Here is a 111,469-nt window from a genome sequence, read left to right on the forward strand (position 1 = left end):
AGAACAGTGTCGAAGGAGACAGTGCTTGCGGTCGTCGCATCAGCGGCGCTCGCAGTGGGCGCGGTGACGGTGGCCGACCCAGCGCCACCGACGGCGGTCGCTGCCGATTCGGGAACGTCTGTATCGGTCACCGCCACATCGCTGGCCGGTGATCGTCTGACGTCGAAGTCCGCGGTGTCCTTCTCGACGCTCGGGGCTGCGGTGCCGGACGTGCGAGTCGACGCGAGCCGGCAGTTCCAGGCGATCGATGGCTTCGGTGCGACATTCAACGAAGCGGGGTGGTCCACCCTGAACCAGCCGAGCGTCAGCGCAGCGCAGCGCAGTGCAGTGCTCGACAAGCTGTTCTCACCGACGGCCGGAGCCGGGTTCTCCATCGCGCGGACTCCGATCGGATCGGACGACTTCTCGCTGAGTCACTACTCCTATGACGAGACAGCGAACGACTTCTCGCTGAACGACTTCTCCGTCGCGCACGACGAGAAGTACCTCATCCCGTACATCAAGGCTGCCCAAGACGCCGCGGGCAAGCCGTTCCGACTCATGGCGTCGCCGTGGACGGCGCCCTCCTGGATGAAGAACAACGGATCGCTGCTCGGTCAGCCGGGCGACCCGTCGGTGGTGGCGCCCTCGACCGACGCGCGCTACTACCAGGCCTACGCGGACTACTTCAAGGCTTACGTCGCCGCCTACAAAGCACAGGGCATCGCGGTCACGGACGTCTCGGTGCAGAACGAGCCGGAGAATCCTGCGAAGTTCGAGGCGACCACGTGGACGGACAAGCAGATGGCGCAGTTCGTCGGCGGCTATCTCGGTCCCGACCTCACGGGTACAGGTACGAAGATCCGCGTGTACGAGCACAATCAGGACCACTGGTACTACCCGGCCAACGTGCTCAACGACCCGATGGTCGCTCCCTATGCCGCAGGCGCCGACTTCCATCCCTACGAGTGCGACTTCGGCCAGGACTACTGCGACGACGCCAACCTCGACCTCTTCAACCAGGCCGCCCCGGGCTATTCGACATGGATGAGCGAGCACACCGATCTCGGGCAAGCCGAGCCGGACAACTACATCCGCGATGAGAAGTGGGGCAAGGAGATCGTGAAGCAGATGCTGCACGGTGAAGACGCCTACATCTACTGGAACATGGTCCTCGACCAGAACGGCGGCCCCGTCACGGACCTCAGCGCACCGCAGGAGCCGCTCGTCGAGGTGGACACGAGCGCGAGCCCTGCGACCGTGTCGTACCTGCCCAAGTTCTACGAGCTCGCCCAGTTCTCCAAGTTCGTGCACCCCGGTGCTCACCGCATCGGTGCTGAAGGCGGGGTCTCCGGCGACGACGTCGCGCAGACCGCGTTCGAGAACCCCGATGGTCAGCGCGTACTCGTCGTGGTGAACAGTGGGCCCGCGACCTCCGAGACCGTCGGGGAAGGAGCCAACGGCTTCACCGCCGCGCTCGCTGCGCACTCCACGACGACCTTCACGTGGACGGCGCCGCAGGACAGCTACTCGATTGACTCGGGAGCGACCGACCCCTACATCGATGTCGCCAGCGCGCATTTCACCGGCGACCGCAGCGTCGACGGCGGCACCGTCGCGACCACCAGCGCAGCCATCGCGAACACCGCGGACGACGCGCTCTACCAGAGCACGCGCGACGGCGTCTTCTCCTACGCCCTCACTGTCCCCAGCGGCCGGTACCGGGTGAAGCTGCTCCTCAGCGACAACACCTCGACAGCCTCCGGTCAGCGGGTCTTCAACGTGACCGCAGAAGGGGCGACGCGGCTCGCGAACATCGACCCGTACGCGCTCGCGGGCGGTGGACGGACTGCGACGAGCAAGTCCTTTGACTTGAACGTCACGGACGGCACGCTGAACCTCGCGACGGTCGCCGTGACGGGGACGCCGACGATTGCCGGCATCCAGGTCACTCCGATCCCGTCGACCGGCACGCAGCATCATTCGACGGTCAGTGGGGGAGTGGCTTCCGGATACACCGTCGACACGGGCGTGCTGCCCGGGACCGTCTTCGCGCAGGACTACAACGACGGCGGCCCTGCCGTCGGCTACACCATCGCGAACCCCCAGAGCACCGGATCGACCTATCGGGCCGACGGCACCAACATCGTGACCACGACGGACACCACGTACGGCGGAGGTCAAGATCTGACCGGGCTGTCCGCCGGCGACAAGCTCAACTACACGGTGAAGGTGCTGTCCGGCGGCAATTACGACCTCAAGGCGCGGGTGTCCTCGTCGGTGGCGACGGGCAAGTTCCAGGTGCTCGTCGACGGCCAATCGCTCGGCACCGTGAGCGTGCCGAACACGAACGGGTCATGGGCGAACGTGCCGCTCTACGGCGTCCGCGTCCCTGCCGGGATCCACACGCTCACCTTCGTCGTCAAGGCTGCTGGGTACGACTTCCGGTACCTCCTCGCGACCCGGGTCAACGGCATCGCATCGGGCGCCGTGATCGAAGCCGAGGACTACAGCGCCGGCGGTGAAGGCGTCGGCTACCACGACACGACCGCCGGGAACTCCAACACGACCTACGCGGGAGCCCCGCTGACCGGGTACTACCGCGGCGGCGACGTCGACCTCGAGCCGGCGTCCGTGGAGAGCTCGCAGCCCGACAACTTCGACGTCGGCAGCACTGACGACGGCGAGTGGCTGCGATACGACATCTACGCCGCGACCGCGGGCAACTACGACATCAGTGCCCGAGTAGCGAGCGCCTATACGTCCGGAAAGATCGCCTACGCCCTCGACTCGAGGACGAACGTGATCAGTCCGGCGACGCTCGGCGTCCCCAACACCAACGGGTTCCAGACCTGGATCTCTGAGGTGCAGAAGGTGACGATCCCGCAGGGGACGCACGCGCTCTACGTGCTCGTGCAGCAAGGCGGATTCAACCTCGACCGCCTCACCATCGTGCCGAGCGGGCAAGGGTGGGCGAAGACCGTCGGGTTCGGCAGTTCATACGCAGCCGGGCCCGGAGTGTCCCCGTCGACGAGTCCGAACTCCCGCGGATTCATCAAAAACGGCGTCACGGGGAAGCTCATCAACTGCGAGCGGTCGCGATGGAATCAGGTGAACTACCTCGCTGACCGGCTCGGGCAGCGCGACCAGTTCTACGACGCCGCCTGCCCGGGCGACAAAAGTGGAAGCATCGCGAACGCGACCAATGCAGACGGCTCCACCAGCTCCGTCGGCGACGAGATCTCGGAGGCCACGAACGGTTACCGCACCTCTGCACCCGGATCGGGTGCCCTGGGAACGGGGACCAGCACGGTCACCGTCTCGATCGGCGGCAACGACGTCTACGCGTCAAGTGACGGCTCGTACAAGGGATCGGTCACCGGCCAGATGTACGCCTGCTTCCAGCAAGCGTGCGTGGACTCGTCCGGGAACCCGACCGCCACGAACTCGGACGGGACAAAGGGGCTGCGCGCTGACGACATCACCGTCGACGCGATGACGACGAATCTGCGTCCGATCGTGGACCAGATCCTGGCGGCGGCACCGAACGCGAAGATCCGCTTCATCAGTTATCCGTCCGTGTTCGGGACCGGCAGCGATGTGGCCTGCTCCGGCGGATCGGGATCATCGGCATGGGCGTACACCGCCGACGAGACGCAGTACCTCCAGGGGCTGCTGACGAAGCTGACCACCACCGAACAGACAGTGCTGAACAACATCGCGGCTGCGGAGAACCTGTCGTCGTCCCAGTTGAGCCTCGTGGACATTCGTCAGGATTCGCAGGACCACGGCGTCTGCGAACCGCTCAACCAGCGCTGGATCTCGCAGCCGACTGGCGACAGCGCATCGGCGCCGATTCATCCGAACCTGTCGATGTTCGCCATGGAGGCGAAGGACGTGTCCGCCTCTCTGTAGAGAGGTCTCGACCGTTGGGAATGGGAGCGGGTGCCGAGCCGCCAGACTCGGCACCCGCTCTCTCCTGTCAGGCTCCTTGGTGCGGCGCCAGTTCTGAGGCGGGCTGTGCGGGAGGAGGCCAGGGCGGCTTGAGTCCCTCGCTGGCCCCGTCGTTGCGTGCGTCGTTCGGGGTGATGGGGGTGGCGAGGGGTTTCGGGCGTCTTGCCCTGTCCTGGCCTGCCACCTCGGCGATGCGGCTCCCGAACCACCCACACACAGCAGAAAGAGCGTTGCTGTGTGTGGGTGGTTCGGGAGTGCAGGTGGCAGGCCAGGACAGGGCTAGAAGAAGAAGAAGAGCAAAGAAGTGAGGGGGGTGAGGAGAAGGAGGAATTGAGCGAGGGAGGGGAAGCGGAACGGATTGGGTCGTGGTGTCACATGAACTGACGGTGGGTGGCGGGGGAGGTGGAGGAGTGGTGCTGTCGGTGGGTGGTGTTCTCCTTTGTTGAGCGGAGCGGGGACCGGTCGGGGAGGGCAGCGGTGGGCGACGTGGGGTGGACGGTGGACCGGGATGCGCGGACGGTGTGGGTGGTGCCGCGAGATGAGCAGATGATGACCTGGTTCCAGGTCGTGCGGATCGCGAACGTGCAGTCCGTGCGGTGGGTGCTTGGGGCGTTGAACAGTCAGCAGTCGCCGGTGTCGGTGCGGCGGGCTCAGGCCTGGTGTGCGCGGCTGGAGACCGCTGGGCTGGTCGGTCGGGCGCAGCTCGGCGGTGCTGGCGGGTCGCTGGTGTGGGGCACCTACGCGGGCACCGGAGTGGGGAAGCCGAGCCTGTACCGGCAGACCACCCGCCACGAGGTCGCGGTGTCGGCGGCGTCCGCCCGGTATGCTGCGGCCGGGTGCGCGTGGCGGCGGGATGAGAAGCCCGCCTTCGTAGGCGGCCATCAGGCGGACGGCGTCGCACTCGGACCGGGTTGGGTGGAGTTGATCGAGGTCGAGCTGACCCCGAAGCGGTTGCCCCGATACGTGTCGATCTTCCGGGCCTTCCGGCGCCGACTCGACCTCGGCGAGGCGAACAGCATCACCTACCTCTGCAACACGGAAAGCGCCCGCGCAGTGCGTGAAGCGCTGACCTCGATCCCCATCGGGAGGACGCTCGTCGATCGTGTCTCCGTGCACGAGGTCTACGACCTGGCCGGACAATGGATCAGCGACGCGTTGCCTGACTGGCTGAAGTCGACAGCGTCGCGGGGGCGGTGGTAGGTCATGGGTCGACCTCGCATGCCGATTGGCAGCCACGGCATCGTCAACGTGGATGAGGTCGAGCCGGGCGTATGGCGGGCCCGAACCCTGTGCCGCTTTCCCGACGGCAAACGCCGGCAGATCGAGCGGCGTCGACCAGGGCGGACGGGCGCAAAGGCGATCCAGGCGCTGCAGGAGGCGCTGGTCGATCTCGCGACCCCGGACGGCGGCGAGCTGCGAGGGAGCACCCGGCTCGAAGTCCTCGCGGCACAGTTCATCGAGTTGAAGCGGGCGTCCGAGCGGTCGCCACGGACCGTGGACACCTATGAACATGCGTTACGGAAACAGATCATCCCTCGCATCGGCGATCTCCGGGTCGAGGAAGCGACGCCCCGACGAATCCAGGCGTTCCTGAACACGGTCAACAAGGAGCACGGACCGGGCGCCGCGAAGACGTGTCGATCGGTGCTCTCCGGCATGTTCGGTGTCGCCGTCCGCAGCGACGTCCTCCGCTCGAACCCGATCTCGGCGGTCGAATCTCCGCGCCGGAAGGTGACGCACGCGTCGATGGCGATCCCGCTCGACGGCGTTCCGGCGTTCCTCGAGACGATCCGGGCGGACGAGCGGCTGCGCGAGCTCGACATCAGCGACCTGTTCGAGTTCATGCTCTTCACCGGGTGCCGGATCGGCGAGGCGCTCGCGCTGCGCTGGTCGCATGTCGACCTCGACGCCGCGACCGTTACTTTCGCGGCGACGGCGGTGCGTACGAAGGAGCGCGGCCTTGAGATCCAGGAACACGGGAAGACCGACACGTCGAACCGGATTATCAGCGTCCCGCTCGAGGTCCTCGAGCTGCTGCAGCGGCGAGAGCATTCGGCAGAGGTCGTCTTCCCGTCGCTGTCGGGCAAGCTGCGGGACACGAACAACACCGAAGCCGACTGGCGAGCAAATCGGGTCCGACTCGGCTACCCGACCTTTACCTCGCACGGACTGCGCAAGACGTGCGCTACCGCGCTCGATGTCGCCGGCGTCTCAGCCCGTGGCATCGCGGAGTACCTCGGCCACAAGCGTCCTTCGATGACGCAGGACGTCTACATGTCGAGGAAGGTCGGGACAGCGGAGACCGCGACGCACCTCGACCGAATGTTCGGAATACGTTCGGAAACGCTCTGGGGGACCGAGGCACGATCCGCGCAACTACGCCGATCGGGTGGGCCCCGTGGGGCTCGAAACACATCAGAGGCAAATCAAGAGATCGAAGGAGATCCCGAGAAGGCGGTCTGACCAGGTAGTTCTTGCTCAAGGAGTTGCAGTGGTTCGCGCTGAATCTCGCCAGGATGTGGGCAAAATGTGGGCACAGATCGTGCACGCGATCGGGACCGGAACGGAATATTCGATGGGTCGCAACGAGGAGCATTGCCAGGTCGAGATCGCCGGCGAGCTCGAGGAGTCCGCCCGCTTACTCGCGAACTCGACTCGAGATGTTCCGAGGCCGGCGAATTTCTTCCTGCTCTGCGATTCGGGCGGGCATCGACCTAGCGCCCACAGTTCTTGTCCGGTATCGGAGCGGCGCTGACCTTTCATTCCTCAACGGCACACCGTCGCCGCGGCGGAACGTCGCTATCGCAAGGGAGGCCGGAACCCATGGAGGCACAAACTGTGCGGCGCGCCGTAAAAGGTGCCACAACATGTGGGGTTGAGCCCTGACCATGGACGTGCCGGGACCACTAGCCCTCGGGCGGCAAGGACGGCAGCAAGGAGGGTTTGCTCATGAGAAAGGGACACACCTATCACCAGAGCGCCGTCACCGGGCACTTCGTGTCCGCGCACTACGCGCAGACGCACCCGGCGACGACGATCACGCATCACGGCAAGTGATCTGACTGGTGACTCAGCGATGAGCTGAGCAGCGGCGGGGGTTCGTGCCAGCGAGTCCCCGCTGTTGTCGTGGGCGCGACGTTACAGAGTTCCGCTCAACTCCGAGCGCGGCCTCCCGCACCCATTTCGGGCTACAGGTCGGGCGACGCGACCGGGACCCCCTCGGCGTCTCCCGCAGTCGGGAGCAGGGGACTGCGAGGTCTCACGAGGAGGAATTTGAGACAGCTGGTCACGGACGTGGTCTGAGTCGCGTCGCGAAGTGTGACGTTGTCGTTTGGGCGGACATCCTTGGGTGTGGATGTGCTGACGTCGGACGAGGCGAGCGTGTGGGCGCGCGCGCTTGGTGGCGACGGTCGTGCGTTCGCGTCCTTATTCGTGTCGCATCGTGAGCGAGTCTTGAGTGCAGCGCGGCGTCTTGTTGTGAGCCCGATCGATGCCGAGGACGTCACGGCTGCGGCCTTCTTCGAGTTGTGGCGGAAGCGAGAGCGCATTGTGCTCGTCGATGGTTCTGTGCTGCCGTGGTTGTTGGTCACGGCCCAGAACCTCGCCCGGAACGCGAACCGGGGTTTGGGTCGGTATCGCAGCGTCCTTGACTCGCTGCCGAGTTCGCGCGGCACTGCAGATCCTTCGGAACTGGTGCAGCAGCGGAGCGTGCTGTCGGAACTCGGCGCGGCCTTCCGTCAGTTGAAGCCCGCGGACGCGGCGCTGGTCTCCCTCGTCGGGATCGAAGGAATGACGGTGGCAGCGGCTGCCCAGGTCCTCGGGTTGAGCGCTGGGAACGCTCGCACCCGGCTCTACCGGAGCCGTCAGCGCTTACGGGCCGTACTCGACGGCACGGTTCCGATGCTGCCGGTGGCTGCGCTCACGACGACGGAAGGAGCCGACGAATGAGTGACGACGAGTTCGACTCCGTCCGCGCGAGAGCGCTCGAGGCGGTGTTCGAAGAGCTGCCTCGCGCCGCTCACCCGGGGCGAGCGGCGGTGCGCTCTCGACGGGAGGTGCATCGCGAGGTGGTGGTGCGTCGGGTCGCGACGGCGGTCGTTGCCGCCGCGGTGCTCGTCGGGGTTGTCGCGGTGCTGCAGGTGACTCAGCGCCAACCTCCGGCAGGAGGATCGCGTGTGCTGCCGAGTCCTGTTTCAACGCCTGCCCCAAGCATCACGGTGGATGGCCACGCGCTTCGCTATGCCGGCGTCGTGCCGTGGCGAGACGCCGTCCAAGCGACCGAGGACTCGCGCGAGGTGACCCTTGCTGGAGACGGCGACGCGGTGCACGGGGCCGACCCGATCTGCGGCGGGACGGACGCGCAACGCGTCCAGGTCCTCGAGACAGCGACGAGCATCCAGATCAGGGTGCTCGGCTACGCGACCCCAGACAAGTTCGCCATAAGTGATTGCGCGGGAGTTGGGCACGCCGCGACCGAGCACACAGTGCAGCTCAAGGCGCCGGTCGGCGAACGCCCTCTGATCGACCTGTCCAATCAGTCGCGGCACGCAGTACTCACCGATAGCGACGTACCGAAAGCGAGTCGGGTGCCGGCCGGCTTCGTCGACCGCGGGGCAACCTGGGACGATCGATTCCAGAGCGTTTCTCGCTCGTACGTCTTGAGGGGTGGGGCGGGATCGGGTGCAGAGCACTTTGATCTCGAGATCGGGATCGACAGCACCTTTAGCCCGCTCGACCACCCCTACTGGGCCGCGGGACCTGCAACCGTCGTAGCAGGGCAGACGGCAGCCGTGTGGCGCCACTCGGACATCTACAACGCCAACACCCTCATCGAATGGCGCGACGGATCACTCACGTACAGGCTCACCACCTTCGGCACACCGGCGCACCACCTCACCGAGCAGCAAGCCGTCGACGCGGCCCAGAGCGTCTCACTCGATCGCCAGCCGCTTCCCGCAGTCACCCGGTGACTTCGAACTCGCGTCTCGCGAGCAGGGTTCTGAGATGCTGCTGCAGCGTATGCACGGGGGCCTCGTCTAATGGAGGCAGTCGCCACGCGCACCCGGTAACTGGGGTTGCGTCGTTCGACCTGCCGTGGCGTCCGGCAGGATGGCGACCGCCGCTGCTCACCCTGAGGTTCGGCTGACGGAGGAGCGCATGGGTTTCCTACCAGGTGGTGTCTTTTTGGTCCCGCTGATCTACCTGGTCGTCCTGGGGGTGATCGGTTTCGTGGTCTACCTCGCCGTGCGTTTCGCGATACGAGACGGGCTTCGAGGTCACCATCTATGGCTTGAGCGAACCAACCGCGGTCCTGGTGCCGGGCGAGGTGAGCAATAGCTCCGGTTGGTTGAAAACGGCCGCGACGAGGACAGTCAAACTGTCTCCTCAGCAGAGTTTTGGGACGAGCCCATAGCTGTTCGTATGTCAGCCGCGGGCGGGACGCAGTGCGATGGCGCACGGCGCGGCGATCGGCTCAGCGCAGCTGCAGGTCGCCCTCTAGCAGCACCGGCGCCGGGTCTGGGGCGTTGCTGTAGGGGTTCGGCGGGCTCCACTGCAGTTTGAGGTGCCGCTTGCCGTTTCGTGCTGGGCCGAGGTGGAATGCGTCGATGGTGCGGGCGTGGCCGTTTTCGAACAGGTAGGCGCCAAGGAGGAGACGGACTACCGGTCGCAGGACTGCGTCGTCGATTTGCTGACCGCGGATGAGTGCCAGCGGGTCGGTGTTCGCGCTGCCGAATCGCAGCCCTTCGAGTTCACTGGTGCCGAACAGGACGTCGCTGAGCGCGCGGCGCGCGTACTCGTTCGGGCCGATGCCGTTCATGTTCATCCGCATCGGATTGCCTTGCTGGGCCTGCTCCCGCAAGGTGATCCGCTCGACATGTGTCTGTGTCGAGGCGGTGCTGCTGCTGAGTGCTGTGAGCTGCACCGATTTCGCCTCGGTCGGTGAGACGAAGGGCAGGCTGCCTGCGAGGTGGTCGCGGTACTGCACCAGCTCGGCATGGACCGCGTTGCTACGCACCTCGGTGACCACGGTCGTGGTCGACCCATCCGTCGTCAGCTCCCGGGCGCGCACGACGACCCGGCCGATCCGCACCCAGGGGGTCAGGTCCTCGGTAGCGATCTCGCGGAGTCGCTGACTTACTCGCCGCTGCAGCTCCTCGACCGAGGTGAAGCTGCTCGTGGTGTACAGGTTTTGCGCTCCAGCGATCAGGTCTCGCTGCGGCCCATCCATGTCAGGACCACCGAGGCCACGGATGAAGAGCGCGATCCTCGCTCCGACGGTCTCCGCCTCGCTGAATTCAGCATGGGTCGCCGAGTAGCCACTCGGCAGCCGAACCCCGTAGCGCTCCGTGAAGATCCCGACGTACACGTCGGAGCGGTGGACTCCAGCCAGGTACGCCTGGTCCGCGCTGACGTCTTGCCCACCCAGGTCCTCGAACATGACCGGCTGCGCGCCAATGTCCTCGATCGCGGTCCGAACTGCCGCCCGCTCGGCAGGCAAGTCGGTGATCAAGCTTGAGACGAAGACCTGCCGACCAGCACCCCAGTCCAGGAGCTGATCATGCGACAGCGGAAGGGCTGCCGAGCGCAGGTCGATAAGTAGCGGACGGGCATCAGACACCTGCACACCTCAGCACACCCTCAAGCCGAATGCTGCGAGGAGCTGCACAACGCGTGCCCGATCCAACCGCAGTCCGTCCACCTGCGTCTCACGCGGGAGAGCGGGACGTCTCGCCGGCCGATTGGTGAGACGCCAACCGAGATTGCGCGCTGCCACCACTGCCACGGTCGTTGATCCGGATTGGGTGCGTTACGCCAGCAGCTTCGCGCCCTTGACCCGGTTGCATCGCCAACAGAGCGTCCGCAGATTCTCGACAACGCTGAGACCACCCTTGGACACCGGCACGATGTGGTCCACCTCGAGCAGTAGGTGGGGCTCAGCGGCGACCGAGACGCCGCACTGAAGGCAGGTGTGCTGGTCGCGCTCCTTGATGAAGCTGCGGAGACGGGATGTCATGAGCGCGCGTTGGCCAGCGGCCGATTTGGCCCAGCGGATCTTCTCGACCAGCGTCTGTGACAGGGCCTCGAGCGTTGGCGTGTCCAGGACGACGTTGGTTACCTGTCCGCTGTTGCCGCCCGCGGACGTGTACTCGAATTTGTAGCGCGGGTACGGCACCGCGACCGGAGAGAGGTGGACACCGACGTAGTGCCAAAAGTCGTCGCGGTAGTGCTTGAGGATGAACGCAGGCGGGTTGATTTTGGCGGTGATGCTCGCCTCGCGGGACTTGACGTTCCCGACCGCTTCCTCAAGGCGTGCGATGTCTTCGGCGACGCGCTGCACGTCCGCGAGCGTCTCGACGTCTGCTTTCACGGAGAAGTACTTCATGAAGTACTTGATTGGGTCGTTGCTCGCGTTACGCACGACCTGAAGCGATGAGTGGTGCACGTGCGGTGCGTACTCCGCGACGTGCCGGTCGCGGCGGTTGTTCCAAGCAGAGGTGTTCTCAAATGAGGCGAGGTGGGCGTGCTGACCGCTGTCTGACGCACCGAGTTCGAACGCGCCGCTGCCACGGATCTCCGCGATGTAGTCGACAACGGCGTTGTGCTCGGCGACGACAGAGACGGTCTCGGCCTTCAGCGACTGAAAGGCCTCCGACGCGAAGTACCGGTTGCGACGAATCCTGCGAACGATCGGGTTGGCGATGAGGACCAAGATCAGCGTGACAAGCCAAAGCCCGAAGTTGTGGCCTGCGGCCCCAACGACGATTGGGAGCACGATGAGCGTCGTGATGAAGAGCGGCTTCGGCATTTGTCGTCCTCTCGCCCGACACCTCGGGGCGAGTCGTCGTGGCCGACGCATGGCATCACAGATGCGAATGGTCTGCAGGCGCCCTAGCGGCGTGTCGGCCACAGCGCGGCGCAGTACTTGATCGCCGATGCACCCGCCTCGCCGCCGACGCCCGCATTGTTTCGCGAGCAGGGGAGCGAGACGGGCGCAAGTGTTTCGTTTCGGTATGCGGTTTGCGTCCAGCGGGTCGCCATAATTGCGGCGTGATTGCTCGAGGCAGGTGGCAGCGCGCGGGGGCGGCTGTGGTGGTCGGAGCGATCGTGACTGTGTCGGCGGCCTCGTGCGCGGCCGACGACGGCTCGACCGAAGCGTCTTCCGCTTGGGATTCGCGGATGCAAACGGTGCTGTACGACTCGGATGGGCAGGGGGCGTTGAGCGGGGATCTGCCGGGTGGTGGTGACTTGATGTCCGTGAAGCGGGGCAGCTACGTGTTGGCCGCCGCGTGCATCGGCGCGGACATCGTGCATGTCGCTGCTCGTGCCGGCGGACAGCTGATTGGAGCGTCGGACGTGCCGTGTGGGGCAACGGTGAGGATTCCGATTTCCTACGAGTCGAGTCGTGGACTTGAGATTCGCGTGACGCGGCACGACCCGAAGAGCACCGGGTCCTGGTACGTCAGCGTGAACCGCGCATCGTGGGTCCAGACAACGAGCTACGCGTTCTGAGCGGACTCTTTCGACGGCACCGCGCGAGGAGCGAATGCATCTCCAATCGCAATCAGCGCGATTGCCCGGGACTACGCCTTCGTCGACGCGTGAGGACCCGCGTGGGCTGTCTCGCTGCAGGGTTTGCGACAACTCCCGGAGATCGTGCTCAGGCTCGTCGTCTGCGGGTGCTGAAGACGCGTGCGCGCACGAGGAGCAGGACTGTGATGCCAATGACGAACTCGATTGCGAAGGCGATCACGTCGTCAGGGGTGAGGTCGGCGTAGCCGAAGCCGAAGTGGCTGGTGATCACTTGGGCTCGGAGTGCGAGCGGTTCGAAGAGGAGGAGGCCGGGGATCGCGTACCAGAGCGCCGGTCGCCCGACGCCGGCGCGGCCGACGAGTCCGCAGGCCGCTCCAAGCGGGAGTCCGAGGCCGCACCAGATGGTCAAAGTACCGGTTGAGACCTCATGTCCGAGAAGGGTGGCGTACGCCCAGTAAAAGCCGCCGAGTGTCGCTTCGGTCGCGGCGACGCCGGCGAGTGCGCCTGACCAGTAGCGGCGGGTCGTGAGGCCGGCGATGACCGCGGTGATGCCGTAGGGCGCGGACAGGTTCCCGAGCGTGTTCAGGAGGCCGCCCGTGTCGCCTTTCATTAGGCAGAGCGCGATGCCCACGCCCCAGGAACACGCGATCACGAGGAGAAGACGGGCTGCGCGAAGAGGAACTCCAGACACGTGGCGAGTGTGCTTCCCGAACTCGGTCGGCGGCCTCCGACTCGAGGATGAGATGCAGGGCTGATCCCCTCCCAGAACAGGTGGCGCGACCCTACCGCCGCTGTCTCGCGGGCAGGGCAGGGGAGACGTTTTGCGAGCAGGGATATGAGACGTGGCTTAGATGACCCAGTCGTGGGATGTCGCGGGTCGTTTCCGCCTAGAACGCAGACGGTGGATGAGCGGTGCGAGACGACCCTGCGAGAGAGCGATGCCGAGGATTACGACGACCGCGCCCGCGGGCTCGTTCCAACTGATGCGCTCCCCAAGTACGACGACTCCGAGGGCGACGCCGACGAGTGGTGTGAGGTAGGTAACCGTAGAGGCACTGGTGGCGCCCCATCCGGCGACAACGTTGGTGTTCCACACGTACGCGAGCCCCGTCCCGAGGACACCGAGCGCGAGCACACACAGGACGACTGATGGGGTGAGGGTGATTGGACCGGTTGCAATCATCGGGGAGAGGAGCACCATGATCGCCGCGCCGACGCCCACCTGCACCGTCGCGACCGGGATGGCAGCGAGACCGCGCGGGGACACGAAGCGACGCAGGTAGACGAAGGCGATGCCGTAGCACGCCGTCGCGGCTAGACAGGCGAGCTGCCCGCCGAGCTCGCCCCCGCCGGACCCCTGCCATGGACCGAGAACGATCGTGACTCCGGCGAATCCTGCAAGTAGCCCGGCGAATCGCGTCCGGGTGGGACGCTCCGACGGCAGTGCGATCAGGCTGACCAGCATCGTCATGAGCGGCGTCGTCGCGTTGTAGATCGAAGCCAGACCGGAGGAGATGTGCTGCTCTGCCCATGCGAACAGGAGGAACGGTTCGACACACAGCAGCAGGGCGACCACCAGCAGATGCAGCCACACGATGGGTTGTCGCGGCAGCGGTGAGCGACTGACCGTGCTGGCGACGAACAGGACCACGGCGCCAGCGATCAGGCGGCCCAACACCACCTGTGCCGGCGACAATCCTTCGAGGCCCACCTTGATGAACAAGAAGCTCGCGCCCCATGTCAATGCCAGCAGCACGTACTGCCCGAACACCCGACCCGACATCAGCGCTCCCGTCGCGGCTGCAGAGGCGCAGCTTCAGACGGTCAACGCCGCCGGGTGTCCCTGTGTGAGGTGTGCTAGCCACCAAACTTCGGATTGACCGGCTGACTCCACGACCCGAGGCCCTGCCGACACCCGCCGCCACTTGTGCGCGCCCTCCTCCGGTAAAGGCTCCTCGCGTCTCACCGGCAGGAGGCTGAGACCTATAACCCGCGGGTTGCTGAGCCTGTCTAGGCGAACCGTGCGGGCAGGGAAATCGCTCGTGTACACGCCGTCGGAGTCCGCCGTGACGACCAGTGGCGGACCGGTCTTCGGCTCAGTACTGTTCGAGCATCGGAGTGAAAACACCGTCTTGCGGCGGCGCACACAAGCAGTTCGATGGACCGCCACTTCCCGCCTCGAGCAGGAGTGTGCGATGTCTGAACGATGGTCACGGACGGCGAGCGATCGGACCGAACTCGTCGGCCCGCGTGAAGATGCGCTGTCGCATCGGTCCGCGAACCGCTCGTGTTGGTGCGTCCGATGAAGGCCGCCCGGTTCTCGGCGTTTGGTGGTCCGGAGGTGCTGCAGATCGTTGAGCTCCCCGACCCGCACCCGGGGCCCGACGAGGTCCGCATCCGCGTGCGTGCGGCCGGGGTGAATGCGAGTGATTGGAAGAAGCGGCAGGGACTGATGGATCAGGTCCTGCCGCAGACGCTCGGGTACGAGGCTGCGGGTGTGGTGGACGAGGTCGGTTCCCGCGTCGCAGGTGTCGAGATCGGGGACCCGGTCGTCGGCGGGTGCCCCGATGGAGCGGCGCAGGCCGAGCTCGCGGTGCTGTCCTTCTGGGTGCCGGTGCCAGCGGGGCTGGGGTTCGTCGAGGCTGCCGCGCTGCCGGCTGCGGCCGAGACGGCGGCCCGGGCGTTGGACCGGCTCGGGGTCGAATCCGGGAAGGTGTTGCTGATCAACGGTGCTTCCGGCAGCGTCGGCAGCGCTGCGGTGCAGATCGCTGTCGAGCGTGGAGCGATGGTGGTCGGCACGGGCAGCCCGGCGACCCACGATCTGCTCCGAAGCCTGGGCGCTGAGCCGGTCGCCTACGGTCCGGGGATGATCGTTCGCGTGCGCGCCGCTGCGCCGGGCGGCATCGACCTGGCTCTGGATGTGGCCGGGAACGGCGTGCTGCCCGAGTTGGTCGCGCTGGTCGGATCGCCCGATCGGGTGGTGACCGTTGCCGACTTCGCCGGCGCCCGCCGGTGTGGCGTCCACTTCAGCAGCGGTGAGGGCGGCCGTGCGGTCGGTGCGCTCGGGTCCGTTGCTCAGCGTGCCGCCGACGGTCGCTTTGTCGTGCGCGTCGGCAGGACCTTCGCGCTCAACGACATCGCGGACGCGCATCGGGTTGGCGAGGCCGGTCAGGTTCGGGGCAAGATCGTCCTCGTGATCGACGAGGAGCCGTCGGAACGGGAGTCGCGCGGATCGCGGACCGCATCCAGCCTCATCGCCGAGCGCGCGTCATGACCCGGATTCACTCGAGCCCGTCCGAGGTCACCTCGTCCAGCGGTCGCGCCGCGGTCGTCGTTGCCGGCGCTGGATATGTCGTGGCCGGACTGCTGCAGGTCGTCGGCGGATCCCCGTTCGCCTTCGGCGTCGCGCCGGATCGTCTTGTCGGTATTTGGGGGCTGCTCTGCTGGCCCGCCGGAGGGGTGATCCTCCTGATCGCGTCGTTCCTGCTCGCGGGGTCCGGCCGTCAGCCGGGTCTCATCGGTCGAGGCCGGCTCCGTCGACTCGCGGTGATCCTGTCCGGGTCCGGTCCGCTGCTGCTGGTGCTCGCCTTCGGACTGTCCTGGACGACGGCAGCTGCACCGCTGCTGGTGGCGGTCCAGCTGCTGAGCGCCGCTGGGACGCTGGGAGTCGCAGCGGCTCTCCCGCGATCCGACTCCCGAGTCGCTGCTGTCCGGGCGGGCTTCGTGCTCATCGCACTTCTCGACGCCGTAGGCCTAGTGCTCGTGGCACTGCCGAACGCGTCGCCTGCTGCGCAGTTCGTGATCGCGTTCTTACGGCCTGTCGCCGTCGCCCTCACCGGGCTGCTGCTCTGCGCGTCGCGCCGCCGCTCGTAATGCCTGGCGCACCGCCTGATCGAGCACGATAATTCCGGGTGCCGGTCCCGCCCAGGGGTTCGTCGTTGACACCGTGGGCTTAGGGGCGGGACCGAGCCTCGGACACGCGCCGTCGAATGCTCAGGCAAGACGGGCTTGCACAGTGCCGCGCACGGTGCGGAATCGTCGAACGACCCATTGGGTGTCCGAGGATCGATCGGCTGAAGCCGTCTGTTACGCGGCACGATGCGGCGGACCTGGGCGAGGGCTCCTGCGAGTTGCTACACACCGTCCGCTGCCCGGACGACACTGTCTGCACATCGCTGATCCGAATCCAGATGCCCCGCCCATCGCAAATTCCTGGTGGGACACAAGGAACTCGTGGTTCTGACGCAGAGCACGACTTTTGGCAGTCAGATCGATCGTCAGTTATCGGTGACCGTGACACTTGGATCGCGCGGGGTACCGGCGGCGGCTCGGGTAGGAAATACCGTCCCGCCCGCCGAGGCCGAGGCGTCTGCCAACACGCGACCGTCGGCCATAGAACCGGCAGACGAGGACTGACGTCCCAGGAGCAGGAAGTTGAGACGGCGACGGGATTGAGCCGGTGGGGCGAGAGATGGGACGGTGTCGGTCGTGTCTGTCTCGCGGTCTATCGATGAGGACATGGTCGCCGAGTTGATTGCTCGGCAGTTTCCGAGGTGGTCTGGGCTTCGTGTGAAGGCGGTCAAGCACCAGGGGTGGGACAACAGGACGTTTCGGCTCGGCTCGGACCTCGTCGTGCGACTGCCGACGTCGCCGCGCGTGGAAAGACAAGCGGCGATCGAGGTCGATGTGCTCCCGGCGTTGGCGGCCGGCGTCTCGCTCCCGATACCGACAGTCGTCGCCGTCGGTCACGGGGAGCCCACTTACCCGTTCCGATGGACCGTGCTCAACTGGCTCGATGGGACGCCGTTGCGGGACGAGGTGGGGGTCGATCAGCGGCTGCTCGCGTCCGATCTGGCGGCATTCCTGCTGGAACTTCGTTTGCTCTCTCCGGCAGGTGGCCCGATCCATCCCGTCGGACTCGGCCAGCCGCTGCAACAGTGGGACGGTCAGGTGGGTGCTGCCCTCGAGCGGTTAGGGGATCGCATCGACACGCGGCGTGCGCGCACGATCTGGGCTGCGGCCCTACGCGCCTCCGAGCAGAGCGCGTCCTCCTGGTTCCACGGTGATATCGCGCCAGGAAACTTGCTGATGAGGGACGGTCGACTCGGGGCGGTGATCGACTTCGGGTCCGTCGGTGTCGGCGACCCCTCTTGTGACCTCGCATTCGCCTGGACGGCCCTCGGTGCCGAGGGGCGTGAGGTGTTCCGTCGCAAGCTCGCGCCAGACGAGGCCGAGTGGCGTCGCGGAATGGGGTGGGCTCTCTGGTTTGGGCTCACCCGAGCCGACGACCCGGATGACGGCGCATCCGCTCGCCACGTGCTCGAAGCTCTTTCCGTCCTCGTCTAGATGCGCCGAGCGGTCGACGCACATGCGACGCAGCGCGAGCCGATTCCGCACACGTGTCCTCCTGGTAAGGCGTCTCGCGAGCAGGGATCGGAGACGTCGCGCGGGCAAGGAAGTGAGACATCTCACGGGGCGGACTGGTCTCGGCCGCGCCTCAAGCCGCGGGGCCCTGCCGTGAGATCCATGTGCTGATGCACTCGTTCCGCCAGGATGGCCGCATGCGGCTTCCTCGCCCACCGATCTTCCTGTTGGACGGCCACGACTTGTCGGTCTATGACTCGGTCGATGCAGCGTGCGGCGACCTAGAGATCTACGACGTCCAGGATCAAAATATCGAGTCGTTCGACTCTGACGGGTTCCCCATGCAGTGGCAGACATTGGGTTACCGCGTTGTAGGTGGCCTCTTGATCGAGGGTCGAACCTCGATGGCAGACGCTGTCTTGGGACGGGTTCGGAGTTATGCCCGCGGCCTGGGTCCTGCTGCTCTGAGTCCGACCGATGTCGAGACAGCGGATCTTGCGACCTTAGGTAACGCGCTCCTCGCACATCGGCCCGAACCCCTTGGTCTGCGAGCCCTTCTGACGGAGCGGCTGCGCCGACGGAGGTGAGTCCCGAGCGTTGAGGGCACCTCGAAGGGTGCAGCGGCAGCTCCTTGTTGCTGGGCAGCAACGCGTCTCACGCGGAGGGATGTGAGACGTCGGGGGCGGGGGTTTGAGTCGTACGGTCGGGCGCTTGAGTCGTCGTTCGGTCAGGCGCTTGAGCCATCAAACTCATCAATGGCTTTGATCGCGCGTCGTGCCTCGGCTAGGACCTCGACCGGGGAGTTGGCGGCAGTCTCGTTGATGCGCGTCGAGATGGCGTCGCAGTAGCTCGTCGGTCTCGAGTACCCAGCTGGCCTCCGAATGAACCAGTCGAATTCGGCGGGGCGAGCGGGTAGGCCTGCCGCCGCGAGGTACTCGTTGGCAGCTTCGTCTATATCGGCCTGATCTTCGGGTGAGCGGGGTTCTAACCACTGCCGCACGCGCCGCCCGGCTTGCACGTTCACTCGGGTCTGGTGCTCGGTTCGATCGACGGAGCGCCGCGCGAGAGGTCTATACCGGCTGCGGCTCCAATCGCGGCGCCCCAGCCGCTCTCAGGCAACCGCTCCCAGCCAGTTGAGGCGCGAAGCGTCGGTACTTGCTCCCAATCCACGGGGGACATAGTGAGCGACGCGACCGCTGCCGGTCGAGTGTCCCTCTCTGTCTAGTTCCGGAATCCGGGCAGTGAGACGTCTCGGGTGCACGGTCGGTTGGCTCAATGGAATTGTTCGAGGTTGCGGCTGCTCGGTTGTGACGTGGGACTGACGTCGGGTCTCTTCGACGCCGTCGCCGTGTCGCTCGATCCTGCGGGCGGGGGGTCCGTTCGGCTGATGGCCTTGACGAGGGAGACGTCGTTCGTAGTGCGATGCGATTGCTCATCCGTATGCGGTGTGAACTGAACACCTGGAGTTTCGGGAGAGCTAGCGTCACGAGGTGACGTTGAATCATGTGAGACGAGGGAGCGGCAGTCCGCTGTTGCTCGTCCACGGTCTGGGTGCTGGGTGGCGATCTTGGTCCCCGATAGTCGACGGACTGGCCGAAAGCCGTGAGGTGATCGCTGTTGACCTTCCGGGATTCGGCGAGACGCCACCGTTGACCGGCGAGGTCTCGATCGCCGCCCTGACCGACTCCGTCTCGGACTTCATCCGCGACCAGGGTCTCGACGGTGTCTCGACGGTCGGTCAGTCCATGGGCGGTCGAATCGTGCTCGAACTCGCGCGGCGGGGGGTCGGCGGTGACACCGTGGCGTTGGACCCGGGCGGCTTCTGGAGCGACCGCGAGGTCGCCGTCTTCAGCGCCACGCTGCGGCCATCGATCACTGCGGTTCGAGCACTGCGACCCGTGCTGCCGGCGCTGCTCGGCAACCCTGTCGGGAGGACCGTACTGCTGGCGCAGCTGTCGGCACGGCCCTGGGCGCTCTCGCGCGAGACCGTGATGCCGGACGTGCGCGGGCTGGCCGACTCGCCGGCGACCGGTGCTGCCATGGACGCCCTGACGAAGGGGCCCAAGCAGCAGGGCGCCCCGGCTGGCTCGGTGCCCGGCCGGGTCACGATCGGTTGGGGTCGTCGTGACCTGGTCACCGTGCCGAGACAGGCCGCGCGTGCTGTCGAGCTCTTCCCAGACGCGGTGCTGCACTGGTTTGATCGGTGCGGTCATTTCCCGCAATGGGACGCACCACATGAAGCGACCAGGCTGATTCTCGACAGCACCACTTGAGCGCGGGCGGCCCGTCGCGAGCGTCAGCACCGAACCGGCCTGCCTTCGCTTTCGGTCGAGGAAGGCGTCTCGCGAGCAGGTGACTGAGACGCGTCAGCCGCCGCGTCGGGTTATGCCTGGTAGGGATTCGCGATGCGGCTGTACATGAACATGTCGCGGCGGTCTGCCCCGACTTCTTCCCAGGACCGCAGGAGGCCTTCGCGCTCGACGCCTGCACGTTCTGCCGCGCGCCAGGAACCTTCGTTCCACGGCTCGACGTAGAGCTCGAGGCGACGGACTTGCGGAAGGTGTTCGCCCCACGCTGTCAGAGTGCGGAGAGCGTCGGCGGCGTAGCCGCGGCGTCGGGCGGAAGGTGCGATCCAATAGCCGACGTTGACGCGTCCGTGGTCGATGTCGCGGAGCCATAGACCGATCTGCCCAACGGCGACGTCCCGCTCGTCTGCAACGGCGAAGGAGTATCCCGTGCCGCTTATCGCACGGCCGTGCTGTCGGTCGATGAAAGCGGCAGCCAGGTCCGAGTCCTGGGTGCTGGGAACGGTAGTGAGGACCGGGATGAGTGCGTCGGTCGCTGCGTCCAGCACTGTGGGGATGTCGGAGTGAGAGAAGGCCCGGAGCCGAACGTGGTCGCCTCGGAGCTCAGGAAGCGTGAGCGGGCCCGTTGTCGTCACACGGCGATAATCGCAGCAAGACCCAACGGCGCCAGCCACGCGTCTCAGGACCAGGGGAGCGATACGTCTCGCAAGCAGGGGGAGTGAGACATCGCAGCAACAAGGGGATGGTTCGACACCTCCACCACTCCCACCGCGGTGAACTGGCGTATCGGCGCTCATCGCTAGCCCCGCCCACCACCGTGGACGCTATGGCTCGGCAGCGCCGGCGCCGAGTCGCAGGACGGTGGACGAGACGCAGGAGAGTTGTGGGCCGGTCGATTAGCGGACCAGCGCGGTGACGCTGAAAGGCGAGTTCCCGTCGACTGAGACTGCAAGCGGTCGCCTGCTTACGGACGATCGGTCGATCAGGGCGACGACGGACCCGCGGAGGCCTCCGCAACGGCCATTGTGGATCGTGCCGCTCGTGAAGGAGCTCCCCGAGAGGGACCAGTGGAAACGGCCGTCGGCCGGTCCGCACGCGACGTAGACGAGGAGGAGCGTCCCGTGGCGTCCGGGTAGCTCGAGCGTCGCTGCTCGGCGTAGTCGTCGATGCGAGATCAGCGAAGCGTCTCGCCATTCGGCGGGCAGTGCCTCGGGGTAGAGGCGGAGGTAGTCCTCCGCGGCGAGCCGGCCCGCGCTGTCGACGATCAGTCGCTGCACCTGTCCGGATGTACTCAGGTCGATCGTTGCTCGCGGTCGGGCGCTGTATCCGATGAGACCGGCGACGAGTGCGACGGCGACTAGGAGGACGACGGCCCGCGCGGCGCCGCGCTCGGTCCCGGTCCTCCATCTCGCGTGCGCTGGAGGGGTGGTCGGCGCAGGATTGGTCGCGACCGGCGGAGGGATTCGCACGTCGCGACTTGCGTCTGCGGCCATCGCCACCGCGCTGAGGTGAGCCGCGTAGCGACGTTCGGCCGCAGCTGCAGCGTCGCGGTCCGCAGGCGTGGGATCCGGGCGGTAGAGGGCGCGCCTGGCTCGACCGAGCTGGAGGAGGGGGCTCGTTGCACCTCGGACGCCGGGAGCGGCCGGATCGGTCAACCAGCGCAGCACGTCCTCGGGGTCGTGGGGCCCGACATACGCCTGTATGAACCGCTCGCGATCGAGCCGATCCGCCTCGTCGCCTGAAGGTGGCAAGTTCCGCTCCTCCTCGAGCTCGTGATGCGCTGAGACCGCCAGGTGATCTCCTGTATCGTTACAGAAGAAAATTTGGAGCGGGTGGCAATGCGGCCGTTAGAAATGGGTGGCTCGACTGCGATGCCGCCGCTGGTCCTGCCGCTCACGCTGCGAGCCGGGACGGAGCTCGGGATCCCCATGGTCAGCTCGAACGCTGCGGTTCGGGTCGAGCGCGGCGTGCTCGTCCTCGAGGGGGAAGCGGCGGCCAGCACGGTCCTGCGATCGACCATCGGCGGCGGTCGGTGGAGCGTGCGAGTTCTGCCTGCCGACGCGCCCCTCGTGGTGGCCTGCACCCGTGTGCCGGACCCGGATCCCGATGTCTTCGGCCCGCTGATGGCGCACGCCCTGCACCTGGCGGTGCGCACCCGCAGTGCCGTGCGATGGGTGGAGGGCGCCAGGGGGCTCGCTTTCGCGTCCGCTGTGCCGGTCGGGTTCGACCTCGCTGAGCCCCGCACGGTCTGCCGTCCTTCGCTGGTCGAGGCGCCCGGCAGCTGGTTCCTGCTTGCCGAGCAGGGCCTCCCGGACGGGTCGCGGGATCCGATGGCGCACGCTCGGGTGCTGGTGTGGCGCAGCACCGATCTGCTCGACTGGACGCCGCTCGGGGGCCTCGTCCTGCCCACGGAGGAGGCGAATGACCCCTGGGCCGTGTGGGACGGTGCCACCTCCTGCTACCACCTCTGCTGGACCGAGGGATCCGGCGCCCGGCGCTCCGTCTCGACGCCGTCGCTAGACCCGGCAGAATACGAGCCCGGCGAAGTGACGGTGTGGCCCCGCGTGCTCGGCCGGATCCCGGTGCCCGACCTGGGGGACGACATCGGTCTCGCATGGTCCTGCGCGCTCATCGATGTCGAGCAGTCGCGAGCACTCCTCGAGTCACCGGAGGAGGGCGACGAGCAGGCGTCGCTCGCTCCGTTCATCTCCGCGCGCGCGGATCCGTGCATCATCGAGTACGACGGGGCGTTCCTCTTGGTCGCCACCGATGATCGCGGCGGCGACAACATCAAGTCGGAAGGGCTCTCGCTGCGGAGGGCTGAATCGATCGAGGGGCTCCGGGCCGCTGCCGAGCACCGCATCCTCGGCGTCGGGCCGGCCGGCATCGCAGGCTGCTTCTGGGCGCCCGAACTGCACGTCATCGACGGCCGCCTGCACTGCTTCTTCGCGCCGAGCATCGGATCGGCCGACTGGACCGCGGTGCAGTGCCACGTGATGGTGCTCGCCGATGAGGGCGATCCCACTCTCGCCGCCGACTGGGGGACCCCGAGACCGGTGCTGCGGGCCGATGGCGGAGCATTGAAAGCCGATCCGGCGCATCCCGGCATCTCACTGGACATGACCTGGTTCGCAGACGGACCCTCCTGCTATCTCATCTGGTCCCAGCGGTCCACCGCGCCCGTGGTCGGCGACGCGCAGTTGTGGATCGCACGAGCGGACCCCCAGCGGATCGATCGCCTCGCGAGCCCGCCGGTTCGCCTCCTCGCCCCGACGCTGAGCTGGGAGATGAACGACGCGCACGTCGTGGAGGGACCCTTCGCGATCCGCCACGGCCCGAAGATCATCCTGATGTACTCCGCGGCGGCCGTCGGAGCCAGGTACTGCACCGGCGTGCTGGCGGCCGCGTCCGGTGCCGACCTGACCGACCCGACAGTGTGGCGCCGCAGGCACCGGCCACTGCTCAGCTCTCGTCCAGAACTTGGACTATGGGGTCCCGGTCACAACACCGTTCTCGCGCACGGCGGCGAGGCGTCCATCGTCTTCCACGCCATGTTCGCTCCGCACGCCGTCGAACGGAACACCGTGATCGCACCGCTCCGATGGCGGGGAGATGCGCCGCACGTGGTGCTCCCCGCTGGACCCCGCGTGACTTCCCCTTCCGTGCACGATCTCGATCCCGGAGAGCAGGACTCTCGATGACGACCACACCTGATGTCGTTGGCTATCTGCTGGCGTACTTCCACTCCGAGCTCGAGGAGGACGGCGAGCAGATCCGGTTCGCGGTCAGCATCGGGAATCGCCCGGATGCCTGGACGATGCTGAACGGCGATCGACCGGTCCTCCGGTCCAGCGTCGGGATGGGCGGCGCGCGCGACCCGTTCCTGGTCCGAGACGAGCGTGCGGGGAGGTTCTTCGTCCTCGCCACCGACCTCCGCACCTGGCCAGACCATGAGACGGCATGGACCCGGTCGCTGCGGCACGGCAGTCGAGGCATCCTCGTGTGGGAGTCCACCGACCTGACGGAATGGTCGGACGCCCGCCTGGTCGAGGTCGCCCCCGCGTCGGTGGGAAACGTCTGGGCCCCGAAGGCGTTCTGGTCCGAGTCCCGGCAGCGCTGGCTGATGTTCTGGGCCTCGGCGCTCTTCGAGGACGATGAGGACCGCACGCCCGGCGGGTACCAGCGCATCCTGGTCGCGGAGACGGAGGACTTCCGCTCCTTCTCGGAACCGCAGGTGCACCTCGACTTCGGCCACGACGTCATCGACCTCGCGTTCGTGCAGGACGGTGACGCCTGGTACCGCTTCTCGGCCAACGCCCACAGCCCCGGAGGCAGCCCGGATCTCGGCAACCACATCTTCGAGGAACGCGGCACCGCGCTCGAGGACCCCGTGTTCGAACCGTTCAGGATCGACATCGGCAAGCCGGAGCTGCGCCGAGGCGAAGGCCCGGCGGTGGCCCGCGCGATCGCCGGAGACGGCGCGTTCCTGCTGATCGACGAATTCCTGCTGCGGGGCTACCAGCTGTTCGAGACGCAGGACCTCGCCGGCGGCGAATGGCAGCACATCCCGGACGCGCACCTGCCTCCCGGCGCCCGGCACGGCTCCCTGCTGGCCATCACCGCGGCAGAGCGAGACCGACTGCTCCATGCGTACCCGTGATGCTCGAACCGTGAGCGGCGCAGCGGAGCCGGGGGCTTCTCGGGCACACTCGAGGTCCGACCCGATCGGACGGGAGACGCCTGCATGGTGACGATCCAGGACGTCGCGAAGGCCGCCGGGGTCTCCCCGATGACGGTGTCGAACGTCATCAACGAGCGAGAGCACGTCAGGGACAGCACCAGGGCGAAGGTGCTCGACGCGATGGAGCGGCTGGACTACCGGGTCAACGTCGCCGCGCGGAACCTGCGGACCGGGCGCACCGGCACGATCGGGCTCGCGGTCCCGGAGATCGATCGGCCGTACTACGGGGTGCTGGCCGCGGCGATCATGAAGGCCGCCGAAGCGAAGTCGCTGCGAGTGGTCGTCGAGCAGACCGAGCGGTCGAGGGAGAACGAGCTCGACGCGCTCACGCTGTCCCGCAACCGCCTCTACGACGGCCTCATCCTCAGCACGGTCGGTCTCGGTCCGGCGGACGCGGACTTGCTCCGCGTCGACTACCCGATCGTGCTCCTGGGGGAGCGGATCTTCGCTGGCCCGGCCGACCACGTCGCGATGCCGAACGTCGAAGGCGCGAGAGCCGCCGTGGAGCATCTGATCGCTCGAGGCAGCCGTCGGATTGCCATCGTCGAGGGCGACCCGACCGAGGACTTGAACGTCTCGAGTCTTCGCAATCAGGGCTACCGGGAGGCGCTGGCCGCCGCCGGAATCGCGTTCGAGGACGAATGGGTGGTCCCCATCGGAGAGTTCTCGCTCGAAGCCGGTGTGCAGGCCGTGCAGCGTCTCGCCGAGCGGGGGATGGCGGTCGATGGGATCTTCTGCGTCACGGACACGGTCGCGACCGGGGTGCTGCGCGGCCTCGCCGATCACGGGATCCCGGTTCCCGGACAGGTGCGGGTGATCGGGTTCGACGACGTCCCCGGCAGCGCCTACACGGTGCCGTCGCTCTCTTCGGTAGACCCGGATCACGACTTCATGGCCCGCACCGCGGTCGACCTGCTGGTGCGGCGGATCGAAGGCAACGCGGACAAGGCCGTGCATCGTGATGTGATTGGTCCGTTCCGGGTTGTGGAGCGGGAGTCCAGCGGCGGCTGACCCGGCCGCTCAGAGCGCCGGATCAGCCCGCACTTCACCCCTTGACGCTGCCGCTGGTGAGGCCGTCGACGATGTACTTCTGCATCGTGATGAACAGCACCAGCATCGGGATGAGCACGATGACGGTCACGGTCATGAATGCCGGCCAGTTCGTGGTGAACTGCGCGACCGCCTGCTCCGCCAGCAGGACGAGCGTGTTGTTCGACGGTGAGCTGAGGAAGATCGTGGGGGAGATGTAGTCGTTCCAGACCCACATGATCTGGAAGACCCCGACGGTGATCAGGACCGGTCGGATCAGCGGCAGGACGATGGACCAGTAGACCCGCAACGGCCCCGCGCCGTCGATGCGTGCGGCCTCCAGGATCTCCATCGGGACCGAGCGCATGTACCCGACGATTATGAAGTAGCAGAACACCGAACCACCGAGGTAGATGGCGATCAATCCCTGCAGCGAATCGGCGAGACCGGCGTTCACGACTAGCTGGTAGAGCGGGATGATCGTCGACTGGAACGGCACCAGGAACGCTGCCAGCAGAATCCCGCCGGCGATCGTGGAGAACCGGCCGCCGCGGTAGAGGAGCGAGAACGCGGCCATCGATCCCACTGCCAGCATCAGGGCGACCGAGACGGCGGTGACGATCGCGGTGTTCAGGAACGCGCGGCCGACGTCGGAGGTGGCGAAGACCTGGATGTAGTTGTCGAGGTCGAGGCTGGACGGCAGCGCGATGGGGTTCAGCTCCATCTGCGGCTGGGATTTGAAGGTGTTGACGACGATGTAATAGAACGGGAGACCGACGATCACGGCGAGCAGGATCAGCACGCCGCTGGCGGTGATGCGGGCGAGGGTGCGGTTCATGAGGCGTTCCTCTCGAAGCGGCGGGAGATCTGCAGCTGCAACGCGAGGATCATGCCGATGATGATCATGAACACCACACCGAGCGCGGAGGCCTGACCGTACTTCGCCTGCTCGATGCCGCTGGTGAGGATCGTGGACGTGATCGTGTTCGTAGCCAGCGCTGGGCCGCCACCGGTGAGGTTCTGCGGCAGCGCGTAGACGTTCAGCCCGTTGTTCATCAGCAGGAAGGTGCTGATGGTGATGGCCGGGGCCAGCAGCGGAAGGGTCAGGTAGAAGAACCGTTGCACTGCGTTGGATCCGTCGATCTTCGCGACCTCGTAGTAGTCGGTCGGGATCGACTGCAGGTAGGCCAGGTAGAGGATCGCGTGCCAGCCGGTGCTGGTCCACACGCCCACGAGGATCACGCAGACCTGCGCGAGGGTGATGTTGGCCAGCCACGGGATCGGGTCGAGGCCGAGGGTGGAGTGCAGCACCGTGTTCAGTGCTCCGCTCCCGAGGGGATTCAGGATGAAGTTCCACACCAGGCCCAGCACGGCGACTGACGGGATGGCGGGGAAGAAGAAGACGGCCCGGGCGAACCTGGTTCCGAACAGCTTCTGGTTCAGGAACACCGCCAGCGGAATCGCGAAGACGGTGATGAGCGCGGTGGAGGCGACCGCGTAGAGGACTGTGAATGCGAGGCCGCCGAGCAGAGCCGGGTTCGTGAACACCGCCGCGTAGTTCTTCAGCCCGACGAAGCGCACGTCGGGGTCGAGTCCCGACCAGTCCGTGAAGCTGTAGTACACCGATTCGGCGAAGGGGACCCCGAAGAGGACGATCACTACCAGCCCGATCGGGATCAGGAAGGCTCGGATGCCGAGCGTCTCGCGGGCGCCTCCGATCGGTCGGCGCCGCTTGATGGCCCGCTGCACGCGCTGCGCGCGTGGAGCGAAGGTGGTCTGTTCCGCTGTCATCTGCTGTTCCTCAGTGAGGAGGGGAGTGCGGGGACGTGAGAGCCTCACGCCCCCGCACTCCGGTCTCGAACCGGATTACTTGACGCTGTTCCATTCGGTGTCGAGCGCTTTCGCCATCTGGGCGCCGGTCTCCTGTCCGAGCTGCACCTTCTGCATGTTGGCGATCAGGGTCTGGTCCAGCGGTGCGGAGTTCGTTCCGGGCCACGCCTGCCAGGTGCACCAGACGTTGCCGGCGACGACGTCCTTATACATGGTCTGCAGGGCCGGGTCGAGGTCCTGCTTGTAGTTGCTCGTCGTCATGATCGAGCCGGTCTCAGCGGCATACATCGAGACGCCCTTCTCGCTGGCGAGGAAGTTCACGAACTTCTGCGCGCCCACCGGGTTCTTCGCCTTCGAGTTGATCGCGTAGGGCGGAGACGCCGCACCCGCCCAGTACGGGGCGCCGTCCTCACTCGGGATCGGCCAGAAGTTCAGCTTCGTCCCTGACGGGAGCGCCTTCCTCGACGGTGCGACCTGCCACGCACCGGTGGTGATCATCGCGACCTTCTGCTGGTCGAACTCGGTCACGATCTGCGGCCCGGTCAGGCCGGCCGCCGACTTGTTCACGAGTCCCGAGGTGTACAGCTGCGACCAGGTCTCCAGCGGCTTCGTCCACGACGCGGCGAAGGTGGTCTTCCCGTTGTAGATGTTCGCGTCCATGTTCCCGCCGGAGGTCGCATCCGCGCGCCCGATCAAGCCCATGATCGTCGTCGTCGTACCGTCGCCGGCCTCCTGCAGACCGGTGATGCCCGCGGCCTTGAACTTCTTCAGATCCGTCAGCAGCTCGCTCCAGGTCTGCGGAGCGCTCGTGATCCCGGCCTTCGCAGCGAGGGTCTCGTTCACGAGGAAGCCGCCACCCCAGGTCGCGGTCGAGATGCCGTACACCTTGCCGTTGTAGGTGTTCATCTTCGTCCCGAAGGGGGATTGCACCTTCGCCGCGGTCGTGCCGGTCAGGTCCTTGACGTAACCACCGCCGATCTGCTCCTTGTGGTTGCCGAGGATGAACACGTCCGCCGCGTTGCGCGCAAGGAGGCGCTTCTGGAGCGTGTTGACGTACTCGTCGACTGGCGGAGCGTAGGACATGTCGACCTTGATGCCCGGGTTCTCCTTCTCGAATTCGGCCACCAGGGGCTTCATCGTGGCGAGGGCGTCCCAGGAGAAGAACGTGACAGTGCCCTTGCCGCCGGAGTCGCCGCTGGGGGAGCCGGCGGTCGAGCTGCAGGCCGAGACGCCGACGAGCAGTGCGGCCGCGATCGCGGCCGCGCCGACGCGTCGGCTGACCGGCGTCCGCATGATGCGGCCTCCGGAGGCCGAGAGGTTACGAAGCGACATTGCTTGCCTTTCTGTGGTGGTGCGTAAGGGGAAGGGACAGAGAGTCCCGGGCAGGGAGGACTGGTTGCAGCAGTCCTCCGGGCAGGTGGACGAGGCGGTCGAAGACGATCTCGCGTCGATAGCCGTCGCCGGACGGGATGGCCCACCGGTGGTAGGCGATCACCCACTCGTCCGAATCGGGCAGCTGGAGCACGGCGTGGTGACCGGTAGCGAACACACCAATCTCGGGGCGCTTCTGCAGCAGCACTCCACGGTCGACCCAAGGACCGAGTGGAGTCGGGCCGGTCGCGTACCGCACGTGGTAGTCCTCGCTCCGGGTGTCGTCGACCGACCAGGAGAGGTAATACACGTCGCCCCGCCGGTGCACCCACGCGGCCTCGCGGAAATCGGTGGGAACGAAGTCGACCACCGCTCCCGGATCGAAGGACATGAGGTCGTCGTACAACTGCACGCCGTGCGCGACCCCATTCCCCCAGTAGAGGAACACTCGGTCGCCATCGACGAAGACCGCCGGGTCGATCGCGCGGCCCGCGAAGTCGCCGTGCGCGACAAGCGGCCGGCCCAAGTCGTTGAAGGGGCCGAAGGGGGAGTCTGCGACGGCGACGCCGATGTTCGACTCCGCGGTGAAGTACAGGTAGAACCGTCCGTCACGCTGCAGCGCTGCCGGTGCCCAGGCGTGCCGAGCGGCCCACCCGACGTCTTCTTGGAGGCGGAGCACCTCGCCGCCGGCGGTCCACGACACCAAATCATCCGAGGACCACACCGAGAACGACGTCGCGTCCCACTCCGGCGAACCGTCCGAGGTTGGGTACAGGTAGTACCGGCCCTCCCACACGAGCAGCGACGGATCAGCGAGCAGGTCCGGCACAGGAGACGGGGAAGCGAACTCGTCCGGAATCGGCCGCGGCAGCAGCTCGGTCATGCTGAGCTCCCACGAGCAGCGGCGCTTGCAGACATCAGTCCTCCTTGACCGCCTGGAGGACATCCGTCCTTGGCGAGATGTATCGTTACATATGGTGTTGGCTCGAGCAAGCGAGCGTTACCCAACTGTGCTCAATCGGGCCTCTCGGGCCGATGTGGACGTAGAAGTCAGGCCCGTGCTGGGTCCCGGCAAGCACTGCGGGCTGCAGGGTCTCGCACTGAGGGACCTTCGCTCTCACCTTTGAGAGTCGGTGCTGTATCGCTACATGCCAGGCATGCGGTGGCCGCGCTGCATCGAGCACGCGCTCGTGACCGGCCTCCCGACGAGCCCGCCGCGGATTACCCAGTTCGCTATGAGCGCCCCATCCCCAGGTGATTGAAGTGCCGCGAGCACTTCATCCTCCCTGGGCGTGCTTCGCCCTCGATCTGTTCGTGGGCTCGCCAGCCGTCCCATTCGGCGATGACAGTCCCCACAAGGTTCTGCTCAATCTCGGCGATGAAGGTCGCATCGCGCTCGAGGAAACGACGGGTGGCCTGGGTTGAGTCGGTCGGGCGGGAGTCGGTCTTCCCAGCGGTGCTCCAGATCGCCATCAGCGACCAGACGTCTTCGAGTGAGCGGCGTGAAGCGAGACGTTCCGCACCGGACGAGTGTCCGCGATACGGATGATGTCTCGCGAGCAGGGAAGTGAGACATTTCACGGGGGCGGACTGGTCTCGGCCGCGCCTCAAGCCGCGGGGCCCTGCCGTGAGATCCATGTGCTGATGCACTCGTTCCGCCAGGATGGCCGCATGCGGCTTCCTCGCCCACCGATCTTCCTGTTGGACGGCCACGACTTGTCGGTCTATGACTCGGTCGATGCAGCGTGCCGCGATCTAGAGATCTACGACGTCCAGGATCAAAATATCGAGTCGTTCGACTCTGACGGGTTCCCCATGCAGTGGCAGGCATTGGGTTACCGCGTTGTAGGTGGCATCTTGATCGAGGGTCGAACCTCGATGGCAGACGCTGTCTTGGGACGGGTTCGGAGTTATGCCCGCGGCCTGGGTCCTGCTGCTCTGAGTCCGACCGATGTCGAGACAGCGGATCTTGCGACCTTAGGTAACGCGCTGCTCGCGCATCGGCCCGAACCCCTTGGTCTGCGAGCCCTTCTGACGGAGCGGCTGCGCCGACGGAGGTGAGTCCCGAGCGTTGAGGGCACCTCGAAGGGTGCAGCGGCAGCTCCTTGTTGCTGGGCAGCAACGCGTCTCACGCGGCGGGAGATAGCGACGTCTCAGGAGTTGGAAGCCGAGACGAGTCGTTGACTACCGAAGCGCGAAGACTGCGCGCTCAAAGACTAGGTCAAAGCTTTGGTCGGAGAACTCGGGAAACTCCGCGTGGAACTCTGCCAAGGCATTCGAGCGGAACACGTCGTAGGCGGCGGCTGCTTCTGCTTGGGGCAGATGCTGGCGGGTCACTGCCCAGGATTCGTCGGCCCAGTCAAAGGCACGCGAGCGGAGAGCGCCCACGCGGCCTTCGACGGCTGCGAGGTCTGAATTTCCAACGCTTGGAAGAGCGCGGTGGTAATCGATTCGTACGACGCCGGCGAACTGGTTGTGGTGCCAGAGGTGGACGATTGCGTCAGGCAGGGGTAGCGATCGGGCCGTGTCCACTGCCGTCTGTCGTCGTTCGTACGGATCCGACTGAGGAAGCGTCACACCGCAAGTCTAGAAGCGGGTCCAGTTCATGCTCGAGGGCCAGGAGGCGGGTCCTGAGTCCAGATTGCCTCGGGAGCAGATGAGGGGCACGTCTCGTGACCAGGACAGTGGGACGTCTCGCGAGTGGACTATTGAGACGCCGGCGGGACCGGGTTGTGCCCCATCCCGCCAGCGTTCTGGTTAGGCCGCTGAGCCTGCTTGCGGGCTGAGGGGTCTGTCGCTGCGCGGCCATCGGAGCCCCAGTAGTGCGATGCCGAGGGCTGTTGCGACGACGACGGCGAGTCCTGCACGAAGTCCTGCGGTCGTTGCGATGGTGCCGACGATGATCGGGCTGATGAGGAACGAGGTGTAGCCGACCGCTGTTGTGAAAGCGACTGCTTGCCCGGCATGATTTGGCGCGCTTCGCCCGGCGAGCGACAGCGCGGTGGGAACGACGGGACTGATCGCGAACCCGACCACGAGCATCCCGCCGATCGATCCCCATGTGCTCGTGGAGAGCAGCGCTGCCGTCATGCCGACAGCTGCGAGGAGACCCGCAGTGATCATCAGGGCGCGCGGCGGCACGCGTGCTTGTGCTCTACTGCTGATCGTCCTTCCGAGGAACGACGCGAGATGAAAGAGCGCGATCCCGACCCCGCTGAGCAGTACACCGCTGTCCAGTGCCTGGCGCAGGAAGACCGCCACGAAGCCCTCGAGGGCTCCATCGCCGAAGAAGCAAATGAGTAGCAGCACTGCCGCGAACAGCACCGCAGGCGACGTGCGCACACTCCGGACAGGCTCCCGAGGCGCATCGGTCGTCGTGGTCCGGCGCACGGGCAGGCTCGCTCGGCTGCACACGATCGCGGTCGACGTGAACACGATGCCGAGCGCGAGGTAGACCAGGCGGTAGTCGAGGCCGGCCGCCAGTACCAGGGCGGACGAGAGCGCCCCGAGCAGTGCGCCGAGGCTGAAGCCGGCTTGCAGGCCGGTCAGCGCTTGGGTGTCGTATGCGCTCTCGAAGTCGGAGCCGACTGCGTTGGCGCCGAGGTCGACGAAGCTGATCGCGAGGCCGTACAAGATGACCGCGGCGAGGACCTCGGGGAAGGTGCGGGCCGTGGCGAGGGCTGCGAACGCGAGACCAGTGACGCCAAAGCCGACGAGCAGGACTGTGCGTCGACCGAAGCGGTCTGCGATGCGCCCGCCAAGGAACAGGGTCACGATCCCGCCGGCGGCGGCACCGCTCAACGCGGTGCCGAGCTCGCCGGGATCGAGGTGGAGCGCGGCGGACAAGCTCCCGAGCTGAACAGCCCAGACCCCGACATGGAACCCGAGGATCAGGAAGAGGAACGAGGACAGGTGAAGATGGCGTCGCTGAGACGCCGAGTGGACGGCAGACAAGGAGAGCTCCCGGAGGTTGGAAGGATTCCGCGTTCCAGAAGCACGAGAGGGCCGACCGATCCGGTCAGCTCGAGCTCATCGTGCAGAGGTCAGGAACGCGCGGGCGAGACCCGCGCGCGCGTTCCTCCACCCTCGCCGAGCTCGCCCGACTCCTGCCTGCTCACGGTCACACCATAACGACCACTCGCCTCCAGCGGCGCGAGCCTCGACCCATGCCCCGCATTCTCACAATCAGGAGAGTAAGGCGGCTGGCGGGCGGGTGTCGGAAAGACCAGGGGTTCCATCGCTAGCGCCTATCCGCGGGCCGCGGGATATTGGCCCCATGCTGCCGATGTTGACCTCGACTGCCGACGAATCGCTCCTGCTGCCGACCGGGCTCGATGTGGCTTGGTGGGCGTTCGCAGTTGCCGTGGCGGCGACCAGCCTTGCCGCGCTCATTCGCGTCGCGAGGTCATCGGAGTTGACCGCGCTTGCGCGGGTCTTTTGGACCGTGCTGATTCTCCTGACGCCACCCCTCGGTCCCATCGCCGCGCTCGTCGTGGTGCGTTCAAGAAGATCGACCCTGCACAATCGCCAGGTCGCGTCGTAGTCGAGCCAAGTCTCACGAGCAGGCTTCTGAGACCGTCAGGTGGCCGCGTTGCCCCGTGTCGGTAGCTGCTGCTCCGTCTTGCGTAGGAGTGCGATCTGGGTGGCCACGGCTTCGACGTCGACCTGTTCGTCGGTCTTGACGCGCAGCACTGGCAGGCCGCTCATTGGTCTTGCGTCTGTCGCGAGCGACCACCACTCGTCGAGCCGGGAGTCATCGGCGTGCGCGCGGTGGCGGGGGCGTGTCCTGTATCGCTCGAATGCGGCGTCGAGTGCGATGTCGCACCAGATCTCGACGCCTCGAGGGTTGCCGAGTGCGTTCGGGCCGCGCTCGACGTAAGGCATCGCCCGATCGACGCGTCTCGCGAGCAGGCGAGTGGGACGTCTCGCAGGCAGGGACTTGAGACGGCCTGCAGTCCTTACTGGGGTATGTCCTGTGCCAGTGGCATGCGACCGTGAGCGGGGCCCATCTCGACGTAGGCGCCTTGAAGTCGCTGCACCTTTACGAGACGACCGAAGGCGCGGGCGAAGGCGGCTTCGGTAGCTTTGGGAGCGGACGCCTTCACGGCGACGGTCACTGTTGCGGTCTTGACGTCGACGCCACTGCCGAGCACGCTTCGCTTCTCGGGAGCGATGCGGTCGAGTGAGGCTTGTGTGGCTAGTAACTGTCGATTGGTCGCCGGCTGACAGACGTAGGTGATCCTCGGTCCAGGCACGGTTCTAACCGCCGTGGCTGCGGCATGTGCGCGGTCCCAGGTCGGGCCGTAGACGCCAACAAAGACAGTGCCGTGCTCGACCCAGGCTCCTTCGAATCCGCTTTGCTGCTTGATCGCTTGCACTGCGCTATTCACGCGTGCGGGGAGCGGCCCTATCGCGTCGAACGCGCTCCCGGGGATGTCGCTCAACACCTCCTGAGGGGCACTGCAGGCCGGTCGCGGGGCTGACAGGTACACAGCTGAGCCGCCGGTTGCGAGGAGGGCGATCGTGGCGGTGAGCGCGACGATGCGTGGCCGACTGCTTGTTCCCGCGCGCAGCCGCACTGCTGCGACGAGCAGGCCGGTCGCGTATTTCGATGAGCTCATTCCATATCCCTCGACTGCGTTCAGATCGGCGGCCCACTGCTCTCTCAGTTGACCTCGACATGCAGCTGGGGAAATCTGCACCGCAACCGTCGTCAGGACTTGCACGAGTCTGGTCACGCCGTAGCGCCCTTGAGCGGCTCAGCCGATCGAACGGTCGCGTCGGTTATTGCGAGAACCGCGGCGGCGCTGGATGCGCCCTCGGGTGTCAATCGGTAGAGACGACGTCGCGGACCCCGCCGCTCCGAGGGAGGCTCCCAGGAGGAAACGAGCCATCCGGATTGTTCGAGCCGTTCCAAAACGGGGTAGATCGTGCCGGGCCCGCGTGAGGTCGCGTGGATCACCTGAAGACCCCAGATCGCTTCCTCGGACGCCGCGAGGACGCGGAGCACGTCGAGCGTTGCAGCCGTGGTCCTTCTCAAAGCGAGCACACCGCAACAATACTCGCTGCGCGACCTATATCGAATAGTCGGAGCTCGGTGTCGACGGCGACCGCCTGGTCGTCCTCGGGCGTCGGCGCCTCGACGGCTCGCCCGCGGCAGGCGTTTGAGCCGGGATGGGTGTCTGCCGCTCAGGTGAGGGTCTGGAGCTCAGCGGTGATGCGTGTTCGGAGGGCATCGTGCTTTGGGGCGAGCGCGTACGTCGGGTCGCTCCACCGGTCGGATGGGTAGAGCCAGACCGGCTTCGACCGCAGGTTCGGCTCCTCCCACTCGTATCGCGGCCATACGTGTGCGTGCAGGAACGCGTCGGTGTTGCCGAGGATCTCGAGGTTGACGCGGCGGAAGTCCGAGTCCAGACCAGCGCAGGCGCGCTCGACTGCTTCACCTAGCGTCTCCATGCTGGATAAGAAGCTGACGCGGTCGGCGCGAGGAAGATCCGAGAGCCGGTCGACGCCTCGCCGGTCGGAGATGGCGACGCTGTAGCCGGGCAGGAATTGGATGTCCCCAATCACTGCGAACGCAGCGGGCAAGCGCTTCATTACCGTCGGATTCGTCCCAGCAAGCGCGCTGCCCACACGGTCCATCCACCATCCGGTCATGCGATCAACCTAGAGATCCGCATCTGTGTCCCGTCTCGCTTGCAGGCATTTGAGACGTACCTCGGTTCATGGAACTGGTCGTTCGCGTCCGAAGGTTTGTTGCGGGATGCTCTGGGTGTGAGCGAGCGCAGCAGCCTGGATCTGGTCGATGAGTTCCTCATCGAGGTGCTGCCGACGAGTGATCCGGACGAGCTTCTCGCGTACGGGGACACGCACCCGTGGGAGTTGAGCGGCAACCGTCAGTGGCGTTCCCCGGCGACGGTGCAGTTCGCGCAGTCGTTACCGGACGAGTTGTACCGCTCCATTGGCGCCTTGGTCGAGCGGCGCCCGGACACCGGGATCCGGGCGTACGACGGCGCTGATGGCTCATTGAGTTGGCTGCGACATATGCCGGCGGCGGCGCACTTGTCAATTGAGCTCGCTCACGCGGAGCGCTTCGATCCTCTTGAGGATGTGCCTCAGTTGCTCACGCTTTCGCTTGGCGGCACGCTCGGGGCTTCCGGTTCGCTTGGAGTGCTCACCAAGCTGGAGAAGCTGCAGGAACTCGCTCTCGAGGGTCACGCGAAAGGGTTCGATGCTGTTGCTGCACTTCCGCAGCTCCGGTCGTTGTCGCTCTACGCTTCGCGAGTTCCGAGTCTGGAGCCCCTGAGGGGTGCGGTGAGGCTCGAGCTGCTGAACCTGAGCTTCGGTCGCGTCCGTGATTTCTCGGCCATCGCGAACCTGCCATCGCTGCGTGGTGTTGCCATCTGGCAGACCAAGGGAATGACCGCCGGAAACCTGGCGGGGATTGGCGAGCTGCCGGCGCTTGAGGCGCTCGACCTCGGCGCCATGAGAACGGTCGAGTCGCTCGACTTCCTCCGCGGCCGCGCCGCCGGCTCCCTCCGATATCTCCTACTTGAAGGGATGGCTGGGCTGACCGACTGGAACGCCGTCGAGCATCTATCCGTGCTCGAGGAGCTTGGCGTGTGGGGCAAGGCGCCGATAGAAGCCGACGTCGGACCTTTGCTGGCCGCGCCGCGTCTGGACGTTCTCGTCTTCGAACAGACCGTCCGCGAGGAGCAGGCAGTCCGTCTCACGAAGGACTTCCGAGGAAGCCACCTCGCGGTCAACAAGCATGAGCGTCTCCGGTCTGACGGAGACATTCGCGTCGGCTGGCGCTCCGGAACCGTGGACATGCTTCGCACGTCCGTGCATTGCAGGCAGTGGGTCGGGTGACCCGACCCACTCTCTCGCCGCAGGCGAATCACACGCCGACGGTTTTATTGGCAGGGGAGCGAGACGCTCCGCGAGTCACGGACTCTCGCGCCCCTCGGCACAGCAAGCGTGGAGGAGCGGTGCGTCGTTCCTCACTCTGCTGGCATAGGTATCGCTTGGCAGGCGTGGGCTAGCGGCGAATAACCCCTTGCGCCAACCTAATCAGGTCACTGCTGCTGACTCGTGCTGGTGTCGTTGTTCGCGGCAGTCGCGTCGTTCACTGCTGCAGAGGCTTCAGAAGCCTTCTGCCCGCTCTCGCGAGCCTCGTTCTCTTCGGCAGTGAAGCTACTAACGTCGCGGACCTCGGAGGAGTCTGAAGACGAGCTCGTGTTGGCGTCCGAAGGCGGAGTGGTGGTCATCGTTGCCCATCCTTTCATGATGCGCGGATTGTGCGCTCCGGTCCTTCAGATGCGCTGTGCGCTTGAAGTGCTCGGGTGCCGTGATCAATTTCAAACTGGGTGGCCTTCGAACCCACGAGCCAGCGGCCCCGGCTGTCTCGGTTGGAGGCAATTGAGACGGTGCGTGTGGTGGTCACAGCAGTGCTCGGAGTTGTCGTAGACCTCCTGGGGAGCCGGCGACATGTTGGACTGTTTCGCGGAGTCTGTGCGGCATCGGTGCTGGAAGTTGCCAGGTTTGGTCGACGCTGACCGGCCAGACGGTCCGCAGCCATCCTTCTGCCTCGGTCGGGTCGACGCCGTTTCGGAGGAGGACCTGGATTTGTATGCCCGAGCGTTCTGAGCTGTGGTCTTGGACGTCGGCGATGTAGTGGTGGCCTCCGCCGCGGTGCTGGTTCTCGAAGGATCCGCGCTGGGCGATGCACTGCGTTATCAGGTCGATGTCGACGCCGAGTGGGTAGCCGGTGATCTCCAGCACGTGTAGTCCCTGTCGTTCGACGGCCGCAATGCGGCAGCTCATCCGCATTTCCGCCGGCTCGCCGCGAAGCAGTGACGGTAGGTCCCCTTCAACGGTTCCGCCGGTGGGGAGCGTCGGGGTGCCGATGAGGAGGTCGAGGTCGGCGTCCAGGAAGGGGATGGCGTGCTCGTGCAGGAGGCGGGTCAGAGTGTCGGTGACGGGTTTCGGGTCGAAGGGTGGAACACGGCCGCCGCGGTAGAGCGTGCCCTCGATCAGACTCAGGGGGAGTGGGCCGATCTTGCCCTGCTCGCTGGCTAGAGCGAGCCGGCCGACAGGGGAGAGACGGACCTCGGTATACGAGGGGTCGGCCGCTGCATCGTTGCCGGGACTGCCGAAGTTGCCCTGCCCGTCCAGCAACGGAAGATGCAGTCGCCACGACACGGTGAGGTCCTGCAGGACTGTGTACAGGTAGTTGGCCCCGAACCCGGCGAGTTCGAGGGCATCGAGCACATCAGCGCAGCGGACGTAGGCGGACGCCGGGCCGCTGAGCGCTCCCACCGATTCAATGACGGCGGTCTCGAGAGGGCCAAGACCGGTTCGCTCACTCATCGGCTACTCGCATCTCCAACCCGTCGACCTCGACCAAGTGCCAGCCCGGGAGGTCATCCTGCACGAACACGTCGACCTGCCCCCACGACGTCGATACCGACCACCCGAACATGTCCGCATGCCGAGCCCGCGAAGACCGGATCGCGAAGCGTTGAAGGATGGCACGCATCTGCGTTGTCTCCCGGCGCGTGACAACCAGGTCCAGATCTCGTGGGATGTGGGTCGCACCGCGGAGCAGGCGGGCGGTACCGCCAGCAATCACACACGGCGCTCCCAAGTCAGTCAGCAGCAGAGCGAGCTGCACCTGTCGCACACCCGTCATCGCCTTCATCACAGAAGGAACAGCGACCCGAGGGAGACGAAGGCCCTCACCCTGATCGCTCTCGCCACCGACCACACCCTCCGTCCTACAACCCTGCCCGAGCAGACTGTGCAACGCATCTCTCTCGCAGGCAGTTGAGACAGGGAGCGTCGCCTACCGCGGGTATGCGGTCGGAGGAGCGCGCACCTGGACGGGTGGCGTTCCGGACGGCATAGTGCCCTTCGATGGAGCTGACGCGATGCTGGCTGGCGCCAGCGGTGGTGGTAGTGCTCATGCTGAGCGGGTGCTCGACTGCGCAGGCGCCGGCTTCATTCGGTGAGTCGCAAGACGCACGGAATCTGCAGTGCGTCCACCTCGCGAGGGGGGATCGAGTTCTGATCGGCGACACGGTGACCAGCCGATCCTCGGCGCTGCGGATCCGGTCAGTGAACCTGGTGGACGCCCGAGGCGTGCGAGTGGTGCGTGCGTGGTTGTTGCGCACTCCGGGCGGGACGAGTCTCGGCGTGACCGATGTGCCTCCCTCCCGCACCATCGCGTCAGAGATTGGCTGGGATACGCGCGTCAATGCCGATGGTGCGGAACTGGCTGCGAAGAGTTCGCGCAACGTGGTTCTCGAGGTGCAGAAGACCGCCTCTACGAGGGGGAGCGCGGCGGCTATCAGGCTCCGCGTGGTCGCGTCGGATCACGAGTACGACGTCGACTCAGGCGTCCGCTACAGGTTCCCTCAGAGGTGCTTCTAACCGTCTCGGGCCAGCCCTGCCACTGCCGCCGAACGAGCACAACGCATTCGTTGTGCGAGGGTGACGAGGGGCGTCGCAAGAAGGGGCGAGACAGTCGTACTTGGATGCGGTCTCGAGTCAGTCGACGCCACCCGGTGACGGGACGAGCGCGACGACCCGACGACTGTCGCGAGGATCAGCACAGTGATGCCGATTGCAATCAGAGTCGCCCATCGCTCGAGCCGCACGGTCGAAAGCTAGCGGTCATGACGGGCACGCATCGGGCGGCGCCGCAGGATCGCGGTCTCAGCACCAGGCTGGCGAGATGTCTCAAGTGCAGGGGACCGGACACCTGTTGGCGGGGCCCTCTCAGCTCGCCACTCGGGCGCCGTCACGTAGTCGGATTGAGACGCTGGTCGCCCCGGAGTCGATGGTCGCGTTTGCATGTTGGGTCTGTCGGCCCCAGCGCACAGTGACCTCCACTGATCCAGTCGAATTTAGGTTGAACGTCGCAGTTCCCTGTGCACCAGTCGACTTGGTTGAGTCGTGGCCACCCAAACTGACGGTGACTTTCGCCGATTCGACGGGAGCCACGAAGCAGGTCGCACCATCGCAGACCTCGATCGTCACGGTCGTCTCGAGGGAGTACGTCGAGGTTGGGGAGGAGCACGAGATCAACGCGAGGACCATCAACGGGATGGTCGTCAATCCTGACGAACGAAGCGCCAGCTGTCTCATGACTAGATCGTGCCAGCGCAGGGACGACGCGTGAAGGTCGGACGTGTGTGTCTCGCGAGCAGGCAAGTGAGAACGGTGCGAGATGCTTCGAGGACCCCTCGTCAACGGGTGCTGGCGGTTGTCGATCGGCGTCCGGACGCGGATCCGGCCGGCGTCTCAGAAGTTGTCTCAGAACTGCCGTCTCGGATCGTTGATACGGCGCCAGTTCTGAGACGGGCGGCGCGGGAGGAGGCCAGGGCGGCCTGAGTCCCTCGCTGGCCCCGTCGTTGTGTACGTCGTTCGGGGTGACGGGGGTGGCGAGGGGTTTCGGGCGTCTTGCCCTGTCCTGGCCTGCCACCTCCGCTGACGCGGCTCCCGAACCACCCACACACAGCAGAAGAGCGTTGCTGTGCGTGGGTGGTTCGGGAGTGCAGGTGGCAGGCCAGGACAGGGCAAGAGAAGAACAGAGGAAGAGGAAGAAGGAGTAAGGGAGTGGGTGTCAGTTGAAGTGACGGTGAGTGGAGGTGACAACGGGGTGGTGCGAGTGTCAGAGGACGGTGTTGTCGTTCGGATGAACGAATGAGGACCGGGGAGAGGTGGGGTGAGTGTTGCTGGTGGGAGTAGACGGTTGGAGCGGGCGGACGGTGTGGGTAACTGATAGGGACCGGTCGATGTTCGAGTGGTTCTCGATCGTGCGGATCGCGGACGTGCAGTCGGTGCGCTGGGTGTTGGCAGCGCTGAACGGCGTCGACCGACCGGTCTCGGTTCGGCGGGCGCAGTCCTGGTGCGCGCGGATGGAAGCGGCCGGCTTGGTCGAGCGTGCGCAACTCGGAGGCCGAGGCGGCGCGTTGGTGTGGGGCACGTACGCCGGGACCGGTGTAACGAGGCCGAATCTTCATCGGCAGACGACACGGCACGAGGTCGCGGTTGCTGCGGCATCCGCCCGCTACGCGACAGCCGGGTACGCCTGGCAGCGCGACGAGAAGCCGGCACACGTCGGTGGGCACCAGGCAGACGGCGTCGCACTCGGGTTCGGGTGGGTCGAGCTGGTCGAGGTGGAGCTGACGCCGAAGCGGCTGCCTCGGTATGCGGCGATCTTCGCGGCGTACCGGCGTCGACTCGATCTAGGTGAAGCGGACTCCATCAGCTACCTCTGCAATAAGGAGAGCGAGCGGGCTGTGCGCGCTGCGCTTGGCGAGCTGCCGGCCGGTCGATCGATCGCTCCACAGGTCGGAGTCCGCTCCATGTACGACCGAACCGGCATCTGGGTCGACGAGACCCTGCCGACCTGGATGATGACGGCACGGGATCGGGCGCAGCGATCGACGCGTCGTCCGCGGCGATCCAGCTCTGCAGCACTGTTCTAGGAGCGGTCATGGGCACGGTCACCGCGTACGAGACGGCCGCGGGGAAGCGGTACCGCGTCCGGTACCGGAAACCGGACCATCGGCAGACTGACAAACGCGGGTTCAAGACCAAGCGTGAGGCCGAGTTGTACCTCGCATCCATGGAGGTGACGGTCGCGCGCGGCGACTTCGTCGACGCCTCAGCGGCGCGAGCGACCATCGGTGAGCTCGGTGCGGTGTGGGTCGCGAACCTCTCGCATCTGAAGCCCTCGACCGAGCGGACGACGGAGATCGGGTGGCGTCTCCACGTGCGGCCGAGATGGCAGAACGTTCCGGTATCGGCGGTCCGGCACAGCGACGTGCAGGCCTGGGTCTCCGAGATGCGGAAGACGCGGGGCGCGACATCGGTGCAGCGCGCCTACGGCGTGCTCGCGTCGATCCTCGACGTCGCGGTCGCGGACCGGCGGATCCACTCGAATCCGGCCCGTGGGGTGAAGCTGCCGCGCAAGGTGGGCCGCGAGCACCGATACCTCACCCACGAGCAGGTGAGCAGGCTGGCGGTGGCTGCGGGGGAGTGGGGGCCGCTGGTGCTGCTGCTCGCCTACTGTGGGCTGCGGTGGGGTGAAGCGGCCGGCCTCCGCGTGCAGGACGTCAACCTCGTCCGGCACCGGTTGTTCGTCGCGCAGAACGCGGTCGAGGTCGGTGGCGAGATCCATGTCGGGACGCCGAAGACGCACAAGCGCCGCTCGGTGCCGTTCCCGGCAACCCTGACGCCGATGTTCGAGCAGCTCAGTGCGGGCAAGGGGCCGCTCGACCTGCTGTTCATCGACGAACGCGGCTCCTACATCCATCGGTCGAAGACCGGGAAGGGGTGGTTCTGGCGGGCCGCCGTCGAGATCGGGCTCGGGGGACTCACACCCCACGACCTCCGGCACACCGCCGCGAGCCTCGCCGTGCAGTCCGGCGCGAACGTCAAGGCGGTGCAGCGGATGCTCGGGCACTCATCGGCGGCGATGACGCTCGACGTCTACGCGGACCTGTTCGACGACGACCTCGACATCGTCGGCGCCCGCCTGGACGACGGGCTGCTCCGAACAGATGTGGGCAAAATGTGGGCAAATCGCGGATCGACACCGGTTCGGCCGCTCGAAAGGCTGCCTCAACCAGGGGTTCTGTCGCTTCCGAGAAGTGGGCCCCGTGGGGCTCGAACCCACGACCCGCGGAGTAGAAATAGTGGGTTCCCGTGGCGTCGCGTGCGAGCACGGGAGTGCTCTCTGGGTTGATTTCTCGGGGATCGAGGCCTCACCCGATCACAGGAGATGGCACTCGATATCGCCCAATGTTCGGGGTTGATTCGGGCGGCGCGACCCATTTCCGTGCACCCCTAACTGGTGTTTTCTCCCAGCATCTGCAGATTCTGTTCATAGGAGTCGGTGGGACGCGACTGGCGGCTCGGTGGCTTCGCGTCAGGCCGCCGGACGGGCGTGGGGTCCGAACGTGATGATCGCGACGCCAAAGAGGCAGACGAGTGCGCCGATGATGTCCCACCGGTCGGGGCTGAACTTGTCGACGACGACGCCCCAGGCGAGCGAGCCAGCGACGAAGACGCCGCCATACGCGGCGAGGACACGCCCGAAGCTCGCGTCGGGCTGGAGGGTCGCGATGAAGCCGTAGGCAGCGAGTGCCATGACGCCGAGACCCGCCCACCAGATGGGCTTGTGCTCCCGGACGCTCTGCCAGATCAGCCAGGCGCCGCCGATCTCGGCGAGGGCCGCGAGGACGAAGACGACGATCGTGCGGAAGACGGTCATGCTGCATCCTCCCGGATGACCGGCTCGATTGTTCAGCCATCGCTGTATGGTCAGTGGGTGCTGACTCTTGTGTCGCGGCTCGAGGTCATGAACCGGCTCGGGAAAGCGCTCGCCGATCCGACCCGGTCGCGGGTCCTTCTGAGTCTGCTTGAGGCGCCGAGCCATCCGGCGGTGCTCGCGCGAGAGCTCGGGCTGACTCGGTCGAATGTGTCCAACCACCTTGCCTGCCTCCGTGGCTGCGGGATCGTCGTTGCGGTCCCGGAGGGTCGGCAGACGCGGTACGAGATCGCCGATGGGCACCTCAGCCGGGCGCTGACCGAGCTCGTCTCGGTCGTCCTCGCCGTCGACGAGGGCGCACCCTGCATTGACGAGCGGTGCGACGTCCCGGGCTGCTGCGAGCCGACGTCGTGACCGACGACCAGTCGCGGACGCTGCCGCTGCTGCCGGCTGCGTGCACGCTGTCGGCGTCCGATGGCGCCGCGCGGCTCGAGGCTTGGCGGGCGTTCGACGCGGACTACCTGCTGGGCACCGACGACCTCGGCCGGGAGTACATCGCCCGATACGCGAAGGTCCCGGACGCGGAGGAGCGGCTGGCTCGGCTCGTCGAGCGGGAGTCGACCTGCTGCTCCTTCGCGACCTGGTCGATCGAGCGCACCGAGCACCACCTCCGGCTCTTGGTCAGCGGGACGCCGGATGCGCTCTCGGCGCTGAGCATCCGATGACGGGGCCCGCGCCCGCCGGCACGTTCCTGCCCGCCGGCCGGCGTGCGGCGCTGGTGCGCCGCGTCCGGTTCCTCGTGGTGTTCACCATCGCGTACAACCTGATCGAGGCCGTCCTCGCGATCGCAGCGGGCACCGTCTCGGACTCGAGCGCGCTCCTGGCCTTCGGTCTCGATTCGGTCATCGAGGTGTCGTCGGCGGCAGCCGTCGCATGGCAGTTCTCGGGCGGAGACCCGGAAGCGCGCGAACGCATCACCTTGCGCGTCGTCGCGATCTCGTTCTTCGCGCTGGCGGCGTTCGTCGCCGTCGATGCCGTGACCACCTTGATCAGCGGCCACGAGCCGCACCGCTCGGCAGTCGGAATCCTGCTCGCGGCGCTCAGCCTGCTGGTCATGCCGGTCGTGTCGCTCGTCCAGCGGCGGTCGGGCCTCAGCCTCGGATCGCAGTCCGTCGTCGCCGACTCGAAGCAGACGCTGCTGTGCACCTACATGTCGGCCGCGCTACTCCTCGGGTTGCTGGCGAACGCGCTGCTCGGCTGGTGGTGGGCTGACCCGATCGCGGGGCTGGTGATCGCGGCGTTGGCGCTGCGTGAAGGAGTCGAGGCGTGGCGCGGCGAGGTCTGTTCGCCTGCGGAGTTCCTGTTCACCGGCGGCGACGACCGCGACGACGACGATCACGCAGATCGCGCCTGACCGGCCGATCGCGAGGGTGCTGCGAGCACCCGCGTGGGCTCAGTTCTGAACGATGTCCGCGCGGATGCGCGCCGCGACATGCTCGCGGAGTGGCTGGACGGCTTCGGTGTCCCAGGAGGTCGGGTCTGGGAACGCCCACTGCAGGACCCGTCCGCGGGGTTTGCTCGGCAGCTCGAGTCCGGGCTTCATGAGCACCACGATGTCGGCCCGGTCGAGATCCGCGCTGGTCACTGCACGGGGAACCCGGTCGGCGATGTCGAGCCCGAGCTCGGCGATCGTCCCGACGATCGCGGGATTGATCACGTCGGCCGGGCTCAGTCCTGCTGAGGTGGCGAGGAAGCGGTCGCCGGCGAGGTGCTCGAGCAGGGCTGCGCCGAGTTGCGAGCGGCCCGCGTTGTGCTGGCAGATGAAGAGCACCTCGGTCATGCGCGGACCTCGACCTTCACGTGCTCGCGCTCCCATCGCTGCGTCGCGACCTGGACCGCGTCCCACGGGGAGCCGAGCGGCGGTGTGTAGGAGAGGTCGAGGTCGCTGATCCCGGCGACCGTCATGCCGTGGAAGAGCGCCGTGGCGAAGGTGTCGACCCGCTTGGCGGTCTCGGTGCCGCGGGCGCCGACGAGCTGCGCGCCGAGCAGCTTGCCGGTCTCGCCGTCACCGGTGACACGGATGCTGATCGGCTGCGCGCCCGGGTAGTAGGCCTTGTGGTCGTCCGCGACGGCGGTGGTGCTGACCGGGGAGAAGCCCGCCGGGATCGCTTCATGCTCGCGCAGGCCAGTGCGGGCGGCGACGAGGTCGAAGACCTTGACGACCTGCGTGCCGACACTGCCGGCGAACCGGGCGGTGCCGCCGAGTGCGTTCTCGCCCGCTATGCGGCCCTGCTTGTGGGCGGTGGTGCCCAGCGGGAGGTAGGTGACGCCGAGGAGTGGGTGGTGGGTGACGACGCCGTCACCGGCGGCGAAGACGTGCGGAAGGCCGGTGCGCATCGACTCGTCGACGACGACGGCGCGCCCTGCGCCGAGTTGAGCGCCGGCGCGCTGAAGGAGGTCGGTGTTCGGGCGGACGCCGACGACAGCGAGGACGAGGTCGGCGGTGCGCTCGAAGGGGGCGTCGTCGTGCCGGCCGGAGACGACCAGGCTGTGGTCGGTCTTGGTGACGGCTTCGACGCGGGCGCTGGTGATGACCTCGACGCCGTGGCTGTCGAGCTCGCGGTGCACGAGGGCGCCGAGCTCGGGGTCGAGCGTGGAGAGCACCTCGGGGCCCCGCTGCAGCTGGGTGACCTTGAGGCCGCGGATGGTGAGGGCTTCGGCCATCTCGAGTCCGACGTAGCCGGCGCCGATGATGATCGCGGTCTTGGGGTCGCGGTCGGTGAGGTGGGCGTCGAGGGCGAAGGTGTCGCCCATGGAGTGGAGGACGTGGACGCCGTCGTCGGGACCGAGGGTGTCGAGCCCGGCGATGCCGGCCGCGGACGGGAGCGCGCCGGTGCCGACGATGAGCTCGTCGTAGCGCAGGTCGGTCTCGGTGCCGGTGCTGTCGCGGACGGTGAGGCGCTGGCCGGGGACGTCGATCGCGGTGGCGAAGGTGTCGAGGCGGAGCCGCATGCCGGTGGCTTCGAGTTCGGCGTGGGTGCGATGGGCGAGGGACTGCCAGGGGGCGACCTCGCCGGAGAAGTAGTACGGGATCCCGCAGATCGAGAAGTTCGGGTACGAGTCCGCGACGACGACGGTCACGTCGACGGAAGGGTCGAGCTCGCGGGCGCGGAGTGCGGCGGAGATGCCGGCGTCGCTGCCGCCGATGGCGATGAGGTGCATGGTGGTGGCCTTCCGGTGGTCAGATCGCTGCGTCGTCGACCGGGTGGGGCAGGACGACGCGGTCGGCCGCGCGGGTGGCGGCCGGGAACAGGAGCAGGGCCAGCGCGAGCCCGATGGCGGCGCCGACGAGTTGCGCGAGAAGGAACGTCGGCACTGAGGCGGGGGCGATGCCGGCGAAGGTGGCGGAGAAAACGCGGGCGATGGTCACGGCGGGGTTCGCGAACGAGGTCGAGCTGGTGAACCAGTACGCGGCCCCGATGTACGCCCCGACCGCCGGGGCTGCGAGGGCGCCGCGTCCGGTGGCGGCGAGGCCGAAGATCAGCAGCACGAGCACTGAGGTGGCGACGACCTCGCCGAGCAGCGTCCCCGGCGTGACCCGGTTCGTGACCGAGATCGCGGGGGCGATGTCGAACATCGCGTTCGCGAGCAGGGCGCCGAGGATCCCGCCGACGATCTGCGCCCCGACGTAGACGCCGACCGTGCGGCCGGGAAGTCCGGTCCCGCGCCTGCGGCCGACGACCCAGTCAGTGATGGATACGACGGGGTTGAAGTGCGCGCCTGACACGGGGCCGAGCAGCAGGATCAGCACGGTCAGCCCCAGGGCGGTGGTGAGGCTGTTCTCCAGCAGCTGGAGCCCGACATCGTTCGGCGAGAGGTGCTGCGCGGCGATCCCGGACCCGATCACGACCGTCACGAGTAGCCCGGTGCCGAGCGCTTCTGCGAGCAGGCGGCGGAGCAGGGGCGGCCGGTCGGGGTGGTCGTCGTTCATCGGTCGCCATCTTGACGAGTTCAATTGCCTCAGTCAAGATTGAGGCAATGAACGTCGAGTTAACGCAGGATCGGGCGCAGCGGGCCGCGAAGCACGCCGCGCTCTCCGACGAGGTTCGGCTGCACATCGTCGACCTCCTCGCGTCCGGGGATCTCTCCTCGACCGAGCTGCTCGCGGTGCTCGGCATCGGGTCGAACCTGCTTGCGCATCACCTCAAGGTGCTCGAGACGGCCGGCCTCGTCGCCCGGCACCGGTCCGAGGCCGACCGTCGCCGCAGCTACGTCCGACTCCTGCCCGGCGGGTTCGACCTGCTGACCCCGGTCCCGGTGGACCGCGCGGATCGTGTCGTGTTCGTCTGCACCGCCAACTCGGCCCGGTCGCAGCTCGCCGCGGCGCTCTGGCGGCAGGCGAGTCAGGTGCCGGTCGTGTCCGCCGGGACGCGTCCCGCCGAGGCGGTCGACCCGGGTGCGATCGCGACTGCTCAGCGTCACGGGCTCGCGTTCACGCCGGTCCGACCCGCCGCGCTCGACACGGTGCGGCTCGACCGGGACCTGGTGATCACGGTCTGCGACTCCGCGCACGAGGAACTCGCCGGTGCTGACGCGTTGCACTGGTCCGTCCCGGACCCGGTGCGCCGCGGCACCCAGGACGCCTTCGACGCCGCGTTCGAGGACCTCGTGCGCCGCATCGACGACCTCGCCCCACGGATCAGCCCGGGGTCGGGCTCCCGCCCGACCGAATAGGACGGTCGATCAGTCGGAGGTGGGGGTCCGGAAGATGCCGACCGCCTCTCGAACGGCGTAGAAGACGATCACGAGACCCGCGACCGGATCCGCCCACCACCACCCGAGTGTCAGATCGAGCAGGACGCCGAGGAGCACAGCGACGGCGAGCAGGCCGTCGATGAACGTCACGCGTCCCTCGGTCTCGAGGACCGGGTTGCCGAGCGCCCGCCCGGTGCGCGCCTTGAGGGCGGCGAGGGTGAACATCACCGCCGCGGTGACCGCGGTCCAGACGATGCCGCCGATGCTCGGGACCGCGCGGTGCCCGGCGAGCAGCGCGATCGTGGACTGGACCAGTAGGTAGGCCGCGAGGAGCAGGAATGCGACGCCGATCATGCGTAGCCCCCGCCGTTGGCGCGCTTCACCCGTCCCCGAGAGCTCCCACAGCACGACGGTGGACGCACCGATCTCGATGAGGCTGTCCAGACCGAACCCCGCCAGTGCGACGGACGAGGCGGGGATCGCCAGGGCCGCCAGCACCACGACTCCGACGACGTTCCATCCGAGCGTGACCCACTCGAGCTGCCGCCCGCGGCGGAGCAGAAGCATGTCGCGGTCACGCCCCTCTGTTGCCGTCACAACCTCGATGCTCCCAGTCGGTAAGACCGTCCTGCTCAGTCGGGCACGAAGCGGTTGGCCTACACGCCGGCCGGGAGCAGCCCAAGCTGCAGGACCTGCTTCGTCGGCGTGCAGCACGACGCCGCCCCGTCTTCGACGTCGAACAGGCCGCTGCCGCCGCAGACGCCGGTGTCCGGCAGCGCCAGCTCGACCCGTGCGGCCGCGGCGGTGTCGCCCGCGAGCATCGCGACGACGCTGCGGACCTGCTCGTACCCGGTCATCGCCAGAAACGTCGGCGCCCGCCCGTACGACTTCGCACCCAGCAGATAGAACCCCGGCTCCGGCTGCGCGAGATCCGCAGCCCCCGTCGCCTTCACCGTGCCGCAGGAGTGGATGTTCGGGTCGACCTCGGCCGCGAGCCGACGGGGCGCCTGCAGCGTCGGATCGAGGTCGAGTCGCACCTCGGACAGGAACGACAGATCCGGCCGAAACCCGGTCAGCACCACCACCCGGTCCACCCCCAGGACTTTCCGGCCGTCCTCCGCGATCACCGTCACAACGTCGCCGGTCTGCTCGATCGCCCGGATCCGGAACCCGGTCACGAGGTGCACCGCACCGGCGTCCACCGCTTCGCGCGCCCGGATTCCCAGCGCCCCACGGGCTGGGAGCTGGTCCGCCGCACCACCACCGAGGGCGTCGCCGATATCCCCGCGACGGAGGACCCAGGTGACCCGAGTGTCCGGGTGGCTGTCGCGGAGCCGGGCGAGCTCGTTCACCGCGGTCATCGCGGAATGGCCGCTCCCAATGACCACCACGTGCCGGCCAGTGAACCTGTCGTCATTGGCGAGGTCCGGGACCCGGTAGCTGACCGCTGCGCTAGTCCGCTCACCGAGCGCAGGCAGCCCGTCCGCACCGGCCGGACTCGGCTTCGTCCACGTCCCCGACGCATCCAATACGGCTCGCGCGAGGATCCGCTCTTCGACCCCATCGGACGTGGTGACGTGCACGACGAACGGCTGCTCCACCCGCCCGGCATCGACGATCCGATCCCGACCCAACCGAGTCACGCCCGTGACGCGAACCCCCGTCCTCACCCGGTCGCCCAGCGCGGCCGCGAGTGGCGCGAGGTACGACTCGACCCACTCGGTGCCCAACGGGTAGCCGTCCGTCGGCGCCGTCCAACCGGTCCCCGCCAGAAGGCGGGCCGCGGCCGCATCGACAAGCTCGCCCCATCCCGAGAACAGCCGCACATGCCCCCACTGACGCACCGCCGCAGCGGGACGGTCACCGGACTCGAGCACCGACGGCTCGATGCCGCGTTCGAGGAGATGCGCCGCAGCCGCGAGACCCTGCGGCCCGGCTCCGATCACGACGACTGGCAGCGACTCGTCCACTTCGGGGTCCTTCCATCGATGAACTACGATGGATCGACGATGCTCGATGTATCGACAGATGTCAATACGACTGTCAGGATGACGCCATGACCACCACGCTCCCGCTCACCGCCGACACCACCGGTGCCTGCTGCGGCAGCGTCGCGCACGGCGCCGTCGACGCCGCCGGCGCCGAGCAGATCGCTCGCGTGTTCAAGGCCCTCGGCGACCCGACCCGCGTCCGCCTCCTGTCCCTGATCGCCGCCAGCGACGACCACGAGGCCTGCATTTGCGACCTCACCGAACCCGTCGGGCTCACCCAGCCCACGGTCTCGCACCACATGAAGCTCCTCGTCGACGCCGGCCTCGCCACCCGCGAGCAGCGCGGCCGCTGGGCCTACTACCGAGTCGTCGAGGGCGCACTCTCCGCTGCTGCACAGTCCCTCGTGCCGCGATGACGAGCCCGCTCGTCCGGCCGATGCGACCAGGCGACTGGGCGGCCGTCGAGCGCATCTACCGGGACGGGATCGCCACCGGCCATGCCACCTTTGCATCCGAACCGCCGGACGGGCAGCACTTCGACGAGGGCAAGGTCTCCGACCTCCGATTCGTCGCGACCGTGGGTGATGCGGTCGTCGGCTGGATCGCAGCGAGCCCCACCTCGAGTCGCGACGTCCTCGCGGTGTCATCGAGCATTTGGTCTACGTGGACCCCGTCGCCCGGGGGCAACGCGTCGGTACAGCCCTGCTGGATGACTTCTGTGGTGCGGCGGACGGCGCCGGGTACTGGACGATCCAGTCGAGCATCTTCCCCGAGAACGTCGCCAGCCTCGCCCTTCACGACCGGCATGGATTCCGTCGCGTCGGAGTGCGCGAACGCATCGCCCTGATGACCTACGGGCCTCTCGCAGGCCGATGGCGCGACACAATGCTGATCGAGCGGCGGAGCGGATCAGGCGATTCCCACTGAGATCAACGCTCAACGAGCCCGTGACTCCGAACCAGTAGGTCTCGCGACGGGCGTGGTCGTCCCGGTCGTTATCCCGCCGGGTCGGCGTCTCGGATCTCCTCGCCACGCGCTTCCTCCAGGTCTTCGGGCATGCGAGCCACGAGCTGTGTCGACCACCACGTCATCGGTTGGCCGATACCACCGGTGATCGTCCGTCGGAGACGCCGGCCCCAGGCATAGATGCCCGCCGCCCACAGCTCCTTGAGCTCGTCGGTCAAGTTGCGCTGCGCCTCACGTACCGCTTGCAGACCTTCGGACTCAACCTCGCTCGCGACTTCGCCCCAGTCTTGAGCCGTCTGAAGGAATCGATCCGCGATATCGATCTCGCTGTCTGAGTGTTCCTCACCCAGAGTGGAGAGACTCCACTCGTGGGAGCCCGCGACGAGTTCCCAGAGCTGCCGCCCCGTCGTAATCGGATCGAATGGGATCGAATCCTCGTTGACGCCGACAATGACGCGCACGGGAGGTGTCTGGCCCTCAGCATGCGAATCCTCTGCCCAGCGCTCATGCTCCGACTTCAGAGCGCGGAGCCGCTCGACGCCGAAGGTCGTCGGTTGCTCATCGACGCGCTTGTGGTCCTCAGGGCATAGCAGCACGAGGTTGTCGTAGGCGTCGATGCGGACTCCGCTGCGCTCACTGCCGCGGGGTCCGGCGGGATTTCGCGCCACGATGTGCGCCTCTTGGCCGAGCACTAATCCGGGTCGATCTTCAGTGTCGGCGCGGCTCGTGAGAAGTCGTCTACAGAGCGCGCATCGATTGTGAGACCGGGCCCAGAGGAGCTTGCGGTCAATCTGCGAGATAGCCACGATGAATCCACTCACACCTCGAAGACGTGCCAAGCGCCGACGAGCCGAACGGGGTCCTCGCCCAGACGGGCAAAGGGGCACCGAGGCCGGATAGACCCCTCGTTGCATACCTCGTCGGGTGCGAGGGGTGCAGCGAGGGGTTTCGGGCGTCTTGCCCTGTCCTGGCCTGCCACCTCCGCTGCGCGGCTTCCGAACCACCCTCACTCAGCGGTAAAGCGTTGCTGACTGAGGGTGGTTCGGAAGTGCAGGTGGCAGGCCAGGACAGGGCAAGCGAGAAAGACAGGTGGTGGGGAGGAGTTGTTGAGGACGGTTGTGTTGAAACGACACATGAGCTGACGGTGGGTGGCGATTACGGCGTAGGAGTGGTGCTGTCGGTGGGCGGTGTTCTCGTTCGGGGATGAAGCGGGATCCGTTGTGGGAGGGCGGTGCGTGATGGTGCGGACGTTCGATCGGGGCGAATCGACGGTGTGGGTGATGCCGAGGGACGAGCAGATGCTGCTGTGGTTCTCGATCGTGCGGATCGCGAACGTGCAGTCGGTTCGGTGGGTGCTCGGGAGCCTGAACGGTCAGGACGGTCCGGTGTCCACGCGGCGGGCACAAACGTGGTGCGCGCGCATGAAGACCGCGGGGATGGTCGACCGCGCGCAGCTCGGCGGTGCAGGTGGATCGTTGGTGTGGGCGACCTATCAGGGGACCGGCTTGTCGAAGCCGAACCTGTACCGGCAGACGACGCGGCACGAGGTCGCCGTCGCGGCAGCCTCCGCGCGGTACGCGGCTGCGGGGTACGCCTGGCAGCGCGATCTGAAACCCGACTCTGGAGGTGGTCACCAGGCTGACGGGACGGCACTCGCGCCGGGCTGGATCGAGCTGATCGAAGTCGAGCTGACCGGCAAGCGGATGCCTCGGTACGTGCAGATCTTCACCTCGTTTCGGCGCAGGTTCGACATCGGCGATATCAGCACCGTCACCTACCTCTGCAACGCAGACGGCGCCCGTGCCGTTCGTGAGGCGTTGCGATCGCTGCCCGCTGGGTGCGTGATCGCCGACCGGATCAACGTCCACGAGGTCTACGACTCCGCTGGCCTGTGGGCCGAAGACGAGCTTCCGAACTGGCTGCTGACCGCACACGCGGTCGCGGCCCGCATGGGCAGGTAGGACATGGGTCGGCCACGTATGCCGATTGGCAGCCACGGCGTCGTCAACGTCCACCAGGTCGAGCCTGGAGTGTGGCGCGCGAGGACGCTCTACCGCTTCCCAGACGGCAAGCGCCGTCAGGTCGAGCGACTCCGACGAGGCCGTACCGGCGCGAAGGCGGTCCAGGCGCTCCAGGAGGCGTTGATCGATATCGAGACGCCGCAAAGCGGCGAGCTGCGGGGGAGTACCCGCCTCGAGGTGCTGGCCGCGCAGTTCCTGGCAGTGAAGCGGGAGACGGACCGGTCGCCGCGAACAATCGACTCGTACGAGCACGCGCTGCGGAAGTCGATCATCCCGAGAATCGGCGATCTGCGGGTCGAGGAGGCCACGCCGGGTCGGATCCAGGCGTTCCTCAACACCGTGAGCCGGGAGCACGGCCACGGGGCGGCCAAGACCTGCCGTTCGGTGTTGTCCGGGATGTTCGGACTCGCCGTGCGCAGCGACGTATTGCGGTCCAATCCGATGAGCGCTGTCGAGTCCCCGCGCCGGAAGGTCGACCGGGCCGCGACCGCGATACCGCTCGACCAGGTGCCGATGTTCCTCGACATTATCCGCGCCGACGAGAAGCTGCGTGAGCTCGACCTCAGCGACCTGTTCGAGTTCATGCTCTTCACCGGCTGCCGAATCGGCGAGGCCCTCGCCCTGCGATGGACCCACGTCGATACCGAGGCGGGCACGATCACCTTCGCGGCCACGGTGGTCCGGACGAAGGAGCGCGGGCTCGAGATCCAGGAGCACGGCAAGAGCGACTCGTCGAATCGCACGATCACCGTGCCGACCGAGGCGATCGACGTGCTCGGGAAGCGGGAGCGCTGGACCGAGTACGTGTTTCCGTCATTCGCCGGCAAGCTCCGTGACGTCAACAACACGGAGGCCGACTGGCGAGCCAACCGCGACCGTCTCGGCTACCCGGGGTTCACAGCGCACGGGCTCCGCAAGACCTGCGCCACGGCGCTCGATGTCGCCGGCGTCTCAGCGCGCGGCATCGCGGAGTACCTCGGGCACAAGCGGCCATCGATGACGCAGGACGTCTATATGTCGAGGAAGGTCGGCACCGTCGACGCTGCAGGCCATCTCGATCGAATGTTCGGAGTTAGTTCGGGAGCGCCGTCCGGCACCGAGATGCGATCCGCGCAGGCAAGCCGATCGAGTGGGCCCCGTGGGGCTCGAACCCACGACCCGCGGATTAAAAGTCCGATGCTCTACCGACTGAGCTAGAGGCCCCTGGCTCCGAGCGTAGCCGCGTCCCTTCAGCGCCGCGCGACGCTGGCGAGCACCTCAGACGCGGCGGCGGATGAAGCCGACGATGCCGGTGATCACGAAGAGGGCCAGGGCGAGGATCGCCAGCCAGATCAGCCCTTTGACCGTGAACCCGACGATCGCGAGGACCAGCCACACCACGAGCAGGAAGACGATCAGACCGACCATGCCGGGAACACTGGCCTCGTCCGCTGAGCGCTCGCCGAACGGGCGCCGCCCCGGCTCCGCAGCGGGGGTCGACCCGCGCTCGTACCCTGGAGGGATGGCCGACTTCCACCGCCCCGTGCGCATGCCCGCCGAGCACTTCGACTTCGTCAAGGGCGGCGAGGACCCGGCCGTGCTGGTCCGCTCCGCGCACGAGACGGCGCAGGCGCTCGTGAGCCGCGTGCGTGCGGACCCGGACCCGGAGGTCGTCCAGCGGCTCGTGTCGTTCGCGGAGCGCGAGGGGATCGACGCCGTCGCGGAGCTCTGGTCCCGCGCCGCGGCGCTCAGCCTCCCGGGCGCCCTGTGGCGGCTCTACCTGCTGCGCGAGATGGTGCGGCGGGACCCGGACCTGGTCAGCCTCGCCTTCAATCGCGGCGCCGAGCGCCTGCGCAGCATCGACCCGGTGATCGCCGGCGCGCCCACCCCGGCCGGCCCGGAGGAGATCCTCGCGCTCGCCGACGAGATCCTCCGCGGCGTCTTCGAGGGCGACCTCGGGCTCGCACTCGACCGTGCGGCGGCGTTCGCGCGCGTCACGGCCGACGGCTCGCTCGACCTCGCCGACGACGCGGACGCGACCGAGCCTGCGCGGGCGGACGTGCTGACGAAGCGGGCCGCCCGACTCTCCGCGCTCGCTGAGGAGCTGTCGATCTCGGCTCGGCTGCAGCGCGACGGCGCTTTAGACTGACGGAGGTCCTTCGGGGCCCCGCCGGGCCGCAGTAACCCCGGGCTCCATTTTCAGCCGCTTCGAGCGGCCTCGCGCCGAGAGGCGTTTCTGCGGTCCGGCACCCCTCTCCGCGCTTTCGGGCCCCGGACCAATCCGGTCGGACCGATCGTTGCGAACCCTCCAGTACAGAGGCGACTCCGTCGTCCGGCCGCCCCAGGACGGGTGGTCGGAACCTCGCACTCGGAACCGGAGGAGGTGCTGCATGCTGGTGGTCATGGACCCCGACGTCGGTGATGCGCTCTCCGGCATGCGGGACACGCCCGAAGCGAAGCTCGCCCGCGTCGCCGCGGGCGACAAGCGCGCTTTCGCGGAGCTGTACGACGCCACCGCCTCCCGGGTCTTCGGCCTCGTGCGCCGGCTGCTCGTCGACCCCTCGCAGTCCGAGGAGGTCACCCAGGAGGTCTACCTCGAGATCTGGCAGACCGCTTCGCGGTACAAGCCGGAGCGGGGCAGCGCGATGTCCTGGATGCTGACGATGGCGCACCGCCGCGCCGTCGACCGCGTCCGGGCCTCCCAGTCGAGCCGCGAGCGCGACACGAAGGTCGGGATCCGCGACTACGACCGCGAGTACGACCAGGTCGCCGAGCACGTCGAGATCACCATGGAGGGCGAGCGCGTGAAGCGCGCCCTGCAGGGGCTGACCGAGCTGCAGCGGCAGGCCGTCGAGCTCGCCTACTACCGCGGCCTCTCCCACTCGGAGATCGCCGAGGAGCTGCACGTGCCCGTCGGCACGATCAAGACCAGGATCCGGGACGGCATGATCCGTCTGCGTGACGCGTTGGGCGTGACGTCATGACGAACCGTGAGGACGCTCACCTGCTGAGCGGTGCGTACGCGCTCGACGCGGTGACCGCGGAGGAGGCCGCCTTCGTCGAGGCCGCCATGCGCGAGTCGGAGGACCTGCACGGCGAGATCGTCGGCCTGTCCGACACGGCCGTCGCCCTGGGGCTGGCCCTGACGCCGGTGGCGCCGCCGGCCGCCCTGCGGGCCCGGCTGCTCGACGCGATCGACACGACGCCGCAGCTCGAGGCGGAGGAGGACGTCGTCGCGGCGCCCGCCCCGGCCGCCGAGCGGGTGCCCGCTGGCGACCACGTCCCAGCACGTCGCCGTCGCCGCGTGCGGCCGATGGCGCTGCTCGCGACCTTCGCGGCCGCGGTCGTCCTGTTCGGCGGCGGATTCTTCCTCCAGCGCTCCCTGCTGGAGCCGCAGGGCCACTACACGGCGCTGACGCAGGCGGCGGACCTCCACGAGGTGTCGGCGCAGGTGCAGGGCGGCGGCACCGCCAAGATCTCCTGGTCGAAGTCGCAGCACCTCACCGCGGTGGTCATCAACGGCGTCAAGACGCCGTCGGACCGCGTCCTGCAGCTCTGGAGCGTCAAGGGCTCGACCATCACCAGCGCCGGGCTGTACGAGCCCCAGGGCGGCGAGCGCTACATGCTCATCTCCGGCACACCGAGCTCGGGGGAGTCCCTCGCCGTCTCGGTCGAGCCGAACGGCGGCTCCACCCAGCCGACGACGAAGCCGATCGTCTCGGTGCCGCTCGGCGCCTGACCCGCTTCCTCCCCGCGACGGCCCGAACCCGTCGTTCCTCGCGCGGCGCGGCCCGCGAGAGCACGACAGCAGGAACGAGGCGCTGCAGCAGGAACGATCCGCACGATCGTTCCTGGTGAAGCGTCTCGTTCCTGCCGATGTGCTCCCGACCGGCGGATCAGCCGAAGCGGCCGGAGACGTAGTCCTCGGTCGCCTTGACGGACGGGCGCGAGAACATCGTCGAGGTGTCGTCGTACTCGATGAGCTTGCCCGGCTTGCCGGTGCCCGCGATGTTGAAGAAGGCGGTCTTGTCGGAGACGCGCGACGCCTGCTGCATGTTGTGGGTCACGATCACGATCGTGTAGTCGGTCTTCAGCTCCTCGATCAGGTCCTCGATCGCGAGGGTGGAGATCGGGTCGAGTGCGGAGCAGGGCTCGTCCATCAGCAGCACGTCCGGCGAGACCGCGATCGCGCGGGCGATGCACAGGCGCTGCTGCTGGCCGCCGGAGAGGCCGTTGCCCGGCAGGTTCAGGCGGTCCTTGACCTCGTTCCAGAGGTTCGCGCCCTGCAGCGACTTCTCGACGAGCGCGTCGGCGTCGGACTTCGAGATCCGCTTGTTGTTCAGCTTCACGCCGGCGAGGACGTTGTCGCGGATCGACATCGTCGGGAACGGGTTCGGCCGCTGGAAGACCATGCCGACCTGGCGGCGCACGAGCACCGGGTCGACGCCGGGGCCGTAGAGGTTGCTGCCGTCGACGAGCACCTCGCCCTCGACGCGGGCGCCGGGGATGACCTCGTGCATGCGGTTCAGCGTGCGGAGGAAGGTCGACTTGCCGCAGCCGGAGGGGCCGATGAAGGCCGTCACGGAGCGGGGCTCGATCGTGAGGGAGACGCCCTCCACGGCCTTGAACTTGCCGTAGTAGACGTCGAGGTCGTTGACGACGATGCGCTTGGACATCGGGAGCCTTTCGAGCGGTGCCTGATCCGCGTCAGCGGGAGGCGATCTTGGGGGCGAAGAAGCGGGCGACGACGCGGGCGATCACGTTGAGGATCAGCACGATCAGGATCAGCGTGAGCGCACCGGCCCAGGCGCGGTCGAAGAAGTCCTGCACGTCCGTGCCCGGCTGCGTCAGCTGCGTGTAGACGTACACGGGGAGCGACATCATCCGCTGGTCGAACAGGTTGTAGTTCATGGAGTCGGTGAACCCGGCCACGAGCAGCAGCGGCGCCGTCTCGCCGACGACGCGGGCGATCGCGAGCATCACGCCCGTGACGATGCCCGCGAGCGCGGTGGGGAGGACGACCTTGAGCACGGTGAGCCACTTCGGCACGCCGAGCGCGTAGGAGGCCTCGCGCAGCTCCATCGGGACGAGCTTCAGCATCTCCTCGCTGGAGCGGACCACGATCGGGATCATCAGGAGGCTGAGCGCCACCGAGCCGCCGAAGCCCGCCCGGTAGCCGGCGTTGCCGGTGATCAGCGCGAAGAGCGCGAACGCGAACAGGCCCGCGACGATCGACGGGATGCCCGTCATGACGTCGACGAGGAACGTGATGCCGCGCGCGATCGGCCCGCGGCCGTACTCGACGAGGTAGATCGCGGAGAGCAGGCCCACCGGCACGGAGATGACGGCCGCGGCGAGCGTGATCTCGAGCGTGCCGACGACGGCGTGGATCGCGCCGCCGCCGGGGCCGGTGACGTTGCGCATCGACTCGCTGAAGTACGCGACGTCGAACCGCGCCAGGCCGCGGGTGAGCACGGTGACGATGAGGCTGATGAGCGGCAGCAGCGCGATGCCGAAGGCCGTGCAGACCAGCGTCGTGACGAGGCGGTCCTTCGCCCGCCGCGAGCCCTCGACGAGGAACGATGTGACGTACGTCACGACGACCCAGAGCACGAGGCCGAAGAAGATCGCGCCGGTGACGTTGTAGGCGGCGGTCATGCCGGCCAGCAGGAAGACGAGGAAGAGCGCGCCGGTGACGACCAGGCTGAGGATCAGCAGGCCGACCGGGGCGTTGCGCGGCAGCTGGCCGGCGCGGATGCCGGCCGGGATCGCCGTCGTGGTGGCCATCAGATGCCCTTCCCGGCCGCGCGGCGGCCGATGACCGCGCGGGACGCGGCGTTGACGGCGAAGGTGATGACGAAGAGGACGAGGCCCGTCGCCATCAGCACGTTGACGCTCGTGCCGAACGCCTCCGGGAACTGCAGCGCGATGTTCGCCGCGACCGTGGTCGGGTTCTGGCTGCGGAGGAGGAAGAAGGAGATGATCACGTTCGGCGACAGCACCATCGCCACGGCGAGCGTCTCGCCGAGGGCGCGGCCGAGGCCGAGCATGGAGGCCGACACGATGCCGGCGCGGCCGAACGGCAGCACCGTCATCCGGATCATCTCCCAGCGGGTCGCGCCGAGCGCGAGGGCCGCCTCCTCGTTCAGGCGGGGGGTCTGCAGGAAGATCTCGCGCGACAGGGCGGTGATGATCGGGATGACCATCACCGCGAGCACGAGCGCGACGGTGAGGATGCTGCGCGCGTTCGGGTCCACGGGGCCGCTGAAGAGCGGGAACCACGGGAACGTCTCGGCGAGGAACTCCCAGAACGGGCGGACGAACGGGCCGAACACGAAGATGCCCCAGGCGCCGTAGACGACGCTCGGGATCGCGGCGAGGAGGTCGATGATCGCGCCGAGCCCGCGCGCGATGCGGCGGGGCGCGTAGTGCGAGATGAAGAGCGCGATCGCGATCGAGAACGGGATCGCGAAGACGAGGGCGAGCACCGCGGCCCAGACGGTCCCGAAGGCGAGCGGGGCGACGTACGCCCAGAACGTCGGGAACTGGCCGGCGGTGCCGGGGATGTCGGTGGCCTTCGCGCCGAACGCGGGCAGGCTCTCCGCGACGAGGAAGACGGCGACCGCGGCGAGGGCCAGGAGGATGACGAGCCCGCCGGCGAGGGCCGCGCCGGAGAAGATCCGGTCCCCGGCCCGTTTCGGTGCTTTGACGACGGGGGCGATCGTTGCAGTCACGTGGGTCCTGTTCGCGATTCGGTGGACGCGATGGTAGCCGCCCCGGACGCTTCGGCGTCCGGGGCGGCTCCGGGTGGTGCTACTTGATGGAGGCGGCGGCCGCCTGCGCCTTGCTGAGCAGGGTGCCGGTCATCGGCGCCGACTTCGCGGTGTCCGCGGCGGCCTGCTGGCCGTCGGTGCTCGTCACGTACTCCGCGTAGGCCTTGACCAGGTTGGCCCTCGACGAGTCCTGGTACTGCTGGCAGGCGATGAGGTAGCTGACCAGCGTGATCGGGTACTCGGCCGAGTCCGTGGTGGTGCGGTTGATCTTGACGACCACGTCGTTGCCGGTGCGGGAGGTGTCGAGCGGCGAGGTCTCCGCCGACTTCGACGCGACCTCGGCGGACGGGGCGACGTAGGAGTCGCCGACCTTGATCTTCGCGACCGAGAGCGACCCGACGGACGAGTCGTCGACGTAGCCGATCGTGCCCTTGCCGCCGGTCACGGCCGCGACGATGCCGGAGCCCTTCGCCGCGCCCGAGCCGATACCGGTCGGGAACAGGTCGGCGGCCTCAGCGGTCCAGTCGGACGGCGCGGCCTGGTGCATGTAGTCGGTGAAGTTCGCCGACGTGCCCGACTTGTCCGAGCGGTAGACCGGCGTGATGGCCGTGCTCGGCAGCGTCGTGCCCTTGTTCAGGTCCGCGATCGCGGAGTCGTTCCACTTCTTGATCTTGCCGGTGAAGATCTTCGCGAGGACGGACGCGTCGAGGTTCAGCGACTTGACGCCGTCCAGGTTGTAGACGATCGCGATCGGCGAGACGTACACCGGGATGTCGATGCCCTTGGTGCCCGCCTTGCAGAGCTTGAAGTCGCCGGAGAGCTCCGCGGCCGGGAGCGCCGAGTCGGAGCCGGCGAAGTCCGCGCCGCCGCCCTCGAACGCCGTGCGGCCGGCGCCGGAGCCCTGCGGGTCGTAGTTGACGGTGACCGAGCTGTTCGCGGTCTGGAAGCCCTTCGCCCACGCGGTCTGCGCGTTGGACTGGGCGGAGGAGCCGACGCCGTTCAGCGTGCCGTTCAGCGAGGCCGCGCCGCTGCTGGAACCGCCGTTGCTGCTCGTGGCAGCCGGCTCGTTCGACGCGCAGCTGGAGAGCGCGATCATGGCGGTGAGGGCCGTGCCGATGGCGAGGCCCGCGCGCAGGTGCTTCAAGGGGGATCCCTTCGAGGTGTGTGCATGGGGGTGCCGCACGGAGTCTTCTGCCTCAGCCGCGCAGCGCCGCCACGGTAAGCAGCGCGGGTGGCGCGATCGCCTACCGCTGGTGAACGGGAGGTGAACGACCGATCTCGACGCGGACACGACCCGCTCGGATCGAGAGGATCATCAGGGGTTCCGCGGTCGACGGCGCGCGATTCCGCGCAGCCGGCCCGTGCCGCGCTACTCCGGGGCCGAGTGCGTCTCGATCGCGAGGATGCGGTGCGGCGCCTTCGCCGCGAGGTGCACCACCGCGAACTCCGCCGTGCCGAGGATCCCGGCACGCGTCATCCGGCCGCCGTTCGGGCTGCCGGTCGCCTCCGCGATCTGCTCGAGGATCTCGGGCAGCACGGGGGCGTGGCTGCAGAGCACCGCGGTGCGGCCCTTCTGCACGCGCCGCTCGACCACCTCGCGGATGCCCTTGGGCTCGTGGTGGTGCATCTCCCAGCCGTCCTGGCTGAGCTGCGGCGCCTTCTTCACCTCGATGCCGGTCGCCTTCGCGAGCGGGGCGACGGTGGCGAGGCAGCGCGCCGCGGTGCTGCTGACGATCCGGCTCGGGCCCCACGCGGCGATCGCCGGCACGATCGCCCTGGCCTGCGCCTGCCCGCGCGGTGTCAGGCGCCGGTCGGCATCGGCGCCGGAGGGCGAGTCGAAGGCCGCTTTCGCATGCCGGAGCGCGATCAGCGCGAAGCTCTCGAGCTCGCCCGACACCGCCAGTTCGGCGAACCGCTGCACGAGCTCGGCGTCGCGGGGGTAGGTGAGGCGCTTGCCGGCCTTCGCGAGCGGGACCCACTCGACGGCGTGCACCTCGTCGCTCGGCACGAACGTGCCGCGCTCGAGCTCCTCGCGGCCGACCTCCGCCGCCCAGTAGACGACGGTCTTGTCGCGGCCGTTGGGCAGGACGTACGTCGTGCTGCCGAGCGGGACACCGAGGCTGACCTGGTACCCGGTCTCCTCGAAGACCTCCCGCACCGCCGTCTGCGGCAGGGACTCGGTCGGCTCGGTCTTGCCCTTCGGCAGGCTGACGTCGCCCCGGTGGGGACGCGAGATCAGCAGGATCTCGAAGCTCTTCGCACGCCGCCGCCAGCAGACCGCGCCCGCGGCGAGCACGGGGGCGGTCAGGACGTCGGTCATCGGGCCTGGCGCTTCCTCGGGTTCGTGCTGAGCGCCTGCATGGTCGCGGTCTGCAGGTCGACGTGCGGCTCGCCGGCGTCGTTGACGGCATGCCGCTCCCACACCCCGATGTCGTCGAGGTGCCAGGAGGCGGTGTCGTCGCTCATCGCGAGGTCGAAGAGGCGGTCGAGCTCCTCCAGGTGCTCCTTGCGCTTCAGCCGCACGAGCGCCTCGACGCGGCGGTCGAGGTTGCGGTGCATCATGTCGGCGCTGCCGATGAAGGTGACCGGATCGCCGTCGTTGAGGAACGAGAAGATCCGGGAGTGCTCGAGGTAGCGGCCGAGGATCGATCGCACGGTGATGTTCTCGCTGACGCCCGGGATGCCGGGCTTCAGGCTGCAGATGCCGCGCACCCACACCTCGACCTGCACGCCCGCCTGGCTGGCCCGGTAGAGCGCGTCGATGATCGCCTCGTCGACCATCGAGTTGACCTTGATGCGGACGCGCGCGGGCTTGCCCGCCTCGGCGTGCATGCGCTCCGCGTTGATCCGCTTGAGCAGGCCCTTGCGGAGCAGGAGCGGGGCGACGAGGAGGCGCCGGAACTTCTTCTCGATCGCGTAGCCCGAGAGCTCGTTGAAGAGGCGGATGAGGTCCTTCGCGACCTGCTCGTCCGCGGTGAAGAGGCCGAGGTCCTCGTAGATGCGGCTCGTCTTCGGGTTGTAGTTGCCCGTCCCGATGTGCGCGTAGTTGCGGAGGTTCCCGTCGGCCTCGCGCCGCACGACGAGCGCGAGCTTGCAGTGCGTCTTCAGGCCGACGAGGCCGTAGACGACGTGCACGCCGGCGCGCTCGAGCTTCCGGGCCCACTCGATGTTGTTCTGCTCGTCGAAGCGCGCCTTGATCTCCACGAGCGCGAGGACCTGCTTGCCCGCCTCCGCGGCGTCGATCAGGGCCTCCACGATGGGGCTGTCGCCGCTCGTCCGGTAGAGGGTCTGCTTGATGGCGAGCACGTTCGGATCGGCGGCCGCCTGCTCCAGGAAGGCCTGCACGCTCGTCGCGAACGACTCGTACGGGTGGTGCACGAGCACGTCCTGCTCGCCGATCGCGGCGAAGAGGTCCGGCTTCTCGTTCGGTTCGCCCGGCACGAAGGCGGGCGCGGTGGCCGGCACGGCCGTCGGGTAGTGCAGCTGCGGGCGGTCGAGGCGGTTCAGCTCGAAGAGGCCCGCGAGGTCGAGCGGGCCGGGGAGCCGGTAGACCTCGTCGCGCGACACGTCGAGCTCGGACGTGAGCAGCTCGAGCGTCGTCGGGTCCATGTCCTCGGTGATCTCGAGGCGGATCGGCGGGCCGAAGCGCCGCCGCAGCAGCTCCTTCTCGAGCGCCTGCAGCAGGTTCTCGCTCTCGTCCTCGTCCACCTCGAGGTCCTCGTTCCGCGTGAGGCGGAACACGTGGTGCTCGAGCACCTCCATGCCGGGGAACAGCTCGTCGAGGTGGTGGGCGATGAGGTCCTCGAGCAGGACGAAGGTCGCCACGGGGGAGGCCGCGGAGGTCGTCGCGACGAGCCGGGGAAGGCTGCCGGCCGGCACCTTCAGCCGGGCGAAGTCCACGCGCCCCGACTTCGGGTTCCGCACCCGGACCGCGAGGTTCAGCGAGAGCCCGCTGATGTAGGGGAACGGGTGGGCCGGGTCGACCGCGAGCGGCATGAGCACCGGGAAGATCTGGTTCGCGAACACCTCGGCGAGGCGGTTCCGCTCGCTCTCCGGCAGGTCGTCCACGCCGACGATGCGGATCCCCGCCTCCTCCAGCTGCGGCCGGACCTGCTCGTGGAAGACCTCGGCGTGCTGCACCTGGAGCACGTGCGCGGCGGCGTTGATGTCGGCGAGGACCGCCTTCGGAGCCCGGCCGATGTTCGTCGGCACGGCCAGCCCGGTGAGGATCCGGCGCTTCAGGCCGGCGACGCGGACCATGAAGAACTCGTCGAGGTTCGAGGCGAAGATCGCGAGGAAGTTGGTGCGCTCGAGGATCGGGAGGGTCTCGTCCTCCGCCAGGTCCAGCACCCGGCGGTTGAACGCGAGCCACGAGAGCTCGCGATCGATGTAGCGGTCGCGCGGCAGGGGAGCCGGCCGGGGTCGCGCCGGTGCGGGAGCGGGGGCGTCGTCCTCGACGACCGCCGTCGCGGTGGAGGTGTCCTCGTCCATGGCCGAATCCTGCCATCCCCTCGGTTGCCGATCGGTGAACAGCCGTGCCCTGCGGGAGGCGACCGCGCGGAACGGACGAGGCGGTCGGCGACCCGCGGGGAGCCGTCGACCGCCTCGTCGGGAAGGGGGGAGCGGGTCAGACGGTCGTCGCCGTCTGCTGCGCGACCTTCTGCTGCTGGAACCAGGCGTTCGAGGTCGGGACGAAGCTGAGGATCAGCGCGACGACCACCACGACGAAGTGGACGGCGCCGACGCCGTACGAGCCGAGCACGCCGAAGATCTGGAGCGCGGCGAACACCGCGAGCACGATGCGCGCCCAGTTGCGGCCGGCACGCATCTTGCGGGCGAACACGATCGTGAGGATCGAGAAGGCGAGCGTGATCACCGCGCTGAGGACGGCCCCGCCCACAGCGAGCCCGGTGGTCGCGCCCGCGACGTCGACGCCGTTCGTGCTCTGGCCCTGCAGCGCGCGGTTCGCCGCGTCCGTGCCGGCGGAGATGGCCGCGGGCAGGGCGATGAACGTCACCACGGCGCCGATCAGGCCGAGGACGGCGCCGACGATGTAGAGGCGGTAGGACCAGACGACGCTGCTGGGCGCATCGGCGCTGGCGGTCGGTTCGTAGGACATGGGGCGGACCTTTCGTGCGAGCGTCCGCGGGTCACGGACGGCCAGACCATAGCGGGCGCCCACGGTCCGGTCAGACCATTCCCAGCGGACTCTCGGAGAAGCGGTCAGCGCCGGACGGTCGCGAGGCGCTCGCCCTCGTCCTCGTACACGTTGAAGCGGTAGCCGACGTTCCGGACGGTGCCGATCAGGCTCTCGAGGTCGCCGAGCTTGGCGCGGAGGCGCCGCACGTGCACGTCGACCGTGCGCGTGCCGCCGAAGTAGTCGTAGCCCCAGACTTCGCTGAGCAGCTGCTCCCGAGTGAACACCCGCGAGGGGTGCGTCGCGAAGAAGCGCAGCAGCTCGAACTCCTTGAACGTGAGGTCGAGCGGCCGCCCGTGCACGCGGGCCGAGTAGCTGGCCTCGTCGATCACGACACCGGAGGCCTGGATCTTCGACGCGCTGTCGGCCTGCGCCATGCGGCCGATCACGAGCCGGATGCGGGCGTCGACCTCCGCCGGGCCGGCGGACTCGAGGACGACGTCGGCGACGCCCCAGTCCGCGCTGACCGCCGTGAGGCCGCCCTCCGTCAGGATGAGGATCATCGGCACGGTGATGCCCGTGGTCGTGAGGATCTTGCACAGCGACTTGGCGCTCGCCAGGTCGAAGCGCGCGTCGATCAGGATCACGTCCGACGGGGGAGCGCTGATCAGCTGAGCGGGTTCCGCGGGGATCGACCGGACCTTGTGGCTCAGCAGACTGAGGGCGGGCAGCACGTCGCCGTCGACCTGAGGGGTCAGGATCAACAGCTGTGCCATGGAGGTCCTTCCGGGGAACCGCGGCTCCCATCGTACCGGAAGGCCCGATCACGGCCTTGTACGGGGTCCTCCTGTGCGCCGGCTGCACGCCGCCCGCCGCGGGATGGGAGGATCTGGGCCGTGCCTGCCGCCCGCGTCGCCGTCGTCGCCGTGTGGGTGCTGACGCTCGTCGGCGTCGTGCTGATCGACGTGTTCGTGCCGGACGTCCACGCCCTGTCGTGGCTGGCGCTCGCCCTGCCGCTCGCGATCGTCGCCGGCATCGTCGGGCAGCTCGCCGTGGCGGAGCAGCGGGGCTTCGTCACCCGCCTCGCCGCGACCGCGAGCGGGTCCTTCGTCATCGTCCTCGTCGGGGCCCTGGTGGCGCTCACGGTCTGATGGGCGACGCTCGGTAGCATTGCGACGTGCAGCTGGCGATCGAACTGTTCTACCTCGGGCTCCTCGGCCTGGCGTCGCTCGCGATCGCGGGCGTCTCGGTGGTCGTGCTCGCGAACCTGTTCAAGGGGCAGCGCTGATCGACATCCCGTCCGGCCTGCCGGCCGAGCTCGTCCCGCTCTCCTGGCTCATCGGCGTCTGGGAGGGCACCGGCCTCGTCGAGTACGAGGTCGGAGACGAGACGCGCCGCCACGAGTTCGGCCAGCGCGTCAGCTTCAGCCACGACGGTCTGCCGTTCCTCAACTACTCCTCCTTCACCTGGCTCTTCGGCGAGAACCCCGGGACGCCCGATGAGGGGCCGACCGTCCCGCTCGTCACCGAGACGGGCTACTGGCGGCTGAGCCGTCCGCCGACCGAGGGCGACCCGGGGCCGGGCATGCTGCCCGGCGTCGGACCGCGGCCGTTCACGACCGCGACGAGCGTCGAGGCCCTGCGCAACGCCTCGGACGGCTTCGACGTCGAGGTCTCGCTCGTGCACCCGACCGGTGTGACCGAGCTGTACCTCGGCCGGGCCAAGGGGCCGCGCATCGACCTCGCCACGGATGCGGTCCTGCGCACCGAGAGCGCCAAGGAGTACTCCGCCGCGACCCGGCTCTACGGACTCGTGGAGGGCGACCTGCTCTGGGCGTGGGACATCGCCGCGCTCGGCCAGGAGCTGCGCACGCACGCCTCCGGCCGACTCCGCCGCCGCGACTGATGGGGCGCCCGCGCCGGGCCGCCGGCAGGCCGGCGACGGCTTAGCCTCGAGGGGTGGACAGCCTTCTGCTCGCCGTGCCCGGAGCGGTCGTCGCGACCGGCGCGGATGCCGGCGTCGCCGCGCACTACGGCCGGCCCGCGCAGGAGCAGCGCGAGCTCGCCGCGGGGCGCGCGATCGTCGACCTGTCGTCGCGCGGCGTGCTGCGCCTCGCCGGCCCGGACCGGCTGACCTGGCTCGACTCCCTGACGAGCCAGCGGCTCGTCGACCTCCGTCCCGGCGACTCCGCGGAGACGCTGCTGCTCGACCCCTCCGGTCGCATCGAGCACGCCATCGAGCTCGTCGACGACGGCGCCGCCGCCTGGCTGATCGTCGAGGCGGCGAGCGTCCTGCCGCTCGTGACCTTCCTGAACCGCATGCGGTTCTGGAAGGAGGTCGAGATCGAGGACCGGACGGCGGACGTCGCCGTCCTCGGGGCGCTCTTCGACCTCGACGAGCCGGGCCCCGACGGGCCGCCGCTCGTGTGGCACGACCCGTGGGCGACGGGCGCGATCGGCGGCGTCACCCGGGCCGCGAGCCCGCACCACCCCGGCGCCGACCTGCCCCTCCGGCTCGCCCTCGTGCCGCGGGCGGCGCTCGCGGGTCTCGCCGGCCGACCGCTGGCGGGCGTCGACGCGCTCGAGGCCCTCCGCATCGCGGCCTGGCGTCCGCGCGCCGCCCGCGAGATCGATGCGCGCTCCATCCCGCACGAGCTCGACTGGCTGCGCAGCGCCGTCCACCTCGACAAGGGCTGCTACCGCGGGCAGGAGACCGTCGCGAAGGTGCACAACCTCGGCCGGCCGCCGCGGCGTCTGGTGCAGCTCGACCTCGACGGCTCCGACGCCGTGCTGCCGGCGCCGGGTGCGCCGGTGCTCGCGGGCGACGCGGAGGTCGGCGCGGTCACGAGCAGCGCGCGGCACCACGAGGACGGGCCGATCGCGCTCGCCGTGGTGAAGCGCTCGGTCGCGGAGGACGCGGTGCTGACCGTGCGGACGCCCGACGGCGACGTGGCGGCCGCTCAGCGGGTCGTCGTGCCGGCCGGGGCGGGTCCCGCCGTGGAGGTGCCCCGCCTGCCGCGGCTGGGTGCCGTCCAGCGGCACTGACCGTGCCGCGAGCACGGGACCGGCCGCTCGTCGCCGGCCCTCGAGCCGCCGGACGCCGCGCGTTCGAGGCGATCCCGGCCGCCGCACAGCTCGCCGTGGCCGCGACCGCGTCGTACGCCTTCGCGCACTTCGTGCTCGGGCACCAGGTGCCCCTGCTCGCGATCACCGTCTGCCTCAGCAGCCTCGGCTTCGTTCGCGACGCCCGGCCGAAGCGCGTCCTCGAGACGGCGATCGGCCTGTCCGTCGGTGTCGCGCTCGCGGAGGTCCTGCTCGTCCTCGCCGGGCGCGGCGTCTGGCAGATCCTCGTCGCGGTCTTCGCGACGCTCCTGCTCGCGCGCCTCCTGAACGCGGCACCGCCGGTCGCGGTCGCCGCCACCGCGCAGTCCGCGATCGTGCTGCTCATCCAGCTGCCCGCGGGAGGCAGCTGGGCGCGCAGCATCGACGGGTTCGTCGGCGGGGCGGTCGCGCTGCTCGCCACCGCGCTGGTGCCGCGGGACCCGCGCCGCGCAGCCCGCCGGGACGCCGATCGGGTCTTCGCGGGCCTCCGGCGCGGCTTCGACGACACCGCGCGCGCCCTCCGCACGGCGGATCGCCGCACCGCGTCCGTGGCGCTCGCGGAGCTGCGCGACCTGCAGCCGCTCCTGACGGACTGGACGACGACCGTCGACTCGGCGGTCGCGATCGCCCGGGTGTCGCCGTTCCTCCGGCCCCGACTCGAGGAGCTGCTCGCCCAGCGCCGGCTGGTCGCCGGCGTCGACCTCGCCATCCGGTCCATGCGCACGATCGCGCGGCGCGCGGAGGCGCTCGTCACCGATGGTGCACCGCGCCCGGAGCTCGCGGAGCTCGTGCAGGCGGTCGGCTCCGCGACCGCCCTCCTCGGGAGAAGTCTCCGCGAACCGGCCGCGCTCGAGCCCGCCAGGCAGGACCTGCTGCTCATCGCGCGGCGACTCGATCCGCGGCTCGTCACCCCCGACGCGTCCCTGACCGCTTCGATGGTCACCGTGCTCGTCCGCCCGGTCGTCGTCGACCTGGCGATCGCGGCGGGCGTCCCGGCCGACGAGGTCCGCGCGGAGCTGCCCCGCCTCACCTGATCGCTTCCGCACGCTCCGTTCCGTAGGACGCCGACTCCTGCAGAACGAAGGGTTCGGCGCGCTGAGGTCAGGGGGTCGGGGCGACGACGGACCAGGGGACGGTGAGCTCGCCGAGGCGCCATCGGGCGCGGCCGCCGAGGACGGGCACGCCCCGGTCGCGGAGCGTCTCCACCGCCGCGACCCAGCGCTGCACCGGGCCGTAGACGGAGAGCGCCGCCGCCCGCGTCCACGTCTCGTCGAGCGACGTGAGCAGGTCGTGGACGCGCTCGCCCGGCACGTTGCGGTGGATCAGCGCCTTCGGCAGGCGCTCGGCGACGACCGCGGGGGAGTCCAGTCCGGCGAGGCGCAGCGAGATCGTGAATCGGAGCGGGCCGCGCTCGTCCACGTCCACCCATGAGCAAAACCGACCGAGCTCGTCGCAGGTCCCGTCGACGAGCAGGCCGCCCGGCGCCAGCCGCGACGCCGTCCGCGCCCACGCGTCCGGCACCTCGGCCTCGTCGTACTGCCGCAGCACGTTCATCGCGCGGATGAGGAACGGCTGCTCGTCGCCCGGCGTCGGCACCTCGAAGCCGCCGAGCGCGAACGCGACGCCGTCGACGGCGTGCGGCACGGCCGCCGCGACCCGCTCGGGCTCGATCTCGAGCCCGAGCACCCGGACGGCGGGGTTCACGGAGCGGAGGCGCGCCGCGAGCTCGAGGGTCGTCCACGCCCGCGCGCCGTACCCGAGGTCGACGACGAGCGGCGAGGGCGCCGAGCGCAGCTGCGGGAGGGCGGCCAGGTAGCGGTCGTTCCGGCGCAGCCGGTTCGTGCCCGTCGTGCCGCGGGTGACGCGACCGACGGGCATGCCTCGACGGTAGCGCCGAGCCGCCTGCGGGGCGCCCGTCCTACACTCGCTGCGTGCCCACCGAACGCTCGCTCGTCCTCCTCCGCCACGGCTTCAGCGACTGGAACGCGAAGAACCTCTTCACCGGCTGGGTCGACGTCCGGCTCACCGAGCGGGGGATCGAGGAGGGCCGGAACGCGGGCCGCCTCATCAGGGAGGCCGGGCTGCTGCCCGACGTCGTCTTCACCTCGCTGCTGACGCGCGCGATCCAGACCGCGGACGAGGCGCTGCTCGTCGCCGACCGCGCCTGGTTGCCCGTGATCCGCGACTGGCGGCTCAACGAGCGCCACTACGGCGCCCTGCAGGGCAAGGACAAGGCGCAGACGCTCGCCGAGTACGGCCCCGAGCAGTTCAAGACCTGGCGCCGCAGCTACGACGTCCCGCCGCCCCCGATCGAGCCGGGCAGCGAGTTCGCCCAGGACGCGGACCCGCGCTACGCCGGCATCGACGTGCCGCGCACGGAGTGCCTGAAGGACGTCGTCGAGCGGATGGTCCCGTATTTCGAGAGCGACATCGCGCCTCGCCTGCGCGCGGGCGAGCGGGTCATCGTCGTCGCGCACGGCAACTCCCTGCGTGCGCTGGTCAAGCACCTCGACGGCATCTCGGACGACGACATCGCCGAGCTGAACATCCCGACCGGCATCCCGCTGCACTACCGCCTGGACGAGGACCTGAAGCCGATCGTCGCCGGGGGCGAGTACCTCGACCCCGAGGCCGCCGCAGCGGGTGCCGCTGCGGTCGCCGCGCAGGGCGCCGCGAAGGCCTGACCTCCGCGCCGACGAGCCGCGCGAACGAGCAGAGGGCCTCCGGATCCGTCCGGAGGCCCTCTGCTCGTGACGCGTCAGTGCGCGGCGACGACCCAGTCGCCGGTCTGCAGGTACTGGACCTTCTTCGCGATGGAGACCGCGTGGTCCGCGAAGCGCTCGTGGTACCGGCTGGCGAGCGTCGAGTCGACGATGTCGCTCGCGCCGCCCTTCCACGTCTCGCCGAGCACCTTGTCGAAGACGCTGAGGTGCAGGTCGTCGACGAGGTCGTCGTCGTCGCGGATCTCCTCCGCCAGCTCGGCGGACTCGCTCTCGAGCAGCCGCTTCAGCTTGCCGGCGATCAAGACGTCGAGACGGCCGAGCTCCTTGAACGTCGGTCGCAGGTCCTTCGGGACGACCTTCTCCGGGAACCGCGTGCGGGCCAGCTGCGCGATGTGCTCCGCGAGGTCGCCCATCCGCTCGAGGGAGGCGCTGATGCGGAGCGCGGAGACGACGATGCGCAGGTCGCGGGCGACCGGCTGCTGCCGCGCCAGGATGTCGATCGCGAGCTCGTCGAGGCTCGCCGCGAGCTCGTCGATCCGGTGGTCGTCGGCGATCACCGCCTCCGCCAGCGAGACGTCGGAGGAGTTGAACGCGGTCGTCGCCTGCGTGATCGCCAGCTCGACGAGACCGGCGATCTCGACGAGCCGGTCCTGGACGTCGGCCAGCTCCTGCTGGAACACCTCGCGCACGGTTTCCCCTCTCGGTCGTACCCGGGACGGCCAGAATCCGCCGCCCAGGTGAACATCCGGTGCCGCTCAGGCGAACGTCCGGGCAATTCCCGGGCGCTCGCTCGGCGCGCATGAAAGCCGACCCTGAACAGTCCCTTATCGTAACCCGCATGAGCGCGGCGTCCATCGTGGTGCTCGGGATCGTCTTCGGTCTCGCGGTCGGCGTGGTGTTCACGCTCCTGATCAGGGCGGCCGTGGACCGCGGGGCGGCGGTGCTCGACCTGCAGGCGGACGCGCTGCCGGACGGCGCGATCGCCGTGCTCTCCGCGCTGACGCAGCCGGCGCTCGTCGTGGACGGCTCGAACGCCGTCGTGCAGGCCACCCCCGAGGCGCTCGCGATGGGGCTCACCGACGGCCGCGCGCTCGCGCACCCGGAGGTGCGGCGGGTCATCGACGCCGCGCGGACCACCGGCGACGCGGCGCGCGCGGACCTCCTGCTCCCGCGCACCGCGGCCGGTCCGCGGACGCTCGTGGTGACCGCGCACGCCGCGCCGATCGACGTGTCGCGCGTGCTGCTCATCGTCGACGACCGCTCGGAGTCCGTCCGGCTGGACGCGATGCGCCGCGACTTCGTGGCCAACACCAGCCACGAGCTGAAGACGCCGATCGGCGCGGTCTCGCTGCTCGCGGAGGCGGTCGACAGCGCGGCGGACGACCCGGATCAGGTCCGGCGCTTCGCGGCCCGGCTCTCGACGGAGGCCGCCCGGCTCGGGGCGCTGGTGCAGCAGATCATCGAGTTCTCCCGCGTCCAGGGCGCGGACCCGCTCGACGCCGCCGAGGCGGTGTCCCTCGACGACGTCCTCCGCACCGCCGTCGACCGCACGCGGGTCGCCGCGGAGGCCCGCGGCGTGACGGTCGTGGTCGGCAAGCGCGCCCACCTGTGGACGCTCGGCGACCAGGCGATGCTGGTCACCGCCGTGCAGAACCTCGTCGCCAACGCCATCGCCTTCTCGCCGCAGAAGGGCCACGTCGGCGTCGGGCTGCGCAAGCGGGACGGCGTCGTCGAGATCGCCGTGTCCGACCAGGGCATCGGGATCGCGGAGGAGGACCTCGGGCGCGTGTTCGAGCGCTTCTACCGCACCGACCAGGCCCGCTCCCGGCAGACGGGCGGCACGGGGCTCGGCCTCAGCATCGTCAAGCACATCGCGGAGAACCACGGCGGGGAGGCTCGGGCCTGGTCCCGCCTCGGCCGCGGCTCCACGTTCACCATCCGCCTGCCGGAGATCCCGGCACCCACCACGGCGCGCACCCCGCGCCGGGAGAAGGAGCGCGCATGACCGTCATCCTGCTCGTCGAGGACGAACCGGCCATCGCCGAGCCCCTCGGCTACCTGCTGCAGCGCGAGGGCTACGAGGTCGCCGCGGTCGCCGACGGCGGCGAGGCGCTCGCCCGCTTCGGACGCGGCGACGTCGACCTCGTCCTGCTCGACCTGATGCTGCCGGTGCTGCCCGGCACGGAGGTCGCCAAGCGCATCCGCGCGACCTCCGACGTGCCGATCATCATGCTGACCGCGAAGGACGCGGAGATCGACATCGTCCTGGGCCTCGAGCTCGGCGCGGACGACTACATCACGAAGCCCTACTCGAGCCGCGAGCTGCTCGCCCGGGTGCGCGCCGTCCTCCGTCGACGCGTCGAGCAGACCGACGCCGTCGGCCCCGACGTGCTCGAGTCCGGTCCGATCCGGCTCGACGCGGACCGGCACGCGGTGTTCGTGCACGGCCGGGAGACGGCCATGCCGCTGAAGGAGTTCGAGCTGCTCGAGCTGCTCCTCCGCAACGCCGGACGCGTGCTGACGCGGGGGCAGCTCATCGACCGGATCTGGGGCTCCGACTACTTCGGGGACACCAAGACGCTCGACGTCCACGTCAAGCGCATCCGGGCGAAGATCGAGGAGGAGCCGGCCGAGCCGCGGCTGCTGCTCACCGTCCGGGGGCTCGGCTACCGGTTCGAGGACCTCCCCGCCGAGGCGTAGGAGGTCCGGGGCGCCGGCCGGTGGTCGGCGCCCGCGCCGGACGTCAGCCCGCGAGCGTGTCGGTCGGCGTCGGGGTCGGCGCGAGGGAGTCCGTCGCGTCCGGGGACGGCGTCCGCTTCGTGCGCGTCGGGGTCGGCGTGGGCGTCGGGGTCGGCACGAGCGTGGCGTACTCGGAGAACGAGCCCGTCAGCACCGGCAGCCGCAGGCTGCTGCTCTGGCCGCCGGAGGTCGAGAAGGTCACCGGGAACAGTGCGCCCGGGGTGGCGTCGACGCCGTCGAGCACGATCGCGCTCGAGTCGCCGGGCACCGAGGTGTCGAGCTTGGACGGGTCCGTGGTCATCGAGAGGATGCCGCCGGCCGGGACCTGGACGCTCCGCGTCTCAGGGCCGGCGGTGCTCGTCCACTGCAGGGTCACCGACGTCTGGGAGTCGCCGTTGTTAGCGAGGACGCCGATCAGGCTGGCGGTGTCCTCCGTGCCGTCGACGAGGAACACGTTCCGGATCGCGACGTCGCCGGCGGTGCCGTTCACGCCGTCCGACGGCGTGTAGGACCGGGCGGTCTGCTGCGGCGTCACGAACTGGCAGCCCGCCAGCACGGTCGCCGTCAGCACGGTCACCGCGATGGATGCCGCGACTCGCATCTTCACTGCAACACCTCTCGTCCGGTCGGTCCGATCCGGCGTGCGGCGCGGTCCGATCGCGGTGCAGCCTAGCGGACGGCCCCCCTCGCGAAGCCGCTGCCGCCGCCGCCGCCCGGGCCGCGCGGAACCGCCCCGTGCTAGGATGGAGGCCGCTTTTCGGAGGGACACACATGCAGTTCGAGGTCGGCGAGACCGTCGTCTATCCCCATCACGGAGCAGCAAAGATCGTCGAGGTCAAGAAGCGCACCGTCCGAGGCGAGGAGAAGGTCTACCTCAAGCTGAACGTGGCGCAGGGCGACTTGACCATCGAGGTGCCGGCCGAGAACGTCGACCTCGTCGGCGTCCGCGACGTCATCGGCAAGGAGGGGCTGGACCGCGTGTTCGAGGTGCTCCGCACCCCGTTCGTGGAGGAGCCCACCAACTGGTCCCGCCGCTACAAGGCGAACCTCGAGAAGCTCGCCTCCGGTGATGTCATCAAGGTGTCGGAGGTCGTCCGCGACCTGTGGCGCCGCGACCAGGACCGCGGGCTGTCCGCCGGCGAGAAGCGCATGCTCGCCAAGGCGCGTCAGATCCTCATCTCCGAGCTCGCGCTCGCGGAGAAGACGGACGAGGACCAGGCGTCGAGCGTGCTCGACGAGGTGCTCGCCTCCTGACCGTCGCCATCGTCGTCGCCGCCGGCGACGGCGTCCGGCTCGGCGCGGGCATGCCCAAGGCGCTCGTGCCGATCGCCGGCCGCGCGATGCTCGACTGGGCGCTCGACGGCGTCCTCGCAGCCGACGTCGACCGCGTCGTCGTCACGGCGCCCGCGGCGGACCCGTCGGGGGTCGAGGCCGTCGTCCGCGCCCGTCGCGACGCCGCGCGCGTGACGGTGGTCCGGGGCGGGGCGACCCGCCAGGAGTCGGTCGCGATCGCCCTCGAGGGCGTCGCGCCGGGCGAGGTCGTGCTCGTGCACGACGCCGCCCGGCCGCTCACCCCGTCGTCGCTGTTCGACCGCGTCCGTGCGGCCGTCGTCGTCACGGGCGCCGGCGTCGTGCCGGCGCTCGCGGCGGCGGACACGATCAAGGAGGTCGACGGGACGGCGGTGGTGACGACCCTCGACCGATCCCGGCTCGCCGCCGTGCAGACCCCGCAGGGGTTCCCCGCCGGGGCGCTCCAGCGCGCGTACGCCGCCGCGGGCACCGGGCACACCGACGACGCCTCGGTGTTCGCCGCGGCCGGCGGAGCCGTGTCGACCGTGCCGGGGGAGCCCGACGCGTTCAAGGTGACGACGCCGTGGGACCTCCGCCGCGCGGAGCAGCTGCTCGCGCCCGTCGTCGCCGTGCGGACGGGCATCGGGATCGATGTGCACGCGGTGGACGCCGGCCGACCGCTCCACCTGGCGGGCGTCGAGTGGCCCGGCGAAGCGGGGCTGGCCGGGCACAGCGACGCCGACGTGGTCTGCCACGCGATCACGGACGCCCTCCTGTCGGCGGCGGGGCTGGGGGACCTCGGCTCCCGCTTCGGCGTCGACCGCGCCGAGGAGGCGGGGCGCGCGGGGATCGACTTCGTCACCCGCGCCGTGGACCTGCTCGCGGACGCCGGCTTCGCCCCGGTGTCCGTCGCGGTGCAGGTGGTGGGCAACCGGCCCCGCATCGGCTCCCGGCGCCACGAGATCGTCGCCCTGCTCTCGGCCGCGGTCGGCGCGCCGGTCTCCGTCGCCGGCACCACGTCCGACGGGCTCGGCCTCACCGGGCGGGGGGAGGGCGTCGCCGCCGTCGCCACCGCGCTCGTCACATCCCGGACCGGGGGCCGGCGCCTCCCGTAGCATCGAGCGCGTGACCGTCCGGCTCTACGACACCCGGTCGCAGGCGCTCCGCGAGTTCGACCCGGTGGTCCCGGGCCGGGTCGGCATCTACGTCTGCGGACCGACGGTGCAGTCGTCCCCGCACATCGGCCATCTCCGCAGCGCGCTGTCCTACGACGTGCTGCGGCGCTGGCTCGCGCACCGGGGGCTCGCCGTCACCCTGATCCGCAACGTCACCGACATCGACGACAAGATCCTCGACGCGGCGCCGCGGTCGGGCAGCGAGTGGTGGGCGCACGCGTACCGGGTCGAGCTCGAGTTCGCGGCCGCCTACCGTGCGATCGGCGTCCAGGAGCCGACCTACGAGCCGCGGGCGACCGGCCACATCGGCGGGATGCTCGACCTGATCGCCCGCCTCGTCGACGCGGGCCACGCCTACCCGGCGACGGACGACTCCGGCGACGTCTACTTCGACACCGCCTCCTGGCCCGACTACGGCTCCCTCACCCGGCAGTCCGGCGACGCCCTCGTGTCGGGCGACGGGGAGGGCCGCGCGCGCCGCAGCCCCCGCGACTTCGCGCTCTGGAAGGGGCACAAGTCCGGCGAACCCGAGTCCGCCGCCTGGCCGAGCCCCTGGGGTCGCGGGCGCCCGGGCTGGCACATCGAGTGCTCGGCGATGGCGGAGCGCTACCTCGGCACCGAGTTCGACATCCACGGCGGCGGCCTCGACCTCCGGTTCCCGCATCACGAGAACGAGCTGGCGCAGTCGACCGCGGCGGGTTCGCCGTTCGCGCGCCTCTGGGTGCACAACGGCCTCGTGACCGTCGGCGGGCAGAAGATGTCGAAGTCGCTCGGCAACTCCGTGTTCGCCGCCGACCTGCTCGGAGCCGCTCGGCCCGTCGTCGTGCGGTACGCGCTCGCGGCCGCCCACTACCGGTCGGACCTCGACCACCACGCCGGCGCACTCGTGGAGGCGGAGGAGGCGGTGTCCCGCATCGAGCGGTTCCTCGTCCGTGCCGAGGACGAGGGCGCGACGCCCGCGGTCGTCCCGATCCCGCACGCGTTCGCGGCCGCGATGGACGACGACCTCGGCGTCCCGCAGGCGCTCGCGGTGCTCCACGAGACGATCCGGCGCGGCAACCAGGCGCTCGATGCGGGCGAGCTCGACCTCGCCGGCGAGGCCGCCGCAGCGGTCCGGCTCATGGCCGGCGTGCTGGGCGTCGACCCCCTCGACCCCGCGTGGAGCGCCGGAGTGCGGGAGGATGGCAGTGCGGAAGCGCTGAACGCGCTCGTCGAACGGCTCATCGCCGAACGGCAGACCGCACGGGAGTCCCGCGACTGGGCGGCGGCGGACCGGGTGCGGGACGAGCTGGCAGCGGCCGGGATCGTCCTCACGGACACGGGTGGCGGAACGAGGTGGAGCATCGATGGCCGGTGATGCCAGGCGGCGCACGCCGAATCTGAAGGGCACGAAGGTCGGTTCCGGAGGCCGGGGGCGTCAGGCGCTCGAGGGCAAGGGACCGACTCCGAAGGCCGAGGACCGGACGTACCACAAGGCCCACAAGGCGAAGCAGCTCGCCGAGCGGTCCGCCGCGAAGCGCGGCACGTCCCAGCCCCGGTCGTCCGGATCGCGGACGAAGAAGGCCTCCACCGAGGACCTGGTCACCGGCCGCAACGCGGTGCTCGAGGCGCTGCGCGCGAGGATCCCGGCGACGACGCTCTACATCGCCGCGCGGATGGAGGTCGACGACCGCACCCGCGAGATCGTGTCGATCGCGAACAAGCGGGACGTCCCGGTGCTCGAGGTCATGCGCCCGGAGCTCGACCGGCTGACCGGCGGCGACCTGCTGCACCAGGGCGTCGCGCTGGCGGTGAAGCCCTACGAGTACGCGCACCCGATGGACCTCCTGCAGCGCGGGACGACGCCGCTGATCGTCGCGCTCGACGGCGTGACCGATCCGCGCAACCTCGGCGCGATCATCCGCTCCGTCGCGGCCTTCGGCGGCAGCGGCGTGGTGCTGCCGCAGCGGCGCTCCGTCGGCGTGACGCCGGCCGCGTGGCGGTCCTCCGCCGGCGCGATCGCCCGGGTGCCCGTCGCGCAGGCGTCGAACCTCGCCCAGGCGATCACGGCGTACAAGAAGGCGGGCGTCTTCGTCATCGGGCTCGACGGCGGCGGCGACGTGCAGCTGCCGGCGCTCGAGCTGGCCGACCGGCCGCTGCTCGTCGTGGCGGGCAGCGAGGGACAGGGCCTGTCGCGGCTCGTCGGCGAGCTGTGCGACCAGATCGTCTCCATCCCGATCGGCCGCGCGACGGAGTCGCTCAACGCCTCCGTCGCGACCTCCATCGCCCTCTACGCGATCGCGACGACCCGCGCCGCCACCGAGTAGAGCCGGCTCACGTTCCACGGATCAGGACGGATGCGGCGACACGCCGAGGCGCTCGCGCCGCAGGGCGGCGTGTCGGACGATCCGTCCTGATCCGTGCAACGTGCAGTCCGGTCCGAAGCGATCCGCAACTCCGGCGCGCCCGTCTGCGTGCCCCCAGTCCGGCGGATCCCCGTCCGCGTCGCACCCGAGCCGGTCGCACCCCCTCCGGTCGCACTCCCACTGGGATCGTGCGGCGCCCGCCGACTCGGACGATGCTGACTCCTGCGACCGGCCGAGGGCGGCGGGCGCAGAGGGGGACACCGTGCGCAAGGCGATCTTCGAGCTGATGCTGGCCTGGCAGCTCACGTTCGGCGGGTCGGGGTCCCTGCTCCGCCGCGTCTGACGCGCTCCGGGGTTCCTGCCGACGTGCTCAGACGGAGGTGCGCCAGTCCTCCGGGCCCTGCGAGATGCGGATCGGCACCGTCACGGAGCCGGTCGTCGGCTCGAGGAGGGCGGCCTCGTCCCGGCGGTGGCGCAGGATGTCCTCGACGTACGAGTTCAGCGCCTCCGCGAGCGGAACGTCCCGGTTCTCGCGCTGCGACATGAACCAGCGGTGCTCGAGCAGCTGGTGGAACACCTCCGCCGGCTCGAGCTTCCCGCGCAGCTCGCGCGGGATCGAGCGGATGACGGGCTCGAAGACGCCGGCGACCCACTCGTGGGCCGCCATCTCCTCGTCCATCGACGTGCGGCCGTACGCGTGGCTCCACTGGTCGAGGTCGTTCAGGAGGCGCCGCGCCTGGTTCTCCTCCGCGTCCAGGCCGGTGAGGCGCAGGAGGCGGCGCGTGTGGTGCCCTGCGTCGACGACCTTCGGCTGGATCACGACCTCGCTGCCGCCCGCGCCGGTGCGGATCGAGAGCTCCTCGATGTCGAACCCGAGGGAGTTCAGCCGGTCGACGCGCTCATTGATGCGCCAGCGCTCCGACGAGGCGAAGGACTCCCGGCCCATCAGCTCGTTCCACAGCATCCGGTACTGGGAGACGATGCGCTCCGAGGTGTCGAGCGGGTCGAGGTCCTCGTCGGCCTGGCCGCCGGCGGCGAGGTCCATCAGCTCGCCGGCGATGTTGACGCGCGCGACCTCGAGGTCGTTCTCACGCTGCCCCTTCGAGAGGCCGCCCGGGTAGAGCTTGCCCGTCTCCGCGTCGACGAGGTACGCCGCGAACGCTCCCGCGTCGCGCCGGAACAGGGTGTTCGACAGCGAGACGTCGCCCCAGAAGAAGCCGATCACGTGCAGCCGCACGAGCAGCAGCGCGAGAGCGTCGGCGAGTCGCGTGGCCGTGTCGGGCCGCAGCGTCTGCGAGAACAGGGCCCGGTAGGGCAGGGAGAACCGCAGGTGCCGGGTGACCAGCACCGTCGGCAGCTCCTCGCCGTCCTCGTCGAGCCGGCCGCTGATCACGGCGACCGGCTCGACGCACGGCACGTCCAGGCGCTGGAGCGTCCGGAGCATGTCGTACTCGCGCTGCGCGAGGTCGGTGGAGGTCTCCTTCACCGCGACGACGTACCCCGAGAGGTTCGCGAAGCGGACGATGTGCCGGGAGATCCCCTTCGGCAGGGCCGCGATGTACTCGGCGGACCACTGCTCGAGGGGGACGCTCCACGGCAGGTCGAGCAGCGCCGGATCGACCGTCGCCGCGGTGATGGAGAGCGAGTCCCCGAAGGCGTCGCTCAAGCGGAGACAGCGGCCGAGATGCGCGATCCGGACTCGACGTCGAACACGTGGGTGTGGTTCTGCTGCGGGTGCAGGAACACCGTCTCGCCGACCTCCGGGTGCGACCGGCCGTCGACGCGCGCCACGATGTCGGTGCGGCGGCCGTTCACGTCCGCGTGGCCGTACAGGTAGCCGTCCGCGCCGAGCTCCTCGACGAGGTCCACGACGACGGGGAGGCCGTCGCCCTTCGTGTTCGAGACCTCGAGGTCCTCCGGCCGCACGCCGATCGTGACCTGCTTCGCGCTCGAGGCCGCCTGGGTCTCGCGCGTCAGCGGGATGAGGTACTCGCCGAACTTCACGCCGCCGTCGACGAGGTCCGCCGTGAACAGGTTCATGGCGGGGGAGCCGATGAAGCCGGCGACGAAGACGTTGTTCGGGCGCTCGTACAGCTCGCGGGGGGAGCCGACCTGCTGGAGGATGCCGTCCTTCAGCACGCAGATGCGGTCGCCCATGGTGAGCGCCTCGGTCTGGTCGTGCGTGACGTACACGGTGGTGACACCGAGGCGGCGCTGCAGGGACGCGATCTGCGTGCGGGTCTGCACGCGGAGCTTCGCGTCGAGGTTCGACAGCGGCTCGTCCATGAGGAACACCTGCGGCTGGCGGACGATCGCGCGGCCCATCGCGACGCGCTGACGCTGACCGCCCGAGAGGGCCTTCGGCTTGCGGGCGAGGTACGGCTCGAGGTCGAGCAGCTTCGCGGCCTCGAGGACGCGGCTCGCGCGCTCGTCCTTGCCGACGCCGGCGATCTTGAGCGCGAAGCCCATGTTCTCGGCGACGGTCATGTGCGGGTAGAGCGCGTAGTTCTGGAAGACCATCGCGATGTCGCGGTCCTTCGGCGGGATGTCGGTGACGTCCTTCTCGCCGATGTAGATGTGGCCGTCGTTGACCTCCTCGAGCCCCGCGAGCATGCGGAGGGAGGTCGACTTGCCGCAGCCGGAGGGGCCGACGAGGACCAGGAACTCGCCGTCGGCGATCTCGAGATTGAGCGCGTCCACCGCGGCCCGGGTGCCACCCGGGTAGAGACGCGTCGCGTGGTCGTAGGTGACGGTTGCCATGGTTGATGCTCCTTCACCGGCAGGTACGTGCCGGACGATCCGTAGTGAGGATGACCAGTGGTCATGCCCGGCATCGTCGCCGGACGGGGTCAGTATGCCACGCGCCCGCAAGCGGCCGACCGGGGCGCCTATGAGGCCGGCATTGCCGCAGCGGTTACCATGCCGCCCCGTGCCACCGGTCGGTCGGCGCAGGAGGGATCCATGACGAACGCGCAGAGATCGTCGAAGAACGAGCGCCGCGACGCCGCCAGGGAGAAGGCCCGCGAGCAGCGGCTTCGTCAGCAGCGTCGGGAGAAGCGGAACCGGGTGCTGCTGCAGGCGTCGATCGGCGTCGTGATCGTCGCCATCGTGGCCGTGGTCGCGGTGATCATCGTGAACTCGGTCCGCCCGCCCGGGCCGGGACCGCGCAACATGGCGAACGGCGGCATCACCATCGCCGGCAAGGACCTCACCGCGGTGACGACCGGCGCGGCCTCGCCCGGCGCGACGACGACGCCCGAGCCGACGCTGTCGAGCGGCAAGGTGCTGATCCAGGCGTACGAGGACTTCGGCTGCCCCGTGTGCCAGGCGTTCGAGCAGCAGTTCGGGGGGCAGATCAAGCAGCTCGTCTCGAGCGGCGCGGCGGAGATCCAGTACCACCCGGTCGCGTTCCTCGACCACAGCTTCACGGACCAGAACTACTCGACGCGGGCCGCGAACGCGGCCGCCGCGATCGCGAACTACTCGCCGAACGCGTTCTACAAGTTCCACTCGATCATGTACGAGACCAGCGTGCAGCCGAAGGAGGGCACCGCGGGGCTCACCGACGACCGGCTGATCGCCATCGCCAAGCAGGCAGGCGCGACGAACATGACGCAGATCGAGCAGGCGATCCGCGACCAGACCTTCAAGAACTGGGTCGGCGCGCGGACCGACGAGTTCCTCAGCGATTCCGGTTCCCTGAAGGGCGTCGACTTCAGCAAGCGCCTCGGGTCGGACGGGAAGCCCTCCGGGCCGGGCACGCCGACGCTGATCGTCAACGGCCAGTACTGGGACTCGGCGGCGACGCCGGACTTCGGCGCCTTCGTCACGAGCGTGGGCGGCGCCCTGTCGACCGCGACGCCGACCCCGACCCCGAGCGCGAGCGCGAGCCCGACCCCGACCGCCTCGAACTGACGCGATCGCATGAAGAAGGCCCCCTCCGGAATCGGAGGGGGCCTTCTTCGTGGCCATGTGCTCACGGCCTGCCGACCCGTGCGCGAAGCGCCGTGAGTGCCGAGCCGAGAGTCGGAATCGAACCGACGACATCCGCATTACAAGGGCGGCGCTCTACCGACTGAGCTATCCCGGCGTGCGGTCCAGTCTACGAACAGTGCCGGCTCAGGCGTCGGCGCCGTCGTCGAAGGCGAGGGACAGCGAGTTCATGCAGAACCGGTCGCCGGTCGGGGTCTGGGGCGCGTCGTCGAACAGGTGGCCGAGGTGGCTGCCGCAGCGGGCGCAGAGCACCTCCGTGCGCGTCATGCCCCACGCCCGGTCCTGCTCCAGGACGACGGCGTCGGGCGCCACCGGCTCGAAGAAGGAGGGCCAGCCGGAGCCCGACTCGAACTTCGCGGTCGAGCGGAACAGTGCCGCGTCACACGCGCGGCAGCGGAACAGGCCGTCGCGGTGCTCGTCGAGCAGCGCACCGGACCAGGCTCGCTCGGTCGCCGCCTCGCGCAGCACCTTGAACTCGTCCGGGTCGAGCACCGCGCGCCACTCCGCGTCGGTCCTCGTCACCTCGTACGTCATGGGGGTCCTCCTCCTCGCGGCGACCGCTCCGGGACACGGCGTCCCGCTTCCACCGCACAGGGTGTCAGCGCTCATACCATCCCTCCTGTTCCCCCCTCGAACGCGGGGGAGCGATGCGGGAAGGACATGGAGCACCACGTGGACGGATCCGTGAACGACCCCGGCGCCGCCGGGGCGGAGCTCACCGCGAGGGAGCTCGACATCCTCGCCTTCGAGCGCGCCTGGTGGCGCCGCGGAGGCAGGAAGGAGGAGGCCATCCGCGAGGAGTTCGGCGTCTCCGCCGCCCGCTACTACCAGATGCTCGGCGCGCTCATCGAGACGCCTGCTGCACTGCGAGAGGATCCGATGCTCGTGAAGCGCCTCCAGCGCCTCCGCGATGCCCGAACGGTACGGCGCGCCGATCTGCTGCGCCGGCACTCGAGCTGAGCGCCACGGGCGCCGTGCCGGTGATCGCCGGCGCGGCCGGAGGAACACGGGACGGAGCACGGAGAGCAGTGGCCAGAGGAGCGACCACGCGTCCGCGCGACCGGTTCGACGACGTCTCGCCGGACCTCGCGCGGGTCGGCGCCCACCGGGCCCCGGCCCGAAGTGGTCGCGGCTTCGTCACGTTCGCCTGGGCGGCGCTCGCGACGGGCGTGCTCGTCGGCGCGGGTGTGCTCGGCCTGTCCGTGATCGAGAAGAACGTGTCCGCGACGGGCGACACCACGACCAGCAGCGCGGCTGCGGCGTCCTCCGCGCCCGCCGCGACCGTCGACCCGTCGGCGACCGTCGTCGTCCTGAACGCGACGAAGACGACCGGTCTCGCCGCGAGCGCCGCCGCGACGGCGAAGGGCGACGGCTGGAAGGTCGCGTCGACCGCGAACGCGGACTCGACCGACGTGAAGCTCTCGACCGTCTACTACAGCGAGAAGTCGCAGCTCGGCGCCGCGCTCGGGCTCGCGAAGTCGCTCGGCATCGGCCGGGCGCCGGTCCGGACGGACCGCTTCGACGTGGCCGGCCAGTCCCGCCTCACCGTCGTGCTCGGCAAGGACTTCGTCAAGGCCTCCTGAGGTCCCGGGCCGGCCGGCACGCCCCGCGCCGGCCCGAGTGTTTCCGCCGTGTTACCGGTGTGTTGAGATGCGTCGCCGATCGCGTGGCGAGGGGGTCCGCGGGCCCCGTCGAGCGGGGCGCCGTCGCTAGATTTCCGTCACACCGCGGGGGAGAAGGCCCTCGCGAGGAGGCAGGGAGCAGCACCGGATGGCGAGTGGTGTCGTGAAGTGGTTCAACGCCGAGAAGGGCTACGGCTTCATCACCGTGGACGAGGGCGGGCAGGACGTGTTCGTCCACTACTCCGCCATCGAGATGAACGGCTACCGCTCCCTCGCCGAGGGGCAACGGGTCGAGTTCGAGGTGGGCGCCGGATCGAAGGGCCCGCAGGCCGAGGCCGTCCGCCCGGCCTGACGCGACGCGCCCGGGCCATCGTGCCGGCCCTGTCCGCTGACGGCGCACCGCGCCGACCCCGCTTGCACTCCCATGGTGTGACTGCCAAAATGCTTTAGCACTCGTTCTCATCGAGTGCCAGGCGTGGCGGCGAGAGCGTCCGCGCGCGTCGTTCCGACCGTCACCGTCCAGGGAGGACGAGAAACACCTATGGCGAAGATCATCGCTTTCGACGAGGAGGCCCGCCGCGGCCTCGAGCGCGGCCTCAACACGCTCGCCGACGCCGTGCGCGTCACGCTCGGCCCGCGCGGCCGCAACGTCGTGCTGGAGAAGAAGTGGGGCGCCCCCACCATCACGAACGACGGCGTCTCGATCGCCAAGGAGATCGAGCTCGACGACCCGTACGAGAAGATCGGCGCCGAGCTGGTCAAGGAGGTCGCCAAGAAGACGGACGACGTCGCCGGTGACGGCACGACCACCTCGGTCGTGCTCGCCCAGGCGCTCGTCCGCGAGGGCCTCCGCAACGTCGCCGCCGGCGCCGACCCCATCAGCCTGAAGCGCGGCATCGACAAGGCCGTCGCGGCCGTCGTCACCGAGCTGCTCGCCGCCGCGAAGGAGGTCGAGACCAAGGAGGAGATCGCCGCAACCGCGTCCATCTCCGCCGGCGACGAGACCATCGGCGAGATCATCGCCGAGGCGATCGACAAGGTCGGCAAGGAGGGCGTCGTCACCGTCGAGGAGTCGAACACCTTCGGCACCGAGCTCGAGCTGACCGAGGGCATGCGCTTCGACAAGGGCTTCCTGTCGCAGTACTTCGTCACGGACCCGGACCGCCAGGAGGCGGTGTTCGAGGACCCGTACATCCTCATCGTCAACAGCAAGGTCTCGAACATCAAGGACCTGCTGCCCATCGTCGACAAGGTGATCCAGAGCGGCAAGCAGCTGCTGATCATCGCCGAGGACGTGGACGGCGAGGCGCTCGCGACCCTGATCGTCAACAAGATCCGCGGCATCTTCAAGTCCGTCGCAGTCAAGGCGCCGGGCTTCGGCGACCGCCGCAAGGCGCAGCTGCAGGACATCGCGATCCTTACGGGCGGCCAGGTCATCTCCGAGGAGGTCGGCCTCAAGCTCGAGAACGTCACGCTCGACCTGCTGGGCAACGCCCGCAAGGTGGTCATCACCAAGGACGAGACGACGATCGTCGAGGGTGCCGGCGACGCCGAGCAGATCGCCGGTCGCGTGCAGCAGATCCGCAACGAGATCGAGAACACCGACTCGGACTACGACCGTGAGAAGCTCCAGGAGCGCCTCGCCAAGCTCGCCGGCGGCGTCGCCGTCATCAAGGCGGGCGCGGCCACCGAGGTCGAGCTCAAGGAGCGCAAGCACCGCATCGAGGACGCCGTCCGCAACGCGAAGGCCGCCGTCGAGGAGGGCATCGTCGCCGGTGGTGGCGTCGCGCTCATCCAGGCCGGCAAGTCCGCGTTCGAGAAGCTCGAGCTCCAGGGCGACGAGGTGACCGGCGGCAACATCGTCCGCGTGGCCGTCGACGCGCCGCTCAAGCAGATCGCCCTCAACGCCGGTCTCGAGCCGGGCGTCGTCGCGGAGAAGGTGCGCAACCTGCCCGTCGGCCACGGCCTCAACGCCGCGACCGGTGAGTACGTCGACATGCTCGCTGCGGGCATCAACGACCCGGTGAAGGTCACCCGTTCGGCGCTGCTGAACGCGGCGTCCATCGCGGGCCTGTTCCTCACCACCGAGGCCGTCGTCGCCGACAAGCCGGAGAAGTCGGCCGCCCCGGTGGGCGCCGACGCCGGCGCCGGCATGGACTTCTGATCCAGCCGTAGCGACAGCAGCAAGGGCCGCATCCCGAAAGGGATGCGGCCCTTGCTCATTGCCTTCGACGCGCGAGCGCGTCGAAGGCTGTGCCGTACCGGCGCGCTGAACGCGCGCTCGGATGACGGCGCCGGTCGAGCGCGGTGGTCACGGTGGTCGAGCCGGGCGCTCCGCGCCCGTGTCGAAACCATCCGGAGCGAGCGCTTCGGTCCGGCTCAGGCGAAGAGGCGGGCGTTCGCCAGCTCCGTCTCGACGTACTGCTGACCGGCGAACCGCAGCGCGCGGTCGATCGAGGCAAGCACCTGCTCGACGCTCGTCTGCGTGGTCCGCCACTGCTGGACGACGCCCTGGAAGGCGATTGCGGCGGCGCCGGTCCAGACGCCCTGGAGCGCGTCGAGCTGGCCGTGGAGCGAGGTCACCTCGCTCTGCAGGCGGGCGACGGTCGCGGTGATCGCGGCGGCGGCGGAGTCGACGGCGTCGCTGTCGACGGTGTATCGGGTCATGCGTTGCCTCCAATGGGATGGGGTGGAGGCGCCACGCTAGGACGCGGGTTCGCGCTCCTCGTCGTCCACGTCGTCCCGATCCGCCTCGCGGTCGTTCTCGTCGCTGGGGAGGAGCGGAAGCGCGACTCGGAAGGTCGCGCCGCCGCCGGCGGTCTCCGAGATCCCGATCGTGCCCTGGTGCGCGGAGACGATCGCCGCGACGATGGCGAGACCGAGCCCGCTGCCGCCCGTGTCGCGGGTGCGGGACGAGTCGGCGCGCCAGAAGCGCTGGAAGATCTTGTCGCGCACCTGCGGAGGGATGCCGTCGCCGTGATCGATGATCTCGAGCATCGCGAGCCCGCGCTCCTTGTCGCCGTAGGTGGCGATCTCGATCGGGGTGCCGTCGGGGGTGAAGCGGATCGCGTTCCCGATGAGGTTCGCGAGGACCTGGCGGAGCTTGTCCTCCTCCGCGAGCACGACCGGCCGGGCGGTGCCCGTCATGAGCGGCGCCGGCGCGTCGTCGACGCCGCCGTCGCGCGCTCGCCGACGAGCGCGCAGCAGCCGGGCCGAGGCGAGCCGCAGCGATCCGGTGACGCTCGCCGCATCGGCGGTCACGCCGCGTCGGAACAGGCGCGTCGAGGTGGTCGTCGCCGGCGTCTCGTCGCTCGCCTCGTCCGTCACCGGGCGGAGGATCTCGACGGTGCCGGTCGGCTGCTCCGGGTCGTGGCCGATCACCCGGATGGGACGGCTCGGCGCGAAGGCCCGGGCGTCGAGGGCGGCGTCGTGGGCGATCGGCAGCAGCTCCACGACCGTGCGCTTCAGCTCGCGGGACTCGTCGAGCCGTGCCAGCGCGAGCAGGTCGGAGACGAGCGCACCGAGCCGGATCGCCTCCCGCTCGATGCGGTCCATCGCCTGCGCGACGTCCTCCCGGGACTGCAGCGCACCCATCCGGTACAGCTCCGCGTACCCGCGCACGGAGACGAGCGGGGTGCGCAGCTCGTGGCTCGCGTCGCCGACGAACCGCCGCATCTGGTCGATGGTCCGCGCGCGGTCGGCGAGTGCGCCGTCGATGCGGTTCAGCATCCGGTTCAGCGACCGGTTGAGGCGCCCGACCTCGGTGTTCGGGGTGGTGTGCCCGAGCCGCTGACCGAAGTCGCCGTCGGCGATCGCCGCCGCGGTCCGCTCCACCTGCTTGAGCGGCGCGAAGGTCGAGCCCACGAGCAGCCGGGTGACCACGCCGCCGACGATCACGACGCCGATGCCGAAGACGAAGAAGAGCGTGAAGAGCTGGGCGATGAGCCGGTTGATGCTCTCGAGCGGGATGCCGAGCACCACGATCGACCCGTCCGTGAGCTGCCTCGCCGCGATCTGGAAGGCGGCGACGTTGCCCTGCTTGACCGTCGACGGCGTCGCGAAGTCCCGCACGTCCGCGGCGGTGATCCTGCCGATCTGCGGGTCCGCGCGCTGCCAGGTCGGATTCGCCTGGATCAGCTCCCCGTCCTCGGTGAAGTGCGCGAAGACGAACTGGGTCGCGGACGCGGCCTCGTTGTTCTCCGTCGAGGCGACCGTGAGGCCCCGCAGCGTCTGCGAGATCTGCGTGTTCGCATCGCGGATCAGGTAGGTGTGGATCAGCGTCATCGTGCCCAGGCCGGACACGACGAGGCCGAGGGTCAGTACCAGCACCGTGACGCCGGTGATCTTCGCGCGCAGCGAGATCCCGGCCCACCACTCTCCGACGGTCGCGCGCATCGTGCCGGTCATTTCCCGTGGGGGGTGCCGACGCCGCGCGTCGGCCGCCCTCCGCAGGCGATCAGACCTTCGCCGCCTTCAGCATGTAGCCGAAGCCGCGCTTCGTCTGGATGATCGGCTCCGCCGAGTGCGCGTCGAGCTTGCGGCGGAGGTAGGAGATGTAGGACTCCACGATCCCGGCGTCGCCGTTGAAGTCGTACTCCCACACGTGGTCGAGGATCTGCGCCTTCGAGAGCACCCGGTTCGGGTTGAGCATGAGATAGCGCAGCAGCTTGAACTCGGTGGGGGAGAGCTCGATGGCCTCGGAGCCCACGGTGACCTCGTGCGTGTCCTGGTCCATCGTCAGCTCGCCGGCGCGGATCACCGCGTCCTCCTCGGCGTGCATCGTGCGCCGCAGGATGGCCTTGATGCGCGCGACGATCTCGTCGAGGCTGAACGGCTTCGTGACGTAGTCGTCGCCGCCGACCGTGAGGCCCGTGATCTTGTCCTCGGTGTCGTCCTTCGCCGTGAGGAACAGGATCGGGGAGGTGTACCCGGACGCGCGAAGGCGCTTCGTCACGCCGAACCCGTTCATGTCGGGCAGCATCACGTCGAGGATGATGAGGTCGGGCTCCTCCTCGAGCACCGCCGAGATGGCTTGGGCGCCGTTGCTGACGGCCCGGACCGCGAAGCCGGCGAAGCGCAGGCTCGTGGTGAGGAGGTCCCTGATGTTCGGCTCGTCGTCGACGATGAGGATGCGCGGTTGCTCGGAGGCCATGGCGCACAGTCTCTGCGCGGTTCCTGAGTGCTTCCTGATGCTTCGTCGTGTACGCCGGTCGAAGCCGACGAGGGTCAGCGGCGACCGCGCTGAGCGCCCTGCTCCCGCGACCGGCGGACCGCGAGCACGACGAAGAGGGCGATCACGCAGATCAGTCCGATCGTGAGCCCCGGGAGCGGGATCAGCTGGAGCACGAGGAGCCCGCCGGTCTGGAACGAGGCGTTCGGCACGCCGCCCGCGCGGAGCAGCAGCAGCGCGACGACGTCGACCGCGGAGAGCCCGATCAGGGCGAACGCGAGGGTCGCGAGGATGCGCTGCGCCCGGCCCGCTCCTGATTCGACGGCTGCCACGGGCGGTGAGCCTACCGGCCCGGCACCGCCGGGCCCCGTCGCGGCTAGGATGGATCGGCCGAATCCGGCCCCACGCCCGCCACGTCCCACTCCCTACGAGGTCAGCATGCCCACCGGCAGAGTCAAGTTCTACGACGACAGCAAGGGTTTCGGCTTCATCACGTCGGACGACGGCGAGGAGGTCTTCCTCCACGCGTCCGCCCTCCCCGCCGGAGCGGTCGTGAAGGCCGGCACGAAGCTGGAGTTCGGGGTCGCGGCCGGCAAGCGCGGCACGCAGGCGCTCTCCGTGCGGGTCCTCGAGAACCCGCCGAGCCTGCAGCGCATGGCCCGCCCCTCCGCCGACGACATGGCCGCCCGCATCGAGGACCTCATCAAGGTGCTCGACCGCGAGGGCGCCGGTCTCCGCCGCGGCCGCTACCCGGACAGCACCCACGGTCGCCGCATCGCGTCGCTGCTGCGCCGCGTCGCCGACGACTTCGACTCCTAGTCGTGACGATCACGACCGAGGAGCGCACGGCGCTCGCGCTCGCCGCGCTCGCGGAGGTCACGGACCCCGCCGACGTGGGCGAGCTGCTCGGCGTCGACGAGGTCGAGCCCGGCGTGCTCGACCTGCGGTTCGCGTGCCGGCTGGCCGCGTACCGGGACTGGCACTGGACGGTGTCGACCTCCGACCTCCCCGACGTGCCGCCGACGGTGCTCGAGGTCGAGCTGCTGCCGGGCGAGGGCTCGCTGCTCGCCCCGCCGTGGGTGCCGTGGGCCGAGCGGCTCGCCGAGTGGCGCAAGCAGCACCCCGACGAGCGGCACCCCGGCGAGTCGGAGGCGGACGACGAGTCGGCGGAGGACGCCGACCTCGACGAGGACGACCTCGCGGTCGACGACGACCTCGACGAGCTCGACGAGGCGGAGCTCGAGGGCGTGGGGTCGCCGGAGGAGGCCGACCAGGACGACGGCGACCTCGACAACGAGGACGACGACCTGCCGCCGCGGCCCGGGGACGTCGACCGCAGCCTGTAGGCCGCGGTGACGGGGTGGACCGCCCGGGCTCAGCCCAGGCGGTCCACCACGAACTCGATCGACGCGATCAGGGCCTCCACGTCCGACGGCTCGACCGACGCGAACGTGCCGATGCGCAGCTGGTTGCGGCCGAGCTTCCGGTACGGCTCCGTGTCGACGATCCCGTTCGCGCGCAGCGCCCGGGCCACGTCGGCCGCGTCCACCCCGTCGAAGTCGATCGTCACGACGACGGGGGAGCGGTCCTCCGGCGCCGCGACGAACGGCGTCGCGTACGCGACGCGCTCCGCCCAGTCGTAGAGGAGCGACGAGGAGGCCGCCGTGCGCCCCGACGCCCACGGCAGGCCGCCCTGGTCGTTCATCCACCGCAGCTGCGACTCGAGCAGCACGAGCGTGGCGAGCGCCGGGGTGTTCAGCGTCTGGTCGAGGCGGGAGTTCTCCACCGCCGCCTGCAGCGACAGGAACTCGGGGATGTACCGATCCGAGGCGGCGATGCGACCGATGCGCTCGATCGCCGCGGGCGACGCGAGCGCCAGCCAGAGCCCGCCGTCGGAGCCGAGGTTCTTCTGCGGCGCGAAGTAGTAGACGTCCGCCTCGGCCGCGTCGAACGCGATCCCGCCCGCAGCGCTGGTCGCGTCGATCACCGTGAGCGCCCCCGGCGCCGCCACCCGCCGGACCGGAGCGGCCACGCCCGTGGAGGTCTCGTTGTGCGGCCAGGCGTACACGTCCGCGTCGTCGACGACGGGCACCTCGGCTCGACCGCCGGCGGGCGCCTCCGTCACCGCGGGGGCGGTCAGCCAGGGCGCCTTCGCCGCCTTGGCGAACTTCGCCCCGAACTCGCCCCACGCGCCGTGCGCGCTGCGCCGCTCGACGAGGCCGAACGCGGCGGCGTCCCAGAACGCGGTCGATCCGCCGTTGCCGAGCAGCACCTCGTAGCCCTCGGGCGCGCCGAGGAGGGCGGCGACCTGCTCGCGCACCGAGCCGACGAGCGCCTTGACGGGCTTCTGGCGGTGGGACGTGCCGAGCAGCGCGCGCGACGCGGCGACGAGGTCGTCGACCTGGGCGCTCCGGACGCGGGACGGCCCGCACCCGAAGCGGCCGTCGGCGGGCAGCAGCGTCGCCGGGATCTGGATGGTCTGCGCGAGGTCCGTCACGGGCACAGAAGCCTATTCCCGCGGGGCTGCGCAGGTCGCGGCGGCGTCGTCGGGCCCCCGTACACTGAGCACCCGGTTCGGAAGGAGCGCTGCGGTGACGGATCTCGTCGACACCACCGAGATGTACCTGCGCACCATCCTCGATCTCGAGGAGGAGGCGATCGTCCCGCTGCGCGCACGGATCTCCGAACGCCTCGGTCACTCCGGGCCCACCGTCTCGCAGACGATCGCGCGCATGGAGCGGGACGGCCTGGTGGTCGTCACCGGCGACCGGCACCTCGAGCTGACGACCGCCGGCCGCACCAAGGCTGTGCACGTGCTCCGCAAGCACCGGCTCGCGGAGCGGCTGCTCAGCGACGTCATCGGGCTCGACTGGGAGTTCGTGCACGACGAGGCGTGCCGCTGGGAGCACGTGATGAGCGAGCAGGTGGAGGAGCGGCTCGTCGAGATGCTCGGGCACCCCACCGAGTCGCCCTACGGCAACCCGATCCCGCCGCTCGACGACCTGAGCGCGTCGCCCTCGGTCCGCTTCCTCGAGGGCGTCGTGTCGCTGGTGCCGCACGTCCGGGCCCACGGCGGTCCGGTCGCGGTGACGATCCGCCGGCTCGGCGAGCCCGCGCAATTCGACCCGGAGCTGCTCGGCGAGCTCAAGGCGACCGGCGTGCTGCCCGGCGCGACGGCCATCGCCTCGACCACGCCGCGCGGCGTGCGGCTCGAGGTCGACGGCTACGAGGACGCGCTCGAGCTGCCCGCCGAGGTCGCGGTCCACGTCTTCGTCGCCCGCTGACGTCCTCGAAGCCGCGCTGATCGCGGCGCCGGACCGTTCGGCCCCCGATCGGGGGACGGGCTGCACGCGATCGTCCCGCGGGTGCACGAATCCTTCGATCGCATGTCGAAGGTTTCCGCGCGTCGCGCCGAGCGGATCGTGAGCGTCTCGTTACGTTGTTCCTGGTTTCGGGGGCACGGCGCCTGCCGGACGGGTCGCGCAGGGGGTGCACGTGGGTGGAACAGCGGGTCTCGACGGGTCACGGACGTCCCGTCGCGGGACCGGCCGGGGGACGCCCTCGAGCGACCGGATCGACGCCCGCCGCGGTCGTCGAACGGCGATGCCCGCTGCCCCGGCCGCTTCGGCAGGGCCCGCGCCGCGCCGCGCGAAGTCGAAGGTCGTGCTCTCCGCCCTCGTCATGACCTTCGCCGCCGGACTGGTGGCGACCATCGCGCTGCCCTCCTACGCGGTGAACCCGGCGCAGCAGCAGAGCAGCGTCGCCGGTCGCGCCGTGACCAAGACCGGCCAGCAGCAGTACCGGGCGAGCGAGGACCTCGCCGCGGTGAAGATCAGCCGCGACAAGTTCGAGGCGACGTCGTCCGCCACGCTGCTCCGCCAGCAGTACGCCACCCAGTTCGCGTCCTACTCGGGCCCGAGCGCCGCGGACTTCCTCAAGAACCCGGCGCACCCGCCGTTCAGCCTCGACGCGGTCTTCAACACCGCGCTGCAGTACCGCGGCGTCCCGTACGTCTTCGGCGGCGCGGACCCGAGCGGGTTCGACTGCTCCGGCTTCATCATGTTCGTCTACGCCCAGTACGGCGTGAGCCTGCCGCACTCCGTGCACGCCCAGGACGGGATCGGCACGCCGATCTCGCAGGCCGACGCGCAGCCCGGCGACGTGGTCATCTTCAACGACGACTCGCACGACGGCTTCTACGCCGGCAACGGGATGATCCTCCACGCGCCCTACCCGGGCGCGAAGGTGCGCGTCCAGAAACTGTGGACCACGGCTGTGCACTTCGAGCGCTTCGGGATCTGAGACAGCCTTCCTGCCCGGCGACTGTGAACGTCGCGTTACGAGCCGGTTCCGGTTCCGCTCCCGCGCACGCGCCGTCGGCGGCGTCCCTTAGCCTGGCGCTCGAGACTCCGGCGGAGGGATCGAGTGATGAGCGAGCGCAGGTGCGGACGGTCCACGTCCGTCGTCCTGCTCGGGGCCCGTCACCGCAGCGTCGATCAGCATCAGCGCGCCATACCGTCAGCGGAGCGTGAAGAACGAGGTGTCGTCCATCGGACGGCGCCTTTTCTCGTCCTGGGGCGCCCGGCGCCCGAGGGGCGCTCCGGGATCCTCGGCGTCCGCCGCGGGTCCGGGTCGGGTCGAACCCCCGCAAGCCGTGCGGGCCGCTTCGAGAGGAACCCTCATGCGCACCCTCGTGCTGAACGCCGGATACGAGCCGCTCGCGGTCGTGTCCTTCAAACGGGCCCTGGTGCTCGTGCTGAACGGGAAGGCGACGGTCGTCTCGGCCGATGAGAGCCATCCCGTGTTCGCGACCTCCGGGTCCTGGGACCGGCCGAGCGTCATCATCCTGACGCGGTACGTTCGGATGCCGGGGCAGCGACGCGTGCCGGTCACGCGTCGCGGGGTGCTGCGGCGGGACGAGTTCCGCTGCTGCTACTGCGGCAAGGGCGCGACGACCATCGACCACGTGCTGCCCCGCTCGCGCGGCGGTGCGGACAGCTGGGAGAACCTGGCCGCCTGCTGCCTCGCGTGCAACAACACGAAGGGCGATCGCACGCCCGCAGAGATGGGATGGACGTTGAGGACGACGCCGAGGGTGCCGCACGGTACGAGCTGGCTGGTGCGGGGCGTGGAGCGGCCGCAGGCCGACTGGCACGCGTACCTGGCGACCGCAGCGTGAGCGGGGCGCCGTGGTACCTCGACTGCGACACGGGCATCGATGACGCCCTGACGCTCGGGCTGCTCGTCGCCGAGGGCGCGGACCTCAAGGGGATCGGCAGCGTCAGCGGCAACCTGTCGGCCGCCGGCGGCGCGCGGAACACGCTCGACCTCATGGCGCTGATGGGGCGTCCGGACGTGCCGGTCGCGGTCGGGGCGCACGACCCGCTCGACGACGTCTTCCACGGCGTCGCGGACTTCGTGCACGGCGCCAACGGGATCGGCGGCGTCGAGCTGCCGCACGTGGGGGAGCCGGTCGCCGAGTCGGCGGCGGAGATGCTGGTCCGGCTCGCGCACGAGCACCCCGGCGCGCTCCGCGTGCTCGCGATCGGACCCCTCACCAACCTGGCGCTCGCGCTCCGGCTCGACCCGGACCTGCCGTCGCTCGTGGCGGACGTCGTGATCATGGGCGGCGCCGCGCAGGTGCCCGGCAACGTCAGCGCGGTGGCCGAGGCGAACATCTGGAACGACCCGATCGCGGCGCAGGCCGTGTTCGACGCGGCCTGGCCGGTCACCATGGTCGGGCTCGACGTCACGATGCTCGCCCGCTTCGAGGAGACGCACCGCGTGGACCTGGCGTCCAGCGGTGCGAGCGGCGCGGCGCTGGCGGCCATGCTCGGCGTGTACTTCGAGTACTACACGCCCGTCCTCGGACGGCCGTCGTGCGCGCTCCACGACCCGCTGGCGGCGGCGATCGCGCTCGGCACCGTCGTCCCGACCTCCGCCCCCGTGGTGCCGATCGAGGTGGACACCACCGGCGGACCCGGCCACGGTCAGACGCTGGTGGACCTCCGGAGCCGCTTCATCGGGTACCCGCCGCAGCCGGGCCTTCGCCACCGCGTGGTGCTCGAGGTGCCGGAGGGGTTCGGGGACGCGCTCCTGGAAGCGCTCAGCCGCCTGCCCTGAGGGTCAGGCGGCGAGCAGCGTCCACAGGCGGCGCTGCGCGTCGAGCGCGAGGTCGCGCAGCTCGACGAGGTCCTCGTCGGACACCGTCCGCACCGCCGAGTCGAAGACGCAGAGCGCGCCGAACGGGGCGCCGTCCGGTCCAGTGATGCGGTACCCGGCGTAGAAGCGGACGTCGCCGCTGCGCACCTCGGGCAGCCGGCTGAAGCGCGTGTCGAGGCGCGCGTCGCCCATGATCAGTCCGCCGTAGAGGCGCATCACCCGGTTGCAGACCGTCTTGCCCCGGGGCAGCTCGTCCGCGACGTTGCCGCTGCGGGCGAAGTAGCGGGTGGTCTCGTCGTCGATGATGCTCATCGCCGCGGACGGGGTGCGGTAGCTCGACCGCGCCGCTTCGACGACGTCCTGGAAGGTCTCCGCCCAGTCGATGTAGCGCCGTCCCACACCGCGCACGACGTCGACGCGATCGAGCTCGTCGAACGGGTCGTCCGCAATGCTGCGCACCAGCGGGTCGATCAGCGCGTCCGCCGCAGCGTCCGCGACGGCCTCCGTCCAGCGTCGGGCCCGCTCGGCGGCGGTCGCGCCCGGAGCGATGTCGAGCCGGATCACGCGGATCAGGGGGCTGATCGCTGCGCGGAGGCGGTCCGCGAAGCGGTCGAGGTCCTGCTCGACGCGCGAAGCGGACCTCGTCGCGGTCACGGCGACGACGACCGCGGCGCCCACGGTCATCCGCTGCTCGAGGTCGTCGAGGAGCGTCCGCATGCGGTCGACGGCTTCGTCGAGGTGCCGTGTCGGCTCGACCGCGAGGACGACCACGTCCTGTCGGCGCAGATCCCGGTCCGGGAGGAGCCCGGCGCCCTCGGACTCGGCCAGCGGGTCGCCGCCGGTCACCTCGACGTCGACGCCGTGCCCGGTCCGGTCCGCGAGCCGGCGGGCGAACGCGTCCACCACGGCGGCCCGCTCCCCGTCGGCGACGGGGCCGCGGCCCAGGACGAGCGCGCGGTAGGGGGTCGGGCCGGAAGCCGAGGCGAAGTCGTGCACCGGCGAGGAGGGGAGGGCGGTCACAGCGTTTCGCTTTCCGTCGGGGCGGCGTCGTCGGGAACTGGAGCTCGAGCGACGAGCGGCAGGCAGAGGCGCCCACCGGCGCCGTCGCCCGCCTCGGGGCGACCCCCGAGCTGGTGCCCACGACGGTAGGGCCGCACCATCTTCACCCGCTGACGCCACTCCAGGGGTGTTCCTGCCAGTCGTCTGAGTTGAGCACGCTCAACCACGCAACGCGTGCACGGTCAGTACAGCGATCCGTGCAGGACCCCGCGAAGTGGGGCAGCGCCTGACCGGCGCCGCATCCGGCCGCGATGCTCAGCGCAGTCGTGCCGCGACCGCGCCCGCGTCGTCGATCCAGGCGTCGAGGTCGGGCTCCTCGGACCGCGACTGCAGCAGCACCGTGCCGGCGCCCGCCTCGAGGAACTCCCGGACGACCGAGGCCACCTCGTCGTGGTCGCCCGTCGCCGCGACGCGGCGCTCTCCCTCGAATCCCCAGCGGTCGAACTCGGCCTCCATGTCGGTCGCCGCCGTGGGGCCGAAGCCGGCGTTCACGAACACGACGACCTCGTGCTCACCGTCCCGCCCGGCGGCATCCCGGCCGTCCCGGATGCGCTGGAGCGCGTCGCGGGTCATCGCCGGGCTCGTGCCGGTGGTGAGGACCGTGCCGTCGGCGACCTCGCCGGTGAGGGCGAGCGTCTTCGGCCCCTCTCCGGCGGCGAGGACGGGGACCCGTCCCTGCGGGGGCCACGACAGCCGGACGCGATCGAGGTGCACGTAGCGGCCGTCGACCGACACCTCCTCGCCCGCGAGGAGCGCGCGCAGCGCCGGGACGTACTCGCGCATGAGCGTGAGCGGGGAGGCGACGCGGCGGCCCACCTGGCCCATCCAGTCGAGCACACCGTGCCCGACGCCGAAGCGGGCCCGGCCGGGGAACAGCCGGTCGATCGTCGCGAGCTCCATCGCGGTGATCGCGACGTTGCGGAGGGGCATCGGCAGGATGCCGACGCCGATCCGGAGCCGCTCCGTCGCCGCGAGCGCCGCGACCAGGGCGGCGATGCCGCTCTCCCGGAAGCAGTCCTCGAAGACCCACAGCTCCTCGATGCCCGCCGCCTCCGCACGCTGCGCGACTCCGCGCAGCCGCTCGGGCGGGAAGCTGGGCTGGAAGATGATGCCGAGGGATGCCACGGGGCCAGTCTGCGCGACCGCGCCGACGCCGCGCGAGACGCGCGTACCCTCCCGCGCATGCGCGGTGCACCCTGGGAGGGCCTCTTCTACGGCTTCGCCGTCGAGGTCGTCGTCGGGGTGGGGTCCTTCGCCTACGCCCTGCAGACGCCGGACTTCCTCTCCCGGGCCGTCGCCTGGGCGGTCTTCGGTCTCGTCGTGGTGCTCGGCGCTCGCACGCTGCGCCTCGCCGGCCGGCAGCAGGAGCCGCCGGAGCGTCCCGTCGGGCGCTGGTGGTTCGGCGGCTGAGATCAGCCGATCGGCTGCAGCCCCGCGACCCGCAGCAGGTCGAGACGGGACGCGTCCTCCGAGTCGGGTGCGACCGTGTAGACGACGATCCGCAGGTCGCTGCCTGGCGCGGTCAGGACGTCGCAGTCCACGGTGATCGGGCCGACCGCGGTGCCCGTCGCGGTCTTGCGGCTCGACCGGTGTCGGGCGACGTGCGCCTCGCCCCACCGCTGCTCGAACTCGGGCGACGTCGCGCGCAGCCGGCCGATGAGCGCGGCGAGGCGCGGATCCGCGGGGTAGCGACCTGACGCCTCCCGGAGGTCGGCCGCGAGATCGCTCGAGAACTCCGCGTGGTGCGCCGCGTCGAACTCGACGGTGCCGGGGTCGCCGGTGAAGTGCCGCCAGGCGACGTTGCGGTCGAGGCCCCGGCGCCCGCTCGGGTCGCCCGTCAGCGCCGCCCACAGCGGGTTCCAGTCGAGCACGTCCCAGGCGGCGGACACGACCGCCATCGGGGTGTCCGCGAGTCGGTCCATGATCCGCTGGACGCCGGGCGGGATGTGCTGCGGCACCAGCCCCTCGGCCGGGACGGCCGCGCCGCCGACGCGGTAGAGGTGGTCGCGCTCGGCGTCCGTCAGGCGGAGCGCTCGCGCGAGGGCGCCGAGCAGCTGCGCGGACGGGTGGAGCGCCCGCCCCTGCTCCAGCCGGACGACGTACTCGACGCTCACCCCGGCGAGGGAGGCCAGCTCCTCCCGGCGGAGGCCCGGCGCGCGCCGTCCCGGGCCGGCGGGCAGGCCGACCTCCTCCGGTCGGACGCGGTCGCGCCACGCGCGCAGCACCTCGGCGAACTCCTCCACGCCTCCATCGTCCCGCGTCCGCGGCGGGCCAGGGTGGTACCGGTGGGGCATAGGGAGCGGACGAGGGCGCCGCGCACGCTGGAGGCATGACCACGACACTCATCACCGGGGCGAACAAGGGCCTCGGCCTCGAGACCGTCCGCCGACTCCTCGAAGCGGGCCACACCGTGCACGCCGGCATGCGCGACCCGGCGGCGGGGGACGCCGCGCGGGCGCTCGGCGCTGACGTCGTCCGCCTGGATGTCACCGACCAGGCGTCGGTGGACGCCGCGATCGCGGGCCTCGACGAGCTCGACGTCCTCGTCAACAACGCCGGCATCATCGGCGGCGCCGGCTCGGTCGACGAGCTGGACGCCGAGGTGATGCTCCGCACGTTCGACACGAACGTGTTCGGGATCGTGCGGGTGACGCAGGCGGCCCTGCCGCTGCTGCACCGCTCCGCCGCGCCCGTGATCGTCAACGTGGCGTCGGGTGTGGGCTGGCCGCGGGCGCTCCGGGATCCCCGTCGCGACGAGTTCCCCGTGCACGCGGTGCCCTACGCGTCGTCGAAGGCGGCCGTGATCACGCTCACCGTGCAGTACGCGAAGGACCTGCCCGGCATGCGGGTGAACGCCTCGGATCCGGGCTACACGGCGACCGACCTGAACGGGAACAGCGGGCACCAGACGGTCGCCGAGGGCACGGACGCGACCGTCGCGCTCGCGCTGCTCGGTCCCGACGGCCCGACCGGGGAGTTCCACGACCGGCACGGCCGCATCGAGTACTGAGCCGGCACCCGTCGGCAGCAGCCGGCGGGTCCTTCTCCTCTGCTGCTCGAGCGCGACCGCCGGCACCCTCGTTCCGTGTCCGGATCCTCCGCGGAACGCGCGGCCGCGGCCGAGCGCGTCCTCCTCGTCGTCGGCGGGACGGAGGAGGTCGCAGCCGTCGCGGGATGGGCGGCGAAGCGCGCTGCCCGGCACCCGATGGCGGTGACGCTCGTCGGCATGCCGGACGGCGGTCGCACGGACGGTGCCGAGCGCGCGAGCGACCTGCTGCATCAGCAGATGCCCTCGATCCCCGTCGCCGTCCGGCTGCCGCACGGTCCCGTGCGGGCGGCGCTCACGACGGCCGCCGCGGATCAGGACCTCGTCGTCCTCGGCGCGAGCCGGACGGTGCCGCTGACCCGGGTGCTGCCGTCGTTGCTCGCGATCCGACTCGCCGAATCGCTGCGACGTCCCGTCGTGCTCGTCCCGCGCAGCGCAGGCGACGACGACGGTCCCGTCCTGGTCGGGGTGGCGGGCGACGGATCGGACGACGACGCGCTCCGCTTCGCGGGGGCGGAGGCCGTCGCCGCCGCGCGCCCGCTCCGGCTCGTGCACGTCGGCCGGCGTGCGGTGCCGCCCAGGGGCGCCCTCGCGCGGACCGGCGACGAGGAGGACGCCCCGTCGGACCCCGCGCGGTCGCTCGATGCGGCGGCCGGCGCGATCCGTCGATCCCGCCCGGCCCTCGGCGTCAGCACGGCGCTCCTCCGGGGCGAGCCCGGCGCCGCCGTCGTCCGCGCCGGAGCGGACGCCTCCCTCGTCGTGGTCGGCTCGCGCCGGTCGTCCGTGGAGGACCGGGTGCCCGTGCGCTCCGTCGGCCGAGCGCTGGTCGAGCATCCGCCGTGCCCGATCGCGGTGGTGCCGCCGGCACGGAGGGCATGACGGCTCCGGCCTCCATGGTCCGACGGCGGCGCGGAGGGCCCTTCGGCCCCTCCGGCGGCGGACGCGAGCCGCGACCATCGTCGCCGTCCCGACCCCGAGGAGCGTCGATGCCCGTCCGAGCAGCACCGTCCGCCCGTCGAGCGGCCGAGGGGACCCCGTGACCCTCGTCTCGGCCTCCCCGGTCGCGCTCGCGCCCGGGACCGGGCGCACGACGACGTGGAGCGCGGCGGTCGTCGCGACGGCGATCGGGATCGGCCTGCTCGGCGCGTCGCTGCGCTTCGTCGCCCTCCTGCGGACGGGCGGTCCCCTCGGGATGGGCGGCTACGACGACGGCGTCGACTACGCCGCGGCGGCAGCGCTGGTGCACGGACGCCTGCCGTACCGGTCCTTCCTCCTGCTCCACCCGCCCGGCGTGGTGCTCGCCGCGGCGCCGTTCGCGGCGATCGGCTCCGTGTTCGGGGATCGCGTCGGCTTCGTCGCCGCGCGCCTCGCGTTCGAAGCGCTCGGGGGGCTCGGCGCCGCGCTCGCGTTCGTCGCGCTGCGCCGCTTCGGTCCGACCGCCGCGGTCACGGGCGGGGTCCTGCTCGCCGTGCTGCCGACCGCGGTGTACGCGGAGCGGTCCGTGCTGCTCGAGCCGCTCGGCTCGATCGGCGTGCTCCTGGCGATCGTGCTGCTCGGCAGGGGGACCACGCCGGGAGCCGTCTTCGCCGCGGGCGTCGCCGCAGGCTGGGCCGTCGACGTGAAGATCTGGTACGTCGTTCCGGCGGTCGTCCTCTGGCTCGCGGGCACGCGGCGGCGGGGCTGGTTCGCGGCGGGGGCCGCCACCGCGGTGCTCGTCGTCTGCGGCCCGTTCCTCGCCGCCGCGCCCGTCGCGATGGTGCGCGAGGTCGTCCTCGACCAGATGGGCAGAGCGCGGGTGGGACGGGTCTCCCGCCGCATCACGGAGATCGTCGGCGCGATCCGGATCGGGCCGATCGACGCGCAGCTGGTCGCGGGCGCGCTGCTCGCGCTCGTCCTCGGTGCGCTGGTGGTGACGGCGCTCACCGCGGGCGCTCGTGTGTTCGCGCTGCTGCTGGCGGCCGACCTCGTCGTGCTCCTCGCCGCCCCGTCCTGGTTCCCGCACTACGCGGACCTCGCCGCGCCGGCGATCGCGCTCTGCGTCGGCGTCGCCGCCCAGCGGGCGACGGACCTCCTGCCCGCGGGCGCAGCCCGGCGCTGGGCGGCGGCCGGCCTCGTCGTCGCGATCGGCGTCGGCGGCACCGTGGCGGCCCTCCGGGCGCCCCGCGGCGGCGAGACGGTGCCGGCGTCCGTGGTCGCCGCAGTCGGGCGCACGTCCGGCTGCGTGGTCACGGACGATCCGACCCTGCTCGCGATCACCGGCGTGCTGAGTCGGGACCTCGCGGACCCGGACTGCCCGGTCCGGCCGGACGTGACGGGCTGGACCTACGACGCCGACCGCGCACCCGTGCCGGGCGTGCCGCGGAAGGCGAATGCGCGGTGGCAGCGCGACGTGCTCGGCTACCTCCTGTCGGGACGGACCGTGATCGTGGTCCGTCCGGCGACCGGACTGTCCTCCGCGTCCCGCGCCCGCTTGGCCGAGCTGCCCGTCGTCCACGCCACCGGGCCGTGGGTGCTGCGAGCGACCGGTCGGCCGTGAGCGCCCGCGTGCCTCCGGTGCTGATCCGGCTCGTCCGATTCGCGGCCGTCGGCGGCGTCGGGTTCCTCGTCGACCTGGGCGCGTTCACGCTGCTCCGACTCGGCCCCCTCTCACCGGAGCACGTCGCGGAGGGTCCGCTCGTCGCGAAGGCGATCTCGACCCTGTGCGCCATCGCGGTGAACTGGGCGGGCAACCGCTGGTGGGCGTTCCGGCTGCACCGCCGCGACGACGTCGTGCGAGAAGGGATGGCGTTCCTCGTCACCAGCCTCCTCGGCTCGTCGGTCGCCCTGCTCTGCCTCTGGACGTCGCACGACCTGCTCGGGCTGCGCTCCGCGATCGACGACACGGTGTCCGCGAACGTCGTCGGGCTCGTGCTCGGGTCCGCGGTGCGCTTCTGGCTCGCGAGCGTCTGGGTGTTCCCCGTGCGCAGGGTGCCGACCGCCGTCGTCCAGCGGGACGGCTGATGCGCTGTCAGCGGGGGACCGGCGTCGGGTCACGGCATCGGTGCGGCCGCCGCACCGAGCGCGCGGAGCTCAGCGTCCGGTGGTGGAGAGCCCAGGAGTCGAACCCGGCTGGGGCGCCCACGAGCGCCGCTCCCCTGACGGTCCGACGGTAGCCGCCACCGACGCCCCTCCAGCGCGCTTCCCGCGGGTATCCGGGGCATCGCGGACGACGTGTTCATGTCGCCGTCAGATCGCCCGCCAGCGGACGGCTCGCCGGGATGCCATCACAGGCGCCAGCGTGCTTCGAGGGCGTGGAAGCCCCACGTGAACGCGAGGTCGGCCATGCGCCAGTTGTGCGACAGGGCCGACACCCGGTGCTGATGGGTGACCATTCCGGCGGCGGCCGCGTGAGCCGCCATCACGGGCATGACCGGCCCGTACTGGCGATCGAGTGCGCCGACGGCGAAGTACGCCTCCTCGTCCGAGTAGGTCCGGTGCGCCATCACCCAGATCGGTCCGGCGTGCTCGTAGGCCCGAGCGTCCCCGTGGAAGCCGGCGGCGATGCTGTGCTCGAGGGTGCCGCTCAGCGGTGCCCGCTCGCCGGACACGTCGACGAACGACCCGAAGACGTCGGGGTGCTCGGAGGCGAACTGGATCGAGCAGGTCCCGCCCTCGGAGAATCCGGCGACGGTCCACGTCGTCCGGTCCGTCTCCACCGGCAGATGGCGGAGGACCCAGGCGCGGACGTCGTGCATGACGTACGCGGCCACGTGGCCGAGCGGCGAATCGACGCACATCGGATTGCCGGTGAACGAGCCCAGCTGGTCGGGCACCACGACGATCGGCGCGACGCCGTGATGCCGTGCGGCGATCGCATCCATCATCGGACCGAGATCGCCGTCCCAGACCGGGTCGTACGGGCCGGCGCCCCGGCTCTGACCGGAGAACATCACGACCAGCGGCAGCAGCCTCGGCTGCGGCACGAGCGCGGCGGGCGGCAGGTAGATCACCGCCGCACGCGCGGCGTAGTGGGAGACGGTCCCGGGGATCCGGACCGATCCGACCAGACCGTGCGCAGGCAGCTCGTGCGCCTTCCGGACGACGTCTCCTCGGAGTGCTCGGGGGAAGACGGGGACGTGGACCCGTGCGATGCGCGCGTAGTCGATGCCGCCGTGCAGAACGGAGGGCCGCCAGGTCGCGGTCGTCACGACCGGGGGAGGGGGGACGCTCGTCGCCGGCGCGGATCGCGACGTCGCAAGCGCGACCGGCGTTCCGGTCGGCTGCGCGCCGAGCCCGTGGACCCCCACCGAGGCGACGACGGTGACCGCGACGAGCGCCAGCGTCGCGCCCACGGTGAAGGACGCCGCGAGGCGGCGCCGACGGCGCAGCAGGACGGCGATGAGGGCGACCCCGGCGGCGGCGATGACGACGGCCGCGGCGGCGCCGATCCAGGCGGGGAGATGGTGCACGAGCGGCATGGTTGCAGCAGCGGTGCGCGAAGCCGCACGGTCGCGGCAGCCGCGTTCACGTCGCCGACACGATCCGACGCCCCTCGTCGCCGTGTCCGGGATGTCGCGGCTTGACATCCGTGAGTCGCCGGTTTGAGAGGTGGTGGAGGTGTCACAGCCCTCCTGCTCCGATGGCGATCCCTCCTGCTCCGATGGTGATGAGGTGGTCCCCGATGAGCAGCGCCGCTGTTGCGACGGCGAGGGCTGAGCAGGGTAGCCACCACAGGTATCGGTCGGGGTGGGGCGCGAGGAGCAGGTTGAGGAACACGAGCACGGTCGCTCCGATGGGGCCGCCCATGATGACGGCGTCGCCGGCTCCGACGAGCGCGGTGCTGCAGTGGGTGTGGCATCCCGAGATGCGCATGCCGTTGATGCCGGCCAGGAGGGGTGAGCTCAACGCCAGCGTTCCCAGCAGCAGCAAGGCGACGAAGACGACGCCGCGGTCGAGGCGGAGCAGCGCCGGCCTCCGTTGAGCGCTCGGCTTCACCTCTCGAGTGTCGTCGATCGCGAGTTTCCGGCGGCGAGGCGTGCTTAGAAGCCGCCGGTGAGACCGACGTTCGCGGCGTTCGAGGCAACACCTCGCGCGAGCATCCGGCTTTCGACGTCTTCTGCGTCGTGCTTGTCGGGCGAGTCGAAGTCGACGGCGCCGTTCGTCTGGTCGAACGGCTTCTCGAAGTCGGTCAGATGCGTCCAGGGCTTCATGCCGGAACTGTGCTTCTGAGTCATCTTCGTTCCTTCGTGACGAATTCGAGGAGCGGGCGCCCCCGCTGCTCGAGGCATGGTGAGGGCTGCGTGGCGCCAGAGCAGGTCGGCGGGGAGACCCCGGAGCGCCCGCAGCAGAATCGACCGGGAGGCTCGTGCTGCTGAGCCGGACTCGGCGTGCCGCTGTTCCCAGATGTCGGAGACGATCTGCGCGACGCGGTCCTCCGCGATCGACGGGGGCAGGTCTCGAACGAGAGCTCGGTTCCATCGGAGCACGAGCGAGTCGGCCCAGCCACTGCGACGATCGCTCATGAGGTGCTCGGGCGAAGCGTGGCGTGGCGCGCCGGGGATGCGTGCTGATCGGAGGCTCGCAGGGCGGCTTCGCCGGCAGTGGTCACCGCGTAGAGCTTCCGGCGCGGGCGCTTCGCCTGCTCGGCGACCTCCGACTGCTCCCAGACCGCGGTGAGCAGCCCCGCCTCCTGGAGGCGTGCCAGGGCCTTGTAGAGCGTGCCGTGCGCGATGAGGCCGTGCCGCTCGTTCCGGAGCGAGGCGGCGAGTCCGAATCCGTGGAACTGCTCGCCCTCGTCCCCGAGTCGGAGACCGGCTCGGAGGATGTCCTGCTCCAGGGCTATGAGCGTCCCTGCTCGTCGTCGAGGCACGGGCGAAAGAATAGGAAGGTAGGTGCGCATTCCGCAAGGGGAGACTTTGCTGGATACGCTGCCGACCACGATGGAGGAGGCGGCCATGTCGTTCGAGGTCATGTTCGACATCGGTGTCGTGGTAGTCGCCGCCGGGTTCGTGACGGTGATCGGACTCGTGATCTACCGAGCCGTACGGTCTGCTCGGGACCCCGAGTACCGCGCTGCTCTGGCGGCGCAGAGTGCGGCAGTACGCACCAGGAGCTCGTCGATCGGGCTGAGCTCGACGATGGGCACGCAGTACGACCCGGCGTCCGACCCCGGCAACCCCGGCAGTCCGATGTTCCCGGGCAACCCCGGCAACCCGACCTAGCCAGGCCGAGTCGAGTCGCGTCGCGTCGCGTGCCTGCTGTCCCGCGAACGTCTGGGCTGATGGAGGACGAGGTCGAGAGCGAGCTGGCTGAGCGCGCCGAAGCCATCCGTCAGGCAGCGGTGCTCGTCGGCTGCTCGGCTTCCGCGAGCGAGACGCCGCATCCCGAGGGCTGTTTTCTCAGGCTCGGGGTTCGAGAGAGCGATATTTAGTGCCCCTGGAGGGACTCGAACCCCCAACCCTTTCCTTAGGACGGAACTGCTCTTCCATTGAGCTACAGAGGCCGGCGGAGAGCAGTCTAGGAGGATGGACCCGGAGGACGTCGCCCGGCTGACCGCGCTCGAGGAGTCGCTGTGGCGGCCCGAGACGCGCTTCGACCACGAGCACCTCGCCCGTGTCTTCGCGGACGACTTCGACGAGTTCGGGCGGTCGGGCCGGCACTGGTCGCGGGAGGCCTCGATGGCGACGGAGGCCGAGGCGTTCGAGACGCTGCTGCCGCTGCCCCTGCTGCGCATCCGCTCCCTCGGCCCGGACGCCGCGCTCCTCACCTATCGGAGCGAGACGACCTACCCGGAGAGCGGGGTGACGCTCGTCGCCAACCGCAGCTCGGTCTGGCAGCGGATCGAGGGGGAGTGGCGCCTCCGCTTCCACCAGGGGACGCCGACGCGCTGACGCGCGCGGGTCAGGCGGTGGCGCGGGCCCACCGCGCGGCGGCGTCCGCCCGGCTCCGCGCACCGAGCTTCGAGCGGATGTGCTCCACGTGCTTCTCCACCGTGCGCGCCTCGATGAAGAGGACGTCGGCGATGTCGCGGTTCGTGCGGCCGTCCGCGACGAGCGCGAGCACCTCCCGCTCCCGGTGCGTCAGCACGGCGAGCGCCGTGACCTGCTCGCGATGCGCGGCGCGGAGGCGCACGTGGTCCGCGGCGGCGCCCAGCACCGGTCCGACCAGCGCCGCGACCGCGACATCCCGGCCGGAGAACGCCTTCCGCTTCCGGCCCAGGACCAGACCGATCAGCACCTCGCCGCCGCCCGGGGTGCGGATCGCGAGCCGGTGGTGCAGGCCCGCGGCCTCCCGCTCGCCGCCCGCGGAGCCGACCACGTCCAGGGCGTCGAAGGGGATCAGGTCGCCGGTCCATCGCCGCACCGCGGTGCCGAGCGCGCGGAGGTCCGGGGCCTCGTGCAGCGCCGGGAGCCCCGCGACGAGTGCGCGCGCATCGAAGGCGGTGAGCTCTGCGTGGTCGGCGGGTCGCATCGGTCGGGCGTCCAGACGAGGGGGCGGCGGGTGGCTGGTTGGCGGTTCCGGACCGTACTCCGGCAGTCGCCGGCGGGCTACCCCCGGACTCCAGGGCACGATCCGTGCACGCCGATGCGGCCCGGACGAATGCGTGTTTTCCCCAATGCGGGCGGTTCGCACGGCGGTGCATCGTGGCGCTGGGCGTGCCCATCCGACGCCCTCCGACGAGGAAGAAGGAACCAGTGTTGAGAATCAGGAGGGCCGCCGCCGTGGCCCTGGTCGCGGGCACCGGGCTCGCCGCCGTCACCGGGGTCGGCAGTGCCGCCGCCTCGCCGGCCCATCGACCGCACGTCGTGAAGACGCTGCCGGGCGACTACATCGCGCCGCTGCAGTTCGCCGTCTCGGGCCGCACCGTCGCGGTCGCCGACTCCGGCGCGTCCGCGCTCTACCTCGTCGGGCACCCGAAGCCGATCGCGTTCGGGGGCACGCCGACGAAGAACCCGGAGGCGAGCGGCGACCTGGCCGGGGTCGACGTCGAGCACGGCCGCATCGGCTACACGCAGAGCAACGCGGACCACACGGACACCCGCTTCACCGTGCTGCACCACGGCAAGAAGGTGCTGCAGGTGAGCCTCTCCAGGTACGAGAAGCACCACAACCCGGACGGGCGCATCACGTACGGCTTCACCGACCCGTCGAAGGTGTCCGACACGTGCCGCGAGCAGATGAAGACCGCGGGACTGGACGTCGTCTACCGGGGGCAGGTCGACTCGCACCCGTACGCGGTCGCCGGGCTCCGCGACGGCTCCTGGCTGGTGGCCGACGCTGGCGGCAACGACATCCTCCGGATCTCGCAGCGGGGCCACGTGTCGACCGTCGCCGTGCTGCCGCCGCAGACCGTGACGATCGGCTCCGAGCTCGCGGGACGGTTCGGCGTCACGGCCTGCATCGGGCTCCGCTACCGCTTCGAGGCCGTCCCCACGGATGTCGAGGTGTCGAAGGGCGGGATCTGGGCGACGACCCTGCCCGGCGGCGCGGGTGGGCTCGGCAGCGTGTACCGGGTCGGCTGGAGCGGCTGGACGCACCGCGTCGCGACGGGCTTCGCCGAGGCGACGAACCTCGCCGTCTCGCCGTCCGGCCGCATCTACGTCGTGCAGCTCGGCCAGGGCGTCTTCACGCCGACGAAGCACGGCCCGAAGCTCGTCGCGGCGCTGCCCGGCGCAGCGGCGGTCGAGTGGGCGAACGGGCGGCTGTACGCCTCCACGGCGCCCGCGGTGACCGGCGGGACCGGTCCGGGGCACGTCGTCGTCCTCAAGTGAATCGGCGGCCGCGGGGCGGGGATCGGACAGTCTCCCCGCCCCGCGGCCGTTCCGGGCTCGCGCCACGCCGAGCGGCAGCCGCGGTGCGGTGGAAGCCCCGACTTACAGTGGCGGCGTGCTGCACACGGGTGAGACCGAGGAGAAGACGGAGACCGCTCCGACTCGCCTCGTGACCGGCGCAGGGGGCGGGTCGACGCCCGGTGCGATCAGCACCGGCGACACCCGCTACACGCCGGTCAACGGCGCGGTCGGCGCCTGGGAGCGCTGGCGCGACGAGCTGCTCCACGTCGGCGGGGTGTCGCCGCTCATCCGGTTCGAGGACTCGGTCCGCACCCGGATCGAGCTGTCCACGACGCACCCGTCCGGCCTCGCCCAGTTCATCACCGGTAAGACGACGCTGCTGTCGAACCTGATCCGGGACGACATCGCCTTCCGCACGGCCAGCGCCGCGGCGTCCACGCTCACCGCGAAGGCCGTCGAGCTCGCGGCGACCCGCGGGTTCGACACCATGCACCTCGCGATCGGGCTCGCGGAGTGGCGGTTCGAGAAGCAGGACTTCCGCGGGCCCGTGCTCCTCCGCCCGCTCGCGATCCGCCGCTACGGCCGCGACTTCGAGCTGCGGCTGAAGGGTGCCCTGCAGCTGAACCCCGGGCTCGTCACGGCGATGCGGGAGCAGTTCGACATCGAGCTCGATCCGGACGCCTTCGTCGCGCTGGCACTCTCGGCCGGGGCCTTCAAGCCGCAGCCCGTGATCGACCGGCTGCGCGAGCTGACGAGCCACCTCCAGCGGTTCAGCGTGCAGCCGCGCCTGCTCATCTCCTCCTTCGGCGAGATCGGGCCCGCGCTGCTCGCCGACGCGCAGGACCTGTCGCACCCCGTCATCGACGCGGTGGCCGGCAACCCGACGGCGATGGCGCGCATCACGGGCGCGGTCGACCGCGTGGACGTCATCCCGCAGGACCAGCGGCCCCCGACGCTCGACGGCGCGCTGCTGGACGCGGACCCGGAGCAGGAGGACGCCGTCGCGGAGATCGCGGCCGGGCACCACCTCGCCGTCCACGCGCTGCCCGGCACCGGCGCGACGCAGACGATCGTCAACGCGATCGGCGCCCTCGTCGCCCAGCACAAGCGCGTGCTCGTCGTCAGCCCCCGCCATGCGACGCTGCGCGCGGTGTCGACGCGGCTCGCCGACATCGGCCTGCCGGGCCTGACGGCGTCCGCGCGCTCCGTGCGGCGCGACCTCATCCACGCGATCTCGCGCAACGAGAAGGCGGAGGCCGCCGAGACGGGCGAGGTGGACGAGGCGCTCATCCGCCTCCGCTCCGTGCTGCTCGACTACCGCGCGGCGCTCGGCCGCCGCGACCCGGTGTTGCGCGTCAGCGTGCTCGACGCGCTGGGGGAGCTCTCGCGGCTCGCTCTGCTGCCGAGCCCGCCCGCGACGACCGCCCGCCTGTCGACGCGCGCCATGGAGGCGCTCGCGATGGATCGCGGCGCGGTGCAGGAGGACCTGCTGCGCGCCGCCGCGCTCGGCGAGTTCCGGGTCGGACCGATGGACTCGCCCTGGTACGGCTCGACCTTCGCCGACGGCCAGAGCGCCGCGCAGGCGCACCAGCTCGCGAAGCGGCTCCACGCCACGGAGGTCCCGCGGCTGCTCGAGCGCGCCGACGCCCTCATCGCGGGCTCGCGCTTCCGGCCGTTCGGCACGATCCAGGAGCTCGGGGTCTACCTGAAGCTGCTGCTCGACGTCCGCGAGACGCTCGACAAGTTCCAGCCGGCCGTGTTCGACCGGTCGCTCGGCGAGCTGATCATCGCGACCGGCCCGCGCCGAGACTCCCGCGAGATGTCGAGCGTGAACCGCCGGCGCCTGAAGCGGCTCGCGAAGGAGTACCTCCGGCCGGGCGTGCACGTCGCCGACCTCAACGACTGGCTGCAGCGCATCCAGCAGCAGCGGGTGCTGTACCAGCGCTTCGTGTCCGGCGGCATGACGCCGGACGTGCCCGCCGGCATCACCGACGTGTGGACCGAGTACCAGGCCGTCGCCGCGGACCTCGCCGCCCTGGACGAACCGCTCGGGCTCGCCGGCACCCCCGACTCGCTGCTGCAGGAGCCGATCGACAACGTCGGCGACCGCCTCGCGGCGCTCGCCGCGGACTCGGACGTGCTCGAGAACCTCCAGGACCGGCAGACCGTGATGGCGCGGCTGAAGGCGCAGGACCTGGCGCCGCTGCTGGAGGACCTCGCGGGCCGGCACGTGCCGCCGGAGCGGGTCGGCGCCGAGCTCGAGCTCGCGTGGTGGAAGAGCGTCCTGGAGCGCCTCCTCGCCGACGACCCGGCCCTCCTCGGCGCCAACACGACGGTGCTCGACCGGCTCGAGCAGGACTTCCGCCTCGTCGACGAGGCGCACGCCGGCGCGAACGCCAAGCGGCTCGCCTGGCAGCTCGCGGACTCGTGGCGGCTCGCACTCGCGGACCGGGGCGCGGAGGCGGAGGCCCTCCGCGCGCTCCTGCAGGCGAAGGTCGACGACGTCTCGGTGCTGCACCGGGAGGCGCCGCACCTGATCAAGCTGCTCGCGCCCGTGTGGCTCGCGTCGCCCTACGAGGTCCACGCGCTCGGCGAGGTGACGTTCGACACCGTCTTCGTCGTCGACGCGGGAGCGCTGAGCTTCGCGGAGGGGCTCGGGGCGGTCCGGCGGGCGAAGCAGGTCGTCGTCTTCGGCGACCCCGTCACGCAGACGCCGATGCCGTTCGACATCGCGATCCGCGAGACCGAGCACGAGCCGGAGACGCAGAGGCGCCTCGACGACCGGCACGCGGACAGCGTCTTCTCCCGGCTCGCCGCCCTCGTCCCGTCGGTCGAGCTCACCACGAGCTACCGGGCCGGCGGCGAGGACCTCGCCGAGCTCGTGAACCGGCGCTTCTACGACGGCCGCATCGAGAGCGTGCCCTGGGCCGGCACCTTCCTCGGGCACGGCAGCCTCGTGCTCGACTACGTCGACAACGGCCATGGCCTGCCCGACGCGGAGAGCGGCACGGTCGAGGCCGTCGAGGCCGAGGTGCAGCGGGTCGTCGAGCGCGTGCTCGATCACGCGTCGAGCCGGCCGCGCGAGTCGCTGATGGTGATCTCCGGCAGCGCGAAGCATGCGATCCGGGTGCAGCAGGCCGTGATGAAGGCGCTGGTGCGCCGCGGCGACGTCACCGAGTTCTTCACGCGCGACCAGGCGGAGCCGTTCATCGTCGTGACGCTCGCGGAGGCCGTCGGACACAGCCGCGACCGGGTCATCCT

112 protein-coding genes, 3 tRNA genes and 4 pseudogenes (1 of these 119 running past the window's edge) are annotated in these 111,469 nt (G+C 69.8%); 60 read left to right on the top strand and 59 right to left on the bottom strand.

What is annotated here, in order from left to right; all coding sequences use genetic code 11:
• Nucleotides 1-201 precede the first annotated feature (201 nt).
• From CLV52_RS04360 to CLV52_RS04380, 5 genes are all read left to right on the top strand, one after another.
• Nucleotides 202-3,894: a carbohydrate-binding protein gene (locus CLV52_RS04360; RefSeq protein WP_133765054.1), complete on the top strand. Its 3,693-nt coding sequence runs from the start codon at nt 202-204 to the stop codon at nt 3,892-3,894.
• 516 nt (nt 3,895-4,410) lie between these two features.
• Nucleotides 4,411-5,133, top strand: coding sequence for a hypothetical protein (locus CLV52_RS04365; protein ID WP_133765055.1), 723 nt, complete (start codon nt 4,411-4,413; stop codon nt 5,131-5,133).
• Between the two features lie 18 nt (nt 5,134-5,151).
• Nucleotides 5,152-6,396, top strand: a complete 1,245-nt coding sequence (locus CLV52_RS04370) for a tyrosine-type recombinase/integrase (protein ID WP_162850702.1) — start codon at nt 5,152-5,154, stop codon at nt 6,394-6,396.
• Between the two features lie 894 nt (nt 6,397-7,290).
• Complete coding sequence (locus CLV52_RS04375) at nt 7,291-7,881, top strand: RNA polymerase sigma factor (protein ID WP_162850703.1); 591 nt, start codon at nt 7,291-7,293, stop codon at nt 7,879-7,881.
• On the top strand, nt 7,878-8,903 hold the full coding sequence (locus CLV52_RS04380) for a hypothetical protein (protein ID WP_133765058.1): 1,026 nt from the start codon (nt 7,878-7,880) through the stop codon (nt 8,901-8,903). The genes CLV52_RS04375 and CLV52_RS04380 overlap by 4 nt, the downstream gene beginning before the upstream one ends.
• A 503-nt stretch (nt 8,904-9,406) precedes the next feature.
• Here the strand turns inward: CLV52_RS04380 and CLV52_RS04385 are convergent.
• Nucleotides 9,407-10,552 carry a DUF4062 domain-containing protein gene (locus CLV52_RS04385; RefSeq protein ID WP_162850704.1) on the bottom strand — a complete coding sequence of 382 codons (1,146 nt, stop codon included), beginning with the start codon at nt 10,550-10,552 and terminating at the stop codon, nt 9,407-9,409.
• 189 nt (nt 10,553-10,741) lie between these two features.
• On the bottom strand, nt 10,742-11,740 hold the full coding sequence (locus tag CLV52_RS04390; RefSeq protein WP_133765060.1) for an HNH endonuclease: 999 nt from the start codon (nt 11,738-11,740) through the stop codon (nt 10,742-10,744).
• 371 nt (nt 11,741-12,111) lie between these two features.
• Here CLV52_RS04390 and CLV52_RS04395 point away from each other — a divergent pair, with 371 nt between their 5' ends.
• Nucleotides 12,112-12,444, top strand: coding sequence for a hypothetical protein (locus CLV52_RS04395; RefSeq protein ID WP_133765061.1), 333 nt, complete (start codon nt 12,112-12,114; stop codon nt 12,442-12,444).
• 148 nt (nt 12,445-12,592) lie between these two features.
• On the opposite strand, the gene CLV52_RS04400 is transcribed toward CLV52_RS04395, so the two are convergent.
• Together CLV52_RS04400 and CLV52_RS04405 are read right to left on the bottom strand one after the other, a co-directional pair.
• Nucleotides 12,593-13,075, bottom strand: coding sequence for a hypothetical protein (locus CLV52_RS04400; RefSeq protein WP_133765062.1), 483 nt, complete (start codon nt 13,073-13,075; stop codon nt 12,593-12,595).
• Between the two features lie 237 nt (nt 13,076-13,312).
• Entirely contained in the window at nt 13,313-14,248 is a 936-nt protein-coding gene (locus CLV52_RS04405) for a DMT family transporter (RefSeq protein ID WP_133765063.1), read from the bottom strand.
• A gap of 519 nt (nt 14,249-14,767) precedes the next feature.
• Between CLV52_RS04405 and CLV52_RS04410 the strand changes: the two are divergent.
• The 3 genes and pseudogenes from CLV52_RS04410 to CLV52_RS04420 all read left to right on the top strand — a co-directional run.
• Nucleotides 14,768-15,667 (top strand): annotated as a pseudogene (locus CLV52_RS04410) (NADP-dependent oxidoreductase); the annotation flags it as partial.
• Between the two features lie 152 nt (nt 15,668-15,819).
• A complete protein-coding gene (locus tag CLV52_RS04415; RefSeq protein ID WP_133765065.1) occupies nt 15,820-16,338 on the top strand; it encodes a hypothetical protein in 519 nt (172 codons plus the stop codon).
• Between the two features lie 645 nt (nt 16,339-16,983).
• A complete protein-coding gene (locus CLV52_RS04420) occupies nt 16,984-17,811 on the top strand; it encodes an aminoglycoside phosphotransferase family protein (protein ID WP_133765066.1) in 828 nt (275 codons plus the stop codon).
• Nucleotides 17,812-18,556: 745 nt separating this feature from the next.
• Here CLV52_RS04420 and CLV52_RS19125 read toward each other — a convergent pair.
• Nucleotides 18,557-18,934 carry a DUF5956 family protein gene (locus CLV52_RS19125; protein ID WP_425455675.1) on the bottom strand — a complete coding sequence of 126 codons (378 nt, stop codon included), beginning with the start codon at nt 18,932-18,934 and terminating at the stop codon, nt 18,557-18,559.
• Nucleotides 18,901-19,008, bottom strand: a pseudogene (locus CLV52_RS19170) (DUF5956 family protein); the annotation flags it as partial. The pseudogene CLV52_RS19170 and the gene CLV52_RS19125, both read right to left, overlap by 34 nt.
• 326 nt (nt 19,009-19,334) lie before the next feature.
• On the opposite strand from CLV52_RS19170, the gene CLV52_RS04425 reads away from it, so the two are divergent.
• The gene (locus CLV52_RS04425) at nt 19,335-20,102 is read left to right on the top strand and encodes an alpha/beta fold hydrolase (RefSeq protein ID WP_246018030.1); all 768 of its coding nucleotides are present in this window, start codon (nt 19,335-19,337) and stop codon (nt 20,100-20,102) included.
• A 110-nt stretch (nt 20,103-20,212) separates the two neighbouring features.
• Here CLV52_RS04425 and CLV52_RS04430 read toward each other — a convergent pair whose 3' ends face one another.
• Nucleotides 20,213-20,809: a GNAT family N-acetyltransferase gene (locus tag CLV52_RS04430; RefSeq protein ID WP_342773136.1), complete on the bottom strand. Its 597-nt coding sequence runs from the start codon at nt 20,807-20,809 to the stop codon at nt 20,213-20,215.
• A gap of 1,254 nt (nt 20,810-22,063) precedes the next feature.
• Between CLV52_RS04430 and CLV52_RS04435 the strand changes: the two genes are divergently transcribed.
• From CLV52_RS04435 to CLV52_RS04445, 3 genes are all read left to right on the top strand, one after another.
• Entirely contained in the window at nt 22,064-23,836 is a 1,773-nt protein-coding gene (locus CLV52_RS04435) for a family 43 glycosylhydrolase (RefSeq protein WP_162850705.1), read from the top strand.
• The gene (locus CLV52_RS04440) at nt 23,833-24,795 is read left to right on the top strand and encodes a glycoside hydrolase family 43 protein (RefSeq protein ID WP_133765070.1); all 963 of its coding nucleotides are present in this window, start codon (nt 23,833-23,835) and stop codon (nt 24,793-24,795) included. Before CLV52_RS04435 ends, CLV52_RS04440 begins: the two co-directional genes overlap by 4 nt.
• Before the next feature lie 84 nt (nt 24,796-24,879).
• Nucleotides 24,880-25,887 carry a LacI family DNA-binding transcriptional regulator gene (locus CLV52_RS04445; RefSeq protein ID WP_133765071.1) on the top strand — a complete coding sequence of 336 codons (1,008 nt, stop codon included), beginning with the start codon at nt 24,880-24,882 and terminating at the stop codon, nt 25,885-25,887.
• Nucleotides 25,888-25,921: 34 nt separating this feature from the next.
• On the opposite strand, the gene CLV52_RS04450 is transcribed toward CLV52_RS04445, so the two are convergent.
• The 7 genes from CLV52_RS04450 to CLV52_RS04480 form a co-directional block, all read right to left on the bottom strand.
• On the bottom strand, nt 25,922-26,743 hold the full coding sequence (locus tag CLV52_RS04450) for a carbohydrate ABC transporter permease (protein ID WP_133765072.1): 822 nt from the start codon (nt 26,741-26,743) through the stop codon (nt 25,922-25,924).
• Entirely contained in the window at nt 26,740-27,696 is a 957-nt protein-coding gene (locus tag CLV52_RS04455) for a carbohydrate ABC transporter permease (protein WP_133765073.1), read from the bottom strand. The genes CLV52_RS04450 and CLV52_RS04455 overlap by 4 nt, the downstream gene beginning before the upstream one ends.
• Nucleotides 27,697-27,771: 75 nt before the next feature.
• A complete protein-coding gene (locus CLV52_RS04460; RefSeq protein WP_162850706.1) occupies nt 27,772-29,028 on the bottom strand; it encodes an ABC transporter substrate-binding protein in 1,257 nt (418 codons plus the stop codon).
• A gap of 25 nt (nt 29,029-29,053) precedes the next feature.
• Nucleotides 29,054-29,989: a family 43 glycosylhydrolase gene (locus CLV52_RS04465; RefSeq protein ID WP_133765075.1), complete on the bottom strand. Its 936-nt coding sequence runs from the start codon at nt 29,987-29,989 to the stop codon at nt 29,054-29,056.
• 350 nt (nt 29,990-30,339) lie between these two features.
• Nucleotides 30,340-30,579, bottom strand: coding sequence for a hypothetical protein (locus tag CLV52_RS04470; RefSeq protein ID WP_133765076.1), 240 nt, complete (start codon nt 30,577-30,579; stop codon nt 30,340-30,342).
• Nucleotides 30,580-31,290: 711 nt separating this feature from the next.
• Entirely contained in the window at nt 31,291-31,683 is a 393-nt protein-coding gene (locus tag CLV52_RS04475; RefSeq protein WP_133765077.1) for a hypothetical protein, read from the bottom strand.
• Nucleotides 31,684-31,863: 180 nt separating this feature from the next.
• Complete coding sequence (locus CLV52_RS04480; protein WP_281276047.1) at nt 31,864-33,060, bottom strand: MFS transporter; 1,197 nt, start codon at nt 33,058-33,060, stop codon at nt 31,864-31,866.
• Nucleotides 33,061-33,382: 322 nt separating this feature from the next.
• Between CLV52_RS04480 and CLV52_RS04485 the strand changes: the two genes are divergently transcribed.
• Nucleotides 33,383-33,649: a hypothetical protein gene (locus tag CLV52_RS04485; protein ID WP_133765079.1), complete on the top strand. Its 267-nt coding sequence runs from the start codon at nt 33,383-33,385 to the stop codon at nt 33,647-33,649.
• A gap of 35 nt (nt 33,650-33,684) precedes the next feature.
• Here the strand turns inward: CLV52_RS04485 and CLV52_RS04490 are convergent, their stop codons facing one another.
• The 4 genes from CLV52_RS04490 to CLV52_RS04505 form a co-directional block, all read right to left on the bottom strand.
• Nucleotides 33,685-33,990 (bottom strand): hypothetical protein, encoded by a 306-nt coding sequence (locus CLV52_RS04490; protein ID WP_133765080.1) that lies wholly within the window; start codon nt 33,988-33,990, stop codon nt 33,685-33,687.
• Between the two features lie 74 nt (nt 33,991-34,064).
• Complete coding sequence (locus tag CLV52_RS04495; RefSeq protein ID WP_133765081.1) at nt 34,065-34,844, bottom strand: alpha-lytic protease prodomain-containing protein; 780 nt, start codon at nt 34,842-34,844, stop codon at nt 34,065-34,067.
• Nucleotides 34,841-35,155, bottom strand: coding sequence for a helix-turn-helix transcriptional regulator (locus CLV52_RS04500; RefSeq protein WP_133765082.1), 315 nt, complete (start codon nt 35,153-35,155; stop codon nt 34,841-34,843). Before CLV52_RS04500 ends, CLV52_RS04495 begins: the two co-directional genes overlap by 4 nt.
• A 140-nt stretch (nt 35,156-35,295) precedes the next feature.
• Nucleotides 35,296-35,763 (bottom strand): HIT family protein, encoded by a 468-nt coding sequence (locus tag CLV52_RS04505; RefSeq protein WP_133765083.1) that lies wholly within the window; start codon nt 35,761-35,763, stop codon nt 35,296-35,298.
• A 117-nt stretch (nt 35,764-35,880) separates the two neighbouring features.
• Between CLV52_RS04505 and CLV52_RS04510 the strand changes: the two genes are divergently transcribed.
• Nucleotides 35,881-36,978 carry a leucine-rich repeat domain-containing protein gene (locus CLV52_RS04510; RefSeq protein ID WP_133765084.1) on the top strand — a complete coding sequence of 366 codons (1,098 nt, stop codon included), beginning with the start codon at nt 35,881-35,883 and terminating at the stop codon, nt 36,976-36,978.
• A gap of 206 nt (nt 36,979-37,184) precedes the next feature.
• On the opposite strand, the gene CLV52_RS04515 is transcribed toward CLV52_RS04510, so the two are convergent.
• From CLV52_RS04515 to CLV52_RS04525, 3 genes are all read right to left on the bottom strand, one after another.
• The gene (locus CLV52_RS04515) at nt 37,185-37,376 is read right to left on the bottom strand and encodes a hypothetical protein (RefSeq protein WP_133765085.1); all 192 of its coding nucleotides are present in this window, start codon (nt 37,374-37,376) and stop codon (nt 37,185-37,187) included.
• A gap of 172 nt (nt 37,377-37,548) precedes the next feature.
• On the bottom strand, nt 37,549-38,478 hold the full coding sequence (locus CLV52_RS04520; RefSeq protein WP_133765086.1) for a hypothetical protein: 930 nt from the start codon (nt 38,476-38,478) through the stop codon (nt 37,549-37,551).
• The gene (locus tag CLV52_RS04525) at nt 38,471-38,809 is read right to left on the bottom strand and encodes a hypothetical protein (RefSeq protein ID WP_133765087.1); all 339 of its coding nucleotides are present in this window, start codon (nt 38,807-38,809) and stop codon (nt 38,471-38,473) included. The genes CLV52_RS04520 and CLV52_RS04525 overlap by 8 nt, the downstream gene beginning before the upstream one ends.
• A 2,098-nt stretch (nt 38,810-40,907) precedes the next feature.
• Here CLV52_RS04525 and CLV52_RS04530 point away from each other — a divergent pair.
• Both CLV52_RS04530 and CLV52_RS04535 read left to right on the top strand, forming a co-directional pair.
• Nucleotides 40,908-41,603 (top strand): hypothetical protein, encoded by a 696-nt coding sequence (locus CLV52_RS04530; RefSeq protein WP_133765088.1) that lies wholly within the window; start codon nt 40,908-40,910, stop codon nt 41,601-41,603.
• 8 nt (nt 41,604-41,611) lie between these two features.
• Entirely contained in the window at nt 41,612-42,865 is a 1,254-nt protein-coding gene (locus CLV52_RS04535; protein WP_133765089.1) for a site-specific integrase, read from the top strand.
• Nucleotides 42,866-43,048: 183 nt separating this feature from the next.
• On the opposite strand, the gene CLV52_RS04540 is transcribed toward CLV52_RS04535, so the two are convergent.
• A complete protein-coding gene (locus tag CLV52_RS04540) occupies nt 43,049-43,393 on the bottom strand; it encodes a YnfA family protein (RefSeq protein ID WP_133765090.1) in 345 nt (114 codons plus the stop codon).
• Between the two features lie 57 nt (nt 43,394-43,450).
• Here CLV52_RS04540 and cmtR point away from each other — a divergent pair, with 57 nt between their 5' ends.
• Genes cmtR through CLV52_RS04555 form a run of 3 tightly spaced genes read left to right on the top strand, consistent with a single transcriptional unit; the run spans nt 43,451 to nt 44,804 of the window.
• Nucleotides 43,451-43,804 carry a Cd(II)/Pb(II)-sensing metalloregulatory transcriptional regulator CmtR gene (gene cmtR / locus CLV52_RS04545; protein WP_133765837.1) on the top strand — a complete coding sequence of 118 codons (354 nt, stop codon included), beginning with the start codon at nt 43,451-43,453 and terminating at the stop codon, nt 43,802-43,804.
• A complete protein-coding gene (locus CLV52_RS04550) occupies nt 43,801-44,115 on the top strand; it encodes a hypothetical protein (protein WP_133765091.1) in 315 nt (104 codons plus the stop codon). Before cmtR ends, CLV52_RS04550 begins: the two co-directional genes overlap by 4 nt.
• Nucleotides 44,112-44,804: a cation efflux transmembrane domain-containing protein gene (locus tag CLV52_RS04555; RefSeq protein WP_133765092.1), complete on the top strand. Its 693-nt coding sequence runs from the start codon at nt 44,112-44,114 to the stop codon at nt 44,802-44,804. The genes CLV52_RS04550 and CLV52_RS04555 overlap by 4 nt, the downstream gene beginning before the upstream one ends.
• Nucleotides 44,805-44,843: 39 nt before the next feature.
• Here the strand turns inward: CLV52_RS04555 and CLV52_RS04560 are convergent, their stop codons facing one another.
• Genes CLV52_RS04560 through CLV52_RS04570 form a run of 3 tightly spaced genes read right to left on the bottom strand, consistent with a single transcriptional unit; the run spans nt 44,844 to nt 47,381 of the window.
• Nucleotides 44,844-45,230 carry an arsenate-mycothiol transferase ArsC gene (locus CLV52_RS04560; RefSeq protein WP_133765093.1) on the bottom strand — a complete coding sequence of 129 codons (387 nt, stop codon included), beginning with the start codon at nt 45,228-45,230 and terminating at the stop codon, nt 44,844-44,846.
• The gene (locus tag CLV52_RS04565; RefSeq protein ID WP_133765094.1) at nt 45,227-46,612 is read right to left on the bottom strand and encodes an FAD-dependent oxidoreductase; all 1,386 of its coding nucleotides are present in this window, start codon (nt 46,610-46,612) and stop codon (nt 45,227-45,229) included. The genes CLV52_RS04560 and CLV52_RS04565 overlap by 4 nt, the downstream gene beginning before the upstream one ends.
• A 19-nt stretch (nt 46,613-46,631) precedes the next feature.
• Entirely contained in the window at nt 46,632-47,381 is a 750-nt protein-coding gene (locus tag CLV52_RS04570; RefSeq protein WP_133765095.1) for an aquaporin, read from the bottom strand.
• A gap of 47 nt (nt 47,382-47,428) precedes the next feature.
• On the opposite strand from CLV52_RS04570, the gene CLV52_RS04575 reads away from it, so the two are divergent.
• Nucleotides 47,429-48,124 carry an arsenate reductase/protein-tyrosine-phosphatase family protein gene (locus CLV52_RS04575; protein WP_133765096.1) on the top strand — a complete coding sequence of 232 codons (696 nt, stop codon included), beginning with the start codon at nt 47,429-47,431 and terminating at the stop codon, nt 48,122-48,124.
• A gap of 9 nt (nt 48,125-48,133) precedes the next feature.
• Here CLV52_RS04575 and CLV52_RS04580 read toward each other — a convergent pair whose 3' ends face one another.
• On the bottom strand, nt 48,134-48,712 hold the full coding sequence (locus CLV52_RS04580) for a cation efflux transmembrane domain-containing protein (RefSeq protein ID WP_133765838.1): 579 nt from the start codon (nt 48,710-48,712) through the stop codon (nt 48,134-48,136).
• An 89-nt stretch (nt 48,713-48,801) separates the two neighbouring features.
• Complete coding sequence (locus tag CLV52_RS04585) at nt 48,802-50,115, bottom strand: NAD(P)-binding domain-containing protein (RefSeq protein ID WP_133765097.1); 1,314 nt, start codon at nt 50,113-50,115, stop codon at nt 48,802-48,804.
• 86 nt (nt 50,116-50,201) lie between these two features.
• Between CLV52_RS04585 and CLV52_RS04590 the strand changes: the two genes are divergently transcribed.
• Nucleotides 50,202-50,552 carry an ArsR/SmtB family transcription factor gene (locus CLV52_RS04590; protein WP_133765098.1) on the top strand — a complete coding sequence of 117 codons (351 nt, stop codon included), beginning with the start codon at nt 50,202-50,204 and terminating at the stop codon, nt 50,550-50,552.
• A pseudogene (locus CLV52_RS04595) lies at nt 50,549-51,063 on the top strand (N-acetyltransferase family protein). The gene CLV52_RS04590 and the pseudogene CLV52_RS04595 overlap by 4 nt, the downstream one beginning before the upstream one ends.
• A gap of 68 nt (nt 51,064-51,131) precedes the next feature.
• Here CLV52_RS04595 and CLV52_RS04600 read toward each other — a convergent pair.
• A complete protein-coding gene (locus CLV52_RS04600) occupies nt 51,132-51,908 on the bottom strand; it encodes an HNH endonuclease (RefSeq protein ID WP_133765099.1) in 777 nt (258 codons plus the stop codon).
• A gap of 432 nt (nt 51,909-52,340) precedes the next feature.
• On the opposite strand from CLV52_RS04600, the gene CLV52_RS04605 reads away from it, so the two are divergent.
• Together CLV52_RS04605 and CLV52_RS19130 are read left to right on the top strand one after the other, a co-directional pair.
• Nucleotides 52,341-53,063, top strand: coding sequence for a hypothetical protein (locus CLV52_RS04605; protein WP_133765100.1), 723 nt, complete (start codon nt 52,341-52,343; stop codon nt 53,061-53,063).
• A gap of 18 nt (nt 53,064-53,081) precedes the next feature.
• Nucleotides 53,082-54,128: pseudogene (locus tag CLV52_RS19130) on the top strand (tyrosine-type recombinase/integrase); the annotation flags it as partial.
• A gap of 125 nt (nt 54,129-54,253) precedes the next feature.
• On the opposite strand, the gene CLV52_RS04620 reads toward CLV52_RS19130, so the two are convergent.
• Nucleotides 54,254-54,326: transfer RNA gene (locus tag CLV52_RS04620), tRNA-Lys, on the bottom strand.
• A gap of 54 nt (nt 54,327-54,380) precedes the next feature.
• On the bottom strand, nt 54,381-54,530 hold the full coding sequence (locus CLV52_RS18285; RefSeq protein WP_162850708.1) for a hypothetical protein: 150 nt from the start codon (nt 54,528-54,530) through the stop codon (nt 54,381-54,383).
• A gap of 94 nt (nt 54,531-54,624) precedes the next feature.
• Here CLV52_RS18285 and CLV52_RS04625 point away from each other — a divergent pair, with 94 nt between their 5' ends.
• The 3 genes from CLV52_RS04625 (at nt 54,625) to CLV52_RS04635 (ending at nt 56,841) form a co-directional block, all read left to right on the top strand.
• On the top strand, nt 54,625-55,251 hold the full coding sequence (locus CLV52_RS04625) for a DNA-directed RNA polymerase subunit beta (protein ID WP_133765101.1): 627 nt from the start codon (nt 54,625-54,627) through the stop codon (nt 55,249-55,251).
• Nucleotides 55,252-55,492: 241 nt separating this feature from the next.
• Nucleotides 55,493-56,086: an ECF RNA polymerase sigma factor SigK gene (sigK, locus tag CLV52_RS04630; protein WP_133765102.1), complete on the top strand. Its 594-nt coding sequence runs from the start codon at nt 55,493-55,495 to the stop codon at nt 56,084-56,086.
• Nucleotides 56,083-56,841 carry an anti-sigma factor gene (locus CLV52_RS04635; RefSeq protein ID WP_133765103.1) on the top strand — a complete coding sequence of 253 codons (759 nt, stop codon included), beginning with the start codon at nt 56,083-56,085 and terminating at the stop codon, nt 56,839-56,841. Before sigK ends, CLV52_RS04635 begins: the two co-directional genes overlap by 4 nt.
• Before the next feature lie 157 nt (nt 56,842-56,998).
• Here CLV52_RS04635 and pstB read toward each other — a convergent pair whose 3' ends face one another.
• The 8 genes from pstB to CLV52_RS04675 form a co-directional block, all read right to left on the bottom strand.
• Nucleotides 56,999-57,778 (bottom strand): phosphate ABC transporter ATP-binding protein PstB, encoded by a 780-nt coding sequence (gene pstB, locus CLV52_RS04640; RefSeq protein ID WP_133765104.1) that lies wholly within the window; start codon nt 57,776-57,778, stop codon nt 56,999-57,001.
• A 31-nt stretch (nt 57,779-57,809) separates the two neighbouring features.
• A complete protein-coding gene (pstA, locus tag CLV52_RS04645; RefSeq protein WP_133765105.1) occupies nt 57,810-58,889 on the bottom strand; it encodes a phosphate ABC transporter permease PstA in 1,080 nt (359 codons plus the stop codon).
• Nucleotides 58,889-59,836: a phosphate ABC transporter permease subunit PstC gene (gene pstC, locus CLV52_RS04650; RefSeq protein WP_133765106.1), complete on the bottom strand. Its 948-nt coding sequence runs from the start codon at nt 59,834-59,836 to the stop codon at nt 58,889-58,891. Before pstC ends, pstA begins: the two co-directional genes overlap by 1 nt.
• 79 nt (nt 59,837-59,915) lie before the next feature.
• Nucleotides 59,916-61,019, bottom strand: a complete 1,104-nt coding sequence (locus CLV52_RS04655) for a phosphate ABC transporter substrate-binding protein PstS (RefSeq protein ID WP_246017960.1) — start codon at nt 61,017-61,019, stop codon at nt 59,916-59,918.
• Between the two features lie 225 nt (nt 61,020-61,244).
• A complete protein-coding gene (locus tag CLV52_RS04660; protein WP_133765107.1) occupies nt 61,245-62,195 on the bottom strand; it encodes an NUDIX hydrolase in 951 nt (316 codons plus the stop codon).
• On the bottom strand, nt 62,192-64,366 hold the full coding sequence (locus tag CLV52_RS04665) for an RNA degradosome polyphosphate kinase (protein WP_133765108.1): 2,175 nt from the start codon (nt 64,364-64,366) through the stop codon (nt 62,192-62,194). Before CLV52_RS04665 ends, CLV52_RS04660 begins: the two co-directional genes overlap by 4 nt.
• 136 nt (nt 64,367-64,502) lie before the next feature.
• Nucleotides 64,503-64,994, bottom strand: a complete 492-nt coding sequence (locus tag CLV52_RS04670) for a hypothetical protein (protein ID WP_133765109.1) — start codon at nt 64,992-64,994, stop codon at nt 64,503-64,505.
• Nucleotides 64,995-65,098: 104 nt separating this feature from the next.
• The gene (locus CLV52_RS04675; RefSeq protein ID WP_133765110.1) at nt 65,099-65,788 is read right to left on the bottom strand and encodes a winged helix-turn-helix domain-containing protein; all 690 of its coding nucleotides are present in this window, start codon (nt 65,786-65,788) and stop codon (nt 65,099-65,101) included.
• 120 nt (nt 65,789-65,908) lie between these two features.
• On the opposite strand from CLV52_RS04675, the gene CLV52_RS04680 reads away from it, so the two are divergent.
• The 4 genes from CLV52_RS04680 (at nt 65,909) to CLV52_RS04695 (ending at nt 69,147) form a co-directional block, all read left to right on the top strand.
• Nucleotides 65,909-66,163, top strand: a complete 255-nt coding sequence (locus CLV52_RS04680; protein ID WP_133765111.1) for a hypothetical protein — start codon at nt 65,909-65,911, stop codon at nt 66,161-66,163.
• Between the two features lie 133 nt (nt 66,164-66,296).
• Nucleotides 66,297-66,917: a heme-binding beta-barrel domain-containing protein gene (locus tag CLV52_RS04685; protein WP_133765840.1), complete on the top strand. Its 621-nt coding sequence runs from the start codon at nt 66,297-66,299 to the stop codon at nt 66,915-66,917.
• A gap of 53 nt (nt 66,918-66,970) precedes the next feature.
• Nucleotides 66,971-68,056: a CAF17-like 4Fe-4S cluster assembly/insertion protein YgfZ gene (gene ygfZ / locus CLV52_RS04690; RefSeq protein WP_133765112.1), complete on the top strand. Its 1,086-nt coding sequence runs from the start codon at nt 66,971-66,973 to the stop codon at nt 68,054-68,056.
• 2 nt (nt 68,057-68,058) lie between these two features.
• Entirely contained in the window at nt 68,059-69,147 is a 1,089-nt protein-coding gene (locus tag CLV52_RS04695) for an FUSC family protein (protein WP_133765113.1), read from the top strand.
• A 67-nt stretch (nt 69,148-69,214) separates the two neighbouring features.
• Here CLV52_RS04695 and CLV52_RS04700 read toward each other — a convergent pair whose 3' ends face one another.
• Nucleotides 69,215-69,991: a class I SAM-dependent methyltransferase gene (locus tag CLV52_RS04700; RefSeq protein WP_133765114.1), complete on the bottom strand. Its 777-nt coding sequence runs from the start codon at nt 69,989-69,991 to the stop codon at nt 69,215-69,217.
• Between the two features lie 53 nt (nt 69,992-70,044).
• Between CLV52_RS04700 and CLV52_RS04705 the strand changes: the two genes are divergently transcribed.
• Entirely contained in the window at nt 70,045-70,797 is a 753-nt protein-coding gene (locus CLV52_RS04705; protein ID WP_133765115.1) for a phosphoglyceromutase, read from the top strand.
• 74 nt (nt 70,798-70,871) lie between these two features.
• On the opposite strand, the gene phoU is transcribed toward CLV52_RS04705, so the two are convergent.
• Entirely contained in the window at nt 70,872-71,525 is a 654-nt protein-coding gene (gene phoU, locus CLV52_RS04710; protein ID WP_133765116.1) for a phosphate signaling complex protein PhoU, read from the bottom strand.
• A gap of 149 nt (nt 71,526-71,674) precedes the next feature.
• On the opposite strand from phoU, the gene CLV52_RS04715 reads away from it, so the two are divergent.
• Together CLV52_RS04715 and CLV52_RS04720 are read left to right on the top strand one after the other, a co-directional pair.
• The gene (locus CLV52_RS04715) at nt 71,675-72,841 is read left to right on the top strand and encodes a sensor histidine kinase (protein ID WP_133765117.1); all 1,167 of its coding nucleotides are present in this window, start codon (nt 71,675-71,677) and stop codon (nt 72,839-72,841) included.
• A complete protein-coding gene (locus tag CLV52_RS04720; protein ID WP_133765118.1) occupies nt 72,838-73,536 on the top strand; it encodes a response regulator transcription factor in 699 nt (232 codons plus the stop codon). The genes CLV52_RS04715 and CLV52_RS04720 overlap by 4 nt, the downstream gene beginning before the upstream one ends.
• A gap of 43 nt (nt 73,537-73,579) precedes the next feature.
• Here the strand turns inward: CLV52_RS04720 and CLV52_RS04725 are convergent, their stop codons facing one another.
• A complete protein-coding gene (locus CLV52_RS04725) occupies nt 73,580-74,182 on the bottom strand; it encodes a hypothetical protein (protein ID WP_133765119.1) in 603 nt (200 codons plus the stop codon).
• A gap of 164 nt (nt 74,183-74,346) precedes the next feature.
• Between CLV52_RS04725 and CLV52_RS04730 the strand changes: the two genes are divergently transcribed.
• From CLV52_RS04730 to rlmB, 4 genes are read left to right on the top strand one after another with little or no spacing between them, the layout of a single operon-like run.
• Nucleotides 74,347-74,829: a CarD family transcriptional regulator gene (locus CLV52_RS04730; protein WP_133765120.1), complete on the top strand. Its 483-nt coding sequence runs from the start codon at nt 74,347-74,349 to the stop codon at nt 74,827-74,829.
• 8 nt (nt 74,830-74,837) lie between these two features.
• On the top strand, nt 74,838-75,980 hold the full coding sequence (ispD, locus tag CLV52_RS04735; RefSeq protein WP_342773141.1) for a 2-C-methyl-D-erythritol 4-phosphate cytidylyltransferase: 1,143 nt from the start codon (nt 74,838-74,840) through the stop codon (nt 75,978-75,980).
• Nucleotides 75,981-75,990: 10 nt separating this feature from the next.
• On the top strand, nt 75,991-77,397 hold the full coding sequence (gene cysS, locus CLV52_RS04740) for a cysteine--tRNA ligase (protein WP_133765121.1): 1,407 nt from the start codon (nt 75,991-75,993) through the stop codon (nt 77,395-77,397).
• Entirely contained in the window at nt 77,387-78,346 is a 960-nt protein-coding gene (gene rlmB / locus CLV52_RS04745; RefSeq protein WP_133765122.1) for a 23S rRNA (guanosine(2251)-2'-O)-methyltransferase RlmB, read from the top strand. Before cysS ends, rlmB begins: the two co-directional genes overlap by 11 nt.
• A gap of 409 nt (nt 78,347-78,755) precedes the next feature.
• On the opposite strand, the gene CLV52_RS04750 is transcribed toward rlmB, so the two are convergent.
• Together CLV52_RS04750 and CLV52_RS04755 are read right to left on the bottom strand one after the other, a co-directional pair.
• Nucleotides 78,756-80,051 carry a DUF4032 domain-containing protein gene (locus CLV52_RS04750; RefSeq protein ID WP_133765123.1) on the bottom strand — a complete coding sequence of 432 codons (1,296 nt, stop codon included), beginning with the start codon at nt 80,049-80,051 and terminating at the stop codon, nt 78,756-78,758.
• Nucleotides 80,048-81,145 (bottom strand): ABC transporter ATP-binding protein, encoded by a 1,098-nt coding sequence (locus CLV52_RS04755; protein WP_133765124.1) that lies wholly within the window; start codon nt 81,143-81,145, stop codon nt 80,048-80,050. The genes CLV52_RS04750 and CLV52_RS04755 overlap by 4 nt, the downstream gene beginning before the upstream one ends.
• Nucleotides 81,146-81,346: 201 nt before the next feature.
• Between CLV52_RS04755 and CLV52_RS04760 the strand changes: the two genes are divergently transcribed.
• A complete protein-coding gene (locus tag CLV52_RS04760; protein WP_162850709.1) occupies nt 81,347-82,300 on the top strand; it encodes a DsbA family protein in 954 nt (317 codons plus the stop codon).
• A 102-nt stretch (nt 82,301-82,402) separates the two neighbouring features.
• On the opposite strand, the gene CLV52_RS04765 is transcribed toward CLV52_RS04760, so the two are convergent.
• Together CLV52_RS04765 and msrB are read right to left on the bottom strand one after the other, a co-directional pair.
• Nucleotides 82,403-82,475: transfer RNA gene (locus CLV52_RS04765), tRNA-Thr, on the bottom strand.
• Between the two features lie 29 nt (nt 82,476-82,504).
• Nucleotides 82,505-82,912 carry a peptide-methionine (R)-S-oxide reductase MsrB gene (msrB, locus tag CLV52_RS04770; protein WP_133765126.1) on the bottom strand — a complete coding sequence of 136 codons (408 nt, stop codon included), beginning with the start codon at nt 82,910-82,912 and terminating at the stop codon, nt 82,505-82,507.
• 138 nt (nt 82,913-83,050) lie between these two features.
• On the opposite strand from msrB, the gene CLV52_RS04775 reads away from it, so the two are divergent.
• The 4 genes from CLV52_RS04775 to groL all read left to right on the top strand — a co-directional run bounded on the left by CLV52_RS04775 (nt 83,051) and on the right by groL (nt 86,164).
• On the top strand, nt 83,051-83,338 hold the full coding sequence (locus CLV52_RS04775; RefSeq protein ID WP_162850710.1) for a DUF3263 domain-containing protein: 288 nt from the start codon (nt 83,051-83,053) through the stop codon (nt 83,336-83,338).
• A 68-nt stretch (nt 83,339-83,406) separates the two neighbouring features.
• Nucleotides 83,407-83,961, top strand: coding sequence for a LytR C-terminal domain-containing protein (locus tag CLV52_RS04780; protein WP_162850711.1), 555 nt, complete (start codon nt 83,407-83,409; stop codon nt 83,959-83,961).
• A 187-nt stretch (nt 83,962-84,148) separates the two neighbouring features.
• Nucleotides 84,149-84,352 carry a cold-shock protein gene (locus tag CLV52_RS04785; protein ID WP_133765129.1) on the top strand — a complete coding sequence of 68 codons (204 nt, stop codon included), beginning with the start codon at nt 84,149-84,151 and terminating at the stop codon, nt 84,350-84,352.
• A 189-nt stretch (nt 84,353-84,541) separates the two neighbouring features.
• Nucleotides 84,542-86,164, top strand: a complete 1,623-nt coding sequence (gene groL / locus CLV52_RS04790) for a chaperonin GroEL (protein WP_133765130.1) — start codon at nt 84,542-84,544, stop codon at nt 86,162-86,164.
• A 215-nt stretch (nt 86,165-86,379) separates the two neighbouring features.
• Here groL and CLV52_RS04795 read toward each other — a convergent pair whose 3' ends face one another.
• The 4 genes from CLV52_RS04795 to CLV52_RS04810 form a co-directional block, all read right to left on the bottom strand.
• Complete coding sequence (locus tag CLV52_RS04795; protein ID WP_133765131.1) at nt 86,380-86,667, bottom strand: WXG100 family type VII secretion target; 288 nt, start codon at nt 86,665-86,667, stop codon at nt 86,380-86,382.
• A gap of 36 nt (nt 86,668-86,703) precedes the next feature.
• On the bottom strand, nt 86,704-88,395 hold the full coding sequence (locus CLV52_RS04800) for a sensor histidine kinase (protein ID WP_133765132.1): 1,692 nt from the start codon (nt 88,393-88,395) through the stop codon (nt 86,704-86,706).
• 61 nt (nt 88,396-88,456) lie between these two features.
• The gene (locus CLV52_RS04805; protein WP_119480874.1) at nt 88,457-89,152 is read right to left on the bottom strand and encodes a response regulator transcription factor; all 696 of its coding nucleotides are present in this window, start codon (nt 89,150-89,152) and stop codon (nt 88,457-88,459) included.
• Between the two features lie 74 nt (nt 89,153-89,226).
• Nucleotides 89,227-89,502: a hypothetical protein gene (locus CLV52_RS04810; protein WP_133765133.1), complete on the bottom strand. Its 276-nt coding sequence runs from the start codon at nt 89,500-89,502 to the stop codon at nt 89,227-89,229.
• 106 nt (nt 89,503-89,608) lie between these two features.
• Here CLV52_RS04810 and CLV52_RS04815 point away from each other — a divergent pair, with 106 nt between their 5' ends.
• Both CLV52_RS04815 and CLV52_RS04820 read left to right on the top strand, forming a co-directional pair.
• The gene (locus CLV52_RS04815) at nt 89,609-89,989 is read left to right on the top strand and encodes a cold-shock protein (protein ID WP_133765134.1); all 381 of its coding nucleotides are present in this window, start codon (nt 89,609-89,611) and stop codon (nt 89,987-89,989) included.
• A gap of 2 nt (nt 89,990-89,991) precedes the next feature.
• On the top strand, nt 89,992-90,516 hold the full coding sequence (locus CLV52_RS04820) for a DUF3027 domain-containing protein (protein WP_133765135.1): 525 nt from the start codon (nt 89,992-89,994) through the stop codon (nt 90,514-90,516).
• A 29-nt stretch (nt 90,517-90,545) separates the two neighbouring features.
• Here CLV52_RS04820 and serC read toward each other — a convergent pair whose 3' ends face one another.
• Nucleotides 90,546-91,667, bottom strand: coding sequence for a phosphoserine transaminase (serC, locus tag CLV52_RS04825; protein WP_133765136.1), 1,122 nt, complete (start codon nt 91,665-91,667; stop codon nt 90,546-90,548).
• A gap of 94 nt (nt 91,668-91,761) precedes the next feature.
• Between serC and CLV52_RS04830 the strand changes: the two genes are divergently transcribed.
• The 4 genes from CLV52_RS04830 to CLV52_RS04845 all read left to right on the top strand — a co-directional run bounded on the left by CLV52_RS04830 (nt 91,762) and on the right by CLV52_RS04845 (nt 95,293).
• On the top strand, nt 91,762-92,454 hold the full coding sequence (locus CLV52_RS04830; RefSeq protein ID WP_133765137.1) for an iron-dependent transcriptional repressor DtxR: 693 nt from the start codon (nt 91,762-91,764) through the stop codon (nt 92,452-92,454).
• A gap of 319 nt (nt 92,455-92,773) precedes the next feature.
• The gene (locus tag CLV52_RS04835; RefSeq protein WP_133765138.1) at nt 92,774-93,472 is read left to right on the top strand and encodes a C40 family peptidase; all 699 of its coding nucleotides are present in this window, start codon (nt 92,774-92,776) and stop codon (nt 93,470-93,472) included.
• Between the two features lie 379 nt (nt 93,473-93,851).
• Complete coding sequence (locus CLV52_RS04840; protein WP_133765139.1) at nt 93,852-94,349, top strand: HNH endonuclease; 498 nt, start codon at nt 93,852-93,854, stop codon at nt 94,347-94,349.
• Nucleotides 94,346-95,293, top strand: a complete 948-nt coding sequence (locus tag CLV52_RS04845; RefSeq protein WP_246017962.1) for a nucleoside hydrolase — start codon at nt 94,346-94,348, stop codon at nt 95,291-95,293. The genes CLV52_RS04840 and CLV52_RS04845 overlap by 4 nt, the downstream gene beginning before the upstream one ends.
• Before the next feature lie 3 nt (nt 95,294-95,296).
• Here the strand turns inward: CLV52_RS04845 and CLV52_RS04850 are convergent, their stop codons facing one another.
• Together CLV52_RS04850 and CLV52_RS04855 are read right to left on the bottom strand one after the other, a co-directional pair.
• On the bottom strand, nt 95,297-96,352 hold the full coding sequence (locus tag CLV52_RS04850; protein WP_133765141.1) for a hypothetical protein: 1,056 nt from the start codon (nt 96,350-96,352) through the stop codon (nt 95,297-95,299).
• A gap of 294 nt (nt 96,353-96,646) precedes the next feature.
• A complete protein-coding gene (locus tag CLV52_RS04855) occupies nt 96,647-97,516 on the bottom strand; it encodes an LLM class flavin-dependent oxidoreductase (protein WP_133765142.1) in 870 nt (289 codons plus the stop codon).
• 57 nt (nt 97,517-97,573) lie between these two features.
• Between CLV52_RS04855 and CLV52_RS04860 the strand changes: the two genes are divergently transcribed.
• Entirely contained in the window at nt 97,574-97,801 is a 228-nt protein-coding gene (locus CLV52_RS04860; protein ID WP_133765143.1) for a hypothetical protein, read from the top strand.
• Between the two features lie 2 nt (nt 97,802-97,803).
• Here the strand turns inward: CLV52_RS04860 and CLV52_RS04865 are convergent, their stop codons facing one another.
• Nucleotides 97,804-98,634: a helix-turn-helix transcriptional regulator gene (locus tag CLV52_RS04865; RefSeq protein WP_133765144.1), complete on the bottom strand. Its 831-nt coding sequence runs from the start codon at nt 98,632-98,634 to the stop codon at nt 97,804-97,806.
• 86 nt (nt 98,635-98,720) lie between these two features.
• Here CLV52_RS04865 and CLV52_RS04870 point away from each other — a divergent pair, with 86 nt between their 5' ends.
• From CLV52_RS04870 to CLV52_RS04885, 4 genes are all read left to right on the top strand, one after another.
• Entirely contained in the window at nt 98,721-99,401 is a 681-nt protein-coding gene (locus CLV52_RS04870) for an SDR family NAD(P)-dependent oxidoreductase (RefSeq protein ID WP_133765145.1), read from the top strand.
• Nucleotides 99,402-99,476: 75 nt separating this feature from the next.
• The gene (locus CLV52_RS04875; RefSeq protein ID WP_133765146.1) at nt 99,477-100,316 is read left to right on the top strand and encodes a universal stress protein; all 840 of its coding nucleotides are present in this window, start codon (nt 99,477-99,479) and stop codon (nt 100,314-100,316) included.
• 157 nt (nt 100,317-100,473) lie between these two features.
• A complete protein-coding gene (locus tag CLV52_RS04880; protein ID WP_133765147.1) occupies nt 100,474-101,973 on the top strand; it encodes a hypothetical protein in 1,500 nt (499 codons plus the stop codon).
• On the top strand, nt 101,970-102,437 hold the full coding sequence (locus CLV52_RS04885) for a GtrA family protein (RefSeq protein ID WP_133765148.1): 468 nt from the start codon (nt 101,970-101,972) through the stop codon (nt 102,435-102,437). Before CLV52_RS04880 ends, CLV52_RS04885 begins: the two co-directional genes overlap by 4 nt.
• 263 nt (nt 102,438-102,700) lie before the next feature.
• On the opposite strand, the gene CLV52_RS04890 is transcribed toward CLV52_RS04885, so the two are convergent.
• The 4 genes from CLV52_RS04890 to CLV52_RS04905 all read right to left on the bottom strand — a co-directional run bounded on the left by CLV52_RS04890 (nt 102,701) and on the right by CLV52_RS04905 (nt 105,285).
• Nucleotides 102,701-103,885 carry an alpha/beta hydrolase gene (locus tag CLV52_RS04890; RefSeq protein WP_162850712.1) on the bottom strand — a complete coding sequence of 395 codons (1,185 nt, stop codon included), beginning with the start codon at nt 103,883-103,885 and terminating at the stop codon, nt 102,701-102,703.
• Nucleotides 103,886-104,036: 151 nt separating this feature from the next.
• Nucleotides 104,037-104,411, bottom strand: a complete 375-nt coding sequence (locus CLV52_RS04895) for a hypothetical protein (RefSeq protein ID WP_133765150.1) — start codon at nt 104,409-104,411, stop codon at nt 104,037-104,039.
• Nucleotides 104,412-104,455: 44 nt separating this feature from the next.
• Nucleotides 104,456-104,650, bottom strand: coding sequence for a hypothetical protein (locus CLV52_RS04900; RefSeq protein ID WP_133765151.1), 195 nt, complete (start codon nt 104,648-104,650; stop codon nt 104,456-104,458).
• Between the two features lie 284 nt (nt 104,651-104,934).
• The gene (locus CLV52_RS04905) at nt 104,935-105,285 is read right to left on the bottom strand and encodes a PadR family transcriptional regulator (RefSeq protein ID WP_162850713.1); all 351 of its coding nucleotides are present in this window, start codon (nt 105,283-105,285) and stop codon (nt 104,935-104,937) included.
• Between the two features lie 22 nt (nt 105,286-105,307).
• On the opposite strand from CLV52_RS04905, the gene CLV52_RS04910 reads away from it, so the two are divergent.
• Nucleotides 105,308-105,637 carry a hypothetical protein gene (locus CLV52_RS04910; RefSeq protein ID WP_162850714.1) on the top strand — a complete coding sequence of 110 codons (330 nt, stop codon included), beginning with the start codon at nt 105,308-105,310 and terminating at the stop codon, nt 105,635-105,637.
• Between the two features lie 59 nt (nt 105,638-105,696).
• Nucleotides 105,697-105,846: a hypothetical protein gene (locus CLV52_RS18290; protein ID WP_162850715.1), complete on the top strand. Its 150-nt coding sequence runs from the start codon at nt 105,697-105,699 to the stop codon at nt 105,844-105,846.
• On the opposite strand, the gene CLV52_RS04915 is transcribed toward CLV52_RS18290, so the two are convergent.
• A tRNA-Arg gene (locus tag CLV52_RS04915) sits at nt 105,847-105,918 on the bottom strand. It abuts the gene before it with no gap.
• A gap of 22 nt (nt 105,919-105,940) precedes the next feature.
• Between CLV52_RS04915 and CLV52_RS04920 the strand changes: the two genes are divergently transcribed.
• Nucleotides 105,941-106,306 carry a nuclear transport factor 2 family protein gene (locus CLV52_RS04920; RefSeq protein ID WP_133765154.1) on the top strand — a complete coding sequence of 122 codons (366 nt, stop codon included), beginning with the start codon at nt 105,941-105,943 and terminating at the stop codon, nt 106,304-106,306.
• Between the two features lie 10 nt (nt 106,307-106,316).
• Here CLV52_RS04920 and CLV52_RS04925 read toward each other — a convergent pair whose 3' ends face one another.
• Entirely contained in the window at nt 106,317-106,886 is a 570-nt protein-coding gene (locus CLV52_RS04925; RefSeq protein ID WP_133765155.1) for a helix-turn-helix transcriptional regulator, read from the bottom strand.
• Nucleotides 106,887-107,113: 227 nt separating this feature from the next.
• Between CLV52_RS04925 and CLV52_RS04930 the strand changes: the two genes are divergently transcribed.
• Together CLV52_RS04930 and CLV52_RS04935 are read left to right on the top strand one after the other, a co-directional pair.
• The gene (locus tag CLV52_RS04930) at nt 107,114-108,187 is read left to right on the top strand and encodes a ScyD/ScyE family protein (protein WP_162850716.1); all 1,074 of its coding nucleotides are present in this window, start codon (nt 107,114-107,116) and stop codon (nt 108,185-108,187) included.
• Nucleotides 108,188-108,302: 115 nt separating this feature from the next.
• On the top strand, nt 108,303-111,469 hold the 5' portion of the coding sequence (locus tag CLV52_RS04935) for a DEAD/DEAH box helicase (protein ID WP_133765157.1). Its footprint extends 580 nt past the window's final position; 3,167 of the gene's 3,747 nt are visible here — the first part of the coding sequence; it begins with the start codon at nt 108,303-108,305; its stop codon lies off the right edge, out of view.

This window comes from Amnibacterium kyonggiense, from assembly GCF_004364555.1.
In the GTDB taxonomy this organism is placed as follows: Bacteria; Actinomycetota; Actinomycetes; order Actinomycetales; family Microbacteriaceae; genus Amnibacterium; species Amnibacterium kyonggiense.

What these genes read in the sequence shown, in the direction of transcription:
- CLV52_RS04675 (WP_133765110.1), bottom strand. Translation starts at nt 65,788, where the DNA reads ATGGCACAGCTGTTGATCCTGACCCCTCAGGTCGACGGCGACGTGCTG.
- CLV52_RS04720 (WP_133765118.1), top strand. Translation starts at nt 72,838, where the DNA reads ATGACCGTCATCCTGCTCGTCGAGGACGAACCGGCCATCGCCGAGCCC.
- CLV52_RS04835 (WP_133765138.1), top strand. Translation starts at nt 92,774, where the DNA reads ATGCCCGCTGCCCCGGCCGCTTCGGCAGGGCCCGCGCCGCGCCGCGCG.
- CLV52_RS04700 (WP_133765114.1), bottom strand. Translation starts at nt 69,991, where the DNA reads ATGCCCGTCGGTCGCGTCACCCGCGGCACGACGGGCACGAACCGGCTG.
- CLV52_RS04870 (WP_133765145.1), top strand. Translation starts at nt 98,721, where the DNA reads ATGACCACGACACTCATCACCGGGGCGAACAAGGGCCTCGGCCTCGAG.
- CLV52_RS04520 (WP_133765086.1), bottom strand. Translation starts at nt 38,478, where the DNA reads ATGAGTGAGCGAACCGGTCTTGGCCCTCTCGAGACCGCCGTCATTGAA.
- CLV52_RS04400 (WP_133765062.1), bottom strand. Translation starts at nt 13,075, where the DNA reads ATGAAAGGCGACACGGGCGGCCTCCTGAACACGCTCGGGAACCTGTCC.
- CLV52_RS18290 (WP_162850715.1), top strand. Translation starts at nt 105,697, where the DNA reads ATGGAGGACGAGGTCGAGAGCGAGCTGGCTGAGCGCGCCGAAGCCATC.
- CLV52_RS04795 (WP_133765131.1), bottom strand. Translation starts at nt 86,667, where the DNA reads ATGACCCGATACACCGTCGACAGCGACGCCGTCGACTCCGCCGCCGCC.
- CLV52_RS04465 (WP_133765075.1), bottom strand. Translation starts at nt 29,989, where the DNA reads ATGACCGAGCTGCTGCCGCGGCCGATTCCGGACGAGTTCGCTTCCCCG.
- CLV52_RS04470 (WP_133765076.1), bottom strand. Translation starts at nt 30,579, where the DNA reads ATGGCGATCTGGAGCACCGCTGGGAAGACCGACTCCCGCCCGACCGAC.
- CLV52_RS04840 (WP_133765139.1), top strand. Translation starts at nt 93,852, where the DNA reads ATGCGCACCCTCGTGCTGAACGCCGGATACGAGCCGCTCGCGGTCGTG.
- CLV52_RS04590 (WP_133765098.1), top strand. Translation starts at nt 50,202, where the DNA reads ATGACCACCACGCTCCCGCTCACCGCCGACACCACCGGTGCCTGCTGC.
- CLV52_RS04800 (WP_133765132.1), bottom strand. Translation starts at nt 88,395, where the DNA reads ATGCGCGCGACCGTCGGAGAGTGGTGGGCCGGGATCTCGCTGCGCGCG.
- CLV52_RS04505 (WP_133765083.1), bottom strand. Translation starts at nt 35,763, where the DNA reads ATGACCGGATGGTGGATGGACCGTGTGGGCAGCGCGCTTGCTGGGACG.
- CLV52_RS04755 (WP_133765124.1), bottom strand. Translation starts at nt 81,145, where the DNA reads ATGGCAACCGTCACCTACGACCACGCGACGCGTCTCTACCCGGGTGGC.
- CLV52_RS04455 (WP_133765073.1), bottom strand. Translation starts at nt 27,696, where the DNA reads ATGACAGCGGAACAGACCACCTTCGCTCCACGCGCGCAGCGCGTGCAG.
- CLV52_RS18285 (WP_162850708.1), bottom strand. Translation starts at nt 54,530, where the DNA reads ATGGTCGGTCTGATCGTCTTCCTGCTCGTGGTGTGGCTGGTCCTCGCG.
- CLV52_RS04570 (WP_133765095.1), bottom strand. Translation starts at nt 47,381, where the DNA reads ATGAACGACGACCACCCCGACCGGCCGCCCCTGCTCCGCCGCCTGCTC.
- rlmB (WP_133765122.1), top strand. Translation starts at nt 77,387, where the DNA reads ATGGCCGGTGATGCCAGGCGGCGCACGCCGAATCTGAAGGGCACGAAG.
- CLV52_RS04515 (WP_133765085.1), bottom strand. Translation starts at nt 37,376, where the DNA reads ATGACCACCACTCCGCCTTCGGACGCCAACACGAGCTCGTCTTCAGAC.
- CLV52_RS04665 (WP_133765108.1), bottom strand. Translation starts at nt 64,366, where the DNA reads ATGGACGAGGACACCTCCACCGCGACGGCGGTCGTCGAGGACGACGCC.
- msrB (WP_133765126.1), bottom strand. Translation starts at nt 82,912, where the DNA reads ATGACGTACGAGGTGACGAGGACCGACGCGGAGTGGCGCGCGGTGCTC.
- pstA (WP_133765105.1), bottom strand. Translation starts at nt 58,889, where the DNA reads ATGGCCACCACGACGGCGATCCCGGCCGGCATCCGCGCCGGCCAGCTG.
- CLV52_RS04730 (WP_133765120.1), top strand. Translation starts at nt 74,347, where the DNA reads ATGCAGTTCGAGGTCGGCGAGACCGTCGTCTATCCCCATCACGGAGCA.
- CLV52_RS04395 (WP_133765061.1), top strand. Translation starts at nt 12,112, where the DNA reads ATGCAAACGGTGCTGTACGACTCGGATGGGCAGGGGGCGTTGAGCGGG.
- CLV52_RS04420 (WP_133765066.1), top strand. Translation starts at nt 16,984, where the DNA reads ATGGTCGCCGAGTTGATTGCTCGGCAGTTTCCGAGGTGGTCTGGGCTT.
- CLV52_RS04555 (WP_133765092.1), top strand. Translation starts at nt 44,112, where the DNA reads ATGACGGGGCCCGCGCCCGCCGGCACGTTCCTGCCCGCCGGCCGGCGT.
- pstB (WP_133765104.1), bottom strand. Translation starts at nt 57,778, where the DNA reads ATGTCCAAGCGCATCGTCGTCAACGACCTCGACGTCTACTACGGCAAG.
- CLV52_RS04805 (WP_119480874.1), bottom strand. Translation starts at nt 89,152, where the DNA reads ATGGCCTCCGAGCAACCGCGCATCCTCATCGTCGACGACGAGCCGAAC.
- CLV52_RS04525 (WP_133765087.1), bottom strand. Translation starts at nt 38,809, where the DNA reads ATGAAGGCGATGACGGGTGTGCGACAGGTGCAGCTCGCTCTGCTGCTG.
- CLV52_RS04440 (WP_133765070.1), top strand. Translation starts at nt 23,833, where the DNA reads ATGACGACCACACCTGATGTCGTTGGCTATCTGCTGGCGTACTTCCAC.
- CLV52_RS04405 (WP_133765063.1), bottom strand. Translation starts at nt 14,248, where the DNA reads ATGTCGGGTCGGGTGTTCGGGCAGTACGTGCTGCTGGCATTGACATGG.
- CLV52_RS04605 (WP_133765100.1), top strand. Translation starts at nt 52,341, where the DNA reads ATGGTGCGGACGTTCGATCGGGGCGAATCGACGGTGTGGGTGATGCCG.
- CLV52_RS04460 (WP_162850706.1), bottom strand. Translation starts at nt 29,028, where the DNA reads ATGCGGACGCCGGTCAGCCGACGCGTCGGCGCGGCCGCGATCGCGGCC.
- CLV52_RS04815 (WP_133765134.1), top strand. Translation starts at nt 89,609, where the DNA reads ATGCCCACCGGCAGAGTCAAGTTCTACGACGACAGCAAGGGTTTCGGC.
- CLV52_RS04785 (WP_133765129.1), top strand. Translation starts at nt 84,149, where the DNA reads ATGGCGAGTGGTGTCGTGAAGTGGTTCAACGCCGAGAAGGGCTACGGC.
- CLV52_RS04435 (WP_162850705.1), top strand. Translation starts at nt 22,064, where the DNA reads ATGGTCAGCTCGAACGCTGCGGTTCGGGTCGAGCGCGGCGTGCTCGTC.
- CLV52_RS04485 (WP_133765079.1), top strand. Translation starts at nt 33,383, where the DNA reads ATGCTGCCGATGTTGACCTCGACTGCCGACGAATCGCTCCTGCTGCCG.
- CLV52_RS04535 (WP_133765089.1), top strand. Translation starts at nt 41,612, where the DNA reads ATGGGCACGGTCACCGCGTACGAGACGGCCGCGGGGAAGCGGTACCGC.
- CLV52_RS04380 (WP_133765058.1), top strand. Translation starts at nt 7,878, where the DNA reads ATGAGTGACGACGAGTTCGACTCCGTCCGCGCGAGAGCGCTCGAGGCG.
- sigK (WP_133765102.1), top strand. Translation starts at nt 55,493, where the DNA reads ATGCTGGTGGTCATGGACCCCGACGTCGGTGATGCGCTCTCCGGCATG.
- CLV52_RS04900 (WP_133765151.1), bottom strand. Translation starts at nt 104,650, where the DNA reads ATGACTCAGAAGCACAGTTCCGGCATGAAGCCCTGGACGCATCTGACC.
- CLV52_RS04370 (WP_162850702.1), top strand. Translation starts at nt 5,152, where the DNA reads ATGCCGATTGGCAGCCACGGCATCGTCAACGTGGATGAGGTCGAGCCG.
- CLV52_RS04635 (WP_133765103.1), top strand. Translation starts at nt 56,083, where the DNA reads ATGACGAACCGTGAGGACGCTCACCTGCTGAGCGGTGCGTACGCGCTC.
- CLV52_RS04490 (WP_133765080.1), bottom strand. Translation starts at nt 33,990, where the DNA reads ATGCCTTACGTCGAGCGCGGCCCGAACGCACTCGGCAACCCTCGAGGC.
- CLV52_RS04760 (WP_162850709.1), top strand. Translation starts at nt 81,347, where the DNA reads ATGACGAACGCGCAGAGATCGTCGAAGAACGAGCGCCGCGACGCCGCC.
- CLV52_RS04580 (WP_133765838.1), bottom strand. Translation starts at nt 48,712, where the DNA reads ATGCTTCTGCTCCGCCGCGGGCGGCAGCTCGAGTGGGTCACGCTCGGA.
- CLV52_RS04390 (WP_133765060.1), bottom strand. Translation starts at nt 11,740, where the DNA reads ATGCCGAAGCCGCTCTTCATCACGACGCTCATCGTGCTCCCAATCGTC.
- CLV52_RS04860 (WP_133765143.1), top strand. Translation starts at nt 97,574, where the DNA reads ATGCGCGGTGCACCCTGGGAGGGCCTCTTCTACGGCTTCGCCGTCGAG.
- CLV52_RS04530 (WP_133765088.1), top strand. Translation starts at nt 40,908, where the DNA reads ATGTTCGAGTGGTTCTCGATCGTGCGGATCGCGGACGTGCAGTCGGTG.
- CLV52_RS04565 (WP_133765094.1), bottom strand. Translation starts at nt 46,612, where the DNA reads ATGCACCTCATCGCCATCGGCGGCAGCGACGCCGGCATCTCCGCCGCA.
- CLV52_RS04660 (WP_133765107.1), bottom strand. Translation starts at nt 62,195, where the DNA reads ATGACCGACGTCCTGACCGCCCCCGTGCTCGCCGCGGGCGCGGTCTGC.
- CLV52_RS04450 (WP_133765072.1), bottom strand. Translation starts at nt 26,743, where the DNA reads ATGAACCGCACCCTCGCCCGCATCACCGCCAGCGGCGTGCTGATCCTG.
- CLV52_RS04560 (WP_133765093.1), bottom strand. Translation starts at nt 45,230, where the DNA reads ATGACCGAGGTGCTCTTCATCTGCCAGCACAACGCGGGCCGCTCGCAA.
- CLV52_RS04540 (WP_133765090.1), bottom strand. Translation starts at nt 43,393, where the DNA reads ATGACCGTCTTCCGCACGATCGTCGTCTTCGTCCTCGCGGCCCTCGCC.
- CLV52_RS04925 (WP_133765155.1), bottom strand. Translation starts at nt 106,886, where the DNA reads ATGCGACCCGCCGACCACGCAGAGCTCACCGCCTTCGATGCGCGCGCA.
- CLV52_RS04920 (WP_133765154.1), top strand. Translation starts at nt 105,941, where the DNA reads ATGGACCCGGAGGACGTCGCCCGGCTGACCGCGCTCGAGGAGTCGCTG.
- CLV52_RS04625 (WP_133765101.1), top strand. Translation starts at nt 54,625, where the DNA reads ATGGCCGACTTCCACCGCCCCGTGCGCATGCCCGCCGAGCACTTCGAC.
- CLV52_RS04575 (WP_133765096.1), top strand. Translation starts at nt 47,429, where the DNA reads ATGAACGTCGAGTTAACGCAGGATCGGGCGCAGCGGGCCGCGAAGCAC.
- CLV52_RS04445 (WP_133765071.1), top strand. Translation starts at nt 24,880, where the DNA reads ATGGTGACGATCCAGGACGTCGCGAAGGCCGCCGGGGTCTCCCCGATG.
- CLV52_RS04715 (WP_133765117.1), top strand. Translation starts at nt 71,675, where the DNA reads ATGAGCGCGGCGTCCATCGTGGTGCTCGGGATCGTCTTCGGTCTCGCG.
- CLV52_RS04670 (WP_133765109.1), bottom strand. Translation starts at nt 64,994, where the DNA reads ATGTCCTACGAACCGACCGCCAGCGCCGATGCGCCCAGCAGCGTCGTC.
- groL (WP_133765130.1), top strand. Translation starts at nt 84,542, where the DNA reads ATGGCGAAGATCATCGCTTTCGACGAGGAGGCCCGCCGCGGCCTCGAG.